Origin of the sequence: Streptomyces sp. BoleA5 (assembly GCF_000373665.1) — a bacterium.
GTDB lineage: Bacteria > Actinomycetota > Actinomycetes > Streptomycetales > Streptomycetaceae > Actinacidiphila.
The window spans coordinates 170952-275110 of the sequence record NZ_KB892154.1; the positions used below are offsets into that span (position 1 = coordinate 170952).

Here is a 104159-nt window from a genome sequence, read left to right on the forward strand (position 1 = left end):
CCTCGGCCGGGTCGCGGAAGGGGGCGACGAGGCGGGCGCGCAGGGGCAGGTAGGCGGCGAAGAGGGTGTTGGTGAGGAGTACGTAGACGCGGTTGCCGGTGGCCCGGGCGAGGGCCCGGTGGACCTCGGCGTCGGCCAGCTGGACGGCGTCGGGTCCGGCGGCCGCGGAGACGGCTTCCAGGAGGGCGCGCAGCCGGGTGCGTTGCGGGGGAGTGGCCTTCGCGGCCGCGCGTTCGGCGATCAACGCGCCGACGCCGGCGCGGACCTCGAAGATGTCGGCCAGCCATTCCGGGTTGTGCCGCACGAGCATGGGCAGCAGGTCCGCGCCGCCCAGGCGCAGGTAGTCGCGGACCCGGGTGCCGACGCCGTGGCGGGTCTCCAGGAGCCCGGCCTGGGTGAGCCGGCCGAAGGCGTGCTTCACCGTGGTGCGGGTGACGCCGTACCCCTCGGCCAGGCGCTGTTCGGGGGGCAGCAGGCTGCCGGCGGGGTGGGTGCCGTCCAGGATGTCCTCCTGCAGGCGGCGTTCCAGTACGTCGACGATGGTCTCGCGGGGCAGTGGCTCCACCGTGGTCGTCCTCTCGAAGCGGTCCGGCCCCAGCCCACCGGGCAGGGGGGCGGCGCGTCAACATTCTCCGCAGTGGATGAGCCACTCATTCAATGAGTCTGTGTTCAACCCCTTGCCCTGACGTCCCGTCAGCGGCATCCTGCGTGGTGCCCAGGCCCCGTACGCCCTGCCCCCACGACCGCCGGAGTCTGCCCATGCCCCGCTTCCGCCGTTCCTCACGCCTGCTCACATCGGCCCTGGCCGCCCTGCTGGCCGCGACCGCGGCCACCGCCGCCACACCGGCCTCTGCGAACGCCCCCGATCCGTACACCGAGCCGCCGTTCGCCGCCGCCTGCGACTGGCACGCGTACGGCGAAGGGGAGACGCCCGACCCCTGGCTGTGGCTCTCCGACCCGGTGTGCGTGGAGTACTCCAAGCGCGACATCACGCTCGACAACGGCGGCGCCGTCCGCTTCCTGCTCGCCGAACCCGCCCGGTTCGCGCTCGCCCTCCCCGTGTGCCGCTACTACCAGCGCGACCACTGGAGCGTGCAGTCCACCACCGGAGCCGTCCCGTACGTCTCCTGGGACGGCCGCTACTGGTTCGACAAGCGCGGCCGCCGCGCGGCGATGCTCCTGACGAACTTCAAGGTCGGCGGGGTCACCGCGGGCATCGGCGACCTGGTGGCCGCACTGCGCCCGCACGTGCCCGAACTCGCCGACGTCCTTGAGGCCTACGGCGACGAGGCGGGCGAGACGGGCCTGGCCGTCTCCCTGCCCTTCAGCCTGCTCTGCGCGGGCCGGTGACGATGTCCCCCGCCCCGGACATCGACCGGCGTGCCGTGCTGCGCGGCCTGGCCGCCGCCGTCGCGGCGCTGCCCACGCTGGGCACGGTGGCGGCGCCCTCAGCCTCCGCCGCCTCCGCCGCCTCCGCCGCCTCGCTCGGCTCCTGGCCGGTCTCCACCCTCGAGGCCTTCGCCGACACCCTTGTGCCGGGGGAGCGACGTTCGTCCTCCGACCGTGCCATCGCCGGTGCCGCACCAGGCCCCGGAGCCGTCCAGGCCGGCGTGATCGCCCTCCTCACCTCCCCCGAACTCCCGCTGAACCCGCTCCTGCCGGGCATCGCGGCACTGCTGGACGCGCGTGCCACCGTCTACGCGGTCGGCAAGCTCATCCCGCTCCCCATCGACCGCCCGCCCTTCGTCGGCCTCTCCTTCGACCACCGCACGACCCTGGTCGCCAGGCTCTTCCAGGCCGACGACCTCGACCGCGCGATCTGGCAACTGCTCGCCTTCCTCGTCGGCCTGGCCTTCGACACCGCCGCGCACCGCCACACCGCGCAGGCCCTCGCCGAGGGCCACCCCGGCCTGGTCTGGACCGGTTTCCCGCCGCCCGACGCCGACGGCCTGTGGCGCTACCCCGCCCACTCCTACGGCACGGCCCTCGCCGGGCCGCATCCCGCCACCACCCCCTCCGGGAGCCCCGCATGAGCCCCCAGACCACCGATGTCCTCGTCATCGGCAGCGGTTTCGGCGGCGCGATACCCGCCTACCACCTCGCCGCCGCGGGAGCCCGGGTCACCGTCCTCGAACGCGGACCGCGCCTCGCCACCGAGGACTTCACGCACGACCTCGACCTGGGCGCCTACCCCCGCATCGTCGACGTGATCAAGGGCGACGGCATCTCGGTCGTCGCGGGCAACTGCGTGGGCGGCGGCAGCGTCGTCTACTTCGCCGCGTCACTGCGCGCGCCGTCCTTCGTCTTCGACCGGCGCGACGCGGCCGGACGGCGGCTGTGGCCCGCCTCCCTCAGCCGCGCCGCCCTCGACCCCTGGTACGAACAGGTCGAGCAGGCCCTGCCCGTGACGAAACTCGACTGGCCCGACGTCTCCTACGCCGGCGGTGTGCTGGCCGCGGCCTGCGACCGCGCCGGGCACACCTGCAACCCGGTGCCCGTCGCCGTCGACCGGGCACGCTGCACCGACTGCAACTGGATGCTGTCCGGCTGCCGCTTCGGCGCCAAGCGCTCCATGCTGCTCAACTACCTGCCCGCCGCCGAGGCCCACGGCGCCGAGATCCGGCCGCTGCACGAGGTCCAGCTGATCCGCCCGTCCACGGTCCCCGGCCACCGCTACGCCGTCGACCACATCACCCTCGATCCGTCGGACTACACCTGCCCCACCGGAGCGGGCACCCTCCACACCAAGGTCCTGGTGCTGGCGGCGGGCGCCGTCGGCACACCCGTCCTCCTCCAGCGGTCGGCCCTCGCCCTCGGCGGAGTCCCGCCGGCCGTCGGCGGCTACTTCTCCGGCAACGGCGACCGGGTCAGCGTCGCGGAGATGGACGAGGGCAAGGTCCGCTCCCTGCTCGGCCTGTCGCGCAGCGCGACCGCGGCGTACGAGGCGCTGCACATCGGGATGCCGATCACCGCGGCGTCGTTCGACCGCCTCGACGCGAGCGCCTCGCAGTTCTCCCGCTTCACCCTCCAGCAGATCTACTTCCCGGCCGTCACCAACACCCTCGCCCAGACGGCGGGGCAGCGCTGGTCGGGCGTCGCCAAGAAGCAGATGCGGGCCCGCTGGCGCTCCTGGCTCACCGTGCTCGCCATGACGGAGGACGAGGCCGAGGGCAGCTTCGGCGTGCCGCCCCTCACCGGCAGCTTCACCCGGCTCGCCAACGGGCTGGGCCTGGGCACCATGCGGTTCACGCCGACGTCCGGCACACGGCGCGGCTGGGCCGAGGCCGACGCCCACACCCGGGCGGTGCTGGAGCGGGACGGCCTCGCCACCGTCCGTCCGTGGAGCGAGGACGTGGCGGGCACGGTGACCGCCCACCCCCTCGCCTCCTGCCGGCTCGGCGACTCCGCCGCGATCTCCGCGCTGACCGAGCTCAGCGAGCTGCGCACTCACCCGGGGCTGTTCGTGACGGACGGCTCGGCCGTCCCCACCTCCCTCACCGTCAACCCCTCCCTGACCATCGCGGCCCTCGCCGAACGCGCCTGCCCCGCCATCGCCGCCCGCTGCGCCCAGTACGGCGCCGCCGTGCGCTACGCCCCGAGCGATCCGCTCACCGGCGCGACCGGCCGGGGCGAGGTCGCGCGGGCGGCACGGGCCGTGGCGGTCCGCGCGGGGGCTTGAGTCTCCCTCAGGGGGAGACGGAAGAGTGGAGGTGTGAACGGCGACGCGCGCTATTCGATCGGAGACCTGGCCCGGCGCACCGGGCTGACGGTCAAGACCATCCGCTTCTACTCGGACCGGGGCATCGTGACGCCGGCCGGCCGCAGTCCGGCCGGCTACCGGCGTTACGACGGCCCGGCCCTGGCCCGGCTGGAGCTGGTGCGGACGCTGCGTGACCTGGGACTCGACCTGGCGACGATCCGAGGGGTCGTGGACCGGGAGCTGTCCCTGCCCGAGGTCGCGGCGGCCCACGCCGCGGCCCTGGAGGCGCAGATCCGCACGTCGCGGCTGCGGCACGCGGTGCTGACGGTCGTGGCCCGGCGCGGATCCACCCCGGAGGAGACGGAGCTCATGCACGAACTGGCCAGGCTGTCCGCGCAGGAACGCGGCCGGCTCGTCGACGACTTCCTCGACGCCGTGCTCGGCGCGCCGGACGGCCTCACGGACGATCCCGCGCTCGCGGGCCCGCGCCGCACCCTCACCCCAGAGCTGCCCGACGACCCCCACCCGGAGCAGCTCCAGGCCTGGGTGGAGCTGGCCGAACTCTCCCGTGACCCCGGATTCAGGGCGGTGATGCGCAGGGCGGCCGAGGAACACGCCGCAGATCGCGCGCGTGCCGGGACCGCGCCGCCGCGCCGCGATGCGGTCGCCGCGGCCGGAGAACGGGCCCTCGCCGCCGTGGCCGCCGGAGTCGACCCCGCCTCCGAGCGGGCACGTCCGGTCGTCGCGGCCGTCGCCGCCGAGTACGCCGACCAGCTCGGCGTCGCGGACGGCGCCGAGCTCCGGCGACGGCTGCTGATGCGCCTGCGGACCGCGTCAGACCCGCGCCGGGAGCGGTACGCCCGGCTGCTCGCGGTGATCAACGGCTGGCCCGCGCCGGTGAGCCGCGGACCCGCCCTGGACTGGGCCGTCCGGGCCCTGGAGGCAGGCCGCGTGTGAGCCGACGGCCACCGCGCCGGCCCGCCGGAGCCGAGCCCCGTCAGGTAGCGGGGGGCGATCACCGGCAGTAATTTGGGCGGCGGGTTCGCCCCACAGCCCAGGCCCCGCCGCGACGCGGCCGGGACGGGGCCCGGCCTTTCGGAGGGCGCGATGAGGGTATGCCGATGACTCACCCCTCCGGGCTGTCACGTTACCGGCCTGCCGCGGTCATCGTCCTGCTGCTGGCGGTGGGAGCGGGCCTGTTCGCCGGCTCGTACAGCTTCGCCATGGCGCACCCGACGCCGCATCACGTCCCGATCGGTGTCGTGGACGACTCCCCCCAGTTGCAGAAGTTCGTGGCCGGCATGGACTCGGGCCTGAGCACCGAACTGGTGCAGCGCCGCTACGCCACGCGCGCGGCCGCCGTCGACGCCGTCGACCGGCAGCATGTGTTCGCCGTGGCGCAGACCAGGGCCGGGGGCGGCACCGTCTCGTTCGACCTGGTACCGGCCGCGGGGGCCTCGGTGGCGCGCGTGCTGGCGGCCGCCGCCCCGGTGGCGGCCTCGCAGGCGGGGGTGCGGCTCAGCCTGGGCGACCTCAGACCGCTGCAGCCCGGCGACCCACAGGGACTCGCGATCTTCTACATCACGCTGGCCGCGGTCATCGTGGGCTTCCTCGGCGCGGTGCAGCTGACCGTGCACGCGTCGGAGCTGAGACCGCTGGAGCGCTTCGCGACGATCGTCGTGTACTCCGTGCTCGGAAGCCTGTCCATCGTCGCGGTGGTGGACTGGGGGCTGCATGTGCTGCGGCTGCCCTTCCTCCAGTCCTGGGCGATCCTGACCCTCACGATGGTGACCTCGGGGCTGGTGTTCACGGCGTTCTACATGCTGTTCGGCAAGTGGGCCATCCTGCCGACGTGGTTGCTCATGGTGCTGCTGGGCAATCCGTCCTCGGGCGGGGCGGTCTCCTGGCTGCTCCTGCCCCAGCCGCTGGGGGCCGTCGGCCGCTGGCTGCCGCCGGGGGCGTCGGTGAACGCGCAGCACAACGCGATCTACTTCTCGGGCAACCAGTACGCCTTCCCCTACCTGGTGCTCTTCGGCTGGGCGGTGGCCGCCGCCGCGGTCGCGTGGACCTGGCGGCGCCGCCGGTATCCGCAGCTGTGAACCGCCCGGCGGCGGCCGCTCAGCGGCGGTGCCGCTGGGCCGTCACGATGTCCCGCGTCGCGCGCTCCGCCGAGCCGCTGAGCCGCTGGACGCGGGCCGCGAACACCGGGAACTGCCCGGCGACGGCGGTGAGCAGCCGCAGTTCGGGCGGAGCCACGTTCACCTCGCCGAGGTTGCGCTCGACGGCCCGTACGACCCCCGCCGTGACCTGCCGAGGCGTCACCGTACGGGCACCGGCCGGTGCCTTGGCGCCGGTGTCGGCGAACATGCCCGCGTCCCGGACGAAGCCGGGCTGGACCAGCGACACCCCGACGCCGGTGCCGTGCAGGTCCTCGCGGAAGCCGTGGGCGAAGCCGCGCAGGCCGAACTTGGTCGCGTTGTAGAGGGAGGTGGACCGCGAGGCGGCCTTGCCCGACAGCGATCCGATGAGGACGATGTGGCCCCGCCCGGCCTCGACCATGGCCGGCGCCAGCAGCCGGGCCAGCAGCACCGGTGCTCGCAGGTTCACCATCAGGGCCCGGTCGAGCTCGTCGGGGGCGTAGTCCAGCAGGTCGCCGCTGCTCGGCAGGGCGGCGTTCGCCACCAGGACGTCGACGCCCGCGCACTCGGCGGCCAGCCTCTCCACGTCGGACCGGACCGCGAGGTCGGCGGGGACGGTCCTCGCGTCCAGGCTCTTCGCCAGCGGTTCGAGGACGTCGGCTCGGCGCCCGCTGAGGATCAACCGTGCACCCCTGGCAGCGAGTTCGCGTGCCATGTCCTGGCCGAGCCCACCCGTGGCGCCCGTGAGCAGAACAGTTGCACCGGCGATCCGCATCCGTCTAACCTCCCGACTTGTTCGTTCGAACGAACAATAGGGAGAGGGGGCGGCCGTGTCCACTGCCCGAACCGAGGGGCTGGCGGCGCAGGCGCGTGCGCTGCGCGAAGGCGATGTCACCGCCGCGGAACTGGTCCGCAGGACGCTCGAACGCGTCGACGCCACCCAGCCGACCGTCAACGCCTTCCGGCGCGTCCGCGCAGAGGCGGCCCTGGCGGAGGCCGAGGAGGCCGACCGGAGGCTGGAGCGCGGCGAGCGGCTGCCGCTGCTCGGCGTCCCCGTCGCGATCAAGGACGACACGGACCTGGCGGGCGAACCCACCGCGTTCGGCTGCGCGGGGGAGTTCCCGGCCAAGCCGCGGGACGCGGAGGCGGTACGGCGCCTGCGCGCGGCCGGCGCGATCGTCGTCGGCAAGACCAACACCTGCGAGCTGGGCCAGTGGCCGTTCACCGAGGGGCCCGCCTTTGGCGCCACCCGCAACCCGTGGGACCTCGGGCACACGCCCGGGGGTTCCTCCGGCGGTGCCGCGGCGGCGGTGGCGGCGGGAGTGGTCGCCGCGGCGCTCGGCTCGGACGGGGCGGGCTCGGTCCGCATCCCCGCGGCGTGGACGCGGCTGGTGGGCATCAAGCCGCAGCGCGGCCGGGTCTCCACCTGGCCGGACGCCGAGTCCTTCCACGGCCTGACCGTCAACGGCCCGCTCGCGCGCACCGTGGGCGACGCCGCGCTGCTGCTGGACGCCGCCGCCGGGCAGCACCCGGGCGACGTCCACCGGCCCCCGGGCATCGACGCCGTGGAGGCGGCCGGACGCGAACCGGGCCGGCTGCGGATCGCGGTGTCCTGGCGGCCCCCGTTCGTCGCCGCCCGCGCACCGCTCCATCCCGCCGTACGCCGCGCGGTGGGCGACCTGGCCGACGCCCTCGCCCGGCTGGGCCACGAGGTGGAGGAGGCCGAGCCGCGTTACGGCCTGATCGGGCTGAGCTTCCTGCCCCGCGCGTTCGCCGGCATCAGCCAGTGGAGCGACCGCGTCCCGGACCGTACGCTTCTCGACCCCCGCACCCTGGCCGCCTCGCGGAACGGGCGCCTGCTCGCCGGGGCCGCCCTGCGCCGGGCCCGCCGGGCGGAGGGCGGTCAGCACCGCCGGATAGGGGAGCTGTTCTCGCGCTTCGACGTGCTGCTCACCCCCGCCACCGCCACCCCGCCCCCGGCCGTCGGGGCCATGACCGGGCTGTCCGGCCGGCGGACCGACCAGGAGGTGATCGCGGCCTGCCCGTACGCCTGGCCCTGGAACGTGCTCGGCTGGCCGGGCATCAGCGTCCCGGCGGGCTTCGGCGACGGACTGCCGGTCGGCGCCCAGCTCCTCGGGCCGGCCCACAGCGAGCCCCTGCTGATCTCGCTCGCCGCGCAGTTGGAGAGCGATCAGCGCTGGTACGAGCTGCGCGCCCCGGCCGCGGTGACAGAATGACAGACATGCCCAACCCCGCCGGCACCCGCCAGAACATCATCAGCGCCGTCCTGCGGATCATCGGTCAGGACGGTGTCGCCGCGGTCACCAACCGGCGTATCGCCCAGGAGGCCGGGGTGTCCCTCGGCTCGGTGACCTACCACTTCGCCACGCAGCACGACCTGTTGCGGGAGAGCCTGCTGCACTTCGTGGAGGAGGAGACCGGCCGCTTCACCGAACTGGCCGCTCGGGGCCGGCAGGAGGGCATCGACCTCAAGGGCGCCGCCGCCCTGGTCGGGCAGGTCGCCGAGGGGGCCGGTTTCGACAGTACGCACCTCGCGCCCTTCGAGCTGTACGTCCAGGCAGGCCGCGACCCCGCGCTGCGGGAGGCCGCGGCCGAGTGCTTCGCCGCGTACGACCGCCTCGCCGCGTCCGTCCTGACCGCCCTCGGTGTGCCGGACGCCGAGGAGGCCGCCTCGACGGTCGTGGCCCTGGTGTTCGGCATGCAGATGCGCCGTCTGGCCACCGGCAGCTCCGCCGAGAGCCTGGTCGACGCGCTGCTCCTGCTGGCGAGGGGCGCCTCGGGCGCCCGCTGAGGCACAGCGGGCTCAGCCGCGCGCCTGTCCGGCCGCCTCGGCGGCGAGCTTCGTGACCTCGTCGGCGGCCCGCTTGGCGCGTCCCGAGACCTTCCAGGCGACCATGCGCAGGGCGACAGCCGGCGACGGGGGGAAGACGCCGAGCTGGCCCAGCATCGTCATGTCGTCGCGCAGCGCCTCGTGGCGGACGACCTTGCCGTCGCGGAGGTCGAGCAGGTGGACCTGCTCGAAGTCGACCTCGCGTCCGGTGGGAGGGATGGCCTGGTCGAGGACGCCGTCACGGAAGCGTACGAACGCGCCGGTGTGCCGTCCCTGCATGCGCAGCCGGATCCAGACCTGGTCGTCGTTGCGGGCGATGCCCAGCACCGGGAAGCGCAGGTCGCTGAAGGCCGAGCGCAGCCACGCGCCCGAGGCGAGCGTTCCCGCCGGACCGGGTGTCGAACAGGCCGCGGGCGAGACGGCCGCCTCGCGGTTGTGGTTGTCGGGGTCCACGACCTCGTGGGCCAGTGCCGCATCGCCCGTCTCCAGGATCCGGAACAGCCCCTCGGCCAGGTCCTTGTCGTCCATCGCCATCGTTCCCACCTTTCGCCCGCCCGCCTCGCGGGCCGGTCTCACCGGACGCGCGCGCCGCGCATCCGATATTGAGGTTATAGAGGACCGATTGGATAGGTCAAAGCGGAACGGATATCGCATAGGATGCCGCCATGTCCACCAAGCGCGCTTACGTCTCCCCGCTCCGAGAACAGGCCGCGGCGCGGACGCGCGCGCTGATCCTCGAACAGGCCGAGCTGCTCTTCGCCGAACGCGGCTACGGGCGGGTCACCGTCGCGGACATCGCGGCGGCGGCCGGGGTCGCGTCGAAGACGGTCTTCGCCAGCGTCGGCAGCAAGTCGGACGTCCTCGACCGGATCGTCGACAAGGCCGTGGTCGGGTCCGGATACGAGCGGGCCGTCGCACGCATCCTGGACGTGCGGACGCCCGACGGTGTCCTCCGGGCGCTCGCCCGCGGTACCCGGGCGGGAAACGAGAGCCAGTTCAAGGCGCACGAGGCGATTCGCAAGGCGCTGCCCGTGCACGAGAACGGCGAGGCGTTGTGGGAAAGGGCGACGGCCGACTACCGGGAGGCGCTGCGCGCGGTCGCACGGCATTTCCTGGAAGTCGGCGCACCCGCCCGGCGGTACTCGGCGGAGGAGACCGCCGACCTTCTCTGGTTCTGGTTCGGCCCGACCGGCTGGCGCACGCTCGTGGTGGAGAACGGCTGGTCGTGGGACCGGGCCGAGGAAGTCCTCTACCGCACCGCCGCGTCCGCCCTCGCCTGAGACCGCGGCTCCCGTCCGCGCCGCAATTCGGGCGGAAGGGCGTGATGAGACGTCACAAACCCGCCCCGCCCGTCACTCGTTAAGGCGATCCGTGGATTGACGGACGTTCACCGGGGAATGCGTTCTTCCGAAAGGGAGTGATTCTTCATGGATTTGAAGATTCGCAGGCTCGTTTTCGGTGCGGGAATGCTGGGAATCGTGCTGGGCGCCGTGGTCGGGGTGATCTCGGCGGGCACGTTCTACAGCGTCGTCGTCGGTGCGTTGCTGTGCGCGGCGGCCGGTGTCGTCGCCGTCCTCTACTGGGGTGAGCACGGGGGTGCCCGGCGCCGCCGTGCCCGGTGGGCCCAGCGGCCGGAGCAGATCCCGCATCCGCGGCGCTTCGGGCGGCTCGACGGCCCCGACGCCTTCCGCTACTGAACCCACGGGCGCCGCGCCCGGGACCGTGACGCGAGAGCATGCGTTCCCGGGCGCCCCCATACAACGCCCGAAGCGGGGAAGGCGGGCCTTCGACGCCGAAGTGGAGGTGCCCATGTCCGCCGTGTCCCATCGTGTCAATGTCCGCCGCCGCCATCCCTCCGACACCGTCGCCCGCTGCCCGCGAACGCCCCTGCCGCACACGGAGGATCCGCGATGATCGCAGCGCTGGTGCTCGGGCTGCCGGTCTTCCTGCTCGGGCTGATGCTCGTCCTGTCCGCGGTGGAGGACCGGATCGTGAGTCCTCCCCCCACCCCCCAGCCGTCGGTGGCTCCCAACGCGCCCGGCACGCAGGCGCCGTAGGGCGCCCGCCCACCACGGCCGCGGAGGTCCGGCGGCGGAGGAGGCACGTTGCCCGAAGCCGAAGCCGAAGCCGAAGCCGAAGCCGGGTCCGGCGGCCTCATCGTGTTCCTCAACGGGACGTCCAGTTCGGGGAAGTCGAGCATCGCCAGGGAACTGCTGCTGACCCTGGACGGCACGTACTTCCACATGCCCGTGGACGCCTTCCACGCCATGCGGTCCCGTCGCGTGGTGACCCCGGAGGAACTTCCGGACGTGCTGCGGCGCACCTGGCGGGGCTTCCACCGGGCGGTGGCCGGCATGGCCGCCGGAGGCAACAACGTCGTGGTCGACCATGTACTCAGCGAGCCGTGGCGCCTGCGGGACTGCCTCGCGCTGTTCCCGGCGAGGGACGTCGTCCTGGTCGGGGTGCACTGCTCGCTCGCGGAACTGCGGCGGCGCGAGCGGGAGCGCGGGGACCGACCCCCGGGTCTGGCGGCCCGCCAGTTCGGCCTCGTCCACGCCCACGGCCGGTACGACGTCGAGTGCGACACGACTGAGGCCTCTGCGGCGGAGTGTGCCCGCCGCATCCGCGACTTCCTGCCCCGCAGGACGTTCCCGACGGCCTTCGAGCGGCTGGCGGCCGTCAGCCGGTGAGGGCCTGGGTGCCGAGGACGGTGAGCAGTGCCAGACGGTCGGCGTCCTCGCTGCCCGGTTCCGCGGTGTAGACCATGATGCGCAGGTCGCTGCCCGTCACGGTCAGCACGTCGCAGTCGAGGGTCAGCGGGCCCACGCGCGGGTGGTCGACGATCTTGCGTGACGCCTCGTGCCGGCCGACCGCGCCGGCGTCCCACAGTTCGGCGAAGCGGTCGCTGTGCGCGCGCAGGTCGGCGACGAGCCGGCGCACCTGCTGGTCGGACGGGTAGCGGTCGGCGGCGGCGCGGAGGTCGGCGACGAGCGCCGACTCGAAACCGGCCAGGTACTCCCGGGTGCGCCGGATCCGGCCGGCCCGGCCGACGAAGTGGTTCCACACCCCGTTGCGCTCGTTGCCGTGCCATCCGGAGGGATCGCCCATCAGCGCCGCGTACGGGGGGTTGGCCACCAGCAGCGTCCAGGAGGCGTCGTAGACGGCCACCGGTGTCCCGGTCAGCCGGTCGAGCAGCCGCTGGACGCTGGGGGTGATGTAGGCGGGGACGGTGTCCGGCCCCGGGGGCGCCAGACCGGCCAGCTGGAACAGGTGCCCGCGCTCCTGCGGGGACAGCCGCAGCGCTCTGGCCAGTGCTTCCACGACCTGGGCCGAGGGATGGGAGGCCCGGCCCTGTTCGAGCCGGGTGACGTAGTCCACGGAGATCCCCGCGAGCTGGGCCAGTTCCTCCCGGCGCAGTCCCGGGGCGCGCCGGTGCCCGCCGACCGGAAGCCCGGCCGCCTCGGGCGTCACCCGTTCACGCCACCGTCGCACCGCTCTGCCGAATTCCGTCGCCGCCATCCCCTCAGTGTGGTGCGCCGGACGCGACGCTGCCTGGTACCCCGAGTCCCAGGAAGTCCGGGGGCTGCGGCCCCCGGCAGCCCCGAACAGCAGCCGATATTTGACTCAGTCCAAACTGGGATCTACGTTGGGGTGGAGCGGAGGGAGGGCTTCCGGGTCCGCAGGGACGTGCGTCGGCCCGGGAGCCGGCCCCTCGCACCGGCGGAGCGGTCCGTGCCGACAGTTGGCCCCGGCGCGCGGCCGCCCCGCCGGACTCATGAGGTCACGATGCCCGACAGGCGGTGCAGGCTGTCGTCCAGTGCCCGGTCCACGACGCCCTCGGGCGGCGCGATGCTCTCGTCGGTGAACGACAGGTGGATGGTCACCTCGCTGGTCCGCTCGCCGGTCCGGTCGACCTGCAGCCAGCCCGCGTAACGGTCGTCCTCGCGGGTGCCCCACTCCAGCCGTCTGTGCGCGCGGTCGGCCCGGAAGAGCGCGGCCGCGTCCCGTCCCGTGTCGTCGTCGTGCACGGTGACGGCGGGTGGTTCGGCGGCGCGGACGTGCAGCTCGTCGGGGAGCCAGGACTCGATGCGGTCGAGGTCCTCCGCCCGGTCGAAGACACGGTCCGCGGAGGCCGTCATGTTCATGGAGCGCTCGAACTCGCTCACGGCGATCCCACCTCCTCAGAGCGACACTTCGAGTGTCCCTCCGCCCAGTCACGGCAGCCACCGCGCCCTCTCCCGCCCTCCCGGACCGGCGGGGCCCGCCGGGAGCCCACAATGGAGTCCACCGGTGTCCCGCAGCGCCGGTCACCGTCGCCGTAGAACCTGGAGCGCAGCCGATGCCCGGCAAGATCACGCTGTCCGCCTGGCCCACCCCCGTCGAACCCGTGCCCCGGCTGGCCGCCGCCCTCGGCCTGGACGCGGACGACCTGTGGATCAAGCGTGACGACCTCATGGGACTCGGTGGTGGCGGCAACAAGGTCCGCAAGCTGGAGTGGACGGTCGGCGAGGCACTCGAAGCCGGTGCGGACACCCTGGTGACGGTGGGCGCGGCGCAGAGCAACCACGCCCGCCTCACCGCCGCGGCCGGGGCGCGGCTGGGACTCGACACCGTCCTGGTCTTCCCCGGCAAGGAACCCGAGGCCGGGTCCGGCACCGGCAACCTGGTCCTCGACGGACTCTTCGGCGCCCGGGTCGTCTGGGCCGGTGACGCGGAGCCCGCCGAACTCGCGGGCGCCGCCGAGGACGTCTGCGGGCGGCTGCGACGCGAGGGAGCGCGGCCCCATCTGATCCCCTTCGGCGGTTCCAGCGCCACCGGTGCCCGCGGCTACGTCGAGAGCGGCGAGGAGCTCCACGCCCAACTTCCCGACGTCGCCCATGTGGTGGTTGCCCTCGGCTCCGGCGGCACCATGGCCGGTCTCGTCGCCGCGCTGGGCGAGGAGCGGGTGCTCGGCGTGCACTGCGGCGCCGTGACCGAGCCGGCCGCGATCGTCGCGGACCTGGCCGGGGCGGTCGCCCGCCGTGCCGTCTCCCCGGACGCGCTGCGCATCCGCACCGACCAGGTCGGCGCCGGCTACGCGACGCTCCACGAACCGGTCCTGGAGGCGATGCGGACGACGGCGGCCACCGAGGGCATCGTCCTGGATCCCACCTACACCGGCCGCGCCATGGCCGGTCTGGTCGCCGCCGTACGCGACGGCGGCATCCGCCGCGGGCAGCGCACCGTCTTCCTGCACACCGGCGGCCTGCCCGGGCTCTTCGGGCACGCCGAGGCCGTGCGCCGTTCGGTCGCCGCGCTGCGATCGTACGAACGGGGCTGACGGGCCCGGACGTTCACGCCCCGTCGTGCAGGACGGCGTCGACGAAGCGGCCGCGCGGCCGGGCGTTGCCGGTGAACCACAGGGCGAGCCGGTGCTCCGCGTCCGGGTAGGTGAGCCGGGTGAAGCGGGCGCGGGAGCCTCCGAGCGCGGTCGCGACGGCCTCGGTGACCGCCGGCGGGATCACCGCGTCCGCGGCCGGCGCCGCGAGCACCGCCCGGCCGGACAGGGACCGGAAGGTCTCGAGGGCGGACGAGGTGCGCCAGCTCTCAGGTGTCCGGATGATCTCGGTGAAACCCGCCCCGAACGGCACCGTCCACGCCTCGGCCGCGTAGACGGCGGGCGCGCACAGGCCGACGGACGCCACCCGGGCACCATAGTGCCGCGCGAGGTCGGCGACGGTCTGCCCGCTCATGCTGAAGCCGATCACGGCCAGCCGGTGCCGGGCCGGGACGTGCCTGTCGATGACGGTCCTGGCCTGCAGGAACCGCCGTCTCAGGCTGGACTCGGCGAGCCGACCGGTGCTGTGGCCGTGCCCCGAGAAGTCGAGGGAGAGCGCGTGGTGACCCCGCACGGCGACGTCGGTGAGCACTCCCGTGAGCCGCTGCCGGTCGCTGGTTCCCGCTCCGTGCAGGACGACGGCCGTCAGCGGGGCGGCCGGGCTCCGGTCCGCCGTGACCGGGTGCGCCGCCGTGCAACCGAGGGTCTCGCCGTCGCAGTTCACGGTGAAGGACTCGATCGCGGCGGGGCCTGTGCCCGTGGGGTCGGTGCCGGTCATGCCGTCGGTACCTCCCGGTGTGCCGCCGGGGCGGTGCGCGCGGGCGGGCGCAGGATGCCGGCCGTCGCGGCCGCGACGGCACAGCATGCCACGGGCAGCAGGAAGGTGAGGTTGAGCGGCATCAGGTGGGTCAGCGGGCCGATGACCGCCGGCCCCGCGAGCATGCCGAGGTAGCCGAGCCCGGCGACCCGGGAGACGTTGACGCCCGCGGCGGCGGGATCGGCGTGACCCGCCGCGCTGAACAACTGCGGTACGCAGCCCGACAGTCCGGCGCCGAACACGGCCCAGCCGGCCACGGCCAACGGCACCCACGGCGACAGGGCCGCCGCCAGCAGTCCGGCGGCGGCCACCGAGGCGCCGCCCCGCAGGACCGCCAGGGAGCCGACCCGCGCCGCCAACCGGTCCACGACGAAGCGGCCGACGGTCATGGCGGTGGCGAAGGCCCCGTAGGCGAGCGCGGCGGTAGCGGCCGGTGCGTCCAGCACGGTGCTCAGGTGGAGGGTGCTCCAGTCGTTGGCCACTCCCTCGCACATCATGATCATCAGCGCGAGTACGGCGAGCGCCCAGATGCGCCGAGGCGTCTTCCTGCGGGCCGGCGGTCCGGCGTCCACAGCCTTCGGGGCGCGGGCGGCGGGCCGCAGCAGTGCGGGTGCCGCCGCGACCGCGGCGACCACGCCCAGCGCCGCCACCACCCCGAGTGTCGCCGCCGGGCTCCAGCCCTGGCTGAGGGTGCGTGCGCCCACCAGTGCGGCAAGGACGCCGCCGACGGAGAAGGTGGCGTGGAAGGCCGACATGACGGGCCGGCCGTACGCGTGCTCCACCTGGACGGCGTGGGCGTTCATGCTCACGTCCAGACAGCCGTTGCCGATGCCCAGCAGCAGGAGGCCCGCTCCCAGCGTCCATGCGTCGCCGGCCAGACCCGGCAGGACGACGGTGGCGCTGCACAGCGCCGCGCTGACCGGCACGACCGTACGGGCACCGAGGCGGTCGGTGAGCGGGCCGACGATCTGCATGCCCGCGAACGCGCCCGCGCCGAGGAGCAGCAGGAGCCAGCCGAGGGTGGCGTGGCCGATCCCGGTGCGGTGCTCGATCTCCGGGATGTGCACGATCCACATCCCCAGCAGGAAACCGTTCAGCACGAAGTAGGCGAAGGTGGCCGTCCGGGCGGCCCGAGGTGTTCCGTTCACGCATCGAACATAGCGAACAGAAATTGGTTTCGATACCTTGCCTTTCAAACGCTGAAGATGTTCAATGTGGTCATGGCTGGCATCGACCGACTCAGGCAGATCACCGAGGCCGTACAGGAGGCGGGGCGCCTCGGCGTCGCCGAACTCGCCGCCCTCACGGGCGCCTCGGAGATGACCGTCCGCCGCGACCTGGAGGCGCTGGCCGCCCAGGGCGTCCTGGAGCGCTATCGGGGCGGCGCGCGGAGTCTGCTGCTGCGGGGCGAGGAGCCGCCCTTCGGGCTCAGATCCCAGGAGGGGCAGGAGACGAAGGCGCGCATCGCCGCGGAGGTCGCCGGGCTGATCGCCGACGGCGAGGCCGTCGTGCTGGACAGCGGTACGACCTGCCTGGAGGTGGCCAGGGCGCTCGAACAGCGCCGGCTGACGGTGATGCCGCTGTCCCTGCACTCCGTCAACGCCCTGACCGGTGCCCCGCATCTGACCCTGCTCGTCCCGGGCGGCCGGCCGCGGCCCGGCGAACTGGCGCTGACCGGGCCGCTGACCGAGGCCTCACTGGCCGCGCTGCGCTTCGACACCGCCGTGATCGGCTGCTGCGGGCTCAACGCCGCCAACGGCCTCACGGCCTACGACCTGGACGACGCCGCCGTGAAGCGGGCCGCGATCGCCTCCGCCCGGCGCGTCATCGCCGTGACCGAGGGCGCCAAGCTCTCCCGTACCGCCCTCGCCTTCGTCGCCCCCGCCGCCGCGCTGCACGCGGTCGTCACGGACGAGTCGGCGCCGCAGGACGCGGTCGGCGCGCTGTCCGCGGCGGGCGTCATGGTGCGGCAGGTGTGACCGCGTGCCCGGCACCGTGCTGTTCGACCTCTTCGGCGTCATCGCCTGCCCGCAGTCCGCGGAGGGCAGGGAACGGCTGCACCGTACGGCCGGGGTGCCCGCCACGGGTTTCTGGGAGGCCTACTGGGGTCTGCGCCCCCGGTACGACCGAGGTGAGCTGACCGGACCCGCCTACTGGAACGGTGTGGCGGCGGCCCTCGGGACCCGCTTCGACGGTCGGCGGACGGAGGCGCTCATCGCCGCCGACGTCGACAGCCGGAGCGGTGTCGATCCCTCGATGGTCGCCCTTGTCGAGGAACTCGCCTGCATGGGCTGCCACATCGGGCTGCTCTCCAACGTCCCCGAAGAACCGGCCGCCCACTACGAGGCCCGCCACGCCTGGCTGCGGCACTTCCAGGTGTGCGCCCTGTCCTGCCGCACCGGCCACGCAAAACCCGGCCCGGCCGCCTACCGCTGGTGCCGGGACGCGCTGCGGGAGGACCCGGCCCGGATCCTCTTCGTGGACGACCGCCCGGAGAACGTCCGCGCGGCGCAGGCGGCCGGCATGCGCGGCCACCTCTTCACCGGCCCGGCGCGGCTCAGGGAGCGCTTGTCACGCTTCTGACGGCGTGCCTGGCCCGGGCGAGGGTGTCGCGGTATCCGCGCTCACGGTCGCCTGCTGGCACTCGGCGCACAGACCCCACCAGGTGATCTCGGCCTCGTCGACGGCGAAGCCCTTGGTCTCCACGGGATCCAGGCAGGGCGCCGCGCCGACCGTGCAGTCGACGTCCTCGATGCGGCCGCAGTCGCGGCACACCAGGTGGTGGTGGTTGTCGCCGACGCGCAGTTCGTAGCGCGCGGCGGATCCCGCGGGCTCGATGCAGCGGATGAGCTGTGCCCTGGTGAGGTCGTCGAGCACGTTGTACAGGCCCTGCTTGGACAGTCCTCCCGCGCCCGGGGTGCCGACGCCGATCCTCGCCTCGAGCTCGGACGCGGTGGAGTGGGGATGGCCGTGCAGGGCGGTGAGGATGGCGCGGCGCTGTGCCGTGCTGCGCAGCCCCTTGCTCTTGAGCAGGTCGCCGGCCGACTGCTCCATGGCCGCCGTCACGCTCCTTTCCGGGTGTGCACGAGATTTGAAGGAGTCAATTCTATTCGAGTGCGGTCGTGACCGCGCTCACTCCGCGGTCTCGGCCGTGTGGCAGGTGCCACAGACGACCCGGCGCGCGTGCAGGCGGCTCGTAGCCCTGCCCAGGCCCTTGGGCTGGTGGACCGGGAGGCGGACGACACGTGAGTGGTCCGCGCAGGTGAACAGGCCGCAGCGGGTGCAGACGCCGATGCCTTCGCTGTCGTGGCACGCTTCCTGGACGCAGTCGTAGCACTTCACGCGAGTTCGCTCCGGGGGTGGGGGAGGGGCGCGGCTCTCGTCGCCCGCCCCTCGAACGTAAGGGCGAGAATTGACCGAGTCAAATCTTGACGTCGCCACGCTCGACGAGGTCAGCCGGCTCGCGCTGGAGTGCGTCGAGCGGGTGCAGTCCGGCCCGGGTCCGGTGCGCAAGGTGAGCGGCTGACCCCGCCGCGGCGCGAAGGACGCGGCCCCGCCGTCACGGACGGCGCGGCCGCGTCCTTCGTGTACGGGACCTTCTCACCGCTTCGGGCCGGGGCGGACCGGGTGCTTGCTCAGGATGGAGACCCGGTTGAAGGAGTTGATGGTGATCGCCACCCAGATGAGGGCGGAGAGCTCGTCGTCGCCGAACACCTCGCGCGCGGCCTGGTAGGCCTGCTCCTGGGCGGTGGCGTCGGTGGGGTCCGTGGTCACCTCGGCCACCGCGAGCGCGGCGCGTTCGCGCGCGGTGAACAACTCGGTGTCGCGCCAGGCGGGCAGCACGGTCAGCCGCTGCGGCGTCTCGCCCGCGTTGAGGGCGGCCCTGGTGTGCCGGTCGAGGCAGAAGGCGCAGCCGTTGAGCTGCGACACGCGTATGTTCACCAGCTCCACCAGGTCCCGTTCGAGCCCGGCCTCGGCGGCCACGGCCCGTACGGTCTCGGCGGCGGCCACCATCGCCTTGTAGGCCCGCGGGCTCTGCTTGTCGATGAAGATCCGCCTGCTCGGCCGAACCGCCGTGGGGTCGCTCACCAGCACTCCTTCGCCGGGCCGTCTCCGGCCGCCATGGGATGCGCCGTCGTCCGTCGCGGGCATCGCCGTATCATCACCACCATGATTGTTGAAATTCGAAGCAGTCGTTGTGTGAGAAGCGCGACATGAGCGAGTCCCAGGCGGAGGCCGCCGTGGAGATCCTGTCCGCCCGCGACGTCCCGCTCGGCGGTCCCCGCGCGATGACGGTGCGGCGCACCCTGCCGCAGCGGAACCGCTCGCTCATCGGCGCCTGGTGCTTCGCCGACCACTACGGTCCGGACGACGTCTCCGACACCGGAGGCATGGACGTCGCGCCTCACCCGCACATCGGGCTCCAGACCGTGAGCTGGCTGTTCAGCGGCGAGATAGAGCACCGCGACAGCCTCGGGACGCACGCCTACGTGCGGCCCGGCGAGCTCAACCTCATGACCGGCGGGCACGGCATCAGCCACTCCGAGGTCTCCACCGAGCGCACCACGGTCCTGCACGGTGTCCAGCTGTGGGTCGTGCTCCCCGAGCGGGACCGTGACACCGCCCCCGCCTTCCAGCACTACGTCCCGAGGCCCGTGGCGCTCGGCGGGGCTGTGGTGCGGGTGTTCCTGGGGTCCCTGGCCGGCGACACCTCGCCGGTGGCGACCTTCACCCCGCTGCTCGGCGCCGAACTCGCCCTCGACCCCGGCGCGACCGTCACTCTTGCGATCGACCCGGCCCACGAGCACGGCCTGCTCGTCGACAGCGGCGACGTCGAGATGGCCGGCACACGGCTGAGCCCGGCCGATCTCGGCTACCTGGCTCCCGGCGGCGACACCCTGACCCTGACCAACCACGCGGACACCCCCGCCCGGGCGGTGCTGCTCGGGGGTCCGCCCTTCGGGGAGCGGATCATCATGTGGTGGAACTTCATCGGCCGTACGCAGGAGGACATCGAACAGGCCCGCACCGACTGGATGACGGGCACCCGGTTCGGTGAGGTCGCGGGCTACGACGGTGACGCGCTGCCCGCGCCGGAACTGCCGCACGTGCCCCTGAAGTCGCGGGGGAACACGCACTGACCGGCGCGGTCCGGCGGTGGCCCTCCCGGGTCCGCCGCCGGACCGGCCCGTGCCGCTCAGGCCGTGACCGACTCCGGAGCCTCGACGGGTGCGGCCCCGCCGGCGGGCCTCCCCGGCCTGCCGCGGCCCAGGAAGGCGTACGCGGCGCCGACCAGCAGGCCGCCGCCGACGAGGTTGCCGAGGCCCACGAACAGCAGGTTGCGCGCGAATCCGGCGGCCGTCGCGTCCGGCACGTGCTCGAACATCCCCAGCGAGTAGTACGTCATGTTGGCCACGACGTGCTCGAAGCCGGAGCCGACGAACGCCAGCAGGGCCCAGAAGATCACTGTGATCTTGGCGCCGTCCGACTTTGTCCGCGCGGCCATCCACACGCCCAGGCAGACCAGGAAGTTGCAGAGCACACCGCGGAAGAACAGCGCTGAGCCGGACTCCGCGGCCTTCGTCTTGAGCAGGGTGGTGAGCAGAGCGAGGGCCGGCGCGGTGTGCCCGGGAGCGGCACCGGCGCCGATGACCCCGCTGCCGTGCACCACCAGGGCGAAGAGGACGGACCCGATGAGGTTGCCCACGAACGAACCGACGATCAGGGCGGCCGCGTTGGCACCGCTGATGCTGCGGACGAGGACGCCCTGGACGCTCGTCATCATGTTGCCGGTGGCGAGTTCGGCGCCGGCGAAGACCACCAGGATGAGCCCCACGGCGAAGAGCAGGCCCTGGACGAGCTTCGTGAACGGCGACCCCGCGGCCGCCAGCGGTCCGGTGACCGTGAGCAGCAGCACCGCCGCGATCCCGATGAACGCGCCGGCCAGCAGGGAGCTGACCAGATAGCGGCCCGGGCTGAGGAGGCCGGCGGCCTTGTCGGCGGCGGTCCGCCCCTGCTCGTCGAGGGCCTGGGACACGGGGATCGGCATGGTGTCACCTCTTCACTGATGTACCGGAATGTCCGTCCTGCGTTTCCCGATGCTAGGTCGGAGGAGGCGTCGAAAAGGAAAAGGAGTTGCACGTCACAAAAGGAAAGGTGATTTCTCCCATCGATGGGCAATCCATGACGCAAGCCCGGGTCAACGGGAATTCAGTCATCGGTAAAGTGGCGCTCTGTTACGGATGGAGCCGCAGATGGGGCGGGTGTGAGGGGGGCGGTGGAGGGGGGCGCCGAATGCCGGACCGTATTGTCCTTCGCTGGTGGGTGGCACAGGAAACTACTGACCGGCCGCCTCTGTCCGTGGAATGCCGGCAGCCGGGCGTGCGGCCGAAGCGCGCCCGGGTCCTTCCGGGCCGGGGCAGTCGCGGACGATCGTCCGTATAATGGCCGCCGAAAGGATGCCCGCGCGGTCGGGGCCGGCGAAGGGGAACGGACGCAGGCGCGACGCCGTCTGCGGGCGGTCCGCCCTGCGGTCACCGGTGGAGCGGGCATAGCCGACGTGGACGCGGGAGGCATCCGATGGCAGGGCGCGGAAGCGGTCCGGACTTCGTGGAGGCACTGGCCCGCGGGCTGGACGTGCTCGGCTGCTTCGACGCCCGGCACCGCCGGCTGACGCTCAGCGAGATCGCCGCCGCCACGGGGCTGGCGCGGCCGACCGCGCGGCGTCTGCTGCTGACGCTGGAGGAGCTCGGCTACGTCCGCACCGACCAGGGCGCGTTCTCCCTCACCCCGCGCGTGCTGCGGCTGGGCATGTCCTACGTGGGCTCGCTCGGCCTGTGGGACGTGGCCCGTCCCCACATGGAGGCGCTGGTCGCGCGGACCGGGGAGTCGTCCTCGATGGCGCAGCTGGACGGCTCGGACATCGTCTACGTGGCCCGGGTCTCCGTGCCGAAGATCATCGCGCTGCGGGTGGACATCGGCACCCGGTTCCCCGCCCCGCAGACATCCCAGGGCAAGGTGCTGCTCGCGGCCCTGGGCCCGGAGGAACTGGAGGCGGTCCTGGCCGAGCCCAGCCGCTCCGGGCTTCCCGGCTTCCCGCGGCCGACGCCCGAGGAGTTCGCCGCGGAACTGCGCACGGTCCGGGCCCGCGGCTGGGCGCTGGCCGACGAGGAACTCGCGCCCGGCGTACGGTCGGTCGCCGTGCCCGTGCGGGACGGCGACGGGGCGGTACGCGCGGCGATGAACGTCACCGTGCACGCAGCCGAGACCGGGGTGGACGTGCTCACCGGCACCTACCTCCCCCTGCTGCTGCGTGCGGCCGGGGACGTCTCGGCGGACTGGGCGCTGTGGCAGAGCCGCCCGCACGGCGAGGTCCGGCCGGCCGCCGTGCCGGCCCCCGGCGCCACCGCCGCGGGCTGACGCGTCCGGCATCCGCCGTCCGGCGGCCGGTGCGGGCCGGTCGGTCAGGCGGGCTGCAGGACGAAGTCGAACTCGGCCAGCAGATACGGGACGTCGAGCGTCGTGCCGTCGGGGGCGGGTCCCGCCGGCCGTTCGTCGAACCGCACCACCAGCGCTTCCTTGGTGCCGAAGACGACGTCGCTGTCCAGGTACTCGCTGCCCTCCTGGAACAGATGGGTGATCAGCTTCTCGTACCCGGGCTCGTGGATCAGGAAGTGGACGTGCGCGGGGCGGAAGTGGCTGATGTCGGTGGTGCTGATCAGGTCGCCGACCGGTCCGTCCATGGGGATCGCGTATCCGCGGGGGGCGATGGTGCGGACGCAGTAGGTGCCGTCCTCCCGGGCCTGGTACTTCGCGCGCAGCCGGGCTTCGTCGATCTCGGGGAGCTGCGCCTCGTAGGCGCCGTCGGCGTCCGCCTGCCACACGTCGAGGACCGCTCCGGGGACGGGCTTGCCCTCCAGGTCGGTGACCTTGCCGGTGACGAACAGCGGTGTTCCGGGGATGCCGTCGGACATGTCGAAGCCGTACGGGGCGGCGGGTGATCCGTCGATGTGGAACGGGCCGAGGACGGTGGCGGGGGTGGCCTGGGGCGCGAACCTGTTGTTCAGCTGCACCACCAGCGTGCTCAGCCCGAACACGTCCGAGGCGAGGATCAGTTCCTGGCGCTTGGCGTCGCTGATCCGGCCCGCCTCCGCCAGCCACTGGATCGCGGCCATCCACTCGTCCTCCCCGAGCTCCACCTCGCGGGCGAACGCGTGGAGATGGCGGACCAGGGCGGACATCAGCCGCGCCTGGCGCGGGTCGTGGGAGGTCGCCCAGCGCTGGGCCGCCAGCTCGGTGAGGTTGTCCTCGTTGACGAACATGGTCACTCCTTGGTGTTCCCTGCGGATTCGGTGTCCGGCTGGGGCGGGACGGGCCGGTTGTTCAGGTCGACGGAGAGGAAGATGTCGTTCGCGACCGGATTGCGCATCTCCTCGGCGAGCTGGCCGATGAGCCCGGCGGTGCGTGCGAGCAGGGCGAAGCCGCGCAGCAGCGGCAGCGGCAGTCCGAGGTCGGCGAGTGCGGCCCCGCAGACGCCCGCGCCGTTGAGCGGCAGGGTCTTGCCGAGGACCTGGGGGTGCACCCGGCCGATGGCGGCGAACAGCGACAGGTGCGGGCCGAACTGGCCCTCCTCGGAGGCGATGTCCATCAGCCGGGGCGTGCGCGGGTCGCCGTCCTTGTGCACGTGGTGGCCAAGGCCCGGGACGAACCGGCCGGCCGCCCGCTGCTCGCGGACCAGACGCAGCGCCAGCTCGTCCCAGCCGGTGTCGTCGCGGGGCGGTTCGCCGTGCGCGGCCAGCGCCTCGTGCAGGAAGTTCCCGGTGTCCTCGGTGACGCCGAGGAAGCGGGAGCCGCCGCCGAGCAGGCCCGCGGCGAGCGCGCCCTGGACGGAGTCCGGCGCGGACAGGTACGTGAGCCGGGTGACGATGGCCGTGGGCGTGAAGCCGTGGTCGGCCAGGGCCGCGAGAACGGCCTCGAAGACCCGGGTCTCGCCACGGCTCGGGCGGCGCTGCGTCGCCAGCCAGAAGGCGAGTTCACCGAAGCCGACCTCGCCCATGACGTCCTGGGCGAGGTCCTGCCCGAGCAGGGTGATGCGGGTGCGGTCCGAGGCGCCCAGCGCGGTGGGGTAGCCGCCGGGCGCGGACGGGTCAGTCACGGGTGTCCTCCGGGTCCCGGGCCAGCCACGCCCGCAGTTCGGCGCCGTGCTCGTCGAGCCCCGGAGGCGGCAGCCGGTAGACGGCGGGCGTGGCCGAGAAGGTGACCGGGTGGCGGGTCGTGGGCACCGCGCGCTCTCCTTCACCGACGGTGACGACCGGGTCGAGCCCGAACCGCTCGGCCATGGCGAAGCCGCCGTCGATGGTGTTGATCGGCCCGCTCGGCACTCCTGCTTCGACCAGCAGCTCGAACCATTCGTTCGCGCCGCGCTTGACCAGCTGCTCCACGAGCAGCGGCCGCAGCTCCTCCCGGTTCGCGGTGCGGTCGGCGTTGCGCGCGAACCGCGGGTCCTCGGGAATCCGGGGGATGCCGAGGACCTCGCACAGCTTGCGGAACTGGCCGTCGTTGGCGGCGGCCACGATCAGGTCGTTGTCGGCCGTGGGGAGCGGCTCGTACGGGAAGACGCTCGGGTGCGCGTTGCCCATCCGGTACGGGACCTCGCCCCCGGCCACGTAGGCCGAGCTGTGGTTGACCAGTCCGGTCAGCGCCGACGACAGCAGGTTGACCTCGACGTGCTGGCCCTCGCCCGAGGCGTCGCGGTGCCGCAGGGCGGCGAGGATGCCGATGGCGGCGTGGTTGCCCGCCATGACGTCGAAGACCGAGATCCCGGCCCGGTACGGCGGGCCGCCGGGCTCCCCGGTGAGGCTCATCAGCCCGGAGACGGCCTGCACCATCAGGTCGTAGCCGGGCACGTCGCGCCCGGCGCCGGAGCCGAAGCCGCTGATGGACGCGTAGACGACGGCCGGGTTGCCGGTGCGCACGGACGCGTAGTCCAGGCCGTACTTGACGAGGCCGCCGGGCCGGAAGTTCTCGATGACGACGTCCGCCCGGCGCGCGAGTTCGCGCGCCGCCTCCCGATCGGCCTCGTCGCGCAGGTCGAGCGCGACGGAACGCTTCCCGCGGTTGACGCCGAGGTAGTAGGTGGACACCCCGTCCCGTACCGGGGGCGTCCAGCTGCGGGTGTCGTCCCCGTGCGGACCCTCGACCTTGACGACGTCCGCGCCGAGGTCCGCCAGCAGCATCGTGGCGTAGGGCCCGGCGAGGATCCGGGAGAAGTCGGCCACCAGCAGCCCGGACAGCGGGCCCGCCGGGCCCGGTCGCGCGGGCGCGGTGCTCTCTGACATCCAGTGTCACCTTTCATCTGACCGCAGAACGGACAGCCGTCCGTACCTGTGATTCTGTTGCGGAAAGCCGGGGGCGTCAAGGCTGATCGGCAACGCCATTGCCGGTCAGAAGCCCTGCCGTTGCTGCGGTGTCTCGTTCTGCGACAGGGTCTGGGCCGCTTCGGGGCCCATGGCTCCCTAACCGCGTCTGAAGGCTAGCGCTCGGTTCGATGGCCGAATAGCGTACCCATGTCCGTCAAGCGGCCAAGGGAGTTCATGATGGATAAGGTCGAGGCATTCAGCCCGGGGCGGCCCATTGTTCTGCGCGGTGGGACCGTGCTGCCCGTCAACCGTGAGCGCGAGGTCCTCGCGGACACCGATGTGCTCGTCGTCGACGACCGGATCGCTGCGGTCGGTCCGCGACTGGCCGTGCCCGACGGGACGGTGGAGATCGACGCCACGGGCGGCGTCGTCATGCCGGGCATGATCGACACGCACCGGCACATGTGGCAGACCGCGATGCGCGGTTACGGCGCAGACTGGACCCTCACGCAGTACTTCGTCTGGTACTACCTGGAGCACGGCAGGAAGTTCCGCCCCGAGGACGTGCACGCCGGCAACCGGCTCGCCGCGGTGGAGGCGCTCGACGCGGGCGTCACGACCGTCGTCGACTGGTCCCACGGCCTGCAGACCGTCGACCACGCCGACGCCGCCGTCGACGCCCTGCGGTCCGTGCCGGGCCGTTTCGTCCTGGCGTACGGCAACATCCAGCAGGCGCCCGCGGAATGGACCGCGGCGCCGGAGTTCCGCGACTTCGTCAGCCGCCGCGTCGACGGCGACGACATGCTCGGATTCCAGCTCGCCTTCGACGTCACGGGTGACCCCGCCTTCCCCGAGAAGCCCGCCTTCGAGGTGGCCCGCGAACTGGGCGTCGCAGTCACCACCCACGCCGGGGTGTGGGGCGCCACCGACGACGACGGCATCCGCCTGATGTACGAGAACGGCTTCATGACCCCGCAGACGGTGTACGTACACGCCTCCACGCTCAGCGCCGACTCATACCACCGCATCGCGGCCACCGGCGGCTCGGTCTCCGTGTCGACCGAGAGCGAGCAGAGCGCCGGCCAGGGCTACCCGACGACCTGGGCCATCCGCTCGCACGACATCCCCGTCTCCCTGTCGATGGACACCAGCGTGTGGTGGAGCGGCGACCTCTTCTCCGCCATGCGCACCACCCTCGGCGCCGACCGCGCCCGCGCGCACCTGGAGGCGCACGCGCAGGGCGAGACCGTCACCCACTGCGCGCTGCGCGCCGACCAGGTGGTGGAGTGGGCCACCCTCGGCGGAGCCCGGGCCCTCGGCCGCGAGCGGGACCTGGGCAGCCTGGAGGTTGGGAAGAAGGCCGACATCGTCCTGCTGAAGAACGACCACTCGCCGGTCTCCTTCCCGCTGCTCAACCCGTACGGGCAGGTGGCCTTCCAGGCGCAGCGCGGCGACGTGCACACCGTGCTCGTCGACGGACGGGTCGTCAAGCACGAGCACCGGCTGCTCGGCGTCGACCTGGCCGCGGTGCGGCGCGAGGTCGAGCAGACCGTCGACCATCTGCGGTCCGCCATGGGCGAGGAGGAGTGGCGCAAGGGGATGAACCCCGACGTCCCCGAGACGAAGGTGCTCGACAACCCGTACACCTACACCGACTACCGCAGCGCCTCGACGCACGGCCGGTGACCCGGGTGACACGAAGGAGAACCGAGAGATGACCCTGGGGCTGCTGCTGCTCCGACTGCTGCTCGCCGCACTGCTCTTCGGCCACGCCACGCAGAAACTGCGCGGCTGGTTCGGCGGGTCGGGCCTGGCCCGCACCGGCGCCGTGTTCGAGGGCTACGGAGTCGTCCCCGGGCCGCGGATGGCGCTGGTCGCCGGCGTGGCCGAGCTGACCGGAGCGGCGTCGGTCGCGTCCGGACTGCTGACGCCCGGCGGTTGCGCGGTCGTCGTCGGCACGATGACGGTGGCCGCCGCCTCGACGGCGCCGAACGGCTTCTGGGCGCTGAAGGGCGGCTGCGAGGTACCGTTCCTCTACGGCGCGATCGCCGCGTGCCTCGGCTTCACCGGGCCGGGGGAGTGGTCGCTCGACCACGTCCTCGGCCTGAGCTGGCGGCCCGCCCCCGCCTGGGGCGCCGCCGCGCTGGCGGCCGGGCTCCTCGCGGCGACGGTGCCGTTGGCCGGCCGCGCCAGGGTGCTGCGGAGCAGGAAGGAGTCCCGCGAGCCCCACGAGAACGCGTAGTCACTCCGGATAAGCCGCCTCCGGCCGGGCATACGGCTGGAGTACGCCACGCGACGCCGCGGCCGGACGGGCCGCGGCGGAACCGGAACCGGGGGGCACGACGGCATGGGCGCTTCGCTGGAGGAGACCGACCGCGCGGAGGGAGACCGGCCGGAGCGCTCCGCCGCCGACCGAAAGCAGGAGCTGCGCCGCCGCCTCGAACGGCTGATCGGCATCGCCGCGACCGAGGGCAACTGCCTCCAGGCGCTGCGGAACGGGGACGAGATCTTCCCCGCGATGCTGGACGCGATCCGCGCGGCGAAGCACACCGTCGACATGACCACCTTCGTCTACTGGCGCGGCCAGATCGCGCGCGACTTCGCGCACGCGCTGGCCGCCAAGGCGGCGGAGGGGGTGCGGGTGCGGTTGCTCCTGGACGGCTTCGGGGGGCGGCTGATCGAGCAGGAACTGCTCGACGGTCTGGACCGGGCCGGCGTGGACGTCGCCTGGTTCCGCAAGCCGGTGCGGCTCTCGCCGTTCAAGCAGAACCACCGCTGCCACCGCAAGGTCCTCGTGGTCGACGCCGAGGTGGCCTTCACCGGCGGCGTCGGCATCGCCGAGGAGTGGTGCGGCGACGCCCGGCACCCCGGGGAATGGCGGGACACCCATGTCCGGGTCACCGGCCCCGCCGTGGACGGGCTGGCCGCGGCCTTCGCCCAGAACTGGGCCGAATGCCGGCGCAACGGGCTCTTCGACGCACGCGACCGCTTCGGCGAGCACGAGCAGAGCGGAGGCGCGATCGTCCAGGTCGTCCGCGGCTCGGCGAGCGTCGGCTGGCAGGACATGCGCACCCTGCTCCGAGTGGTGATCGCCTCCGCGGAGCAGCGCATCCGGCTCGCGACCGCCTACTTCGCGCCCGACCCGTACTTCGTCGGCCTGCTCTGCCACGCGGCGGCGCGCGGGGTGGACGTCGAGATCCTGCTGCCCGGCCCGCACACCGACAAGCGCGTCTGCCAGCTCGCCGGGCAGCGCTACTACCAGCGGCTCATCGACTGCGGCGTGCGGATCTGGCACTACCAGCCGACGATGATGCACGCCAAGGTGATCACCATGGACGGGGTGGCCACCCTGATCGGCTCGACCAACTTCAACCGCCGCTCCCTCGACCACGACGAGGAGGTCATGCTGGCGGTGCTCGACGAGTCCTTCACCTCCGTCCTCGACGCCCACTTCGACGAGGACCTGCTGCGCAGCGAGCCCGTGGACGGCACCCGCTGGCGCGACCGGTCGGCACTGGAGCGGGCCCAGGAGGCGGCGACCGCGCCCATCCGCCGCTTCCTGTGAGGAGGGCGAGGATGATGGTGACGCCCCGCAGGACGGCAGCGCGGGGCGTACGCACCCCGGTCGCGTCAGCGCACCGTTCACCCTGGAGGGCGACATCGACGTCAACACCGGCACCGAACCGGCTGCGCCAGACAGCCGGACCGACGCGGCGCGGCACGAGGCGTTCCCGGCCGACCTGGAGGTCGCGACGGTCGCGGAGCTGTCCGCCCTGATGGCCTCGGGCCGCATCACGAGCGTCTCCCTCACCCGCGCCTACCTGCGGCGCATCGAGGACCTGGACGTCGGCGGACCGGCCCTGAACGCGGTGCGCTGCGTCAATCCCGCCGCCCTGGAGGAGGCCGCGGCGGCCGACGCCCGCAGGGCCGGCGGCGACCCCGGCGGGCCGCTGCTGGGCATACCGGTGCTCGTGAAGGACAACATCGACGTCCTCGGCATGCCGACCACCGCCTGCTCGGTGGTGCTCGCCGGCTCGTACCCCGCCCAGGACGCCCCGCTGGTGACCCGGCTGCGCGAGGCGGGGGCGGTGATCCTCGGCAAGGCGAACCTCACCGAGTTCGCCAACTACCTGACCGTCGGCATGCCCAGCGGTTACAGCTCGCTCGCCGGCCAGGTGCTCAACCCGTACGACCTGAGCGAGACGCCGAGCGGCTCCAGCGCCGGTTCGGGGGTCGCCGCCGCGGCCGGACTGGCCGCCGTCACCCTCGGCACCGAGACGGACGGTTCCATCCTCAGCCCGGCGTCGGCCACGTCGGGGGTCGGGGTGAAGCCCACCCTGGGCCTGGTCAGCCGCACCGGCATCGTGCCCATCGCCTCCAGCCAGGACACCGCGGGCCCGATGACCCGGACCGTCGCGGACGCCGCCGCCCTGCTCACCGTCGTCACCGGCACCGATCCCGAGGACCCGGCCACCGCCGCCAACCCCCTCGAAGGCCACGACTTCACCACCGACCTGTCACCCGATGCCCTGCGCGGCGCGCGCATCGGTGTCGTCGCGGAACAGGCGCCCGAGGACGGCACGGACGAACGCGCCCTCTGGGACGCGGCCCTGGACGCGCTGGCGCGATGCGGCGCCGAACTCGTCGACGTCGGCATCGAGGCGCGCCGCCGGTACGACGTCGCCTCCCCGGTGCTGAGCCACGAGTTCAAGCGCGACCTCAACGCCTACCTCGCGCGGCTGCCCGAGGGCGCGCCGGTGCGCACCCTCGCCGACGTGATCGCCCACAACGAGGCCCACGCGGGCCTCGCCCTGAAGTTCGGGCAGACGCTCGCCCTCGCCGCGCAGGCCAGGGACCTCGGTCCGGACAGCGCGGACACCCTGGAGTACAAGGCCGCCCGCGCCCGGGATGTGGCGGAGAGCAAGGACCGCATCGACGCCCTCATGGCCGAACACGACGTCACCGCCCTGCTGTTCGTGAACAGCGGCAGCTCGTCCATCGGCGCCAAGGCGGGCTACCCCTCGGTCACCGTCCCCGCGGGCTACCTGGCGGCCAACCGCAGGCCGTTCAACATCACCTTCCTCGGACGGGCGTGGAGCGAGCCGCTGCTCCTCGGCTACGCGTACGACTACGAGCAGGCGACCCGGCTGCGCAGGCCGCCGTCCACCGTCAACCCCACCCTGCTGCGCCGCCGTTCGCCCGCCGTGCCGGCGCCGAGGGCGGCGGACGCGGAGCGCTGACGGCGCCGGCGCGTGGGACCGCCCCGCACGAGCGGGGCGGTCCCTCCCATGAGCGGCCGGCGTGTGATCCGGAGGGACGGGGAAGGCTCGTGCACCGAGGTCGCAAGCGCGCGGGGTACGGCGGGCGCCGGGACGACCGGCTGCGGCGTGACCGGCGTACGGCGGGGCCTTGCGCGCGGTGATCGCGGACCTCAGATGGGCAACGTCCACCTCTGTCGGAGCCGACAGGACCCGGGAACCGTTCCTCGGCCTGCCGGGGAAACGCGTGGACGCGAAGTGCCCGGGCCCACTCGATACACTTCAGGAAAGGGGCGGGGAAGTCCCTCCGGTGTCCGGCCGCGTGGCGGTGGTACGCGATGAACTCGATTCCGCATGACGTGAGTGTGTACGCCGGGCGGTCCTCCGGGCTCATCGGGGCCCAGATCGCCGGGTACCGCGTGGAGCGGGAGATCGGCCGCGGCGGAATGGCCGTGGTGTACTGCGCCCGGGACCTGCGGCTCGACCGCATGGTGGCGCTGAAGCTGCTCGCCCCCGAGCTGGCCCGCAACGACACCTTCCGCCGCCGTTTCACGCACGAGTCGCGGGTGGCCGCCGCCATCGACCATCCCCACATCGTGCCGATCTTCGAGGCGGGGGAGACCGACGGTGTCCTCTACATCGCGATGCGTTACGTTTCGGGCCTCGATCTGCGGGCGCTGTTCGACCGCGACGGTCCGCTCCCCGTCCCCACCGCCCTGCGCATCGCCACGCAGGTGGCCTCCGCGCTGGACGCGGCGCACGAGCACGACCTGGTGCACCGGGACGTGAAACCGGGGAACGTGCTCGTCGCCAAGGGCACCGACAGCGACCACCCCGAGCACGTCTATCTCACGGATTTCGGGCTGACGAAGAAGTCGCTGTCGCTGACCGGATTCACCACCGTCGGCGAGTTCGTCGGCACGCTGGACTACGTGGCACCGGAGCAGATATCGGGGCGCCCGGTGGACGGCCGCTGCGATCAGTACAGCCTGGCCTGCGTCGTCTACGAGAGCCTGACCGGGGGCCTGCCCTTCGAGCGCGAGGAGGACATGGCCCTGCTGTGGGCGCACCAGTACGACCAGCCGCCACCTCTGACCGAGCGGCGGCCGGACATCCCGCCGGGCATGGACGACGCGATGGCCAAGGCGCTCGCGAAGGTCCCCGAGGACCGTTTCGAATCCTGCCTGGAGTTCGTGGGCGCCCTGCGGGCGGCCGCGGCCGCGGCCGGGCCGGACGTGGCGGTCAGGCGGAGCGGTTCCCCCGACGACCAGGTCACCCGGGTGACGCCCCGGGCGGCGGCGGTCCCCGCGCCGCCGGGACCGCCGCCGGACCCGCCGATGTGGGCCCGGGCGGTCTTCCGTCGTCTGTCGGGTCCCTAGGACGTCAGCTGCTGGGGGCGACGCTGGGTGCGGTGCTCGGCGCGACGCTGGGCGAGCTGTTGGGCAGTTGCTTGGGCTCGGTGGTCTCCATCGTGTTGTTGACGAACGTGTTGCCCTTGCCCTTGAGATCGCGGTTGGCGAGGTCGGCCGGCTTGTTGCCGCGGGCGACGTTGTCGCGGATGGAGTTGTCGGAGTTGGACGTCCCCACGACGCTGCCGAAGAGCACGATGCCCCCGGACATGGGGGACTTCCCGCTGTTGTCGCGTACGTCGTTGTTGGTGACGACGGTCTTCTCGACGCCGGTGAGCAGGATGCCCGTGCCCTGGATGAACGGCAGGCGGGCGCTGGCCGCGCAGTACTTGTTGTTACCGGTCACCGTGTTGTGGGTGACGGTCAGCGCACCGCCGCGCGGGACGCCCTCGTCGCCCACGACGAAGACGCCGCCGCAGTTGCCGGTGATCTGGTTGTTCTCGACCTTGACGCCCCGGACGCGGCGCAGACCGACGCCGATCCGGTTCTCCGACAGCTTGTTGCCCTCGATGACGGCGCCCTTGGTGTCGAGGGCACCGCCCTCGGTGTCCATGGAGTTGGCGAGGAAGATGCCGGAATCGGCGTTGTTGCGGGCGGTGTTGTCACGGAAGACGGTGCGGACCGACTTCTCCACGAGGATGCCCTGCACCTTGTTGTCCCGCGCCGTGACGCGGAGGACCTGCAGTCCGTCGGCCCCCGTCGCGTGGATGCCGGCCTTCTTGAACCCGGCGACGGTCAGCGACTCCAGCGTCACGTCGGAGGGCTTCTTCTGCGCCGTACCGCTGACGCAGATCCCCTTGCCCGCCTTGGCGCAGGCGTTCTCGTCGCCCTTCGCGCTCGGGGAGATGACGGTGCCCGCGCCCGCCCCGCGGAGCGTCAGCCGCGGCGTGCTGATCTGGACGCTCTCGTGGTACGTGCCGGCCGCGATGTCGATGACCTGGCCGGGCTCGGCACGGTCCACCGCCGACTGGATGGATTCTCCCGCGCGGACGGAGATCTTCTTCTGCGCGTCCGCGGACTGCGAGGACGCGGACTGCGAGGCCGTGGGCTGCGACTCGCCGCCGCACGCGACCGCGCCCCCCACGATGGTCGCCGTGGCGGCCGCCGCGACGACGGCCCTGCGGGACCGACAGAGCTTCATGTGTGTGCACCTGCTTCCCGTGATATGTGATCAGCATCAGCCGGAAACAGACGCTATGGACGGATGTGACACCTCGCCACTCCAGAGCGCACGGCACGCGGGTGACGATGCCCTGATCGGCCGATGGGCCCGGGAGCCATGGGGGCGCCGGGTCCGGTGGCCGGGAATCGACCCCGTACGGCTGATGGGGTGGCCGCACCGGCATCAGGGCCCGCGCCCCGGGCAGGCGCATCGTCATGGGAGCTCTGACGCGATGGGAACGGGTGATCGAGCACTGGGAGCGGGCGCTGGTGGCGAGGGTGCGCCGGCGGGAGCCGGTCGAACTGCTCGACGCCCTGCGCCGCGAGTGTGACGGGCGGGCGGTGGTGTGCGGTCCGACCCGTGTGGTGGTGCCGAACGTGTACACGGTCGAACTCGCCGACACCCCGCACCGGGAACTGGTTCCGCACCGGGCCCGGGTGGGGGAGGCGCTGACGGATTCCCTGCTGCGGCACGCGGACCGGCGCGGCTACGAGTGGGCGGGCCCGGTCACCGTGCGCATCGTGCGGTCCGCCCACGTGCCCAACGGGCGCTACCGGGTGAGCAGCAACCCCATGAGCCGGATCCGTGCGGACGCGCTCGCCCGGATCGCGCCCGGGCTGCCGTGAACGACCTGCCCGCCTGCGGTGGGCCGAGGTCAGCGCGTGCCGCCCTGTGAAGGGGTGAACTCCACTTCCGTCAGCGGGAGTACGGTGCCCGCGTCGTCGACGAAGGCGACGCTGACCGGGCGGCCCCCCGTCCCCGAGCGGCGCAGGTGGCCCGGGCCCCGCGCGGGGGTCCGGTGCACGTCGCCCCACTGCTGGAGCGCCGCGAGGATCAGTCGCAGCTCCTCGCCCGCCGGGGTCAGGTGGTAGCTGTACCGGGTGCGGCTGCCGGGCTCCCGGTACGGCCGCTTCTCCATGATCCCCTCGGTCACGAGCGAGCCCAGGCGGCCGGTGAGCAGATCCGGGGCGATGCCGAGCTCCCGGCGGAAGTCCGCGAAGCGCGTCACTCCGCGCAGTGCCGCCTCGCGCAGGACGAGCAGCGTCCACTTGTCCCCGACGACCTCCAGGGTCCGGGCGATCGAGCAGACGGTCTTTTCGCCGCCGGTGGTATGGGCGCTGGACATGTCCCGATGCCACCTCTGGCTTGACATTTCCAATTCAGCCGTCGTCGCGGCGGTGGCCGGCTGGTGACCGGCTCCCGTCCCGGATCAGAGGGCCTTCGGTGCGGGCAGGTCGGGGTAGAGCAGTTCGAGACCGCCCGACAGCGCCGCCCTGACGGCGCGGCTCCGGTCGCCGACGACGACTTCCAGCGCCCGCTGCTCGATGCCGTCCAGGGCCAGGCCCGCCACCCATGCGGGGTCCACCTTGTCTTCGGGGGCGACGTAGTCGGCCATCTCCGTGTCCATGTAGCCGACGTGGAGCGCGGTGACGTCGATCCCGGAGGGCGCGAGCTCCCGCCGTACGACGTTGGTCATGGCCAGCTCGGCGGCCTTGGCCGCACTGTAGCCGCCGTATCCCGGCAGGTGGATCCAGGACAGGATGGACAGGACGTTGAGGAGGGCCCCGCCGCCGTTGGCGGCGATCACGGGTGCGAAGGCCCGGGTGACGCCCAGGGAGCCGAAGAAGTGGGTCTCCATCTCCAGGCGGATGTCCGCCATGTCCCCGTCGGCCAGTCCCACGTGGGTGCTGATCCCCGCGTTGTTGATCACGAGGGTGGCGTCGGCGGCGGCCCGGGCCGCCCTGGCGACCGATTCGGGGTCGGTGATGTCCAGCCGGAGCGGTTCGACGCCCGGCAGGTCGAGGGCGTCGGGGTTGCGGACGCCCGCGTAGACCTTGGCGGCGCCCCGGTCCAGCAGCTGGGTGGCCAGGTGGCGGCCGAGGCCGCGGCCGGCTCCGGTCACGACGGCGACGGAGTTCTTGATGTCCATGGGGGCGCTCGTTCCGTTGTGCTGGGTAGGTATCTCCAATCTAGGTCAGCTGAATTTAGAAAAGCAACTCAGCTGGAAAACCTCTTGCACGCGGGCCGTGGCTCCCGTTGGCTGGGCGGCGTGATCGAACTGCGCACCGAACGCCTGCTCCTCCGCCGCTGGCACGACCGCGACCTCGCGCCCTGGGCGGCGATGAACGCCGACCCCGAGGTGCGCGAGCACCTGGGGGAGCCGCTGACCCGGGAGCAGAGCGACGCCTCCGTGGCCCGGTTCCTGGCCGAGTTCGACGAGCGCGGCTACGGCTGGTGGGCCGTCGAGGTGCTGGCCGGCGGGGAGTTCGCCGGCTTCGCGGGGCTGGACCGGGTGGACGACGGCCTGCCCTTCACCGGAGTGGAGATCGGCTGGCGCCTGGCCCGTGGGGCGTGGGGCAAGGGCTACGCCACCGAGGCCGCCCGGGCCGTCCTGGCCTTCGGCTTCGGCACTCTCGGGCTTTCCGAGATCCTCGCGGTGACCACCGCCGGGAACCTCCGTTCCCAGGCCGTCATGGACCGTATCGGCATGACCCGCGACCTCGCGGGCGACTTCGACGACCCCACTGCCCCCGCGGGGCCGCTGCGCCCCAACGTGCTGTACCGGATCGCCGCCGGCGCGCCCGGCGCGGCCTAGCATGGCCGCCGTGAGGCGGCGCGGAGCCCAAGGCCCGCCGCGGACGCTGGACGACCGATGACGAGGTGGCGACGGTTCGAGTCCCCGGGAGCGGGGAAGCCCGAGTACCGGGAGATCCGCCAGGAGGGGATCCGCTGCTTCCTGCGCTGGGGCCAGGTCGGCGGGAGGGGCAAGGGGAGCACCTCGACGCTGAACGACGAGGAGCACGCCCGGCGCCATGCCGCGCGCAAGATCGGCGAGTGGCTGCGCAAGGGCTTCACTGAGGTCGACCCGCCGCACGACGAGGCCGGACCCGACCCGGAGGCGAAGGTCCTCGACGTGCTCCGGGCGGGCGCCCGGCCGCACGCCCCGGCCTCGGAGTACCTGCCGGTCGAGGGCTTCGAGGAGGTGTACCGCCACGTGATCGCGCCCGGCCGGCCGGGGGGATTCCACGAGTACGTGGTCCTGCGCGACGACGGGCGCAGCGCCGTCCGCTTCACGGTACGGGCCGACCGGAGCGACGCGGCGGCGGTGTCCGCCTTCCTGGGCTTCGTGTCCACCCGTCGTGACCTGCCCTTCGACGGGAGCTCGCACCACAAGGTGCCCCTGCCGGAGCCGGTCGGGGCGTTCACCCACGCACTGCTGTGCGCGCCGGCGCTCGGACAGGGCTGCGTCGCGTACCCCGCCATCGCCGACCGCGTCGCCGCGGCCTTCCCGGTCTTCGAGTGCGAGATCGGCGACGCGGATCCCGAGGTCCTGGTCGACGCGCGGATCCACGGGCACGGCTCGCTGCCCCGCGCCGACTGGGCCCGGGCGCCGCGGCCGGTCGTCGATCTCCGTTTCGACTTCCGGCCCTCCCCTTACCGGGGGACGCGGACGTTCAAGGTCTTCGGCACGGCCGATCTCGAGGCCCTCATGGCGGCCCTGCCGGGTGCGGACCCCGCGAGCCGGCTGGACGTGCGCTCGTTCCGGGGAGAGATCCGCAGCCTCACACCCGCCGAGGTCCCGTCCCTCGCCGAGATGAGGTCCTTCCTGCAGGGCTGATGCGGCTTCGAGTGGTGACCTCGCCCGCCTGCGCAACACTGGGAACCGGAGGACCGGAACGTGATGGGACGGTCATGGGCACTGGGGCATCGCGAGGACACGGCGAAGAGGGCGAGGAGCCGGCCGGACGCAGCGCGGCGCGGTTGGTGATCGACGCCCACGGCACCGTCGTCGCGTGGAGCCCGGGGGCAGAGCGGCTCCTCGGCCACCTCGCGGGCGACGTGCTCGGCCGGCCGGTGTTGGACCTGCTCGCCCCGGACCCCGGCACCGGTCCCGGCGGCGACGGCACCGGCACCGGGTACGGATGCGTCCTCCTGAGGCACCGCGACGGCACCGTGGTGGCCTGCCGGCCGGCCCTGCGGACCGTATGCGACGACGGGACGGGCCCGCGCCTGACCGTCGACCTGCTCACCGCGGCGGTGGGGCTCACCCCGGACATCGACCGCGCCCTCCTGGAGGCCCTGTTCACGCGCTCGCCCATCGGCCTGTTCGTGCTGGACCCGCAGCTCAGGCTGATGCGCTTCAACCCGGCGGCGGAGGGCATGCAGGACCACCGGTCGCAGCTCGCCCTGGGGCGGCGGCCCACCGAGGCCTGGCCCGACTTCAGCGCGGAGCTCGCCGAGCGGGTGATGGGCCGGGTGCTCAGGACGGGCGAGGCCGCGATCTCGTTCGAGAAGCACGGCCGTCCGCCCGGCGACCCCGGCCGCGAACACGTCTACTCGGCGTCCGCCTTCCGGCTCGAGGCGGAGGACGGCCGCATCCTCGGCGTGGCCGACGCCGTGGTCGACGTCACCGAGCGCCACCTCGCCCAAAAGCGCCTGGCCCTGATGGCCGAGGCCGGCCGGACGATCGGCACCACCCTGGACCCGATCCGCACGGCGCAGGAACTGGCCGAGGTGGCCGTACCCGGGGTCGCCGACTGCGTGAACGTGGATCTGCTGGCCCCCCTCCTCGGCGGCGAGGACATGGCGGCGGGCCCCGTGGAGGACGACACCGGGCTGCGGCGCGTCGCGACCTCCGCCCGTTGCGGCCACACCGGCCCGTACACCACGGGAGCCGTGGGCACCCACCTGGCGCGAACGCCCGCCCTGCAGGTGCTGGCCGACCACGAGCCGCGCCTGGTTCCGCGGCTCGCCGAGGACGGCGCCTGGATCCGGGACGACCCCGTGCGGGGCGGCAGGATGCTGGAGGAGCGGGTGCACTCCCTGATGGTGGTGCCGCTGCTCGTCCGCGACTGCGTGCTGGGCCTGGTCACCTTCCACCGGTGGGACCCGGGCCTCGGGCCCTTCGGCGACGGTGACCTCTCGCTCGCCGTCGACCTCGCCGGTCGCGGCGCCATGGCCTTGGACAACGCCCACCGCTACGTGCGCGAGCGCAACGCGGTCCTCACCCTGCAGCGCGGCATGCTGCCCCAGCGGCTGCCCACGCCCAGCGCCGTGGAGTGGGCCCACCACCTGGTGCGTTCCGGTGCCGGCGGCGACTGGACGGAGGCCATCCCGCTGCCCGGTGCGCGGGTCGCCCTCGTCAGCGGCAGCACCCCCGGCCGCGGCATGCGCACCGCGGCCACCATGGGCCGGCTGCGGGCGGCCGTGCACACCCTGGCCAACCTGGACCAGGCGCCGGACGAGGTCCTCGCCCGCCTGGACGACCTGGTGCGCAACCTCGCCGACGAGCACGCGGGAGAGGGCTCCGGTTCCCCGGTGGGCGCCACCTGCCTCTACCTCGTCTACGACCCCGTGACCCGGCTGAGCACCATGGCCTCGGCCGGGCATCCGCCGCCGAGCGTCGTCCACCCCGACCACACCGTGTTGACCCCGCAGGCCCCCGAGGGCGAGCCCCTCGGCCGCCCCGGGCCGCCGTTCGGGATGGCGACCCTGGAACTGCCCGAGGGGTCCATGCTGGTGCTCCGCACCCCCGGGCTCCTGCAGAGCCGGCCGGAGGGGACCGGGCAGGCGGAGTTCGAACGGCTGCTGGCCACGCCCTGCGAGTCCCCGCAGGACATGAGCCTGCTGCTCACCGAGGCCCTGGTCCCCGCGGACCCGGACCGCGACGCCTCCGTGCTGGTGGCCCGCCCCCGTCCCCTCGGCTCCGACCGCGTCGTGACGTGGGACCTGCCCTGCGACCCCGCCGCGGTGGCCACCGCCCGTACGCTGGCGACGCGTCAGCTCTGTGCGTGGGCCCTGCAGGAGGAGTGCTTCGCCACCGAACTGATCGTCAGCGAGCTGGTCACCAACGCCATCCGGTACGCGGCACCTCCCATCCAGCTGCGGCTCATCCGTGACCGCGCATTGACCTGCGAGGTCTCCGACACCAGCAGCGCCGCCCCCTTCCTGCGGCACGCCCGCACCACCGACGAGGGCGGCCGCGGCCTGCTGCTGGTCTCCCAGTTCGCGGAGCGCTGGGGCACCCGCTACCGGGAGCGGGGCAAGACCATCTGGACCGAGCAGACGATCACCGTCTAGTACTCCAGCCGTAGATCGTGATCTTCATGTCTTGGCGTTCACCGGTGGTGCGGTTGCGGCGGATCAAAAGCCGGTGGCTGCCGGGCCGTGCTTCGGCCAGGTCGATGACGGCCCAGTCGTAGAAGCGGTGCCCTTTGACGCCGGCCCCGGCCGACAGCTTCTGCCAGGCCCGCTTCGGCACCTTCGCAACCAGAGCATCCACGCGGAACTTCCCCGCACCGGTGGTGACTTCGGCCGAGCAGGCGACGGCAAGCACGTAGCTGGTGCCGCGTTCTTCCAGCGCGGACCGCAGCTTCGGGTTGCCGCCGAAGACCTCGTCCCCCGCGACCCAGCCCACGCGGTGCCCGGCGTCGAGGAACCGGCCGATCATGCGGGCAGCCAGTTCCGGCTTGGTCGCGAAGACGGTGTCCTCGCCCAGGCCGGCGGCCCGGCAGCGGTCCGGATCGCTTGTCCACGAGCGCGGGATGTACAGCTCGCGGTCCACCGCCGCGTGCCCGTGGCGGCCCGCGTAGACGAGGTAGACCGCGACCTGCGCGTTTTCGATCCTTCCGGCGGTGCCGGTGTACTGGCGCTGGACACCGACGGTGTGCATGCCCTTTTTCCCATCCCCGGTCTCATCGACCACCAGCACGTAGGCGGTCGGCATCCCACCTCGCCCGGTCAAGCAAGTGCTGCATGCCGTCCGGACTCGCCTCCCCTGCCCACTCGGCGATCGACCAGCAGTTCTTGCGCGGCAGATTCGACAGCGGCCCCAGCACCAAGTCCCGTACTCGGCACCGGGGTTCAACCCGCGCGAACCGGCCCGCTATCTGCCCCATCAGGGCCTCGAACGCCTCCTGGAAGCAATTTCTTGGAGAGTCCACACACCTCACCAAGATCACGCGGTGGCCGTCCTGTTCCCGCGACGAACGACGAGATCACGGAGTCCTGCTGGTACTGGGGCCCTGGCCCGATGGATCCCGAGTCGAAGATTGCCGGAAACCGGCAATGCGCAGCGGTCCGCCGCGCATGCATGCTGATGTCTGCCAGCAGAAACGGGGGCGTCAGTGGAAGCAACCACAACCCGCAGCGTGGCGCGTGCACGCATGGGATCGGGCCTGGCGGTGACCGTCCTTCTGCTGCCTTTCGGCGGCTACGGGCTGGCCAGGGCGGGGGTGGTCCCCGAAGGCGCACCGATCGTGATCGGCCTACTGTCCATGATCGCCAGCTCCGTCCTGCTACCAGCACTGTGCGAGGAGCGAGCCCCGTTCCGGCACTCGTCGTCGCACCTGACTGCGCACACCTTGACCGGCGAACGGTCCGTCGACCTCAACCGGATCACCACCGTCCGGCTGCTGACGACCTTCTCGTACGGCAGCACGTACCGGACCCTGTTGGTGCGCGACGCCCACGGAGTGCGCCTGGGCATCACGACCGAGAGAAGCCGCAGGAAGCTGCGCCGAGCGATCGAGAAGGCGGACGCGAACGCCGCGCAAGGTGTCCCCAGGCCGCACGTGAGCCGTGCGGCCGGGGCACATCTGGGCCTTGCCCCCGGGCGAGGGCTCGTCGTCCACACGACTCTCGCCTTTCTGCTTCTGACGGTGTCCGGAAGCCTGTACGTGGTTGCTGTACTCCGACTCGGCGGGCAGTAATCTCCGCAATGAGTGATGAGCACCAACGGCGACTACCACGACGGCTCAACTCGTGATCACGATCTACAGCTGGAGTACTACGCGTCCAGGGGTCGTGGACGCGCGGACTCCATGGTGCCGTGCCGGTGCTGAATTCTCGTGACCGGTGGAACGGACGGCACCGGGAACCGGGAAAATCTCCGGATATTGCGGCCATGTTTTTTTGCACGTGCCTTCAGCCGTGTTCCCCCGGATCTGAACAGTGCCGTGCCGACCAGGGAGTTCGTCCATGGATTCCTTCATCGGCGCCGCCTATCAAGCACAAGGAACGGCCTCTTTGACGGGCCGGTGAAGCGGGTTTAGCTTTTCTGCGAATCGGTATTCGCGGCGGTTTCCGCGGAGTCGGAGGCCGGGAAGGCAGGGCAGGCATGAGCGCTCTGGAGGACCCAACGGACGAGCACCTGGAGATCACCCCGCCCAAGACCTGGGCGACCGGTCTCCCCGCGGTCGCGCACGCACTGCAGTACTCGCTGGGCCAGACCTCGCCCCGCCGGACCATGCTGACCCTGCTGAACATCAACCAGCCCAAGGGCATCGACTGCCCCGGCTGCGCCTGGCCCGAGGCGGCGCCGGGCAAGCGGCACATGAACGAGTACTGCGAGAACGGCGCCAAGCACATCAACGACGAGGCGACGTCGCACCGCGTACGGCGCGAGTTCTTCGAGCAGTACACCGTCGACGAACTGGGCCGCAAGTCCGACTACTGGCTCAACCAGCAGGGCAGGCTGACCGAACCGATGGTCAAGCGGCCGGGCGCGGAGCACTACGAGCCCATCTCCTGGGACGACGCCATCGCGCTGATGGCCGGGGAACTCCAGGCCCTGGACTCCCCGGACCAGGCCCTGTTCTACACCTCCGGCCGGGTGGGGAACGAGGCCGCCTTCCTCCTCCAGCTCTTCGCCCGCGCCTACGGCACCAACAACCTGCCGGACTGCAGCAACATGTGCCACGAGTCCAGCGGCGCCGCGATGACGGAGACCCTCGGCGTCGGCAAGGGCACCGTCAGCCTGGACGACATCCACGAGGCCGACCTGATCTTCGTCGTCGGCCAGAACCCCGGCACCAACCACCCGCGCATGCTGTCCGCACTGGAGGAGACCAAGCGGAACGGCGGAAGCGTCGTCGCCGTCAACACCCTGCCCGAGGCCGGGCTGATGCGCTTCAAGCACCCGCAGAAGGCACGCGGCGTCGTCGGGCGCGGCACGGTCATCGCCGACCAGTTCCTCCACATCCGTGCGGGCGGCGACCTCGCCCTCTTCCAGGCCCTGAACCTGCTGCTCCTGGAGGCCGAGGACGCCGCTCCCGGTACGGTCCTGGACCACGACTTCATCCGCGAACACAGTACGGGCTTCCAGGAGTTCGCCGAGCAGGCGCGCAAGACGTCGTGGGACGACGTGCTGACGGCCACCGGCCTGACGCGCGAGGAGATAGAGCAGGTCCACGAGCGCGTCCTGGCCGCCAAGAGCGTCATCGTCTGCTGGGCCATGGGCGTCACGCAGCAGAAGCACGGTGTGCCGACCATCCGCGAGATCGTCAACTTCCTGATGCTGCGCGGCAACCTGGGCAGGCCCGGCGCCGGGGCGTGCCCGGTGCGCGGCCACAGCAACGTCCAGGGCGACCGCACCATGGGCATCTGGGAGAAGATGCCGCAGAGTTTCCTCGACGCCCTGGGACGGGAGTTCGGCTTCACGCCTCCCGCCAGGCACGGCCACGACTCCGTCAACGCCATCCGTGCCATGCGCGACGGTGAGGCGAAGTTCTTCCTCGGGGTGGCGGGCAACTTCATCCGGGCCACGCCCGACAGCGATGTCACCGAGCAGGCGATGCGCCGCTGCCGCCTGACGGCGCACATCTCCACCAAGCTCAACCGTTCGCACACCGTGTGCGGTGACACCGCTCTGATCCTGCCCACCCTGGGCCGCAGCGACCGGGACATGCAGGCGGGCGGCGAGCAGTTCGTCACCGTCGAGGACTCCATGAGCATGGTGCACGCCTCCCGCGGCAAGCTGGCGCCCGCCTCCCCCGACCTGCTGAGCGAGGTGGCGATCATCAGCCGGCTGGCCCGGGCCACCCTCGGCGGGACCCCGGAGATCGGCTGGGAGGAGTTCGAGGCCGACTACGGCACCGTCCGGGACCGGATCTCCCGGGTCGTGCCGGGGTTCGAGGACTTCAACCGGCGCGTCGCCGAACCGGGCGGATTCCAACTGCCCAACCCGGTGAACGCGATGACCTTCCGGACGCCGAGCGGCAAGGCCGTCTTCACCCGCAACGACTTCGAGATGCCGCTCGCTCCCGAGGGCCACCTCATCCTGCAGTCCCTGCGGTCGCACGACCAGTGGAACACCATCCCGTACGCCATGGACGACCGCTACCGCGGCATCCGGGGAGGCCGCCGGGTCGTCATGGTCAACCCCGAGGACATCGAGGCCCTGGGGCTCACCGAGACGCGGATGGTGGACCTGGTGAGCGTCTGGACCGACGGCAGCGAGCGCCGGGCGGAGTCCTTCCGCCTGGTGCCCTACCCCACCTCCCGCGGGTCGGCCGCCGCGTACTACCCGGAGACCAACGTCCTGGTCCCGCTGGACAGCGTCGCGGACGTCAGCAACTGCCCCACCTCCAAGGCCGTCGTCGTACGACTGGAGGCGGCGGCATGGGCCGGGTGACCACGCGGCGGCGGGTGCTGCGGATCCGGGACGGGGTGCCCGGGCACCGCTCGGACACGCTGGCCGCCGAGGAACCGATGGAGATCCGCGTCGGCGGCCGCGCGCTGACGATCACCATGCGCACCCCGGGCAGCGACTTCGACCTCGCGGTGGGCTTCCTCGTCAGCGAGGGCGTCGTCCACGGACCGGACGAGGTGCTGGGCATCCGCTACTGCGCCGGCGCCACGGCCGACGACGGCAACACCTACAACATCGTCGACGTCGTCCTCGCGCCTGGTGTGCGGCTCCCGGACGTCTCCCTGGAGCGCAACTTCTACACCACCTCCTCCTGCGGTCTGTGCGGCAAGGCGAGTCTGGACGCGGTGCGGACCACTCAGCACTGGAGCGTGGCGGGCGACGACACGGAGATCGACTCCGAGGTGCTCTTCACCCTCCCCGACCGGCTGCGGGCGGCGCAGCGGGTCTTCGACAGCACGGGCGGGCTGCACGCGGCCGGGCTGTTCACGACGGACGGCGAGATGCTGTGCCTGCGTGAGGATGTGGGCCGCCACAACGCCGTCGACAAGGTGGTCGGCCACGCCCTGCAGGAGGGGCTGCTGCCGCTGCGGGGCACCGTGCTCATGGTCAGCGGGCGGGCGTCCTTCGAACTCGTGCAGAAGGCTGCCATGGCGGGTATCCCGGTGCTGGCCGCGGTGTCCGCGCCGTCCTCCCTCGCCGTGGACCTGGCGGCCGAGACGGGGATGACCCTGGTGGGCTTCCTGCGCGGCCGCTCGGCCAACGTGTACACCGGCGCCGAGCGGTTGCGCGCGGGCGAGCCCGTCGCCTGACGCGGGGCGGTGGGCGCGCTCCGCACGGGCGCGCCCGCCGTTCCGCGCGCGGACCGCATCCACGACTCGCCCCGCACGGCACCCACCGGTTCACTGGGAGGAGGAGCGCGCCGGGTACGTCACGCAGGTGGGCGCCGTCGGTCCTTCGGGAGCGACTTGGTATACAGCTCGGAACCGGCAACAACTCCGACGCGTATCCCGGCCGGCGGAATCGTGAGAGGTGCTCAGCCGTGCTCTTCCGGCAGCTCGAATACCTGGTGGCCTTGGCGCAGGAGGGGCACTTCGCCCGTGCCGCGCAGAGCTGCGGGGTCTCCCAGCCCTCGTTGTCCGAGGGCATCCGCAAGCTGGAGGAGGAGATGCGCGTCCCGCTGATCCAGCGGGGCCGGCGGTTCGACGGCCTCACCGCCGAGGGCGAGCGCGTCGTGGTGTGGGCGCGGCAGATCCTGGCCGACCGGGACGCCATGGAGGGCGAGGTCGCCGCCATGCGCACCGGGCTGAGCGGCCGTATCCGCATCGGGGTCGTGCCCAGCGCCGCCACCGCCGTGCCGCGCCTGGTCGACCCGCTCTGCACGCGGCACCCGCTGCTCACCGCACACATCGTCAACGACCTGACGTCGAGCGACATCCTCACGATGCTCAGGGACTTCACCCTCGACGCCGCCGTCACCTACCTGGACGACGAGGTGCGCGCCGCCTTCCGCACCGTGCCGCTGTACCGGGAGAAGTACGCGCTGCTCACCGACGCCTCGTGGGCCCCGGTCGGCGGCGCCACGGTGTCCTGGGCGGAGGCGGCGGCCCTGCCGCTGTGCCTGCTCACACCGACCATGCGGGGACGGCGCACCATGGACGCCCTCTTCGCCGCGGCCGGGGCCGAACCGGTGGCGAGGGTGGAGACCGACTCGTTCGCCTCGTTGATCGCGCACGTCGTGCCCGGCCGGTGGGCCGCGATCGCCCCTCTGGCGTGGATCCACGCCCTCGGAGTGCCGCCCGGGGTCCGGGCCGTCCCGATGGTGGCGTCCGCCCGGGCCGCCGAGATCGGGCTGGTCGCCTTCCGCCGGGATCCCGAGTCCGTGATGGTGCAGGCGCTGGTCGCCACCGCGCAGCACGCCGACTTCAAGCCGCTGGAGTCGCTTCCCCGGACGCAGTGAGACCGCTGCGCGCGGCCGGGGGTGCCGGACGGCGGCAGGCCCGCGGACGCACGTCGCCCGTGCCCCCGCGAGTCCCGGACCGCCCTGGTGCCGCCGGTCAGGTCGCCTGTCAGGACGCGGTCGCGGTCGTGCCTCCGGCGGTGCGGATCCAGACGGTGGTGTCCGCGGGCACCGTGCGGCCGTCGAGCGGGGCGCTGGCCAGCAGCACCTCGTCGCTGTCCGCGAGGGGCAGCGGATCGGGGCCGAAGTTGGCCAGGCACCGCAGCCCCGGCGCGCGGTCGAAGGTGAACCAGGAACCGTCCGCCGGCCCCTCCGGTGCCGCCATCGCGTCGGCCGGGACCGGCGCGGCGCGGCGCAGGCGCAGCGCGGCGCGGTACAGGGCGAGCATCGAGGCTGGGTCGTCCTCCTGGGCCCGTACCGTGAGGTCGCCCCAGTCGTCCGGCTGCGGGAACCAGCAGGCGTCCGGGGCGGCGGTGCTGAACCCGTACGGTGCCGACGTGCCCTCCCAGGGCAGCGGCACGCGGCAGCCGTCGCGGCCGCGCTCGCGGTGGCCGGAACGCTCCCAGAGCGGATCGCGCAGCCGGTCGTCCGGCACGTGGGCCTGCGGCAGACCCAGTTCCTCGCCCTGGTAGACGTAGGCGGCACCGGGCAGCGCGAGCATGAGCAGCGCGGCGGCCCGGGCACGGCGGCGCCCGAGCGGCCCGCCGCCGTACCGGGTGACCGGGCGGACCGCGTCGTGGCTGGACAGGACCCAGGTGACCGGCGCCCCGACGGCGCGCATCGACGCGACGGACCGCTCGATGACCGCGCGCATCTCCGCCCCGTCCCAAGAGGACTCCAGGAAGGCGAAGTTGAAGGCCTGCTGCATCTCGCCGGGACTGACGTACCGGGCCAGCCGGGCCGGTTCGAAGACGGCGGCCTCGGCCACCATCACCCGTTGCCGCGGAGGGACCGCCCCGGGCGGTGCCGGGTGGGTGTCCAGGAGCCGGCGCCAGGTGCGGAACAGCGGGTGCAGTTCCTCCTGGTCGTGGTAGGGCATCAGGTGGTTGCGCAGGATGTCCTGGTGCTGCCCGGGCCCGGCGTCGGGGAGGCCCGGCGCCTTGAACAGGGTGTGGGCGACGTCGATGCGGAAGCCGTCGACGCCGCGGTCCAGCCAGTGGCGCAGGATCCGCTCGAAGTCCGCGACGACCTCCGGGTGCCGCCAGTCGAGGTCCGGCTGCTCGGGCGCGTGCAGGTGCAGGTACCACTCGCCCGGGCCGCCGTCCTTCGCGGGGACCCGGGTCCACGCCGGGCCACCGAAGGCCGACTGCCAGTCGTTCGGGGGGAGTTCACCGTCCGCGCNGCGCCCGGGGCGGAAGAGGTAGCGGTCCCTGGCCGCGCTCCCGGGGCCGGCGGTCAGGGCTTCCCGGAACCAGGGGTGCGTGTCGGAGGTGTGGTTGGGGACGAGGTCGATCAGGACCTTCAGCCCCAGGCCGTGGGCGCGCGCGACCAGGGCGTCGAAGTCCGCTTCGGTGCCGAGGTCGGGGGCTACGGCGGTGTGGTCGGTGATGTCGTAGCCGCCGTCGGCCAGCGGGGACGGGTAGAACGGCGTGATCCACACCGCGTCGGCCCCGAGTCGGGCCACGTGGTCGAGGCGGGCGGTGGCACCGGCGAGGTCGCCGACGCCGTCCCCGTCGCCGTCGGCGAACGCGCGCGGATGGATCTCATAGCAGACGGCGTCCCGCCACCAGGGCGCGGCCGGCTCGGGACCGGTGGTGCTGCTCACGATGCTCCTCATGCTCCTGTTCGGTCCGAGGGGACTGGCAGGGTGCGGCCGGTCCGCGCGGAGCGGGTGGCCGCCTCGGCCACCGCGACCGCGGTCCGCCCGGACCGCGCGTCGGCCACCGGGGTGCCGCCCTCGGTCGCGCAGCGCAGCAGGTCGGTGAAGGCGGCCCGCACGCTCTCCGCGTACACGTGCTGCTTGCGCGCCTCGCCGCCCAGGTCGACCACGCAGGTCACCCGGTGCGGGACGCTGCGCTCGACCCCGCGGCCGCGGGCGGGCGCCGCCGGTCCCGCGTCGCGTTCCACGGTGACGGTGATCCGCTCCTCGCCGTGCGGCCGGAGCCCGGGCACGGCCAGCAGACCGGCCGCGCGCGCGGGCAGTTCCTCCCAGCGGCGGGCGCCCTGCTCGTCCGTCCAGGCCGTGACCGTCGCGTGGGCCGGGATCCAGCCGGTGACCCGGGCCTCGGCGAAGCCGTAGTCCAGGCGCATCAACTGCCGTTCGGCGCGGTGGGCGTGGGTGAAGGAGTGGGTGTGGGTCGCGACGGCGCCACCCGGGTGGGTGGCGGTGGCCACGACGATGTCGACCGGGCCGCCCTCGCGGCGGACGGCGGTGCCGTGCACCTCGACGGGCTCGCTGCCCATGAGGGCGCGTGCGGCGTCGAAGAAGTGCACACCGTGCTCGACGTGGATACCGCCGCTGCGGGCGGGGTCCCAGAACCAGTGGCCGGGGCCCAGGTCCTCGTCGGCGGCGTCGTTCTCGAAGGCGAAGCGCACCAGGGGGTCCAGCAGCCCTTCCACGCGGAGCCGCTGCAGCATCCGCAGGACGGGGTTGTAGCGCAGGACGTGGTCGACGACGAGGACCCCGGCGGAGCGCTCGGCCTCGGTCTCGACCCGCAGGGCGTCCTCCAGCGTCACGGCCAGCGGCTTCTCGCAGAAGACGTGCCGGCCCGCGCGCAGCGCCTCGACGGCGAGTTCCGCGTGGGTGGCCGGGGGAGTGGCGATCGCCACGACGTCCACACCGGGGAAACCGGCCAACGAAGCGGCGTCGGGGGCGACGGCGGCGCCGTGCCGCCGCGCGAGGGCGGCGGCACGGTCACCGTCGGGGTCGGCGCACGCGACGACGCGTACGCCGGGGAGGCCGGCCACGGCGTCCAGCAGGTAGGCGCCGAACGCACCGCAGCCGGCCAGGCCCAGACCGAGCGGAGTCACTCGGCACGGTCCAGGCGGGCGACACCGATGTGCGCGTCGGCCATGCCGTAGAAGACGTAGCGGACGCCGTCGATCTCCTCGATCGCCGTCGGGAAGACGACGTTGGGCACGGTGCCCGAGCGCTCCTCCTCCGTCTCCGGCTCCATCAGCGGCTCGTCGGTGCGGGCCAGGATCCGGGCCGGGTCCTGCGGGTCGAGGATCATCGCGCCCGCCGCGTAGCTGACCTTCTGCTGCTGGGCGAAGGGGTCGTCGATCGTGCCGGACACGCCGTGGTGGATGAGCAGCCATCCCTCCTCGACGCGGATCGGTGCCGGGCCCGCGCCGATCTTGAGCTCCTCCCAGGGGTGCTCGGACAGCGCGACCAGGCGGTGGTCACGGGGGCGGGCCAGTGCGCCGAGGTCCTTCTCGACCTCGGCGACGGGCACGTAGGAGATCCAGATGCCGGGGCGCTCGTCGGTCACGCCGGCCGGCAGGTGCACGCCCTCACCGGGGCGGAACCAGCCCAGGTCCCACATCGGCCGGTGCAGCATCGCGAAGCAGGGCTCGCCGTCCGGGCCCGGGACGGGCTCGGGGAAGTGCACCACGTCCTTGTTCGGGAAGAGGTTGAGGTCGGTGTCGAGGTCCGCCTGGTAGGCGAACTGGATCGGGCCCAGGCGCTCCCAGGTCACCAGGTCCTTCGAGACGGCCAGCGCCGGCTTGGGACCGAGCGGGCCGTAGGCGACGTACGACATGACGTGCAGCCCGAGCGCCTCGATCCACGTCGTGCGCGGGTCCTCCACGCCGGCGTTGTTCTTGCCGCGCTCCCAGCCGGCGTCGGGGGCGAGGACGACGCCGCGGCGCTCGACGCCGGTGGGCACGCCGTCCTCGATGACGACCTCGGCGAGGCCCACGCGGGAGACGTTGCCCTCCGCGACGAGGCGGGGCAGCAGGTGCAGGGTGCCGTCCGGGGTGCGGCCGGACGCGGGGTTGAGCACGCCCTCGGCCTCGTTGGCCTCGCCTGCCAGCGGGGACATCACGACGCCGACGCGGGTCAGGCGGTAGGGCACGGTGGTGGAGCCGGTGGAGCCGGTGGTGCGGTCGTTCACAGCGAGTTCAGCCCTTCGTGGCGGAATCGAGGTCGGTGGAGTTGAAGCGGCTCTGGAAGACGAGGTACAGGGCCACCGCGGGCGCGGCCAGCACGCAGGCGCCGGCGAGGATGGCGCCGAACGGGTTGGCGGCGGAGGAGGAGACGGTGCTGATGTAGTTGGCCAGCGAGACGGCCAGGGGCTGCATGTCCTGCTCCTTGGTGACCAGGAACGGCCACAGGAACTCGTTCCACGGCCCGGTGAAGCTCAGCAGCACCACGGAGGCCAGCGCCGGCTTGCACAGCGGGATCGCGATCCGGAACAGGATCTGCAGCTCGCCCGCGCCGTCGATGCGCGCGGCCTCGAACATCGCCTGCGGCAGCTGCAGGAAGAACTGCCGGAAGATGAAGACCGCACTGGTGTTGATGGCGAACGGCAGGATGATCCCGATGTAGGAGTCGGCCAGCCCGTAGTCGCGGACGATCAGCACGTACAGCGGGATCATCAGCAGCTGGAACGGGATGACCTGCACCAGCAGCACCAGCGCGAAGGTCGAGCCCTTGCCCCGGAAGTGGAGCCTGGCCAGGGCGTATCCCGCCAGCAGACCGAAGACGGTGGTGCAGACGATCACGCCGCCGGTGAAGATCCCGGAGTTGATCAGGGAACGGCCCAGCGAGATGGCCGAGTTGATCTCCGCGTAGTTGTGCAGGGAGAGGTTGCCCGGTCGCGGGAAGGCCCCGGCGGGACTGCTGTCGGGCTCGCGCTGCAGCGAGCCGACGAGCATGTAGTAGAAGGGGAAGAGGAAGGCGAAGGCCCCGGCGAGCAGCGCCAGCCGCGACAGGATCCGGCGCGCGCGGGAGTGCGCGTGCGGACCGTGCCCTGCCGGGCGGCGGCGGTGCGCCGGAGCGTGGACGTCGGTCATGTCAGTCCCTCTCCAGCACTCGGCGGTAGACGAGGGAGATGCCGGTGATCAGCACGACGAGGATCACGCCGATCGCCGCCGCCTCGTCCGGGTGGCCCTGCTGCAGACCGCGCTGGTACATCAGCAGCACCGGTGAGGTGGTCGCCCCGTCGGGTCCGCCGCCGCTGGTCAGCAGGTAGGGCTCGGTGAAGAGGTTCGCCCCGGTCACCGTCGCCAGGACCAGTACGAGCAGGGTGGCGGTGCGCACCGCCGGGACGGTGATCGACCAGAACATCCGCACCTTGCCCGCGCCGTCGAGCGCGGCGGACTCGTACAGCTCGCCGGGCACGTTCTGCAGCGCCGACAGGTAGAGCACGATGAAGAAGCCGAGCTGCTTCCAGGCGACGAACAGCGCGATGGTCGGCATCGCCAGATGCGAGTTGACCAGCCACGACGGGTCCGGTGCGAGCGGCCCGAGCGCCTTGTTGACCAGGCCGTTGGAGTTGAACAGGAACAGCCACACGCCGACGACCGCGACGCTGGCGGTGATGTACGGGACGTAGTAGGCCGTGCGGAAGAACGTGCGGGCCCGCAGCTTGGAGTTGAGGGCGGTGGCGAGCACGAGGGACGCCGCCACCGTCAGCGGCACGTTGATGACCAGGAAGACCGCGATGTTGAGGAACGACCGCCACACGTCCGGATCCGTGAGCACGGAGGTGTAGTTGGCGAACCCCACGAAGGGGCGGTCCACCTGGGCGCCGGGCGCGGCGAAGAAGTAGTCGTGGAAGGAGATCCACACCGCGAAGCCGAGCGGGTACAGGAAGATCGCGGCCAGGTACAGGATGTACGGGGAGACGAAGGCCAGGCCGATGGGCTGCCGGCCCGCGAACCGCGACCTGCGCGGCCGTGGCCCGCGGTCGGTCCGGGGGCGGGCCCCGCCCCGGGCGGACCCGGGGCGGAGGACGTCATGGTGCGTGGAGGACATGGCCGTGACTCACTGCTTCGCCAGGCCGTCGACCTTGCCCGCGGCCTCACGGAAGGCGCTCTCGACGTCGCCCTTCCCGAAGATCACGGACTTGGTGTAGGCGTCGCGGAACGTCTGCCAGATCTCGACGGAGTTCGGCACGTTCGGGGCCTCGACGGTGCGGTCGGCCTGCTCGGCGAAGGTCTTGTAGTCCGGGTGCGAGGCGAAGTAGTCGGGGTACGCGGCCGCGAGGTCCTGCCGCATCGGCATCTGGCCGGTGGCCTCCAGCAGCTTGCCGTCCTGCTCCTTGCCGGTGGCGAACTTCAGCACGTCCCAGGCCGTGCCCTTGTTCTTGCACGCGGTGAACATGCCGATCGACTTCTCGTCGCTGAAGGTGCCCTTGGCCTCGGCGCCGGTGGCGGTCGGCACCGGCACGGCGCCCCACTTGACCTTGTCGCCGTAGACGGAGACGGCCCACGGGCCGACGATCGCCATGGCGGCCTTGCCGTCGGCGAAGGAGTCACCGTTGTACTGCTCGTTGGGGGCCAGGCGGTCCGCGTACATCGTCTTCCAGAACTCGGCGGCCTTGACTCCGTCGGGCGAGGCGAACTGGGCCTTGCCGTCCTCGACGAGCTGCTTGCCGGTCTGGGCCGCGAAGAGCGGGTAGAAGTCGAACCAGGACTGGTAGAACTCGGAGGTGGGCGCCGGCCAGATGGCGGCGTGCGCACCGCCCTTCACCAGGGCGCGCGAGGTGGCGAGGAAGTCCTGGTAGGTGGAGAGCTTGGGGTGCTCGGCGTCGAGCCCGGCCTTCTTGAACAGGTCCTTGTTGTAGAAGATCATGACGGGGTTGCTCTTCCAGGGCATCTGGTAGTGCTTGCCGTCGGGCGACGCGTACTGGGAGAGCCGTTCGCCGGTACGCTCCTCGAGGTACTTCTTCCCACCCGGGAAGTCGTCCAGGGCCACCAGGCCGCCCTGCTTCTGGAAGCCGGGCACGGCCGCGGGGGCGGTGTTGAGGATCAGGCACGGGGCGTTGCCCGCCGTGATGGCTGCGCCGATGACCTCCTCGGAGCTCTTGCCCGCGGGTATCTCCTGCGCCTTCACCTTCTCGTCGGGGTGGGCGGCGTTCCAGGACGCGACCATGCTCTTGCCCCAGGCGACCTCCTGGGCGTTGTTGGAGTACCAGACCGTGATCGGGCCGTGGGCGTCGCCGCCCGCGGCGGAGTCCGACCCGCCGCTGCCGCACGCTGCGAGCGGCACGGTCAGGGCGACGGCGGAAAGGACGGTCAGGACGGTTTTCTTCATTGCGGTGGCTCCGTGTTCTCAAGGGGGTGGGAAGCGGCCGTTCCGGGGCGTCGTCCTGCCTCGGTGACGGCCCTCCGGGGAGCGGAGAACGTCGTGGGCGCGACGGGCGCGCGTCAGGGTGTGGTGGTCAGGGGCGGGCGGGGGCCGGGCCCGTGGAATCGCGCACCATGAGTGCGGCCGGGTCCAGTTCCACGTGCGGGGTGGTGCCGTGCTCGATGGTCTCGATGAGGGCACGGGTGGCGGCCCGGCCCCAGTTGGCGGCGTCGGCGCGGCAGGTGGTCAGCGAGGGCCGGGTCCAGGAGGCCAGCGGTACGTCGTCGAAGCCGACCACCGACAGGTCGTCGGGCATCCGCAGGCCGGCCTCCTGCGCCACGGCCATGCCCGCGGTCGCGGAGAGGTCGTTGGCGTACACGATGGCGGCGGGCCGGTCGCCCCGCGTGATCAGCGCCCGCGTCGCGAGCGCGCCGCCCTCGGCGGTGAAGCCGCCCGGCAGAACCGGGCCCTGGGGCAGGCCCGCCTCCGCGAGCGCGTCCTGCCAGGCGCTGAGCCGCCGCTGGGCGTGCAGGTACTCCTCGGGGCCCGCGACATAGGCGATGCGGCGGTGGCCGAGTCCGACGAGGTGGCGGACGGCGCCCGCGACCACCGGACGGTCGTCCAGGTTGACCGTGGCGATCCCCTCGACACCCTCGTCGGCGCCGACGGCCACCGCGGGCAGGCCGAGTTCCCGCAGCAGCTCCGGGCGCGGGTCGCCCACCCGCAGGTCGGTGAGGAAGACCCCGTCCACACGCTGGTCGTCCACCAGGCGGCGGTAGGTGTCCATCTCGTTGCGGGGGCTCGTCACGTGCAGCATGAGGCCGTCGCCCGACTCGGATATGACCGACTCGATGCCCGCCATGAAGGCGGGGAAGAAGGGGTCGGTGCCGATCAGGTCGGGTTCGCGGGTCAGGACCAGGCCAACGGCCCTGGCACGCCCGGTCGACAGCGCACGGGCGCTGCGGCTCGGCGTCCAGCCCAGCTGCCCGGCCGCCGCGCGCACCCGTTCCTGGGTCGCGGCGGCCACGCCGGGGCGGTCGTTGAGGACGAAGGAGACCGTCGCCCGGGACACACCCGCCAGTTGGGCGACATCGGCGATCGTGGGGCGTCGGGCCATGCGGACTCTCCGTGTACGGCGGCGGAAGGGGGCCACATCCGCAGCCGCAGGTTCCGTCGACCGGCGTGCCCCCGTGGGGGCACGCCGTCCGGCGGCACCTTTGGCGCCGGAGGCAGCACGTTCTGGCACTCGCATACCGGGGCAACCAACGCGAAAGGATGATGTCATCTCGCGTTTGAACCGGTTTAAACGAGCGATGGGGGAACCATGAACCCCAGAGAGCGGAGTGTCAAGGGGCTGCTTTCGGTTGGGGAGTTGTATACGGCAAATGTGCCGACAAGTCTGAAATGTCGATATGCCCTGCCGTCACCGTGTACCGAGTGCGCGGCGACGCTGCGTCACGGCCCGCGAGGCCACGGGTGCGCCGTGCCGGGCTGCTGCTACCGTCTGGCCGACCCCGGGCCCACGCGGACGGAGAGAGCGATGGCAACGGATGTGTTCCCCGACACGGTCCTGCACACCGAGCGATTCGTCCTGCGCCCGTTCACCCCGGACGACGCCCAGGACACCTGGGCAAGCTGCGTGGACCCCCTCACCCAGCGGTGGCTGCCCCTGCCCCGGCCCTACACACCCGAAGAGGCGATGGCCTGGTGCACGACGGGCTCCCACGCCCTGCGCGCGTCGGGCGACGGCATCCACTTCGCCGTCGCCGAGCGGGACGGCGGACGGCTGGTGGGCACCGTCGGTCTGAAGCGCACCGACTGGCGGGTGCGGACGAGCGAGGTGGGCTACTGGGTCTCGCCCTGGGCGAGAGGACGCGGAACCGCCGCGGAGGCGACCCGGGCGCTGGCGGCATGGCTGCTGACCGAACAGGGCTTCCACCGCCTGGAACTGCGCGCGGCGACGGGCAACACCGCGTCCCGGCGGGTCGCCGCGAAGGCCGGCCTGCGCCGTGAAGGCGTCCTGCGCGACGCGGGCTTCGTGCACACAGGCCGCGTCGACCTCGTCGTGTTCTCCCTGGTGCGCGGCGACCTGGCGGCCGCGCCGGCGGATGATCGGAGCGCGGCCGTGGACGGGTCGCCGACGGAAGCGGAACTGGATGTGTTGGCGGAGCGCGCCGCGAGTGCGTCGCCCGGCCCGCTGGAGACCACTGCCGCAGACCCGGGCGGGGAGCGACGGGGCGGGTTTCCCGCGGGGCGGGGCGGCCGGTGGTGAGGGCGGCGACGAGTGGCGTCTCACGGGGGTCACCGCCGGGCGTCAGGTCGCCGGCCCGGACGAACGGATCGACGTCGAGCCCGACTTCGTGGCCGCCGCCCGCCGGGACGTGCCGCGGCTGGTCGCCGAGGTGCGCCGGCTGGAGGCCGCGCTTGCGGCGGAGAACTCCTGAAGGCGCCTCAGGCCCCCGCCGCGTCATTGCGGTGGGGGCCCGACTCATGGCGATGAGAACTCCGGCAGGGAGAAGCGGAGCCCTCCGACTGCACCACCGCCCAGCCTGGTCGCGGGACCGCGTAGGCGCATGTCGCGCTGGGCCGGACGGGTGATGTCCCGGCAGGCCTAAAGCGGTGACCGGCCCCAGGCCATGAGCATGCCGGGAGGCAGGTCGGCGCACTCAGGGGAGTCCAGGTGACGCACCGCCTCGTCGACGAGGGTGTCGTCGACGAGACCCGTGGCGATCATGGTCGATCGGCTCCGGTCCAACGTCTGCGCCCAGAACCGGCTGATCGCGCTGCCCGGCATGAGCGGCGGCACGTGGATCTCGGCCGCCACCGATCGCAGCCCCGCCGCCCTGAGCATCCCGGGGTAGCGGGGCACCCAGGAGACGTCGGTGCCGATCGAGTCGCGCAGCCCCCGCCACATCGCCCGCACGGCCAGCGTGAACGGCGTGTCGGGGGCGTCGGCGGTGGTGAGGTCGACGGCGTCGCAGACCACCAGGACGCCGCCGGGGGCGAGCAGGCGGCCGAGCGTGGCGATCACGCGTTCCGGCGACGGCAGGTGCATCAGCACGAACCGGGCGTGGACGAGGTCGAAGCGCCCCGGTGGGAAGCCGTCGGCGGTGACGTCCGCCTGGCGCACCGTCAGGCCCGGGGCGGGGCGTGCCGCAAGGAAGCGCACGTCCCGGTCGACGGCGAGCACCTCGGAGACCCCGGCCTCGCGCAGCAGCCTGTGCGCCACGGTGCCCGTGCCGGCGCCCACGTCCAGACAGCGCCATCCCGGACCCGCCCCGAGCTGCCGCAGGCGGGCGAGTGTCGTGTCGTCGAACGTGGCGGCGGCGAGGTCGACGCGGCCGCCCTCACCTGCGTCCTCGGGGCGGAAGAAGCGCTCCCCGTAGCGACCGGCGCTCGTCATGCCCTCATTGTGGCAACGGGCGGGCGCGGCCACACCTTGGCGCCCGGACGCTACACCGCGGTGTACCCGCCGTCGACGGTCAGTGTGGCGCCGTGGATCTGCGAGGCCTCGTCGCTCGCCAGGAACACCACGGCCGAGGCCACCTCCGCCGGGGTGCCGGCGCGGCGCGCGGGCATGCGGGAGACGATCGGGGTCAGGTGCTCGCCCATCGCCGCCACCTTGTCGGTCAGGGTGGGGCCGGGGGCCACGGTGTTGACCCTGACGCCGTGCGGGCCGTACTCCGCCGCCCACGACGTCGTCAGCGAGTGCACGGCCGCCTTGGTCATGCTGTAGAGCGCCGAGTTCGCCGAGCCCCGCATGCCGGCGATGGACCCCAGGTTGACCACGGCGCCGTGTCCGCGCTCGGCCATCGGGGGCGCCAGAAGGCCGGTGAGCAGGAACACCGACCGCACGCTCACCGCCAGCGCCTGGTCGACGGTCTCCTGCGGGACCTCGGCGGTCGGCGTCGGCGTGAGCAGGAGCGCCGCGTTGTTGACGAGGACGTCGATCCGTCCGCCGGCCGCAGCGAGCGCGCCGGTGGCGAGGCGGCCGACGGCGTCGGCGCCACCCGACAGGTCGGCGCCGACGAACGCGGCCGAGCCGCCGTCCTTCTCGATGCGTGCCACCACGTCGGCGCCGCGGGCCTCGTCGCGTCCGCTGACGACGACGAACGCGCCCTCGGCGGCCAGGGCCGCCGCGATGGCGGCGCCGAGGCCTGTGGTGGAACCGGTGACCAGGGCCGTCCGCCCGGTGAGTCGCTGGGTCATGTGCCGTGCCTTTCTCCGTGAACCGGCTGGGAACGGCCAAGGTGCCACCCGAAAAATGGACCTGCAAGTCCAGAAAGTGGCACGATGGAGGCATGGCACCACGACTCACGGCCAAGGGCGCCGCCACCCGGCAACGCATCGTCGAGGGGGCCGCGGAGCAGATCCGCGAACGCGGCGCGACCGAGTCAACCCTGGACGACATCCGCGCCCGTACGGCCACCAGCAAGAGCCAGCTCTTCCACTACTTCCCCGGCGGCAAGGAGGAACTGCTGCTCGCCGTCGCCCGGCACGAGGCCGGCCGGGTGCTCTCCGACCAGCAGCCGCACCTCGGCGCGCTCACCTCACGGCAGGCCTGGTACGACTGGCGGGACGCGGTCGTCGACCGCTACCGGCGGCAGGGGCAGCAGTGCCCGCTCGGCACGCTCGTCTCGCAGCTGAGCCCCGCCACGCCCGGGGCGCAGGCCGTCACCAGGGAACTCCTCGCGTCCTGGCAGGCCCAGATCACCAGCGGCATCCGGGTCATGCAGGAGAAGCGGGAGATCTCACCGGAATTGGACGCCGACCGTGCCGCGGCCGCTCTGCTCGCGGGCATCCAGGGCGGGGTCTCGATCCTGATGTCGACGGGATCGCTCACCCACCTTGAGGTCGCCCTCGACCTGGGCATCGAACGGCTCCTCGCCGCACCCGCAACTGTCTCGGCACCCGCACCGGTCCCGGCACCCGCACCGGCGCACGTACCGCCGGCCCACTGACCGGGCACGGCGCCGCTCAGAGGACCTCCAGCGGCACCGGCCCGCGCGGCGGCGGGAAGGCCGCGTCCAGCGCCGCCAGCGCGTCCGGGGAGAGCCGGAGGTCGGCCGCGGCGCGGTTCTCCCGCACGTGCTCAGGCCGCCCCGAGCGGGGGATCGCCGCCACGCCCTGCTCCAGCACCCACGCCAGTGCGACCTGGGCGGGCGTGGCGCCGAGGCCGTCCGCCACGGCCCGCAGCGGTGCGGACCGCAGCAGCCGGCCCCGCTCGACGGGGGAGTACGCCATCACGCCGGCCCGGTTGCGCCGGCACCAGGGCAGCAGGTCCCACTCGATGCCGCGCCGGGTGAGGTTGTAGGGCACCTGGTCCACCGCCACCGCCGACCCGCCCGGGACGGCGACCAGTTCGGCCATGTCCCGGGCGTCCAGGTCGCAGACCCCCCAGGTGCGGATCCTGCCCCGTGCCATCAGCTCGGTGAACCCGGCGAGGGTCTCCTGCAGCGGATGCCGTCCCCGCCGGTGCAGCACGTACAGGTCGAGGATGTCGGTACGGAGCCGTCGCAGGCTCGCCTCACAGGCGGCGACGACACCACGGCGGTCGGCGTGGTCCGGGAGCACCTTGCTCACGAGGAAGACCTCGGTTCGGCGTCCCGCGATGGCCTCCCCGACCAGTTCCTCCGACGCGCCGTCGCCGTACATCTCCGCGGTGTCGACGATCGGCATGCCGAGGTCCAGACCGAGCCGCAGGGCGGCGATCTCCTCGCGGCGGCGACCCGGGTCCTCGCCGAGGCGCCAGGTGCCCTGGCCGAGCGCGGGGATGTCCCGCGAGGAGAGCCGGACCGTACGCATCGACGCTGTCGCCATCCCTGCCTCCCCTGCGCGGCACACCTTCAGGCCACCACCCCGCATCCGGACCCGCAACCCGGTGGAGGGCGACGGACGCTACTCCGGAACTGGTCCTGGCCGGCTCCGGCGTCCTCGTGCGCGGTGCCGACCTCGGGGTGGAGTTCACCGGCGGCCGGCTGATCGAGTACGCCACGGACCGGCCGGTGGACGCCGACCGTGCACGGGAGGTCCTCGCCGGCGCCGGGTTCCCCAGGGCGGTCGTGCAGACCTCGGGCGAGGACCGTCTCACCGTGCGCACCGCGGAGCTGACGGAGCCGGAGGAGGACCGCGTCACCGCGGCGATCGGCGGCCTCGGAGGGCAGGCGGACAAACTCCGCGACGAGTCCGTCGGACCGGGCATCGGCGAGGAGTTGCGGCGCGGTGCCGTCATCGCCCTCGTCGTGGCGCTGACCGCCCAGCTCCTTTACCTCGTCGCCCGGTTCCGGTGGACGTTCGGCGCGGCGGCGGTGGTCGCCATGGCGCACGACGTCGTCGTCCTGGCCGGGGTGTTCGCCTGGCTCGGCAAGCCCGTCGACGGCGTCTTCGTCGCGGCCCTGCTCACGGTCATCGGCTACTCCGTCAACGACTCGGTGGTCGTCTTCGACCGGGTCAGGGAACTGACCCGGCGCGAGCGGAAGCGCCCCTTCGCCCGCGTGGCCAACGCGGCGGTCCTGCAGACGGTGCCCCGTACCGCGAACACCGGGACGGGCGCGGCGTTCATCCTCACCGCGCTCGCCGTGCCGGGGGAGGGATCCCTCGCCGGCTTCGCGCTGGCCCTGCTCATCGGGCTGGCCGTGGGCACCTGGTCCTCGGTCTTCACCGCGGCGCCGCTCGCCGTGGAACTGCACCGGCGCGAGCGGGCGCCGGTGGTCGCGCGCCGCGTGGCGGCCGGCTGAGCGGGCGCCCGGCCCGGCGGGGTCCGGTGGCGATGCTCCGCCCGGGTGGTCGGGGGCGCACGGCCCCCCGGGCGGGGTAGGCAGCACAGCGGGGCCAGTCCTCGCCGCCGCAACCCACGGAGCCGTCGTGAAAATCGGGATCTCGACCTTCATCACCGACCAGGGCATCCGCCCCGCCCCGCTCGGGACCGCCCTGGAGGAACGGGCGTTCGACTCGCTGTTCATCGCGGAGCACAGCCACATCCCGGTGCGCCGCGAGAGCCCCTATCCCGGGGGCGGCGAACTGCCGGAGATGTACTACCGCACCCTCGACCCCTTTGTCGCCCTGTCCGTGATCGCCGCCGTCACCCGGCGCCTGCTGCTGGGCACCGGGATCGCCCTGGTCCCGCAGCGCGACCCGATCCACACGGCCAAGGAGGTGGCCTCCCTCGACCTGGTCTCCGACGGCCGCGCCGTCTTCGGTGTCGGCGTCGGCTGGAACCGCGAGGAGATGCGGAACCACGGTGCCGACCCCGCCACGCGGGGTCTGCTCACCGACGAACGCCTGCGGGCGATGCGCGAGCTGTGGACCGCGGACCAGGCCGAGTTCCACGGCCGGTTCGTCGATTTCGACCCCGTCTTCGCCTGGCCCAAGCCGGTGCAGCGGCCGCACCCGCCCATCTACGTCGGCGGCGGCGAGGGCGGGTTCCGCCGGGTCGCCGAATTCGGTGACGCCTGGATCGCCAACAGCGACGGGCCGGACGACCTCGGCCCGCGCATGGAGCGGCTGCGCGAGGTCGCCGGACGGGACGTGCCCGTGACGGTGTACGGGGTCCGCGGCGGCGAGGAGCACCTCGAGGGCTACCGGCGGCTCGGCGTCGAACGGGTCCTGCTCCACCTGCCGACGCTGCCCGAACCGCAGGCCCTGGAGCACCTGGACCGACTGGCGGCGCTCGCCGACCGGTTCCGCTGACCGGCGGGCCACGACGAGGGGAGGGCCCGATGCCGGTCCTGACCGGCGGCGAGGCGCGCGAGCGCTTCGCCGCGGCACGCGTCGCCCGCCTGGCCACCACCGACCCGTCCGGGACACCGCACCTGGTGCCGGTGGTCTTCGCCGTGGACGGCGACACGGTCGCGCTGGCTGTCGACCACAAGCCCAAGCGGACCACGCGCCTCAAACGCCTGGCCAACATCGAGGCCAACCCCGCGGTCTGCCTGCTCGCCGACCACTACGACGAGGACTGGGATCTGCTGTGGTGGGCCCGCGCCGACGGCACGGCCCGTGTCCTCCCCCCGGCCGGCGGATCCGCCGCGGCCGACCGCCTCGTCGCCCTGCTGACCGCCAGGTACGGCCAGTACACCGGCCGTCCGCCGGAAGGGCCGGTGGTGGAGGTCTCCGTACGGCGCTGGAGCGGCTGGCGGGCCGGGTGAGCCCTGGGCGGGCCGGGCGCTGGGGCGTCAGCCCGCCAGCCGGCGCGCCAGGTAGGGCGCCGTACGGCTCCCGTCCGACTCGGCCACGTGAGCGGGCCGCCCGGTGGCGACGACGCGGCCGCCCGCGTCCCCGCCGCCGGGTCCCAGGTCGACCACCCAGTCGGCGCCCGCCACGACGCTCATCTCGTGCTCGACGACGAAGACCGAGTGGCCCGCGTCGACCAGCCCGTGCAACTGCCGCATCAGCAGCTCCACATCGGCGGGGTGCAGCCCGGTGGTGGGCTCGTCCAGCAGGTACACGGTGTGCCCGCGGCGGCCGCGCTGCAGCTCCGAGGCGAGCTTGATGCGCTGCGCCTCGCCGCCCGACAGTTCGGTCGCCGGCTGCCCCAGCCGCAGATAGCCCAGCCCCACCTCCTGCAGGGTGCGCAGGCTCCGGGCGACCGGGGGGACGTCCGTGAAGAAGCCGGCCGCCGCGTCCACGGTCATGCCGAGCACCTCCGCGACGTTCCGTCCCCGGTAACGGACGGCCAGGGTCTCCTCGTTGTAGCGGTCCCCGTGGCAGGTCGGGCAGGGCGCGTAGGTGCCGGGCAGGAACAGCAGCTCGACGGCGACGAACCCCTCGCCCTGGCAGGTCTCGCAGCGGCCGCCCGCGACGTTGAAGGAGAACCGCCCTGCCGTGTGGCCGTGCCGCCGGGCGTCGTCGGTGGCCGCGAAGAGCTTGCGCACCGCGTCGAACAGGCCGGTGTAGGTGGCGAGGTTGGAGCGCGGGGTACGGCCGATGGGCTTCTGGTCCACCCGCACCAGGCGGTCCACCACCTGCAGCCCCTCCGCCAGGACGCCGGACGCCGGCCCAACGCCGGTGCCTTCCCACGCGTCGGCGTCGCCGCCCTCGCCCGCGTCAGCGGGATCCGCCGCCCCGTCCGCCGTGCCGGCCGGCCCCAGGTGTTCGGTCAGCACCGCCGCGAGCACGCCCACCAGCGTGGACTTGCCAGAACCCGACACCCCCGTGATCGCCGTGAACACCCCGAGGGGCAGCTCGACGTCCACGCCGCGCAGATTGTGCCGGGTGATGCCCCGCAGGCCCAGCCACGACGACGGTCGCCGTGCGGTGCGGCCGGCGGCCGGATCGGGTCCGGAGGCGAACAGGAAACGGCGGGTGGCGGACTCGGCGACCGCCTCCAGCCCGTCCACCGGGCCGCTGTAGAGCACCCGGCCGCCGCGCTCGCCCGCGAGCGGCCCGACGTCGACGATCCAGTCCGCGCGGCGCACCACGTCCATGTCGTGCTCGACGACGAACACCGAGTTCCCCGCCTCCCGCAGCCGCACCAGGACCGTCAGCAGCGCCTCGCTGTCCGCGGGGTGCAGCCCGGCCGACGGCTCGTCCAGTACGTATACGACCCCGAACAGGCCGGAGCGCAACTGGGTCGCCAGGCGCAGGCGTTGCAGCTCCCCGGGGGAGAGCGTCGGCGTCGTGCGGTCCAGGCTGAGGTAGCCCAGGCCGAGTTCGGTGACGACCTCGATCCGGGCGACGAGGTCCGCGCAGAGCGTCGCCGCGATCCGGCGCTGCGGACCCTCGGGCAGGTCGTCCACCGCGCCCCGGGCGACCGGGCGCAGCACCTCGGCGAGCCGCGCGAGCTGCATCGCGTTGAGTTCGGCGATGTTCCGCCCGGCGAAGGTGACGGCCAGCGACTCCGGACGCAGCCGGCTGCCGCCGCAGTCGGGGCACAGCGAGCTCTCCAGGAACCGTTCCGCGCGGGCGCGCAGCGCCGGGCTCTTGGAGTCGGCGAAGGTGTGCATCACATAGCGCCGCGCGCTCTGGAAGGTGCCCTGGTACGGACGCTGGATCCGGCCGGCCTCGCGGACCGGGTGGACGGTCACCACCGGCTGCTCGTCGGTGAACAGGATCCACTGCCGGTCCTCCGGGGACAGGTCGCGCCAGGGCCGGTCGACGTCGTACCCGAGGGTGCGCGTGACGTCCCGCAGGTTCTTCCCGTGCCAGGCGCCCGGCCAGGCGGCGATCGCCCCGTCGCGGATGCTCAGCGAGGGATCGGGGACCATCAGCTCCTCGGTGGCCCGGTGCACCCGGCCCAGCCCGTGGCAGACCGGGCAGGCGCCCGCGGCCGTGTTGGGCGAGAAGGCGTCGGAGTCCACGGATTCCGCGCCCCGCGGGTAGCGGCCCGCGCGGGAGAAGAGCATGCGCAGGGTGTTGGACAGGGTCGTAACGGTGCCCACGTACGAGCGGGAGGTCGGTGCCCCGCGGCGCTGTTCCAGCGCGACCGCCGGGGGCAGCCCCAGGACGTCGTCGACCGCCGGGGCGCCCACCTGGTGGATGAGCCGCCGGGCGTACGGGGCGACGGACTCGAAGTACCGGCGCTGCGCCTCGGCGTAGATCGTGCCGAACGCGAGCGAGGACTTGCCCGAGCCGGAGACCCCCGTGAACACCGCCAGCGCGTCCCGGGGGACGTCCACGTCGACGTTCCGCAGATTGTGCTCGCGGGCGCCGCGCACCCGGACGTACGGGTCGTGGGCCGAGGTGTTCATGCCCCTCCGGGGAATGGCGCGGCGGTACGGGACGGGCGCGCGGCACCGCGCCCCCGGCACCAGTGTGCGCGCGGGCGCGGGCGCCCGCAGGTCCACGGCGGGGCCGCCGGTGCGGGCGGGAAGGGCGACGTCACGGCAGGTAGGACAGCAGCTTGCGGGCGGCGGGGGAGACCCGGTCCTCCTGGGGAAGGGCGGCCGACACCTCCCAGATGTGGTCCTCGGCGCCCGCCAGCCGCACGGTGCGCAGGCCCGCGGCGTGCTCCTTGCGGGCGATGGGCTGCGGCACGACGGCGATCCCGAGGCCGTGGTGGACCAGGTCGATCAGGCTGTGCACGTCGTTGACCTCCAGGGCGACCCGGCGCTCCACACGGTTCGCCGCGAAGGCCCGGTCGGTGAGCCCGCGGGCACCCCAGTCGGGATGGAAGTCCACGAACTCCTCGCCGCCGAGATCCGCCCAGCCGGCCGTCTCCGCCCCGGCCAGCCGGTGCCCGGGATGGCACAGCAGGACCATCGGGGCCCGGGTGATCGGACGCAGCCGCACCCCCTCGGGCGCCTCCCCGCTCAGTGCCGTGAACGCCACGTCCAGCCGGCCGCTGGTGATGTCCTGCACCAGGGCGGCGGACCCGGCCTGCCGCAGCCGGACCTCGACACCCGGGTGCCGGGCGCGGAAGCGGGCCAGCAGTGCCGGCACGTCGACCCCGGCCAGGCACTGTTCGGTGCCGATGGTGAGCACACCGCGCATCAGGCCCTGCACCGCCGCAACCGCCTCCTTCGCGGCCCGCACGCTCGCCAGCGTGCGGCAGGCCTCGTCCAGCAGGGCCCGGCCCGCCGCGGTCAGCTCCACGCTGCGGGTGCTGCGCACGAACAGCGGCGTCCCGAGCTCCTGCTCCAGGGCGCGCACGGAGGCGGACAGTCCCGACTGGGAGATCATGAGGCGCTCGGCGGCGCGGGTGAAGTGGTGCTCCTCCGCGACCGCGACGAAGTACTCGAGATGGCGTAGCTCCATGATTCAGAAGCCTAGCTCCTGAATGTGTTCGCCTTCTTCTATTGGACGTGTGGGCGCAGCTCCGGCGAGGCTTGTTCCCGTGCCCGCACGGCCGCGGCCCGTATCCGGTCGTGCCGGCACGCCATCAGTGCGCAACCAGTGCGCCGTCGGTACGCAAGAGCCGAGACGCAAGCCGAGAAAGGCCACGGACACATGCAGACTCGCCGCATCGGGGACACCGAGGTCAGCGCGATCGGCCTGGGCGGCATGCCCATGTCGATCGAGGGCCGGCCGGACGAGGCGAGGTCCATCGAGACCGTCCACGCGGCCCTCGACGCCGGTGTCACCCTCATCGACACGGCGGACGCCTACCACCTGCACGCCGACGAGGTCGGCCACAACGAGACCCTGATCGCCAAGGCGCTGGCGTCCCACGGACGCGGCTCCGAGGTCCTGGTCGCCACCAAGGGCGGTCACCTGCGCCCCGGCGACGGCCGCTGGACCCTCGACGGCTCTCCCGAGCACATCAAGCGGGCCTGTGAGGACTCGCTGCGGCGGCTGGGCGTGGAGGCCATCGGGCTGTACCAGTTCCACCGCCCCGACCCCAAGGTTCCGTACGCGGAGTCCGTGGGCGCCGTGCGCGACCTGCTCGACGAGGGCAAGATCCGCATGGCCGGCGTCTCCAACGCGAACCCGGAGCAGATCCGGCAGGCGGACGAGATCCTGGGCGGCCGTCTGGTCTCCGTGCAGAACCAGTTCTCACCGGCGTTCCGCTCCAGCGAGCCGGAGCTCGAGCTGTGCCACGAGCTCGGCATCGCCTTCCTGCCGTGGAGCCCGCTCGGCGGCATCTCCCGGGCCGGCGAACTCGGCTCTGCCTACGCGCCGTTCGCCCGGGTCGCGCAGACCCACGGGGTCAGCCCGCAGCGCGTGTGCCTGGCGTGGATGCTCGCCAAGTCCCCGTACGTGATCCCGATCCCGGGCTCCAGCCGCCCGGAGACCATCCGCGACTCGGTGGCCGCGGCGGAACTCGTGCTCACCGCCGAGGAGATCGCGGAGCTGGACGCCGTCTGACGCGGTCGTGCCCGGGGCGGGGCGGGGCGGTGCGCCGCCCCGCCCCGGCGCACGCGTCAGGCGTTGGGGTCGAACGGGATGCCCGCCGGCTTGGCCTTCGCCAGGTGGTCGTTGAAGTTGCCGTCCTTCAGCCCGAAGACCGCGCTGCCGAAGTCGGCCTGGCTCAGCTTCTCGCGCAGGCCCGCGGGGTAGCCGTTCCAGCCGATCAGGTCCGGGAACTGCCAGCCGTGGTAGTGGTTCTCCGGCGGCTCGTCGTTGGTGTTGGCGGGACGGAAGCAGTGCGTGCTCACGCCGTCCTTGTGGTAGACGACCTTGGGATGGGTCCCGTCCCAGCGGATCTGGTCGCGGCCGTAGACGTTGAAGTTGCCGTGCGCCGACGTGGACACGTACTGGGCCTGGTCGTCCTTCACCCAGACCACGACGTGCTCCCAGTCGTGGCGGTGGCCGCCGAGGCTGATGCCGGGTATGGCCTGGTCCTTCTCGAAGTAGAGCCCGTAGATGATGGCGCACCAGCCGTTGTTGCACTTGTAGCGGGCGTAGCCGTTGGTGTTGTCCAGATCCGACTGGTCGCGGCAGTTGCCGTTGAGGGCGCCGGTGGGGTTCAGGCCCGGGTTGATGGTGCCGTCGGGGCCGATGGCGGGGGTGGCGTAGCAGCCGTCCGTGTCGTAGTCGAACGCCGGCTGGAACGTCTGCTCCAGGCCGTCCGCGTTGGCGGGCAGGGCGGTGGGCGGGGCGGCGAACGCCGTCCCCGGAAGGGCGATCACCAGCGCGACCGCGCTGCCGACGACAGCCGGGACCCTGCCGATACGCGAGCTTCTCTTCACTTGCTTCCTCCAGGTCGACCGCGGTGGGGGCGTGCACGGCCTGATTGACATGCCCGGATCAGCCTGGCCGAACCGCGACGACGTGTCGAGCCTCGTCGGATGTCTCCTTGATGAAGCGTCAGCCAATAGTGGGGACAGGCCTCTTCGGGCGTGCCGTCCGGAGACTGTCACCGCCGGGTACCGATCAGGCTCGCTCCCGGGACGAGCGCGGGACAGGCGCGGGACGATGCCGTCGGACGGCGGCGACGGACGCCGTGGGGGCGTCCCGGAGGAGGGGGAAACCATGAAGTACGCAGTGCCCGCGCCCCTGTTGCTGTTGCTCCTGACCGCCTGCGGGGGCAAGGGCGCCGAGGCCGGCGCGGGACCGTCGACCAGTGCACCGGCGCCGGACGCGAGCGCGAGCGCGTCGCGGAGCGCCTCCGCGGCAGACCCGTCGCGCGGCGGTGAGGCCAACCCGGTCGACGCCGCCTCGTTCTGCGCCTTCCTCACCGATGAGCGGTCCAAGGTGGAGGACGTCGGCTCCGGCGTCGGCGCCCAGGCCGCGCTGGCCATCGACCTGGCCACCTGGCTCGCCGACCACCCGGAACAGCAGCCGCGCACCGCGGCGGACTTCGACGCCGCGGCGCTGGAGCGCTGCCCCGAGGCCCGCGAGTCGATCCTGGCCGCCACGGACCACGACAGCCTCAAGGAGGCGCTCGGCTGACGGGCGCGTCGGTACGGCGGTCCGGGCGGGCCCGGGCACGCCCTTCAGGCGTCCCGGTCGGGCGGGGGGTGAGGCGACGCGGCCGGTCGGCGTAGCCCGCCGCGCCGAGAGCGGGCCGCGCGTCGAGGCTGGTGAGCAGCCGTCCGCCCGCACGACCCCGAGGAGACCCCATGACATCCATGAGCGCGGAGGCCGACGCCCACGAGTCGGGCACCTTCGAGCTGGGCGGTGATCTGCCCGTCCACCGTCTGGGGTACGGGACGATGCAGCTCACGGGGGAGGGGGTCTGGGGCGATCCCCCGGACCCCGAGGAGGCCGTACGGGTTCTGCGGCGCGCGGTCGCCCTCGGTGTCACCTTCATGGACACCGCCGACGCCTACGGCCCCTTCACCGCCGAGCTGCTCATGCGCAAGGCCCTCCACCCGTATCCGCCGGACCTGGTGATCGCCACGAAGGCGGGCTTCGCCCGCCCGGGGCCCGGCGAGTGGGTCGCGGTCGGGCGGCCCGCGTACCTGAGGCAGCAGGTCGAGCTGAGCCTGCGCCATCTGGGCGTCGAGCGCATCGACCTGCTGCAGCTCCACCGCGTCGACCCCGAAGTGCCCATCGCGGACCAGGTCGGCGAACTCGCCGCCATGCAGCAGGAGGGCAAGATCCGGCACATCGGGCTCAGCGAGGTGACCACGGCCCAGATCGAGGAGGCATCGAGGACCGCGACCATCGTCTCCGTCCAGAACCGCTACAACCTCGCCGACCGCGCGTCCGAGGACGTCCTCGCCCACGCCGAGCGAAACGGCATGGGCTTCATCCCCTGGTACCCGCTCGCCACGGGAGGACTGGCCCGCAAGGGCGGTCCCCTGGACCGGATCGCCGAGGAGCACGGCGCCCAGCCGTCCCAGCTGGCCCTCGCCTGGCTGCTGCGGCGTTCACCGGTCATGCTGCCCATCCCGGGCACGTCGAAGGTCGCGCACCTGGAGCACAACATCGCCGCCGCGGGCATCCGGCTCACCGACCAGCAGTACGAGGAGCTGACGGCGGCGGTCTGACACGCGGACGCGGACCAGCCGGCGCCCGGTGGCGCGGGTACGCCGCCACCGGGCCGCCGCAGCGGGTCCCGTCAGGAGTCCTGGGTCTTCAGGCACTGCGCCTTGGGGTCGTGGGCGTCGATCTCGCCGCCGAGGTTCAGGACGCTGGCCTGGAGTTCCTCCTCGTCGTCCGGACCGTCGGACCGCGTGGTGCCGGCCTGCAGGTCGGCGAGGTCGAGGCTCGCCGAGGTCTGCTGCGCCACCCGGGAAAGGCCCAGAGCGAGTTCCTGCCAGTCGGAGTCGAGACGCGCGGCCTGGGCGGCCTGGCGGGCGCTGTCCTCGAGAGCGGGTACGACCCTTCGGTGGGCCGTCTTCCGGGCGTCCGCAGTGCTGAAGTCCGAGGTGAGGAACATCTCGTAGTTTGCGCACGCCTCACGGGCGAGTCCGCGTGCCCGGTCGGCGTCGCCCGACCCGCAGGCACCGACCGAAGCCGCCGCGGCGAGGACGAGGGCGCATGCCCTCAGGGATGATCTTTGCATGGTGCCATCATTCCTGTGGTCGGGGATATGCACGTGCGAACTCCCCGATTCCCGCGCCACACTGCGGGGATGACGTCCGACACCGACGCCCTGACTCCGCGGGAGCGGGCCCTGCGCCATGTGGCGGGGCTGTCGTCGGGGCCTCCGGTCGATCCGGCGCTGCGCGTGACGCTGAACTTCCACCCGGACCGGGCGGCGCGGGGCGAGACGGTGCTGGAGGCCCTGGCCGAGGCGGGGGTCTACCTCTCGCAGTTCGCCACGGGGACGAGCAACGGCGGCCTGACCGCCCGCCCGGGCGGCGACCGGTGGCGGTGGGAGAGCCGCATCTTCGACGGGGCGTACGACGCCGCGCCCGCCGCCGAACGCCCCGTGTACGGGGCGCTGGACTTCCGCCGCGGGACGGTCGGCGCCGCACCGCGCTTCGGCTCCGCCCACTTCCGTCTGACCGCCAGGACCTTGGCGCGGACGACGTTCTGCTACCCCGACAGTTACTTCGAGCCCTCCGACTTCGGCGTCGCGGAGCGCATGGGGCTGATCGCGCTCGCCTTGGCCGACTCCAAGGACGCCCTCGACGACTACATCGAGGCGCAGGTCCACGGCCCGGTGCGCCTGGACGGGGACGTCGAGGCGCTCGTCCTGGACCCCTGCTACCGGGGCACGGCCGTGGAGGCCGCCGCCCGGCGGCTGCCGTGCCCCCTGGAGTGGCACGGCGGCTTCCGGCTCACCGTGGAGGAGTTGCGCCTCAGGCCCGCCTACCGCGGTCAGGAGTACGTGGACCTGGGCGCCCGGATCGCGGTCGGCGGAGTGCTCGACCCGCGCGCGATCGGCCTGGCGGCCGCCACGGGGCGGCACGACGCGCAGGCACTCAAGAAGGTGTGGCACTGCGTCGCCCGCTTCGGGGCGGCCACCGCCGCAGGCTGACGCCGTGGGGCAACGCGCCGAAGGCCGGGGCGGGCGGCGTCCGGTGGTTCAGGCGGAACAACTGCGGTCGGCACGGGACCTGGTGGAGGTTGCAGGACGACGCCGCTTCGCCCGGAGCCGGACCCGCGTCCTGACCGCGAGCCCGGACGGCACCGCGCCTCCCCTGTCGTCCAGGCGGGCCTGGCGGGTCACCCGGTGCGTGCGGTAGGAAGATCGAATGACACACGCTCCCGTCTGCGGTCCCGAAGGTCCCCTGCGTGCCACGGCCGCCGCCCGCGGGCCGCTGCCGGTGCGCGCCGTGCTCTTCGACTTCTCCGGAACCCTGTTCCAGATCGCCTCGTACGCGGACCGCATCCGCGCCGCGCTCGGACGGTCGGTGGACGGAGCGGAGATGGAGCGGCTGCTCGACGGGCTGGAGGCGGGGCTCGCGGACCCCGAGGTGGTGCGCGCGCAACCGGGGCGGGACGTCTCCTCCAAGGCGCACCGTCACGCCTTCACGACGTGGTACGCCTCCGTCCCCGCACTCGCGCCCTACGCCGACGCGCTCTACGACCAACTGCGGGCCCCCGCCCACTGGGTGCCGTACGCCGACGCCGGGGCCACGCTGGAGGCACTGCGGGACGTGGGCATCGCCCTGGGCGTCGTCAGCGACGTCGGCTGGGACCTGCGGCCGACCTTCGCCCACCACGGGCTCGACCACCACTTCTCCGCGTGGGTGCACTCCTACGCGTACGACACCGAGAAGCCCGACCCCGTCCTGTTCGGGCACGCCTGCGGAGCGCTGGGCGTGGACCCGGCCGAGACGCTGATGGTCGGTGACCACCCCGCCAAGGACGGCGGCGCGGCCGGCACCGGGCTGCGCTCGTACGTCCTGCCGGCCGGCGCCGCCCCCGGCGCGCACCGCGGCCTGGACGCGGTGCTCCGGCTGGCCGGGCTTCGGCCCTGAGCGGGCCGAGTGCGTCACGGAGATCTGAAGCAGTCAAGCGGAGTGGAGGAGGCTGCCGGGGTCTTGCGGCACGAACCGGACTTCCGGATAGGCCGGGTCAGGAGTCGGCTCTCCTGGGGGCAGGACCGGGGCCAGAGCTTCGAAGACCTTCCTCATCGCGTCGTCGGTGTAGCCGGCCAGTGTTTCCGACGCCTGCAACAGGGCGCCACCCGACCGAAGCGGGATGACCCGCGCGAAGGCACCGCGCTGCTGCAGTTCACCGCTTCCGCCCAGTCGCCGCACCAACTCCTCGGGGCACACAGTGACCCAGGCGTATCCCCGGAGGTGGGTGCGGCCCAGCTGAATCGATTCGCAGCTGTCCCGTAGCAGCGCGATGTCCAAGTTCGTCTCGTCGTCGAAGATGTCGTGCTCGATGCGGGCGAAGAGGGGATTCACCTCGTCCAGCGCGGTCGCGAGAAACTCGACGACCGCCGAGCAGAACCTTGTGTCGGATCGCTGTGCCGGATCGGCCCGCAGCCCGATGACGAGTTGGGAAAACGACTCACCGGGACAGACGCGTCGGGCCAGTACCCGCCCCAGGACGTCGTCTCCGTAGAATTCGGTCACCGCCCATTCGGGTCGCATCGCCAGTGCGCCGTCCAGCAGCGGCCGGTTTCTCCCGAGATGGGCGAACTTGGTGTCCTTGCCGGAAGGTGACTTCTGGATCAGTGTCCTGGTGATGACATCGCCGTGTTCTTCGGCGCGGACCAGATGGGCGAGCGGGCCGGACAGGGCTGTGCCGAATCACCGGACTTCGGCCGCTCCTGGCGGTGTTGCGGTACGCGAATCCAGCGTGGCCTCCACGTAGATGTCCAACTCGACCGCTCCTTGCCGCGTGTTTCCGGGGGCTGCCAGTGTTCGGGCCTGGGCGTCGTCCGGGTTCACCGCCGGCGCGGGTGACGCCTCCGCCCGGCCCGCCGGGCGGTCACGCCCGGATCCACCGGAGCCGCAGCTCACGGCCCTGCGCCCGGCCGGCCTCGGCGGCGGGGCGGCGGGTGGCCGGGTCGAGGGGGTTCGTGCCCATCGCCGCCACTGACGCGTCGTCCGGTCCGACGACGGCGACCTCGGCGCCGGCGGCCCGCAGTTCCGCCACGGCGAGCTCCAGGGGGTATTCGCTGGGGAAGAGCTCCGTGGCCCCCATCGGCACGATCGCCAGCACGCGAGAGGCGCCCCCGGCGTAGTCCGCGTTCGCGGCGGACCGTACCCCGCCGTCCACGAAGCGGCGACCGTCGATCGTCACCGGCGGCCAGATGCCGGGCACGGCGCAGCTCGCGGCGACGGCGTCCACGAGGGCCACCCCGGACGAGCTGTCGAAGACGCGCGGCTGCCCGGTCTCCGCGTCCACGGCGACGATGCGCACCGTCCGGGACGCGGGCCAGTCGTGGGAGGGGAGTCGGGACTCGATCACCCGCCGCCGTTCCGCCTCCGGCACGGTCTCGGCGCCGAGGGCGTACCGGCCGACCGCGCGCCGCATGCCGGGGACGGAGTCGATGCCCTGCAGGACGTCGGCGATGCCCGCGCCGAAGTTCGCCAGATCCACGTCGGCCATGATCTCGGCCGACTGCAGCTCCGGCTCGGTCTGCCGGGCGTAGAGCTCGGCCGGCGGCAGCCCGCTGCCGAGTTGCGCGGCGACCGTCGCCCCCGCCGACGTCCCGACCAGCACCCCGGCACCCGTCACGTCCTGCCCCGCGTCCGCGAGCCCGGTCAGCAGTCCGGTGATCCAGGCGATCCCGGCGACACCGCCGCCACCGAGCACCAGTGCGTCGGTCATCTTCAGTGCTCTCCCTGGGTGTTGCCCTCGTGAGCCCACCCCTCATCCTCTCCCATCCCGAAGGGTTCGTGCGGCTTCGCGAGGGGGACGAGTGCCGCCGGCCACCATGGGTGACCATCTGCTCACGCGCTTCGACGGGGGCGTGGGCCCACTGAGCGTGGAACTCTTCGTGCGGATATAAGATGAATTGTCCGGGCAGTGGGCAGCGGAGTCCTCCGCGGATCGCGACGAGGTTCCGGAGCGTGCCGGCTGCCGCCGCCCGACATGGCGCCGTGCGGAGCGATCCCGTGTCCGCCAGAGGAACGTCGGGAGTGGTGAGCATGTCCGACACACTGATCCGTCCCCGGCCGTCGATCGGCCCCACGATCGGCCCGGGCTTCGTCGCCGCGGGCGGCGCCGCCGAGCGGCCCGCGCCCGCCCTGCGCCCGCACCGCGCCCGGGTGGCGCCGACTCCGACGCCGCCCTGCGAGGAGAGCACCACCGCGGGGATCTCGTACGCCGAGCCCCCCGAGGTCCCGAAGGCCTGGGAGGTCGTGGCCCTGGTGGCCATCTTCGCCGTCACGCTCCTGATCGCCGTGGGGTTGTTCGGCCGCGTCCTGACGCTCTGACCCCACCGGGGCCCGACGCAGGCGCCTGGCGTGCGGCGCGGGGACTCAGGTCGGTGCCGGTGACCCGGCCGGGCGCGCGCCGGACGAGGCGGGCTCGGGGGGTGGGACGGCCGCGGCGGTGACGGCTTCCGGGCCCGCGCTCCGTACGCCGACGAGTGCCAGCCCCTCCTCCAGTTCGTCCAGGGCCCGCCGGGCGGTGGCGATGCGTTCCCGCAGGTCGCATGCCGGCTCTCCGCCGGCCGTGCGGTGCGGTGTCTCGCGCTCGCGTTCGTGCTCCAGCTGCCTGGCCTCCTCCAGCGAGCTGATGACCACGCCGATGAGCAGATTGACCAGCACGAACGAGCCGATCAGCACGTACGAGGCGTAGTAGAGCAGGCTCCATCGCGAGATCTGCAGGCCGCCGTGGACGGCGTCGCCGATGCCGTCCAGGGTGATCAGGAGGAAGAGCGACAGGGCGGCCCGGCCGATGGACCCGTAGTGCTCGGGATCGGCGTCGGCGAAGAAGACCCAGCCGGTCATGGCGTAGACGTACAGCAGCATGGTGCCGACCAGCAGGAAGCTGAGCGTGCCCGGCAGGCTCTTGCCGACGGCAACGATGATGATGCGCAGCTGCGGCAGGAAGCGGGCCGCACGCACGACCCGCGCCAGCCGCAGCAGCCGCAGCACCGTGGCGTTCTCGCGCGCGAAGGGCAGGTATGCCAGCGTCACCACGGCCAGGTCGAAGAGGTTCCACGGGTCGCGGAGGAAATCCCGGGGGCGGTCGGCGTGGGCGCAGGCCCGTAAGACGACCTCGGCGGTGAAGACCGCGAGGAAGCCGTGCTCCACCAGCTTCAGGGAGTCGTGCCAGCGCGCGGTGATCCCGTCGTACGTCTCGACGCCGAGGACGGCCGCGTTGGCGAGGACGAGGGCGAAGACGGTGACGCCGAACCACTCGGAGTCGACGACGTCACGGCAGCGTACGGCGAGCGCGGCACGGCCTGGAGGAGGATGGGCGATCTGTTCGGCCATGTGCGTGTACCCGGTCCTCCGCTGCCGCCTGCCTGTTGACCCGACTGAAGTGGATCTTATTCGGACAGGCGGGCCGAGGGGCCCGGGAAGCGGCGGAACTGCCCTGTAAGAGTGGGTGGTTCGGCCCTGAGTGTTCCTTGTCGTGCCGTGCGCGGGCCGGCGGACCGCGTGCTCAGGCGGCCGGGGGCCCGCACCGCCGGAGATCCGCCGGAACCGGGGCTTCGGCACCCGGCACGGGCGGTGGCGCGGGGTGCTGGCACGCGGAGCACACCTGGTGCCCCCGCGCCGTGATCCGGGTGCCCCACCCGAGGCGGAACGGGCAGTCGCGCGCCGAGGCGGGGTCAGGGCGCGGGACGGCGGGAGCGGAGTGTGCTCCGTGGGGCATCCGGCACTCCTCGAGGTGCGCGGAGAGCGGGCACGGCTTGAAGCCTCATGGGCTCTTCATCCAGGTGTAAGAGAAATCCATTCGGTACGGACGTCCTGCGTCACGGAAGGGGAACCGTCGGTGACACCCGCCCTCGGCGGTCCCGCCGCCGGGACGGGAACGACCGCGTCCACCCGGCGGTTGCACCTCACGGCGGGTGACCGGTGGCGGGAGTACGCCGCCTGGCGCCGTGGGGGCCGCGCAAGCGTGCGGTTCCCACGCGGACGCCGGCGACCGGCACCCGCCTGCTTCCCGGGCCGGTCCGGCTCCCTGCGGGCCGGCGCGGGCCGTGCCCCGGGGGATTGTCGGTGCCGGGTGGCACCGTGGAGGCCATGGACGAGCTGATGCGACCCAGGGTCTACGGTGCCGACGTCGACGATCCGGATCCGGGTCCCCGCCCCGGGCACCTCTACCGGGAACTGGTCGGCGGCCCGCTGGACGGGCTCCTGCTCGACGTGACCGGCTGGACGGATTCGCAGCACTCGGCGGGTGCCGAGCTGCGCACCGACGTCGGCCGGTTCGGCCCGGGCGGCCGCGCCCGGTACGCCCCTCGCGCGGAGGACGCCGTCCACTGGGACTGGCGCGGCGACAGCCGCTGACGGCGCGCTCGCTCCCGGCGCCCCGGACGGCCCGTCACACATGTGTCCATCGCGCTTCGTTGCGCGGGAACCCGGGTGGGTCAGTCCGGCTCGCCGGATCGCGTCGCGGGGTGTCTGATGAACACAGCGGACCCGGGGCCCCGGAGTGGCCCCCGGCGGTCCCGGGCCGCTCTTGCCGCCGTGCCCGGCGGTGCGGGCCACCGGCGCGCGCCCGTCGCGGAGTTGACGTGCGCGTGGGTGAGGCGGACGGCAGGGAGGAGCCCGCTGCTACGGCTTCCGGGCCAGCCCGGCGGCGATGAGACGTTCCCAGACGGTGAGTTCGCGCTCGGCGTCGCCGATGCGGGAGACGCCGTCGCCCGGGTCCGGGCGCCACAGCGACGCGGGGACGATGCCCGGCTCCAGGATCTCCAGGCCGTCCAGCAGGTCCTCGATCTCCTTGTCGGTGCGCCACCGGCCGCGGCCGAAGGTCTGCTGGAGGATGCGCTCCGCCTCGGCGGTCTCCGGGTTGTGGCCGGACCGGAAGTGGCTGACGAAGAAGTAGCTGCCGGAGGGCACTTGGCCGCGCCAGTAGTCGACGATGCCCGACGGGTCCTCGTCGTCGTTCACGTGGTGGAGGATCGCGCTGAGGATGACGGCGACGGGCTTGTCGAAGTCGATCACCTCGAGGGTGTCCGGGTGGTACCGGATGACCTCGGGTTCGCGGATGTCGGCCTGGATGACCCGGGTGTCGTCGTTCTGCTCCAGCAGCGCCCGGCCGTGGGCGAGGACGATCGGGTCGCTGTCCACGTACACCACCGTGGAGCCGGGCACGTGCCGCTGGGCGACCTGGTGGACGTTGTCCGCGGTCGGCAGACCGCTGCCCAGGTCGACGAACTGCCGTACACCGGTCGTGGTGGCGATCTCCCGGATCGCCCGGATCAGCGCCGCACGGTTGGCGAAGGCGATCGCCACCGAGCCGGGCAGGTCCTTCTTGAACACGTCGCCGATCTCGCGGTCGACGGCGTAGTTGTCCTTGCCGCCGAGCAGGTAGTCGTAGACGCGCGCGATGCTTGGTCTGGTCTGGTCGACCCAGGAGACGTCGTCCGTCATGACATCCATCCTTCTCCGCGATGACGCCGGGCAACCGTCATCCTAGGGAACGTCGCGCGCAGTTGACCCACGGCGGCGGTGCTCAGCCCAGCCGGTCGACCAGCCGGGTCAGGATCCGGCCGGTGTTGCGCGGCGGCTGCGACTCGGCCGCCAGCCGGTCCATGACGGTCAGGTAGTGCTCGACGTCGTCCTGCTTGTCCAGGTAGAGCGCGCTCGTCAGCTGCTCCAGGTAGACGATGTCCGGCAGGTCGGGCTCGGAGAAGCGCAGGATGGTGACGGGGCCGCCCGCGGCGGCCAGACCGCCGATGTCGAACGGGGCGATCTGCAGCGTCACGTTGGGGAGGGCGGCGACCTTCATCAGGTGCTCCAGCTGACCCCGCATCACCTCGGCGCCGCCGAGCGGCCGGTGGAGGCAGGCCTCGTCGAGCACCACCCACAGTTGCGGCGCGTCTTCCTTGGAGAGCAGCGCCTGACGGGTCATCCGCAGGTCGACGCGGCGGCTGATCTCCCGCTCGGAGGCGCGGGGGTGTCCGAGCCGGGTGACGGCCCGGGCGTACGCCTCGGTCTGCAACAGGCCGGGGACGAACTGCACCTCGTACGTGCGGATGGTGTGCGCGGCCTCCTCGAGGCCGATGTGCGTCTCGAACCAGCTCGGCAGGACGTCGGCGTACTGGTGCCACCAGCCGGGGTGGTTGGCCCGGCGGGCCAGCGCCAGCAGGTCGGCGCGCTCCTGGGCGTCGGTCACGCCGTACAGGGTCAGCAGGTCGGCGACGTCGCGCTCCTTGAAGCCCACCCGGCCCAGCTCCAGGCGGCTGATCTTCGCGTGCGACGCGCGGATCGCCTCGCCGGCCGCCTCGCGGCTGATCCGCCGGGACTCGCGCAGCCGGCGCAGCTGCGTGCCCAGGACGATGCGCAGCACGGTCGGTCCCCCGCGCTGCGCTGCGAGCGGTGAACCGGTGGCGGGCTGGTGGCCCGGCCGGGCGGCAGTCATGTCGGATTCCCCCTGAACGACTGGTTGCGGATTCAGTGTTCCATCGCCGGGCCCCTCAGTACAGGCACATCCGCCCCGTGGCGGAGCGCGCCGCGCCCGTCCCGCCCGTGCCCTGCGCCGTCGCCGGGACTAAGACCGACCGGCAAATAGTGTGCTGCTGCCCGGCGACTGGGCGCTCTAGTTACGAGACAGGCACGAGCCTGAGTGATCATGGAGTTCTCTACGCTCAGTGATCACCGGAGGGCCCAGTGGAAGATCAATGCGGAAAGCCCGTCGATCCATGCCTACGATGGGACCCATGACCCGTGCCAGCCGGCTCGCGCAGCCGCATCAGCCCATGCGGCTGCGCGTGCTGCTCGTTTTCGGGCTGCTGGCCGGGCTGGTGAGCATGCATGCCCTGGGCCCGTCGCTGGCGTCAGCGAGCAAACACCGGATGCAGGCTGCCGCCCATGGCGGCGCCGCCTCCGCGCAGGACAGCGACTGCCCGGACACCGACCACGGCTGCGACGGCCACCCCCAGCACGCCGATCCCACCTGCGCGTCCGCGGCGGTGACCGGATCACCGACGCTGACCGCCCCCGCCGCTTTGCCCGCATGCCTGGCAGGCGAACTCGAGCACGCGACCCTGGCAGCCCCGAGTGGGCCCGCCGGCGGACGCGCACCGCCTTCCCTCGCACAACTTCAGCTCCTGCGGATATAGGCCGCACGCTGCTGCGTCGCCGAAGCCACAGCGCCCGGCGACGTCATCTTCGCGTGCACCTACACACATCCCAGGAGTCCCAGAGCATGATCAAGAATCGTTCCGTGCTGCGCCGCGCCGCCCTGGTCGCCGCCACCGTCACCGCGGCCGTCGGCCTCGCCGCCTGCGGTAGCGACGGTATGTCCGGGATGGATCACGGCGCGGGAGCGGACCCGTCCGTCTCCGCGTCCGCGTCCGCCTCGGCCAGAGCCCACAACGCGGCGGACGTTGACTTCGCCAAGGAAATGATCACTCACCACCGCCAGGCCATCGAGATGGCCGACCTGGCTGCCACCCGCGCCTCATCCACCGACGTCAAGGCCCTCGCGGAGAAGATCAAGTCCGCGCAGGACCCGGAGATCAACACCATGTCCGGCTGGCTCACTTCGTGGGGCGAGGGCGTCCCGGCGGACATGACGGGCATGAGCCACGACATGTCCGCCGGCATGCCCGGCATGATGAGCGCCGACGACATGGCCGAGCTCGACAGGGCCAAGGGTGCCGAATTCGACACGACGTTCCTGGAGATGATGGTCGACCACCACCAGGGTGCAATCGAGATGGCCACCACCGAGAAGTCCAAGGGGCAGTACGGCCCCGCCACGGAATTGGCCGCGTCCGTCATCACTGCCCAAAGCGCCGAAATCAAGCAGATGCACGATCTGCTCGGCAAGAGCTGATCCCGTACAACAGGGGCAGGCGGCCCGGCCGCCTGCCCCTTCCAGTGGCCCCGCACGGTGACACCGTGGGGCGCGCCCGGTGCCGGCGTTTACGCCCTCAAGGTGAGGTCAGGGGGACTCCGACGTCGCGGCGTCTTACGCGGCAACGCAAAAGCGATGATCGGGCTGAGAGGGATGCCCCACAGCCGGTAGAGGACCCACGTTGGTGCCGGCGCCGATGGCCAGGCCCACGTCGGCGGTGGCCGGCGCCGGGGCGCCGGTGGTGTCGTCGCCGACCATGCCCACGGTCCGGCTTCCCCCCTGCAGGCGGCGGCTCGTCGGCCTTGTGCTCGGGCAGGATCTCTGCCCGTACTCGGCTCACGCCGACCTACTCGGCGATGGCGGCGGCGGTGCGTGCGTTGTCGCCGGTGACGATGACGACCTCGCCGCCCGGCTGGCGCAGGGCGGCGATTGCGGTGGCGGAGCCGCCCTTGCCGGTGCAAACGATGACCGGCAGCGGCGTGGCAAGCCCCCAAAGGAGAGGAGACAACCGCCTACTTCGCATGGGACCTGCAGATCGTGCCCCGCCTCACCGAAGCCGCCGGCTTCGCACTCGGCACGGGCATCGCCGTCAACCCCGTTCCGCCCGAACATGCGGCCGCCTGTCTGGGCCGCGCCTGTCCGCCATGACGCCGGCGGAGCCCGACGCCCGTACCTCTAACGACTCAGTGGCGCCTCAATGCCGGTCGACGCAGTCCGGCCCGCGCCTACGGTCCGGAACTTCATGGCAGGGGCGTCCGGCGGCCTGGGCTGGCTTGTGGTGGTCGGCGCGTGTCGCCGGCCTGAGGGGGAAGTCCGGATGGGCGAAGACGATGATGTTGCCGCGGTATCCGCCGGACTTGGTGTACCGGCCTCCGCACGTGATCAGCCGCAGTGCCGGAGCTTTGGTGGGGCCGTAGACCGCCCGGGTGGGGAAGCGGGTCTTTGCCACGAGCACGGCGGCGTCGACGGTGAACCGGACGACGACGCCGTCCTCGCGGGTCACCGTGACGCGGTCTCCCCGCCGGGCCCGGCCGAGGGAGTAGAACGCGGCTTCGCCGCGGGGCAACCGGGCGGAGTCGACGTGGCCGAGAATGACGGTGGGTCCGGCCTGGCCCGGTGCGGCACTGCCGGCATACCAGCCAGCCTCTGCCGCACGGCTCAGGCGGGGGACTTGTACCGTACCGTCACGGTGGACGCCCACCGGCCGCACGGCCGCGCGGATACCCAGGCGCGGCAGCTCAACCCTCACCGGACGCGAGAACCCCAGAAGCCGCCGCTGCTGAAGCGAGGGCGCCTGCGGAACGGCGGTGACGGCGGACAGGCCGGTGGCGCTCGGCTGGGGCGGCGGCTGTGGACCGCCGACCAGCGCATACGCCACCATGGCCAGCCCCGCGGCCAGGCCGGTGGCCGCCAGTACGAGCAGTCGGCTGCTGCGCATCGTGCGGCCCCGGTCGGCCTCAGGAACGGCGGTCACCGAACCGGCGGCGCAGCGAGACCACGCCCACGTACGCGCTCGCGGCTGCCAGTAGGGCGCCACCCGCCGCCAGAGGAACCATGGTGGCGTGGCTTGCGCCGTCACCGGTGGCGGCCGCGCCCCTGGGCGCGGTCATCATGGACTCCCGCATCCCCTCCTGATCCGACAGCCACGTGCGGAAATCGGCGATCTGCTTCGTCTGGCTGATCACCCCTGCCGCCACCGCCTCCCGGAGCCGGGCGTGGGCGGCGCGGTCTTGCGGCTCCAGGGACTCGATGATGGCGCAGGCGTAATGGGCAATCATCCGCTGAACGAAGGCGATGTCGAACGCCTTGCCCTTGGGCATCGCACCGAGCTGCTCCATCCTGTGCCGCATCTCACTGTCCATAGGGGCCATCTGCCCGTGAACCATCGCCGAGGCCTGCTCCATGGCCTGGTCAGGGGTGAGCCCGTACCACTGCCGCAGCCAGCGGGTGAACTGCTCGATACGGTGCTCGTGCTCGGCGATGATGTCCTGTGCGTGAGACCGGATGGCCGGGCTGACACCGCGTTCGAGCTCCATGTGAGCCATTTCCATCGCCATCTTGTGGTGACGGATGATCTCCCCGAGGAAGGTGGTCTCCAGGTCCCGGCCCTTCAGCTTCGCCAGTGCTGCCCCGAATTCGTACGCCATCGGTGGAGTGGCAAGCGGTTGAAGGTCGGTGGACATGGACTGGTCACCGCCGGAAGGGCCTCCGGCCGGCGCACCCCACGCGGCGGTGGGCGGGCATACGAAAGCCGCGGCCGCGGCGACGGCAACCATGCTGCGGCGGACGACAGATGGCGACACGTGCGTTCCTCTCGACGCGCGGGCACCAGGAGGTCCTCGGCAGCCGGACGTGTACGGTCGCGGAGCCGGGACTGGTGGTGCCTGCTGTGACAAGCCGCCACTGGCGGCATCACCACGTGGCAGGTCTTCCGTCCTCACCGTAAGCAGAGAGCCGCGGATGACGACTCGCTGAAGCAGTCCATCAGGGGGCACCGGCCGTGCAAGGAAGGTCCTGGGGCGTTCATTTCCCGAGCGCACCGGCGACGTTGTCACGCCTTGGTGAGTTCGACTGACCGTCAGGCAACGAGAGCGGCGGGTTCTGGTGAGGGGCGCATGCGCCCCTCACCCGTGGGTCAGCTGGTGCCGAGCATCTGCGTGCTCTGGGCGGTCTGGGCGGCGATGATGTCGTCGGCGAGCGCCTTGGCGGGGCCGGAGGCACCCTGCTGCTTCTCGGTCCTGGCCAGGTCGATGGCGCCCTCGTGGTGTTCGATCATCATGGTCAGGAACCGGGCGTCGAATGCCTTGCCGGAAGCGCCGTCCAGCTTGTCCATGTCGTCGTCGCCCATCATGCCGGGCATGGACGAGTGGTCACCGTGGTCCATGCCGGGTATACCGGGCAGGCCCGCCATGGAGTCAGGGACCTTCTCGCCCCAGGTTTTCAGCCAGCCCGACATGGGCCAAGCCGGCCCCAGCCGTCAGGACCGCGCGACGATATACGGGAGAGGCCAGTGTCATCAGGAGCCCTCGGTGAACAGGGCCACCAGGAACGCGCTGTAGGCGCCCATCGCGTGCCAGTCCCGCCTGGTCTTCGGGTGGAAGAAGCTCGCCGCGAACACCACGAACAGCGCGGTGTTGAGCACCACCGGCGGCCACAGGCCGTACGCAGCATCCGCCAAAACGTCCTCCTCATGTGCTGGTCGGCCTCCGGTCTGCCAGGCAGCTCATGGGACGGCAGTAAGAGGCCTCGTCGATCTGCCAGGTCCGGAGCCGGTGGGCGAGCGCTCCGGTGATGAGAAGGTCGAGTCCGGCGGCGATGAGCAGCGCCTCCAGGACGACGGCGAGGACCGACCCCGCGCTGGTGAGCAGGACAAGGCCGACGATGATCCCGGCGAGACCGACGATGATGCGGCCCGCACGCTCGGCGGGGGTGATGCTGATACTGCGCCCGCGGGCCGGGTGCACCGCAGCGGGACGGACAGTCAGGGCGGTTCCTCCTGCGAGGACACGGCCTGGGCTTGGCACGGGCACGTGCCGGACAGCGAACTCATGCCTGTTTCGTGGAGTGCGGGAAGCCGCTCAGCGCCGCCAGGCGGCGCCGGTACTCCTCCTCGTCGATCTCGCCGCGGGCGAACCGGTCGGCCAGCACCTGCTCGGGCGAGGAAGCGGGGGGTGTGGGGGTGTGCTCGTAAGGGCGGGCGAGGGCGCGGTAGAGCAACACGCCGACACCGATGAGCACCGCCCAGAACACGACCATGCCGACCGACATCGCGAACCAGCCCCAGCCGCCGACACCGTTGCCGTACCAGAACATCATCGCGCTCACCTCCGGGGTGGACGGGCAGGGTGCCCGGATGTTGCCGGGCGACCTGTTGCCTCGCTTCCCACCCTCTCTCCGTGCCGCGCGGCGCGCTGGGGCCGGATGGTCCCCGGTGGCCGGGCCGGCAGCCCCTACCCGGTAGGGGTAGCCGGAGGCAGGCTGGAGGGGAGAGCCTGCAGGAGGGATGCGTGTCATGGGTGCCCTCGATATCGCCGTCGTGCTGTCCGCGGCCGTGCTGATCGCTGCCCTGGGCTGGTACTTCTTCGGGCCGCGTCGCGCGCACTCCGCGCGGATCGAGGACGGGGTACAGCGGGTGGAGGTGACCGTGCGGGGCGGCTACCGTCCCGACGTCATCCGGGTCCGCCAGGGAACCCCCGTAGAGGTGGTCTTCGATCGCCAGGAGTCGGGCGAATGCACGTCCCGGGTGGTCTTTCCCGAGCTGAAGGTGGGCGCCGGGCTGCCCGCCCACACCCGCACCACCGTGCGGCTCACCCCCGAGCGAGCCGGTTCGTACGACTTCACCTGCGTCATGAACATGATCCACGGCACGCTCCTGGTCGAACCGGGCGACAGCGCCGCACCGGCGCGGACCGGCCCCGACGGTAGGCACGCTGCCGCGGGGCCGCCGGGCCCCGTCGTGCCGGGCAGGGCGGCCGAGGCGGAGGCCGCGGACGCCGCCGAGCGGCAGGCGGAGATCACGGACCTGACCCGCCGGGTCGCCGTCGGCGCGGTGCTCACCGTGCCGGTGCTGTTCGCCGTGATGGCGCACGAGTTGTTCGGCGCCGACTGGGTTCCCGGGTGGCTGCTGAACCACTGGCTGCAGTTGGCGCTGATCACCCCGGTGATGTTCTACACCGGCCGGCCGATCCACGTGACCGGCTGGCTGACACTGCGTCACCGCAGCGCGGACATGAACAGCCTCATCACCTTGGGCACCACCGCCGCCTACGGCTACAGCCTGCTGGTGACGCTCGCCCCCGGCCTGCTGCCCAGCGAGCTGCGCGAGGTGTACTACGAGGCGGTCGGCGTCATCCTCACCCTGATCCTGCTCGGCAGGCTCCTGGAGGCTCGCGCCAAGGCCGGCACCGGCGAGGCCATCCGTGCCCTGCTCGGTCTCCAGGCTCGTACCGCGCGGGTGATCCGCGACGGCGCCGAGACCGAGATCCCGGTCGAGGACGTAGCGGTCGGTGACGAGGTGATCGTCCGGCCCGGGGAGAAGGTGCCGGTCGACTCCGTCGTGCTGTCCGGATCCTCGGCCGTCGACGAGTCGATGGTCACCGGCGAGCCGATGCCCGTGACCAAACGGGCCGGCGACACCGTGATCGGGGCGACCGTCAACGGCACCGGCTCCTTGCGCGTACGGGCGGCCAAGGTGGGAGCCGACACGATGCTCGCCCAGATCATCCGGCTCGTTCAGCAGGCCCAGGCGTCCAAGGCACCCATCCAGCGCCTCGCCGACGCCGTCTCCGCCTACTTCGTTCCCGTGGTCATCGCCATCGCCATAGCCACCTTCGCGGTGTGGTTCACCGTCGGCCCCGCACCGGCCCTGACCCTGGCCCTCGTCTCGGCGGTCGCGGTGCTGATCATCGCCTGCCCCTGCGCCCTCGGCCTGGCCACCCCCCTGTCGGTCATGGTCGGCACCGGCAAGGGCGCCCAGGCAGGCATCCTCATCCGCTCCGCCGAAGCCCTGGAGACCGCCCACAAGCTGGACACCATCGTGCTGGACAAAACCGGCACCATCACCGCCGGCACTCCAGTACTGACCGACATCCGTCCGGTGGACGGCTTCGACGAGCACTCGCTGCTGGAGCTGGTGGCCGCCGCCGAGGCCGACAGCGAGCACCCGCTCGCAGGCGCGATCGTCACCGGGGCCCGCGACCGCGGCCTCACACCGCCGCCCGCAGCCGGGTTCGACTCGGTCACCGGCAAGGGCGTGCAGGCCACCGTGAACGGCCGCGCCGTCCTGGTCGGCACCGCCCGGCTGCTCGGTGACGTCGGTATCGACACCGGCGACCTGTCCCCCGTCGCGGCCGACCTCTCGGCAGAGGGCAAGACCCCGGTGCTGGCCGCCGTCGACGGCCGTCCCGCGGGCGTGCTGGCGGTCGCCGACACCGTCAAGGACGACTCAGCCACCGCGATCGCCGCGCTCCGCCGCCTCGGCATCGAGGTGGTCATGATCACCGGCGACAACGCCCGCACCGCCGCCGCGATCGCCGAACAGGTCGGCGTGGCCCGAGTGCTGGCCGAGGTCCTGCCCGAGCACAAGGCCGACGAGATCCGCCGTCTGCAAGGCGAGGGCCGCACCGTGGGCATGGTCGGCGACGGCATCAACGACGCCCCGGCACTGGCCGCCGCCGACGTCGGCCTGGCCATCGGCACCGGCACCGACGTCGCCATCGAGGCCGCCGACATCACCCTCATCTCCGGCTCCCTGACCGGCGTCGTCACCGCGATCCGGCTCTCGCGCGCCACCATGCGCAACATCCGTCAGAACCTCTTCTTCGCGCTGGTCTACAACGCCGTCGGCATCCCCGTCGCCGCGGGCGCGCTCTACCCGCTCTGGGGTATCCGCCTCAGCCCGATCATCGCCGCCGCCGCCATGGCCCTCAGCTCGCTGTCGGTCGTCACCAACTCCTCCCGCCTGCGCCGCTGGCACACCACCCCCCTGCCACCCGCGCCCACGAGGGCCGTGCAGCCCCGGATCGAAGCCGCAGCGGACCGAACCCCGTACCACCAGGCGCAGGTCATCGATGAAAGCGACCAAGGGACAGCCGTCGACCCGGTGTGCGGCATGCACCTCGACCCCGCGACCGCCCCCGAGCACCGCGGCCACGGACCGGACACCTTCTCCTTCTGCTCGGCGCACTGCGCTGACGCCTTCGACGCCGAACCGGACCGCTACCGCACCCCGAGCACCCATGGCACGCACGAAGAAGGCGAAACCTCATGACCCTCTCCTCCGGCCAGGACAACAGCCCCCCGCCGCCCGGATACACCGACCACAAACCCAACCACCTGGCCCGGCTGCACAAGGTCGAAGGACAGATACGCGGCATCACCCGCATGGTCGGAGACGACCGCTACTGCATCGACGTCCTCACCCAGATCAGCGCCGCCACCCACGCCCTGCAAGAAGTCGCCCTCGCCCTCCTCGATGACCACATGAGGCACTGTGTCACCAACGCCGCCCGGTCCGACCCGCCCGCAGGCGAGGAGAAACTCGACGAACTCGCCGTGGCACTACGCCGAACGCTGCGCCTGTCACGCTGATTGCCACGCTTCCGACGTGCCTCCCGTCGGCGGCCTCCCAATGGCCGTCTGTTCTGCCCTGCCTCGCCAGACGTCCCGCTGCGCCCGCCACCGAGGAGGTCCGGGTCCAACACCAGCCCTATGGATCACCCGTTCCACCTGCACGTGTGGCCTTTCCACGTGCTGGCGGGCAGCGCCGGGATGCCGTCGGCCGGCGTGCTCCAGGACGTCGTCCTCGTTCCCGCGCGGGGGTGGGTGCGGCTGCCGATCCCGTTCAGCGACTTCGCCGGGCGCAGCGTGTTCCACTGCCACATCCTCGACCATGAGGATCTGGGCATGATGGCCACCGTGAACGTGCGCGGCCAGTAGTCCTCCTGCCGCCGCCGCTGCCGCTGACTTCGAGTTGCTGTTGGCTGTAGCGTGCGCCCCAGGAGGCGTGCTGGGGCAGCCGGCTGCTCGGTATCCCGCCATTGAACCGCCGCGGGTGGAGGCGGAGTTATCTGGGTTCAGGCCGCTTGGGTGGTCCGGGGCCAACGCACCGACGGCGGACTGACCTGGGAGGTGCTGTACCAGGCAGACGGTAGCGCCGACACCGGGTGGTAGATCGCCCATCCCGATTCAGGCAACCCCGACACCTGTCACCGCGTCGGGGTAGCGGCGAAGCCCGGGACCCGCATCACGGTCCCGGGCTCCGTCTGCCCGTCTCGAAGCCGGAGTCAGCTGGCGCCATCAGGCCGCGGGGCACGCAGGTGCGCCCGCTGCTTCAGTTCGTCCTCGTCGACGAAGGTGAGCATCGGCTGCCCCGGCTCACACAACATGAACACGATGAACTTGGTCGGCGCGTCCGTCAGGGCGTTGCCGTCCTGGTAGTGGATGACGTCCCCGCCCGGCTCCCAGAACGTCATTTCGGCCAAGGCGTTTTCGGACCCGTGAGCCTTTCCAACCTGATCGGTACGCTGAGGCAGAGAAGTTCCTCGTGAAGGGTTGGTTTACCAGGGCAGCCGTGTGAGTCAGGAGCTTCTCAACGCCGCCTGTGCGGGCCGAGATTGAGCAGCACCTTGCCAAGTTGGTTGCAGGTGAGGGCCGACGCGGGCAATGGGGGCGCGGTCGGGTTGGCGCGAAGGCCGTCGAGGAGTAGGGCGAGCGGGCGGAGCCAGGCATCCGTGGCGACCGCAGTGAGCGCGGGTACTGCCCTGCCCAGTGCTGCCAGGGTGATGAGCAGGTCCTCGGTGGTGAGGTCCGGGCGGATGGTGCCCTGCGTTTGACCACGCCGGATTAGCTCGTCGATTGTTTCGCGGTTGTGGGCGTGGACTGCCTGCAGGGAAGGGACGCCTTCCAGGTTCGTGGTCATGAGGTCATTGGTGCCGCGGTCTGCGGCCAGGCCCGCGAACACTGTTCGTAGGTACTGCGTGAGCCCCGTCCAGGCGTCGCGGGCGGTTCGCGCCCGTTCGCCGGCTGCTGCGGTCTCCGACAACGCATCCCGGAAGACTTCTTCGACGAGCGCGGCGCGGGTCGGGAAGTGGCGGTAGAGGGTGGCATTGCCGACGCCCGCCCGCCGGGCGATTACATCGAGCGGGGCGTCCAGGCCCTGTTCGGCGAAGACTTCGCGGGCTTTGTCCGTCAGCAGCTTCCGGTTGCGCAGCGCATCACGGCGCCCCACCGGCGAACGGTCGCCCATCACGTCTCCCTCGCCTTGCCTGTACCGGGGAGTGTTCCCCGGTACGGATGCTATCGTCGGCCGCGTAAACGGGGAGCACTCCCCGATTCACTTGCCGCGGGTGTGATGTCCGCGGTCGTTCAGGGGAAGGGGGAAGCATGCTCGGCACCGCACTCGTGCTCGGCGGCGGCGGACCGGTGGGCGGAGCCTGGTTGACCGGGGTACTCGCCGGGCTCACCGAGGCCGGGATCGACCTCGGCAGCGCCGACGTCGTGATCGGCACCTCCGCCGGTGCCGTCTTCGGATCCCGGCTCCGGTCCGGCGTCCCTGCTGCCGAACTCTACGAGCGCCAGCTCTCCGGAGCAGACGCGGTCCGTCTGCCGGTGACAGCACGCCAGACGGCGCGCTTCCTCTGGGCAGCGCTCGGCTCCCGCGATCCCCAGCGGTCCATCGAACGCCTTGCCCGGACAGCACTCCGCGCCCGGACCGGCCCGGAGGCGGACGTCTTCAACACGGTCGGCGCGCTCCTGGGCGAGGTACGCGGCTGGCCTGAGCGGGAGCTGCGAATTGCCGCAGTCGACGCGCAGAGCGGACAGACCCAGGTGTTCGACTCGCACTCTCGTGTCACACTCCTCGAAGCGGTCGCCGCGAGCTGTGCCGTACCTGTCGTATGGCCGCCGGTCACCGTGGCGGGTCGGCGCTGGATGGACGGCGGCAGCCGTTCGACCGCCAACCTCCAGCTCGCACGCGGGTTCCGCCGGGTACTGGCGCTCGCGCCGGTTCCCCGGGCGGTCGGGCCGCATCCAAGCGCCTCGCAGCAGGCCGCAGAACTGTCCGACGGCGGAGCGCGTGTCATCCTGCTGTCCCCGGACCGCGCCGCGCGCCGCGTGATGGGCCGCAACATGGCGGACGACACCCGCCGGTCGATTGCCGCCCGCGCGGGCCACGCCCAGGCCAGAGCGCTGGCCTCTTCAGTGGCCGACGTCTGGCAGGGGTGACTGCGGCAAAGCGCATTGTCACAGAGGCGTCCGGGAGATCCTTCGGGTTCCAGAACCGCCATTCCACGCAGCGGTCGGGCTCCCGGACGACCGGGGTGCCGGACCAGGTGCGGGGCCGGAAGATCAGGCCGATCCGGGGGCGGGCGGACGGCGAGTCCACGAGGTGGACGAGGTGCACGAGTTCGACGTCGTCCGGCTCGATGACCAGCCCGGCCTCCTCCTCACGTTCGCAGTGCCCGGCCAGGAAGTGCCACGTGTTGCCCGCGTACGCCGAGTCGGGGTGGCGCAGGCCGAGGAGGATCCGGCCGTGGGAGTCCTCCAGGTAGAGGTGGACACCGACGATGTGGAGCTCGATGCCCTGCGGCGCCTCGCCTTGCAGCAGCCGGGTCGGGGACGGCGGGCTGCCGGCGGGGGGATGCTCGGCGGCGTGCTGGCGGATGAGGTCACCCAGCCCGGGGCTCATGTTCAACCGCCCGAGCATGTCCGGGGCGAACCACCGCAGCACGCCCTCTTGCAGGTCCACCGTCTCCGGGTTGCCGCTCCAGCGGGCCTGGAAGACCTGGATCGGCACCGCGAGGCCGTCAACGCTCGTCGCCTCCTCCAGCGCGTAGGGCGCCAGATGGTCCACCTCCAGCCCTGGTGTCTCCTCGGCGAGTTCCCGCCGCAGGGTCGCCTCCAGGCTGACGTCGTCCCGCGTGCGGCCGCCGCCCAAGAGCGCGAACGTGCCGGGGCCCAGATGCCTTCACGCTGGTCGCGTAGGTGGAGGAGGTATCTGCCTTGGCCGTCGTGGATCAGCGCCGAGGCGTTGACGGGCTCAGGCCTCCCGTCGAGACCCCGCTCGCGGGCGTCCAGGAGCTTGGCGCGCAACGTCGAGGAGCGGCCGTCAGGGAACTCGAGCCAGCAAGCGCCGGCGACCTCCCCGTCCTGCAAGGCGAGCCGGGGGTGCTGCTCGGGCACGACGTAGAAGACGAAGCGGAAGTCGAAGTGCTGGTGTGCGCCTTCGCCCCTGGCGGGGTTGGCGTCGATGTCGTGGACGTCGATGTCGGTCGGGGCGTCGAGGAACTGCGGGGTGAGACAGAGGTCGCCCGGCCGCAGGCCGGTCTCCTCGCACACTTCCCGCAGCGCCGCAGCGCCGCAGCCAGCAGCGTCCGGTCCCCCTCAATGTGGCCTCCCGGGTTGAGGAGCCCCCGCGCCGAATTCCGCATCTTCCAGCGGCTGCGGACCCTCGCCCGGGACCGGGCGGTGCTGCTGGTGACCCACCGCATCACCAACGTCGCCATCGCCGACCGCATCGTGGTCCTCGACGAAGGCAAGATCGTCCAGGAGGGCACCTCGCAAGCTGCGCCCGCTCTTTGGCGAGGGGTTCGGAGATCCAGAGCAGGGGTGTGTTGCCGACCGCGGAGGCGAGTCCGCGGACGGTGAGGAGGTCGTTCATGGCGACTGCTTTCTGGGATCGGGAAGATTGCCGTGCACGACTCACCCGCCCGTGGGGACACGGGAAGGGCGAGGGACCGTCAGACGGTCCGGGCAGGCAACTTCTAGATGCGCCAGAGGCAGAGAACGGACTGTGCCGTGGTGGCCGCTCTTAACGGCGGAGCGGGTCCTCCCCACAGCGTGGGGCGGTCGGCCGGTACCTGCAGGGGCAGCGCGTCGGCCGGGTCCGTCCCAACGGGGTCGGGTCCGAGATCGCGGGATGCGTAGCGCGATCCCGGCGCCCCTTGGGAATCCTGGGAGTAGTACTCGCCGGGATGGTGCGGGGCGACGGGATCAGGCGTCTCGTCCACGCTCGTCAGGTGTACGTGTGCGATGCCGTCGTGGACGTGGGCCGGCGCACCGGCCACGGAGAACGAACACGCGGCCAGCAACGCAATGAGAAACGCCGTGAGCGTTCCGTAGTTGCGATCTCGCACATCTCGAACATTACGGGAGGAACTTGACCTCAACGACCTCATCTGTGCGACGGTTTCGCGGTCATGAGGTGCTCCGCGAGGCTGAGCACCTCATCGACGAGCCGCCCCAGATGCCCGTCGGGAAGCCTGTAGATCATGCGGCGCCCCTCTTTCCGCGCGGACACCAGGCCCGCGAGCCGGAGCTTGGCCAGGTGCTGGCTGACGGCCGGACGCGCGGCGCCGGATTGCTCCGTAAGAGTGGTGACGTCCGCCTCGCCCGCGGTCAGGGTGTGCAGCAGGTTGAGGCGAGTGCGGTCGGCGAGCAGGCTCAGGATTTCCGCCCCGCGGACGTAATGCTCCGCGCGCGCTTCTCGCGGATGCGCACCATGCGCAGATGAGACGTTCATGCGTGCGTTCATGAGCACATGATCGGGGGAAGGTCCACCCTGCGTCCACTTCCCGGCGGGTGAAGGAAGATCCTCATGAACGCGCAGAACGGCCATCGCCGCGACAACCCCGGGGATCGCGGGCACGAGCACGCCCACGGTCACACAGACGGCCACGGCCACGGTGCCGCCGCCCGGGCCGGCCGGGGACGGTGGCGTCACCGGCTCACCCACATGATCAGGCCGCACTCCCACGCGTCCGCCGACAAGGTGGACCGCGCTCTGGAGTCGTCGGCCGAGGGCATGCGCGCGCTGTGGGTGTCCCTGGCCGTTCTGGGTGTGACCGCGGTGGCCCAGGCAGTGGTCGTCGTGGTGTCCGGTTCGGTGGCCCTGCTCGGTGACACCGTGCACAACGCCGCCGATGCCCTGACCGCCCTGCCGCTCGGCGTCGCGTTCGTCCTGGGCCGGCGCGCGGCCACGCGGCGCTTCACCTACGGGTACGGGCGGGCCGAGGATCTCGCCGGCATCGTCATCGTGCTGACGATCACGGCCTCGGCGGGGTTCGCCGCCTGGACGGCCGTCGACAGGCTGCTGCACCCGCGGGAGATCAGCTACCTGCCGGCGGTCGCCGCTGCCGCGGTGATCGGGTTCATCGGAAACGAGTGGGTGGCCCGCTACCGCATCCGCGTCGGGCGGAAGATCGGCTCGGCCGCGCTCGTCGCCGACGGTCTCCACGCCCGCACCGACGGCTTCACCTCGCTGGCCGTGCTGCTCGGCGCAGTGGGTGCCGCGATCGGCTGGCGGCTCGCGGACCCGATCGTGGGCCTGGCTATCACGGGAGCCATCCTGCTGGTGCTGCGCGATGCCGCCCGCGAGGTCTTCCGCCGCCTCATGGACGCCGTCGACCCCGCCCTCGTCGACGACGCCGAACGTGCCCTGCGCGAGGTGCCGGGAGTCCGGCAGGTGAGCGAACTGCGGCTGCGGTGGATCGGGCACCGGCTGCGCGCCGAGGTCGCCGTGGTCGTCGACGGAGAACTGAAAGTCCGTGAAGGCCACCAGGTCGCCGTGGACGCCGAGCACGCCCTGCTGGACGCGGTGCCCCGGCTGACGGCCGCCCTGGTACACGCCGACCCCGCACACGGCGCGGGCGCGGCCGACCCACATGCCGAACTGGCCCATCATGCCGCGTGAGTCATGGCCGGACACCGCTTTTCCCGAACAGGCGGCCGATGGCCCATGCTGGTGCAGCCATGACCACAGCCAGCAGCGATGCCACGTCGGCGCACCGCACCGGTGTGCGTGTACCCGCTGCCCGAGCGGCGGTCTTCGCGACGGTCAGCGTGGTCCTCGCCGTCACCGGCCACCATCTGGTGTCCGGTGACGCGATCGCTTGGCGCGCGGCCGGGATCGCCGGCATCGTGCTGTGGTCACTGCTCCTGCCGGTCATCCGGAAGCCGCGCTCCCTGCCGGTCACCATGGTCGCCACGGTCTCCGCACAAGGTGCCCTCCACTCCTGGCTCGGCGTGGGTCCGGTGCTCAGCGCTGAGGTGGAGCGCCATCACCACCATCCCGCCGACCGCGGCCTCGCGGCGCTCGGGAACCACGACGCGTGGCACGCCGGGCATCACAACGGATGGCTGATGGCCGCCGCGCATCTGACCGCCGCCCTCGTGGTCGCTTGCGGTCTGCACCGCGCCGACCAGGCTTGCCGCGCCGCTGCGACGACCGGCCGCATGCTGCGCGCCGCCGTCGCAGTCGTCATCACGCGGCTGCTCGGCACGGCCTTCCGGCCTCACACGAGGACACCCGGCAGCCGGCCGCTGCTTCCGTTCTTCCATCTGCTCCCACGGGGGCCCGCTGTCCTCGCCCATGCGGTCGTACGCAGGGGTCCGCCGGCGGCTGAGCTCGATCTCGCCGCCTGACCCGGTGCGCCCTCCGGCGTGCCGGTAATCCCACCGTGCACCCCAGGGAGTTCCCCTTCATGACCCGTATGCCCGCGACGCGCACCGCGCGCCGCCTCGCCGCCGTGTCCGCCACCGCCACCCTCGTGGCCCTGGCCACCGCGTCCCCCGCCTTCGCCCACGTGGAGGTCTCCGCGAAGGAGACCCGCGCCCTCTCGAAGAACGTCGTGCTGGACTTCGCTTGTGAATCGGAGTCCGCGACGGCGGGCATCACCAAGGCGCAGGTGTTCCTGCCGGAAGGGATCAAGCCGACCGACGTCACCTACGTCGAGGGCCCCAAGGGCTGGAAGCTCACCAGTGACGACCGCAGCGTGACCGTCTCCGGAAGCGCCCTGCCGGCCGGGAAGGATGCCGAGTTCACCGTGTCCGTGGCCCAGCTTCCGGACGCGAAGTCACTGGCCTTCAAGACCTTGCAGTCCTACGAGGACGAGCGGATCGACCGATGGATCGAGCTGGACGAGGGCAGCGAGAGTCCGGCGCCCGTGCTCAAGCTGAAGGCCGCAGCCCCCGGCTCGACGGCAGTCGAGGCCTCGCCCTCCACGTCCTCCGCCGCCCCGACCGTCTCCGCCACCCCAAGCGCCGTGGAGACGCCGGTGGTGGAGGAGAAGGCCGCCGAGAAGGAAGACGACGGCGGATCCATCGCGCTCCCGGTGGGCCTGGGCGTCGCCGCCCTGGTCATCGTTGGCGGCGGTATCTGGTGGTGGCAGCGCCGCGGCGCCGCCGACGGCTCCTGATGTAGGGCTCCCCGTGGCCCCGGTGCACTCCGGGGCCACGGGCAGTCGCATCACAGCTGGTCGATCAGGATCGGCCCCAGGACCAGGACCACGAAAGCGGCCACCAGCACGAGCAGCACCGCGACGGTGAAATGACGGACCCAGGGACTCATACGCGCCTCCCCGTCCAGTACACGTGTGGCATGGGACCCTGCGCCAGGGGTAGGCCGACGACGGACCTCGCGACACGGGAGGCCACGATCACGACTCGTTGCCTGATGCGGCGTTGGAACAGCGTGGCCGCGGCCGCGCTCCTCGCCCCGGTGACCGCTTGCGGCAACGGCGATGACGGCGGGCTTGCTCCCGGCCCGTCGAACATCCGTGGCGGCCCCGCCGCCGTCGCCCCCCTCGTCACCCGTCGGAACCGCCCCCACCGATCCGCCCCGGGCGCGAACCGCGGTGCGGGACAACTAGGAGATGTCTCTCGCGGTGACGGGCGACGATGCCCCGCTTGCCGGACCCTTCCCCTCGCCGGCGTCGGACCCGTCAGGCAGCCAGTAGATCCGGCGCCTGCTGTCGCTGCTGAAGCGGAGGGTGGTCGAACCGGGCCGTCCACTGGCCGTCGCGCCTGGTCAGGGTGACCGGAACCAGCGGTGGCCCGTCGAGGTGCCAGAAGGCCCTGGCGGGTGCGGACAGGACATGGACCAGCGAGGCTCGGACGACCGACTTCTCGGTGATCACGAGTACGTGACCCGCGTCGGCGGGCAGGGCGTCCAGCCACGCGGCTGTCCGGCGGCAGAGTTGAGCGACGGACTCCCCGCCATGCGGGGTCGCATCGGGGTCCGTGAGCCAGGCGGACAGGCCGTAGGGCTCCTTGGCCGCAACCTCCCGGACCGTGCGCCCGCTCCAACTGCCGTAATCGATGTCCCTGAGCGCGGCCTCAGGGACGCACTGCACCCCGAGAGCCTCAGCCGTCTGCACGCAGCGCGTCGAGGGCGTGCGAAGGATCCGTGTGTACGGCGGCAGAACTGCAACTGCGGCGGCATTCTGCCGACCGCGCTCGCTCAGGGCGCCGTCGCCGAAGGACAGGTCGTCCTCGGCCTCGAAGTCGGTTGCCCGCAAGAACGTCAGCCGTGCTTCCACGTCACTCACCTCGGGCTGAAGAGCTTCCGCGTGCCGCTTCCATGAGCCGGCCCACCGTTACCAACCTCCGACACGACACCCTGGTCCAACCATCCGGCAGTGGGCCCGACCGTCCCCGCCGACTGGCGGGGACCCGTCCCCCTGGTCACGCACGCTTCTGGAAGCCGACGAGGCACCGGCAGAGGTTCAGGCGGTCGCAGGGATCTTGACAGCCCTGACGACCGTGACCTGGTCGATCGCAGAGATCCGCCAAGCAGCCGCCATCGAGATGGTTCACCGCCGGCGCGGACACCAGGGCGTTGCCGTGCTCCCCGACGATTGGCGCGCCAGGACAGTGGCTGGCGGCAACGGCGATTGCGGCCGACCGCACCGGCCGAGACGGCGGCGACGCCGGCCGCGCCGGTGACTGTGAGGTTGGTGACGTCGGCCAACCCGTCGGCGGCCTCCGACGCAGGTCAGAGGCCCTTTCCGAGGTAAAGCCGCCGGTGCCGGCGGGCGAGTCGGGCTGTAGGCCGGGTTCTGTGCCCCACAAGGAGGCAGCCGGGACAGCATGGCGGGATCGTTCCCCACTCCGGTTCCTTTGGGGCTACGAATCGCTCGCTACGGGCGAGCACTAAGGTGCAATCCGAGAGATGTGCGTATCTGTCTGGATGTCCGAGTAGCAGGCTCAGGACACGTACAGCGCACTGGAAGGAAACGAAGCCGTGCATGGCGAATACAAGGTGCCCGGCGGCAAGCTGGTCGTCGTGGATCTGGATGTCGAGGACGGTGTCCTGCGCAACGTGCGAGTCGCCGGGGACTTCTTCCTGGAGCCCGACGAAGCGATCCTCTCGATCAACGCAGCCCTTGAGGGTTCTCCCTCATCGACGGACGCCGCGGGGCTGGCCGCCCGGGTCACGGCGGCGCTGCCGGAGTCGACCGTGATGTTCGGGCTGACAGCGGAGGGCGTCGGCATCGCCGTCCGGCGCGCTCTGGCCCATGCGACCGAGTGGAGCGACTACGACTGGCAGCTGGTGCACATGGAGCCGCAGGCACCGGCCCTGCACATGGCGCTGGACGAGGTGATCACCGCCGAGGTGGCCGCTGGGCGGCGATCCCCAACCCTGCGGGTATGGGAGTGGGCCTCGCCGGCTGTGGTGATCGGCAGCTTCCAGTCCCTGCGGAACGAGGTAGACCCCGAAGGGGCCGCGAAGCACGGGCTGACCGTGGTTCGCCGCATCTCTGGTGGTGGGGCTATGTTCGTAGAGCCCATGAGTACGATCACGTACTCCCTGTCCGTCCCGGAGTCCCTGGTCTCGGGCCTCTCCTTTGCAGACAGCTACGCCTACCTCGACGACTGGGTGCTCGGCGCACTCGGCGACATGGGCATCAAGGCCTGGTACAAACCCCTCAACGACATCGCCACCGAGGCCGGCAAGATTGCCGGTGCGGCCCAGAAGCGCATGGTCGGCCCTGATGGCGGTCCTGGAGCCGTGCTCCATCACGTGACGATGTCCTACGACATCGACGCCGACAAGATGCTCGAGGTGCTCCGCATCGGCAAGGAGAAGATGTCCGACAAGGGCATCACGAGCGCCAAAAAGCGTGTTGACCCGCTCCGCCGGCAGACGGGCCTCGCCCGGGAGCAGGTCATCGAGAACATGGTCGCCTCCTTCCGTAACCGCTACGGGCTGGCCACCGGCGAAGTCACGGCGGAAGAGTTGGCCGGCGCGGAGGAACTGGTGCGGACGAAGTTCGCGACCGAGGAATGGACCGCGCGCGTGCCGTAAAGGCCGCGCCCTGCCGAGTGCCGCCTCCCACCCGGCAGGGTGAGTAGGCCCTTGCTCATGATCACGCCGGCTCGTAGTGTCTTCCCCATCCGACCTTCGTGGAGCCCGGGAACACCATCACCTACTCCCTCTCGGTCCCCGCGCCACTGGTGTCGGGGTTGTCGTTCGCCGACTCCTACGCCTACCTCGACGACTGGGTCCTCGACGCCCTCGGCGACATGGGGATCAAGGCCTGGTACCAGCCGCTGAACGACATCGCCACCGAGGCCGGCAAGATCGCCGGCGCCGCGCAGAAGCGGGTCGTCGCCCCGGACGGCGGGGCGGGCCGGGCCTCGCCATGTGGGCCGCGTCCGGGGTGCGGATCACATGGCCACCCACTTGTTTGACGAGTCAATGATGTGCATATGCTTGACGCGTCAAACACTTGGAGGTGCGCCATGGAGGCGGACGCGTCGTTCCCCGTCGTCATCGGCGTCGACAGCTTCGGGGACGTCTCCAAGGACGTCGCGGGACGCCCCACGGTCACCCCGAGAACCTCCGCGCGCTGGTCGAGGAGGGTGTGGCGGCGGAACGGGCCAGGCTGGACCGCTCCACGGCGGAGGCGGGGTACGGCCCGCGGCCGATCGGCCTGCACTCGCCGGGGCACGTCGCCGCGACCGACGAGCGGGCGAGCGAGGAGTACTGGCCGTACTACGAGAGCTTCATGCTCGAGGCCCGCCGCGAGCGGGGCTTCCCTCCCATCACCCGCGCGTACTACGAGCACGAACGGGCCTACGGCTCGCTCTATGTCGGCTCGCCCGCGACGGTCGCCCGCAGGATCGTCAGGACCATGCGCGTCCTCGGCGCCACCCGGTTCGACCTCAAGTACGGGATGGGCCCGATGCCGCACGCGCACCTGATGGAGAACATCCGGCTCTTCGGTACCGAAGTCGCCCCGCGCGTAAGGGCGGAGCTCGCCTCAGGGGCGACGCGGCAGCCGGACGCGCCCACCGGCGCGGACTCCCGGACCGCGGACTCCTGAACCTCCCGACCATCCTCCGCACAGCAGAAGGACGAACCACCACCATGCAATTCGGCATCTTCGGAGTCGGCGACGTCACGCGGGACCCGGTCAGCGGACGCACCCCGAGCGAGGCGGAGCGCATCGACGCGATCGTCCGCATCGCCCGGCGCGCGGACGAGGTGGGCCTGGACGTCGTCGCCATCGGCGAGCACCACAACCCGCCGTTCATCCCGTCCTCGCCGACCACGATCCTGGCCCACATCGCGGCGCTCACCGAGCGGATCACACTGAGCACCTCCGTGACGCTGATCACGACCAACGACCCGGTGCGCATCGCGGAGGAGTACGCGATGCTGCAGCACCTCGCCAAGGGCCGGGTCGACCTCGTCCTCGGCCGCGGCAACACTGCCCCGGTCTACCCCTGGTTCGGGCAGGACATCCACAAGGGCGTCGAGCTGGCCCTGGAGAACTACAACCTGCTGCACCGCCTGTGGCGCGAGGACGTCGTGGACTGGGAGGGCAACTTCCGCTCGACCCTGCAGGGCTTCACCTCGACCCCGCGCCCCCTCGACGACGTGCCGCCCTTCGTCTGGCACGGCTCCATCCGCACCCCGGAGATCGCCGAGCAGGCCGCCTACTACGGCAACGGCTTCTTCGCCAACAACGTCCTCGCGCCCTACGGGCACTTCGAACGGCTCGTCGCCTTCTACCGGCAGCGGTTCGCGCACCACGGCCACGGCACCCCGGAGCAGGCCATCGTCGGCCTCGGCGGCCAGGTCCACATCGCCAGGCGCTCGCAGGACGCGGTCGCGGCGTTCCGCCCGTACTTCGAGGGGTTCCCGCTGTTCCGCGGGAGCTCGCTCGACGAGTACCGCAAGCTCACCCCTCTGTCGGTGGGCAGTCCGCAGGAGGTCATCGACAAGACGATGGACTTTCGGGAGCGCTTCGGCGACTACCAGCGCCAGTTGTGGAACCTGGACGGCATGGGCCAGCCCCTCGAGGCCGTGCTGGAGCAGGTGGAACTGCTGGCGACCGAGGTGGTGCCGGTGCTCCGCAAGGAGATGGCCTCGCTGCGCGCCCCGGGCGTGCCGGACGCGCCCACGCACGCCGGCCTGGTGCGGGCGAAGTACGGTGACGGACGGCCGCGGCAGCCGCGGCCCAACCCCAACCGCGGGGACAACGTGACGGGCGCCTCGCCGTACCAGGACGGCGATCCGTCGGTCGGCGCGCGACGGCCCCTGGTCGGCTGAGCCATGAGCACCGAAACCCGGGTCGGCGACGTGTCCGCCGAACGCCCGCTCACGCTCGTCGTGGTCGACGCGGGGGTGAGCGACCCCTCCTCGTCGAGACTGCTCGCCGACCGCATCGCCCACCGGGCCGTCACCGCGCTGGGCGAGCAGGGCCGCACGGCCACCACCCGCTCGATCGCACTCGGCCCGCTCGCCGTCGACATCGCCCGCGCGATCGTCTCCGGACATCCCGGTGAGAGCCTGCGGGCGGCGATCGGTGAACTGGCCGCCGCCGACGGTGTGATCACCTCGACCCCTGTCTACACCGCGGGGGTGAGCGGCCTGTTCAAGTCGTTCTTCGACGTCCTGGACGACGACCTCGTCGTCGCCAAGCCCGTCCTGCTCGCCGCGACGGCCGGCAGCCCGCGTCATGCGCTGGTCGTCGAGGACCAGGTCCGCCCCATGTTCGCCTACCTGCGCGCTCTTTCCGTCCCGACGTCGGTCTTCGCCGCCCCCGAGGACTGGGGCGCGTCGGCGCTGGGGGACCGCATCGGCCGGGCGGCCGTCGAACTCGCGGCGCTGATGGCCAGCGGCGTCGGCGACGCGATCGCCGACCGGGCCTGGTCCGGCTACCGGCACCGGTTCGACGGCAACGCCACGCGGGCCGAGCACACCGCCGCCGAGGTCGACTTCGACACCCCGCTCATGCGCCTGGCGGCCGGGGGAGCCCCGTTGCGGAAGGACGCCTCCTCCGGCTACTGAGCCGCCGTCCGCGGTCCGTGGATGCCCGGTGTCCCGTCAGGAGCGGGCCGCGATCGGGTCCTTCGCCGCGGCGGGTTCGGTCGCGCCCCCGCGGGGCACCAGCCACGCTGCGAGGACCGCGCCCGTCTGAAGGTGGTCACGACCCACGTGAGGTGCGTCTGCGTGGTGCCCGGCTCCTTCCGCAACCGGGGCAGCACCCGGTTGCTCAGGGACTGCGGCAGGGCGAAGGCGAAGACGCCCAGCAGGACGACGGCCACCACGGCGCGAGTCCGGGCGGGGCGCACCGTGCGCGGGGAACGAGGGGAATGACGGGAACCAGGCGCTGTGCGGGGTGGCATGGGGGCCTTGCGCGGGTTCCAGCTCATGACCTGGGTCGCGGCACGGACGAGCCGCCCGCGCGTCTTCGTCCGACGACGGTACGGCCGGACGATAGGCGCACGACCAACGGCCCCGCGGTCCCCCGGCGATGCACCGGGGCCGATCGCCGGCTCCGCGCCGGTGCCCCGCCCGGACCCCGCGCTGCTCCATCCGGAGTGCCCTCTCCGCTTGGTAGCCTTGATGTATGGCAGCGACCGAGAGCCCCCGATCCGCCGAACGGGGACTGCGCGCGGACGCGCTGCGCAACAGGCGGCGAATCGTGGCCGCCGCGCGCCAGATCTTCGAGGAGCGGGGTCTCGACGCGCCGATGGACGAGGTCGCCGAGCGCGCCGGTGTCGGCGCGGGCACGCTCTACCGGCGCTTCCCGTCGCGCGAGGAACTGGTGGAGGCCGCCTTCGCGGAGGAACTGACGCGGGTCGGGGCCATCGCCGAGGAGGCGCTGCTCTGCGAGGACCCGTGGACGGGTTTCAGCACGTTCGTCGAGCGGCTGTGCGCCGCCATGGCGGCCGACCGCGGCCTCAGTGACCTTCTCGTCCTCAGGCTTCCCAACTCGCGGGTCGCCGCGCGCTCCTGCGAGCGCCGGAACCGTGCCGTGGCCGAACTCGTGCGCCGGGCACAGGAGGCCGGGGTCCTGCGGGAGGACGTCGTTCCGGAGGACGTCCTGCTGTTCCTGATGGCCAACGCGGGCGTCATCGAGGTGACCCGGGGCGCCGCCCCGCACGCCTGGCGGCGCCTGGTGGCCTTCCTGCTGGAGGCCTGCAGGCCCGTCCACGCGGGGCCCCTGCCGGCCGCGCCCACCCCGCTGCAGACCGAACGCGCGCTGCTGGGGAACGCCGAGGCCAAGGGCCTGCGGGCGCCGGGCCGCCCGGGTCACGGCCCCGGCTGACCGTATCGCTGGGCCGGCGGGCGCTGTTAGGTGCGTCACGGCGGAAATAAGTGGAGAGCCACGTCCGGTTGCCTGATCGGAAGACGATCTCGACGCGCCGCCGTGGCGACGCTGAACCGGCTGATCAGGAGGCCGCGGTGAACCCATCCCCATCCGCGAGTGATGGCTGGACGGCGCTGGGCCAGGACGCGGCACACGCGCTCGACCGGATCCACGCCGTGGCCCCCTGGCCGCTGATGGCGGTGACCCTTCTCTGGCTGGCCAACCGGCATCCCGCGGTCTACGTCCGGGTCGCCGTGGCACTGCTGCTGTCCAGCGCGGCCGGGCTCGCGCTCTCCGCGTCGATGGGCCGCGTGCCGGTGCGCGGGACGTCCCCCGCCCGTGACTACCTGGCGGACTACTTCGCCCTGCCCGGTGCCGGGGCGGGCTGGTACCTGCTGACGGCGCTCGCCGTCGTCGCCACCGTTCCGGCCGCCTGGGCGCGGATCGCCGTGGCGGCGGTCGCCGCGTCCTCGGTCGCGGCGGCGGTGGCGACCGCCGACGACCCGGTGGCCGGCTTCCTCCTCGCCGCGGGCGTGCCGGTGCTCGCCTGGTTCACCGCGCGCCTCGTGCCCTACCGGCGGCGGGTGCGACGCGCACCCGAAGCGGCGCCGCTGCGGCAGGCGGGCTGACGGCCATGCACCTGGACGGCCTGATCGAGGCGGCCGGATGGTGGACGTACGCCGTCGTGTTCGCCGTGACGGCGGGGGAGACCAGCGCGTTCGTCGGTCTGCTGCTCCCCGGGGAGACGGTCATCCTCCTGGCGTCTGCCATCGCCGGCCGGGGGGACCTCAACCCCCTGCTCCTGGCCGCCGTCGTGGTCACCGGCGGCATGCTCGGTGACAGCCTCGGCTTCGCGCTGGGACGGCACTGCGAGCGGCACCCGGGCAGCCGCATGCACCGGATACGGCCCGACAGCCGGACCGGACGCGCCCGGCACTTCCTGGTGCGGCACGGCGGGGCGGCGGTGTTCACGGGTAGGTTCGTCGGTTTCGTCCGCACCTTCCTGCCCTTTGTCGCGGGCGCCTCCGGCATGCCGTACCGCCGCTTCTTCCTCTACAGCAGCGCCGCGTCGCTGGTCTGGGGCGTCGGCAATGTGCTGCTCGGCTACTTCGCCGGTGCGGCCGCCACCGAACTGCTCCACCGGGCAGGGCTCCTGGCGATCCCCGTGCTCGTGGTCGCGGGCGCCGCCGCGCTGGTCGCCACCCGCCTTCTGGGCCGGCGCCGCCGCGGGACCGCGCGGTCGGCGTCACGGATCGTGGCGACGGGCGGTGCCGCCAAGCGCGCGCCGGAACAGGACCGGGCAGGCGCGTACACCTCCGCACGGGAGTCCTGAGCCCGGCCCGCGGTCCGCCGCCGTGCCGCGCGTCGCGCGATCGCCCTGGCTAGGATCCCCCGCGTGACCGAGACCGAGACCGTGACGGCAGGCGAGCGTCCTCACCTTCGGGAGCAGGCGCGGGCCGCGCTCTGGGGCGGGTGGCCGGTGTTCATCCTGCACGCCCCGTCCTCGGCGGAGTACCGCCGCCGGGCGCTGGCGTACTTCCCGCGGTTCGACGTGCTGCTGCTGGACGGCGGCCAGGTGGTGGCCGGCGGCCAGGTGGTGGCCGGCGGGGCCGGGGTCGCGCTGTGCTGGGACGGGGAGGCAGGCACGCTCCCCGACGACTACGACGGCGCCGGGCCGCGGCGGTGACCGGGCACGAGGCCTGCGTCGTGCCGGACACCCTCTGCGTCATGGTCGCGGCCGTGCGTCCGGACCGCCTCGGCGGCGGACTGGCCGCCAGGGTGCTCACGGCGCTGCGCGACCGCTCCGTGGAAGCCGGGCTGCGACGTGTGATCGCGCCGGTGCGGCCCACGCTCAAGGCGCGGTACCCGCTGACGGCGATGGAGGACTTCGCCGGCTGGACCCGCCCGGACGGCCTGCATCTCGACCCCTGGATCCGCACCCACCAGCGGCTCGGAGCGACCGTCCTCGCGCCCGCGCCGCGCTCCATGGTGATCACAGGCACCGTGGCCGAGTGGGAGGCGTGGGCGGGCATGGCCTTCCCGCGGACCGGCGGCTACGTCGTCCCGGGAGCACTCGACCTCGTGGAGATCGACCGTGAGCGGGACCGGGGCGTGTACGCCGAGTCCAACCTCTGGATGCGGCACCTGTAGCCCTCGCGGGCCCCCGGTCAGGCGGCGCTGACGAGGTCGTCGCGGCCGAAGAGCGGGGCGTAGTCGCAGGGCAGTTGACGGAGGACGCGTGTCGTCAGGTCGCGTCCGGCCAGCCGGGCGACCACGGTCAGCACGGTGCAGCTGTCCCAGCGTGCCGTAGCCGTGGTGCCGCTGGAGCGGGCGGCCAGGTCCTCGACGAAGGCGCCGCAGGTGATGGGCCTGATCTCCGGGATCTCGGCGGTGAAGACGAGCGCCGCCTCGACGGGCAGGCACGCGGCAAGCGCGACGCGTTCGTCGCCGATGAGCCGGCGGCCCAGGGCGGCGAGCACCGCGCGCACGGCCTCCTCGGCCCGCTCCCGAGTGGGGTAGACGCCGTCGTACCGCACCCGCTCCAGCATGTGGTCGAACGTCATGGACGCCGTGGGCCGACCCGGTTGGGGCTGGGGGGACATCGGAGGACCTCCGCGGTGTGCGTGCCGGCCGGTGAATCCGGCCGTTCGCGCCCCGCCTACCCCGAAAGCGGCGGTGTATGACTGCCGGACCCCCATCGCGGCGGTACGAGCGGGACATCATGAATCGGATCAAGGATTTTTACCGCCGGATGTCTTGACCCGTGCACTACAAAACCGTACATTCCGCCTGCCCGGCCGCACCGGACGGGCCTACGGTCGTCGACCTTGGGGGGTTCCGTATGCACTGGTACCTGGACGTGCTCAAGCAGTACGCCGTCTTCGGCGGACGCGCGCGCCGCACCGAATACTGGATGTTCGCGCTGGTCAACCTGGTGGTCAGCATCGTGCTCCTCTTCGTGGGGCGCGCCATCGGCTTCGACTACCTGCAGTCGGTCTACGCCCTCGCGGTGCTCCTGCCCACCCTCGGGGTGTCCGTCCGCCGCCTGCACGACACCGGGCGTTCCGGTTGGTGGCTGCTGATCGGCCTGGTGCCGATCGTCGGCGCGATCGTCCTGCTGGTCTTCTTCTGCATCGAGGGCGGTCCCTCGGAGAACCAGTACGGCGCGAACCCGAAGTTCGCAAGCACACCGGCATGACCTTCACGCGGCCCGCTCCCGGCCGGCCAGGCCGGGAGCGGGCCGCGACGCCCGGGCTCCGCGGTGTTTGATTCGCCGGTCGGGGGGTGTGGGGGGATGCTGGTGTATATGGGTACGCGTGTTCCTGCGGATTCCGTGGTTCGGGCCGATCTGCCTGCGTGGTCGCCGATGCTGGCGGTGGCGGGGCCGTTGCCGGGGGCGGAGGCGGAGGCGGAGTACGGGTTCGAGCCGTTGTTCAACGGGGCGCGGGTGCTGGTGTATCTGCCGGGGGACGGGCGGGTGCGGTTGGTGTCGGGGATCGGGCAGGACGTGACGGCGGGGTATCCGGAGCTGGTGGGGTTGGCGGGGGTGTTGCCGCCGGGTCTGGTGGGGGTGCTGGACGGGGAGGTGGTGGCGTTGGGGAAGCATGGCGGGGTGTCGGTGGAGCGGTTGCAGCGGCGGATGAGTGTGCGGCATCCGGCGGCGGTGGCGGAGGCCGCGGCGGCGATGCCGGTGCAGTTGGTGGTGTACGACATCTTGCATCTGGGGGAGCCGGTGTTGCATTCGCCGTTCACGGCGCGGCGGGCGTTGCTGGATGATCTGGGGGTGTCGGGGCCGCATGTGGTGGTGCCGCCGTACTGGCCGGCGATGGCGAGTGAGGCGTTGCACTACATCCGGCAGGAGGGGTATGACGGGGTGGTGGCCAAGCGGTTGACCAGTACGTATCTGCCCGGTCGCCGCAGCCGTGACTGGATCAAGGTCAAGAACCTCCACGCCGACGGCAACTGACCCCCGC

107 protein-coding genes and 7 pseudogenes (1 of these 114 only partly in view) are annotated in these 104159 nt (G+C 72.4%); 63 read left to right on the forward strand and 51 right to left on the reverse strand.

Annotated elements, in window-relative coordinates:
* On the reverse strand, positions 1-565 hold the 5' portion of the coding sequence (locus B085_RS0137795) for a FadR/GntR family transcriptional regulator (protein ID WP_018563794.1). 125 nt of this gene lie to the left of the window's left edge; 565 of the gene's 690 nt are visible here — the first part of the coding sequence; its start codon is at positions 563-565; its stop codon lies off the left edge, out of view.
* Between the two features lie 194 nt (positions 566-759).
* On the opposite strand from B085_RS0137795, the gene B085_RS0137800 reads away from it, so the two are divergent.
* The 5 genes from B085_RS0137800 (at position 760) to B085_RS0137820 (ending at position 5799) form a co-directional block, all read left to right on the forward strand.
* The gene (locus B085_RS0137800) at positions 760-1350 is read left to right on the forward strand and encodes a hypothetical protein (RefSeq protein ID WP_018563795.1); all 591 of its coding nucleotides are present in this window, start codon (positions 760-762) and stop codon (positions 1348-1350) included.
* 2 nt (positions 1351-1352) lie between these two features.
* Positions 1353-2033, forward strand: a complete 681-nt coding sequence (locus B085_RS45050; RefSeq protein WP_018563796.1) for a DUF5987 family protein — start codon at positions 1353-1355, stop codon at positions 2031-2033.
* Positions 2030-3679: an FAD-dependent oxidoreductase gene (locus B085_RS45055; protein WP_018563797.1), complete on the forward strand. Its 1650-nt coding sequence runs from the start codon at positions 2030-2032 to the stop codon at positions 3677-3679. Before B085_RS45050 ends, B085_RS45055 begins: the two co-directional genes overlap by 4 nt.
* A gap of 33 nt (positions 3680-3712) precedes the next feature.
* Entirely contained in the window at positions 3713-4657 is a 945-nt protein-coding gene (locus tag B085_RS0137815) for a MerR family transcriptional regulator (RefSeq protein ID WP_018563798.1), read from the forward strand.
* Between the two features lie 164 nt (positions 4658-4821).
* Positions 4822-5799, forward strand: coding sequence for a hypothetical protein (locus B085_RS0137820; protein WP_018563799.1), 978 nt, complete (start codon positions 4822-4824; stop codon positions 5797-5799).
* A 19-nt stretch (positions 5800-5818) separates the two neighbouring features.
* Here the strand turns inward: B085_RS0137820 and B085_RS0137825 are convergent, their stop codons facing one another.
* On the reverse strand, positions 5819-6613 hold the full coding sequence (locus B085_RS0137825) for an SDR family NAD(P)-dependent oxidoreductase (protein ID WP_026251862.1): 795 nt from the start codon (positions 6611-6613) through the stop codon (positions 5819-5821).
* A 55-nt stretch (positions 6614-6668) separates the two neighbouring features.
* On the opposite strand from B085_RS0137825, the gene B085_RS0137830 reads away from it, so the two are divergent.
* Together B085_RS0137830 and B085_RS0137835 are read left to right on the forward strand one after the other, a co-directional pair.
* Positions 6669-8075: an amidase gene (locus B085_RS0137830; RefSeq protein WP_018563801.1), complete on the forward strand. Its 1407-nt coding sequence runs from the start codon at positions 6669-6671 to the stop codon at positions 8073-8075.
* 5 nt (positions 8076-8080) lie between these two features.
* Positions 8081-8650 carry a TetR/AcrR family transcriptional regulator gene (locus tag B085_RS0137835; RefSeq protein ID WP_018563802.1) on the forward strand — a complete coding sequence of 190 codons (570 nt, stop codon included), beginning with the start codon at positions 8081-8083 and terminating at the stop codon, positions 8648-8650.
* A 12-nt stretch (positions 8651-8662) separates the two neighbouring features.
* Here B085_RS0137835 and B085_RS0137840 read toward each other — a convergent pair whose 3' ends face one another.
* Positions 8663-9223 carry an ester cyclase gene (locus B085_RS0137840; RefSeq protein ID WP_018563803.1) on the reverse strand — a complete coding sequence of 187 codons (561 nt, stop codon included), beginning with the start codon at positions 9221-9223 and terminating at the stop codon, positions 8663-8665.
* 131 nt (positions 9224-9354) lie between these two features.
* Between B085_RS0137840 and B085_RS0137845 the strand changes: the two genes are divergently transcribed.
* From B085_RS0137845 to B085_RS0137860, 4 genes are all read left to right on the forward strand, one after another.
* Positions 9355-9969, forward strand: a complete 615-nt coding sequence (locus tag B085_RS0137845) for a TetR/AcrR family transcriptional regulator (protein ID WP_018563804.1) — start codon at positions 9355-9357, stop codon at positions 9967-9969.
* A 147-nt stretch (positions 9970-10116) separates the two neighbouring features.
* Positions 10117-10386, forward strand: coding sequence for a hypothetical protein (locus B085_RS0137850; protein ID WP_158689909.1), 270 nt, complete (start codon positions 10117-10119; stop codon positions 10384-10386).
* 213 nt (positions 10387-10599) lie between these two features.
* The gene (locus tag B085_RS49850; protein ID WP_018563806.1) at positions 10600-10746 is read left to right on the forward strand and encodes a hypothetical protein; all 147 of its coding nucleotides are present in this window, start codon (positions 10600-10602) and stop codon (positions 10744-10746) included.
* Positions 10747-10794: 48 nt separating this feature from the next.
* Positions 10795-11379: a chloramphenicol phosphotransferase CPT family protein gene (locus B085_RS0137860; protein ID WP_018563807.1), complete on the forward strand. Its 585-nt coding sequence runs from the start codon at positions 10795-10797 to the stop codon at positions 11377-11379.
* Here B085_RS0137860 and B085_RS0137865 read toward each other — a convergent pair.
* Positions 11369-12208 (reverse strand): helix-turn-helix transcriptional regulator, encoded by an 840-nt coding sequence (locus tag B085_RS0137865; RefSeq protein WP_026251864.1) that lies wholly within the window; start codon positions 12206-12208, stop codon positions 11369-11371. The two genes, B085_RS0137860 and B085_RS0137865, sit on opposite strands and share 11 nt — an antisense overlap.
* A gap of 254 nt (positions 12209-12462) precedes the next feature.
* Entirely contained in the window at positions 12463-12855 is a 393-nt protein-coding gene (locus B085_RS0137870; protein WP_018563809.1) for an SRPBCC family protein, read from the reverse strand.
* 173 nt (positions 12856-13028) lie between these two features.
* On the opposite strand from B085_RS0137870, the gene B085_RS0137875 reads away from it, so the two are divergent.
* Positions 13029-14009, forward strand: coding sequence for a D-cysteine desulfhydrase family protein (locus tag B085_RS0137875; protein WP_018563810.1), 981 nt, complete (start codon positions 13029-13031; stop codon positions 14007-14009).
* A 13-nt stretch (positions 14010-14022) separates the two neighbouring features.
* On the opposite strand, the gene B085_RS0137880 is transcribed toward B085_RS0137875, so the two are convergent.
* Both B085_RS0137880 and B085_RS0137885 read right to left on the reverse strand, forming a co-directional pair.
* Positions 14023-14784: an alpha/beta fold hydrolase gene (locus tag B085_RS0137880; protein WP_018563811.1), complete on the reverse strand. Its 762-nt coding sequence runs from the start codon at positions 14782-14784 to the stop codon at positions 14023-14025.
* Positions 14781-15971 (reverse strand): MFS transporter, encoded by a 1191-nt coding sequence (locus B085_RS0137885; protein ID WP_018563812.1) that lies wholly within the window; start codon positions 15969-15971, stop codon positions 14781-14783. Before B085_RS0137885 ends, B085_RS0137880 begins: the two co-directional genes overlap by 4 nt.
* A 72-nt stretch (positions 15972-16043) precedes the next feature.
* Between B085_RS0137885 and B085_RS0137890 the strand changes: the two genes are divergently transcribed.
* Both B085_RS0137890 and B085_RS0137895 read left to right on the forward strand, forming a co-directional pair.
* Complete coding sequence (locus B085_RS0137890; RefSeq protein ID WP_018563813.1) at positions 16044-16802, forward strand: DeoR/GlpR family DNA-binding transcription regulator; 759 nt, start codon at positions 16044-16046, stop codon at positions 16800-16802.
* 4 nt (positions 16803-16806) lie between these two features.
* On the forward strand, positions 16807-17406 hold the full coding sequence (locus B085_RS0137895) for an HAD family hydrolase (RefSeq protein WP_018563814.1): 600 nt from the start codon (positions 16807-16809) through the stop codon (positions 17404-17406).
* Here B085_RS0137895 and B085_RS0137900 read toward each other — a convergent pair.
* The 3 genes from B085_RS0137900 to B085_RS0137920 all read right to left on the reverse strand — a co-directional run bounded on the left by B085_RS0137900 (position 17395) and on the right by B085_RS0137920 (position 18912).
* A complete protein-coding gene (locus tag B085_RS0137900; protein ID WP_018563815.1) occupies positions 17395-17877 on the reverse strand; it encodes a Fur family transcriptional regulator in 483 nt (160 codons plus the stop codon). The two genes, B085_RS0137895 and B085_RS0137900, sit on opposite strands and share 12 nt — an antisense overlap.
* A 78-nt stretch (positions 17878-17955) precedes the next feature.
* A complete protein-coding gene (locus B085_RS49855; RefSeq protein WP_018563816.1) occupies positions 17956-18165 on the reverse strand; it encodes a DUF2180 family protein in 210 nt (69 codons plus the stop codon).
* Positions 18166-18423: 258 nt separating this feature from the next.
* A complete protein-coding gene (locus tag B085_RS0137920; protein WP_018563818.1) occupies positions 18424-18912 on the reverse strand; it encodes a carboxymuconolactone decarboxylase family protein in 489 nt (162 codons plus the stop codon).
* Positions 18913-19037: 125 nt separating this feature from the next.
* Between B085_RS0137920 and B085_RS0137925 the strand changes: the two genes are divergently transcribed.
* Entirely contained in the window at positions 19038-19964 is a 927-nt protein-coding gene (locus B085_RS0137925) for a pirin family protein (RefSeq protein WP_018563819.1), read from the forward strand.
* A gap of 56 nt (positions 19965-20020) precedes the next feature.
* Here the strand turns inward: B085_RS0137925 and B085_RS0137930 are convergent, their stop codons facing one another.
* Complete coding sequence (locus B085_RS0137930; RefSeq protein ID WP_018563820.1) at positions 20021-20872, reverse strand: formate/nitrite transporter family protein; 852 nt, start codon at positions 20870-20872, stop codon at positions 20021-20023.
* 530 nt (positions 20873-21402) lie between these two features.
* On the opposite strand from B085_RS0137930, the gene B085_RS0137935 reads away from it, so the two are divergent.
* Positions 21403-22242, forward strand: coding sequence for an IclR family transcriptional regulator domain-containing protein (locus B085_RS0137935; protein WP_018563821.1), 840 nt, complete (start codon positions 21403-21405; stop codon positions 22240-22242).
* A gap of 44 nt (positions 22243-22286) precedes the next feature.
* Here B085_RS0137935 and B085_RS0137940 read toward each other — a convergent pair whose 3' ends face one another.
* From B085_RS0137940 to B085_RS0137950, 3 genes are read right to left on the reverse strand one after another with little or no spacing between them, the layout of a single operon-like run.
* The gene (locus B085_RS0137940; RefSeq protein WP_018563822.1) at positions 22287-23144 is read right to left on the reverse strand and encodes a dioxygenase; all 858 of its coding nucleotides are present in this window, start codon (positions 23142-23144) and stop codon (positions 22287-22289) included.
* A gap of 2 nt (positions 23145-23146) precedes the next feature.
* Entirely contained in the window at positions 23147-23977 is an 831-nt protein-coding gene (locus tag B085_RS0137945) for a citryl-CoA lyase (protein WP_018563823.1), read from the reverse strand.
* Positions 23970-25160, reverse strand: coding sequence for a CaiB/BaiF CoA transferase family protein (locus tag B085_RS0137950; protein WP_018563824.1), 1191 nt, complete (start codon positions 25158-25160; stop codon positions 23970-23972). The genes B085_RS0137945 and B085_RS0137950 overlap by 8 nt, the downstream gene beginning before the upstream one ends.
* Before the next feature lie 255 nt (positions 25161-25415).
* On the opposite strand from B085_RS0137950, the gene B085_RS0137955 reads away from it, so the two are divergent.
* The 5 genes from B085_RS0137955 to B085_RS0137975 all read left to right on the forward strand — a co-directional run bounded on the left by B085_RS0137955 (position 25416) and on the right by B085_RS0137975 (position 31818).
* Positions 25416-26867: an amidohydrolase family protein gene (locus B085_RS0137955; RefSeq protein ID WP_234018739.1), complete on the forward strand. Its 1452-nt coding sequence runs from the start codon at positions 25416-25418 to the stop codon at positions 26865-26867.
* A gap of 28 nt (positions 26868-26895) precedes the next feature.
* Positions 26896-27423 (forward strand): DoxX family protein, encoded by a 528-nt coding sequence (locus tag B085_RS0137960; protein ID WP_018563826.1) that lies wholly within the window; start codon positions 26896-26898, stop codon positions 27421-27423.
* Between the two features lie 105 nt (positions 27424-27528).
* Complete coding sequence (locus B085_RS0137965) at positions 27529-28746, forward strand: phospholipase D-like domain-containing protein (RefSeq protein WP_018563827.1); 1218 nt, start codon at positions 27529-27531, stop codon at positions 28744-28746.
* 211 nt (positions 28747-28957) lie between these two features.
* Positions 28958-30421, forward strand: a complete 1464-nt coding sequence (locus B085_RS45065) for an amidase family protein (RefSeq protein WP_018563828.1) — start codon at positions 28958-28960, stop codon at positions 30419-30421.
* Between the two features lie 356 nt (positions 30422-30777).
* Positions 30778-31818 (forward strand): serine/threonine-protein kinase, encoded by a 1041-nt coding sequence (locus tag B085_RS0137975; protein WP_026251867.1) that lies wholly within the window; start codon positions 30778-30780, stop codon positions 31816-31818.
* Positions 31819-31822: 4 nt separating this feature from the next.
* Here B085_RS0137975 and B085_RS45070 read toward each other — a convergent pair whose 3' ends face one another.
* On the reverse strand, positions 31823-32989 hold the full coding sequence (locus B085_RS45070) for a right-handed parallel beta-helix repeat-containing protein (RefSeq protein WP_018563830.1): 1167 nt from the start codon (positions 32987-32989) through the stop codon (positions 31823-31825).
* Positions 32990-33225: 236 nt separating this feature from the next.
* On the opposite strand from B085_RS45070, the gene B085_RS0137985 reads away from it, so the two are divergent.
* A complete protein-coding gene (locus B085_RS0137985; protein WP_026251868.1) occupies positions 33226-33636 on the forward strand; it encodes a DUF3662 domain-containing protein in 411 nt (136 codons plus the stop codon).
* 29 nt (positions 33637-33665) lie between these two features.
* Here B085_RS0137985 and B085_RS0137990 read toward each other — a convergent pair whose 3' ends face one another.
* Positions 33666-34136, reverse strand: a complete 471-nt coding sequence (locus tag B085_RS0137990; protein ID WP_018563832.1) for a winged helix-turn-helix transcriptional regulator — start codon at positions 34134-34136, stop codon at positions 33666-33668.
* An 84-nt stretch (positions 34137-34220) separates the two neighbouring features.
* Positions 34221-34940 carry an SDR family oxidoreductase gene (locus tag B085_RS0137995; protein WP_018563833.1) on the reverse strand — a complete coding sequence of 240 codons (720 nt, stop codon included), beginning with the start codon at positions 34938-34940 and terminating at the stop codon, positions 34221-34223.
* 120 nt (positions 34941-35060) lie between these two features.
* On the opposite strand from B085_RS0137995, the gene B085_RS0138000 reads away from it, so the two are divergent.
* The 3 genes from B085_RS0138000 (at position 35061) to B085_RS0138010 (ending at position 39091) form a co-directional block, all read left to right on the forward strand.
* Positions 35061-35606, forward strand: coding sequence for a GNAT family N-acetyltransferase (locus B085_RS0138000; RefSeq protein ID WP_026251869.1), 546 nt, complete (start codon positions 35061-35063; stop codon positions 35604-35606).
* Positions 35607-35663: 57 nt separating this feature from the next.
* Positions 35664-36629 (forward strand): WGR domain-containing protein, encoded by a 966-nt coding sequence (locus B085_RS0138005; protein ID WP_018563835.1) that lies wholly within the window; start codon positions 35664-35666, stop codon positions 36627-36629.
* Between the two features lie 74 nt (positions 36630-36703).
* On the forward strand, positions 36704-39091 hold the full coding sequence (locus B085_RS0138010) for a SpoIIE family protein phosphatase (RefSeq protein WP_063741130.1): 2388 nt from the start codon (positions 36704-36706) through the stop codon (positions 39089-39091).
* Between the two features lie 34 nt (positions 39092-39125).
* Here the strand turns inward: B085_RS0138010 and B085_RS45075 are convergent.
* Positions 39126-39909: pseudogene (locus B085_RS45075) on the reverse strand (IS701 family transposase); the annotation flags it as partial.
* Positions 39910-40161: 252 nt separating this feature from the next.
* On the opposite strand from B085_RS45075, the gene B085_RS0138020 reads away from it, so the two are divergent.
* The 4 genes from B085_RS0138020 to B085_RS0138035 all read left to right on the forward strand — a co-directional run bounded on the left by B085_RS0138020 (position 40162) and on the right by B085_RS0138035 (position 45399).
* Positions 40162-40722, forward strand: coding sequence for a hypothetical protein (locus B085_RS0138020; RefSeq protein WP_234018740.1), 561 nt, complete (start codon positions 40162-40164; stop codon positions 40720-40722).
* A 407-nt stretch (positions 40723-41129) separates the two neighbouring features.
* On the forward strand, positions 41130-43424 hold the full coding sequence (locus B085_RS0138025; protein WP_018563839.1) for an FdhF/YdeP family oxidoreductase: 2295 nt from the start codon (positions 41130-41132) through the stop codon (positions 43422-43424).
* Positions 43412-44251 carry a formate dehydrogenase accessory sulfurtransferase FdhD gene (gene fdhD / locus B085_RS0138030; RefSeq protein ID WP_018563840.1) on the forward strand — a complete coding sequence of 280 codons (840 nt, stop codon included), beginning with the start codon at positions 43412-43414 and terminating at the stop codon, positions 44249-44251. Before B085_RS0138025 ends, fdhD begins: the two co-directional genes overlap by 13 nt.
* A gap of 230 nt (positions 44252-44481) precedes the next feature.
* Positions 44482-45399 carry a LysR family transcriptional regulator gene (locus B085_RS0138035; RefSeq protein ID WP_018563841.1) on the forward strand — a complete coding sequence of 306 codons (918 nt, stop codon included), beginning with the start codon at positions 44482-44484 and terminating at the stop codon, positions 45397-45399.
* Between the two features lie 109 nt (positions 45400-45508).
* Here B085_RS0138035 and B085_RS0138040 read toward each other — a convergent pair whose 3' ends face one another.
* The 7 genes from B085_RS0138040 to B085_RS0138070 all read right to left on the reverse strand — a co-directional run bounded on the left by B085_RS0138040 (position 45509) and on the right by B085_RS0138070 (position 53750).
* Positions 45509-47176: a glycoside hydrolase family 13 protein gene (locus tag B085_RS0138040; protein ID WP_018563842.1), complete on the reverse strand. Its 1668-nt coding sequence runs from the start codon at positions 47174-47176 to the stop codon at positions 45509-45511.
* On the reverse strand, positions 47173-48369 hold the full coding sequence (locus B085_RS0138045) for a Gfo/Idh/MocA family protein (protein ID WP_018563843.1): 1197 nt from the start codon (positions 48367-48369) through the stop codon (positions 47173-47175). The genes B085_RS0138040 and B085_RS0138045 overlap by 4 nt, the downstream gene beginning before the upstream one ends.
* On the reverse strand, positions 48366-49382 hold the full coding sequence (locus B085_RS0138050; RefSeq protein WP_051102270.1) for a glycosidase: 1017 nt from the start codon (positions 49380-49382) through the stop codon (positions 48366-48368). The genes B085_RS0138045 and B085_RS0138050 overlap by 4 nt, the downstream gene beginning before the upstream one ends.
* Before the next feature lie 79 nt (positions 49383-49461).
* On the reverse strand, positions 49462-50355 hold the full coding sequence (locus tag B085_RS0138055) for a carbohydrate ABC transporter permease (protein WP_018563845.1): 894 nt from the start codon (positions 50353-50355) through the stop codon (positions 49462-49464).
* Position 50356: 1 nt separating this feature from the next.
* Positions 50357-51319 carry a carbohydrate ABC transporter permease gene (locus B085_RS0138060; protein ID WP_018563846.1) on the reverse strand — a complete coding sequence of 321 codons (963 nt, stop codon included), beginning with the start codon at positions 51317-51319 and terminating at the stop codon, positions 50357-50359.
* Positions 51320-51328: 9 nt separating this feature from the next.
* Positions 51329-52600, reverse strand: coding sequence for an extracellular solute-binding protein (locus B085_RS0138065; RefSeq protein WP_018563847.1), 1272 nt, complete (start codon positions 52598-52600; stop codon positions 51329-51331).
* A 127-nt stretch (positions 52601-52727) separates the two neighbouring features.
* Entirely contained in the window at positions 52728-53750 is a 1023-nt protein-coding gene (locus B085_RS0138070; RefSeq protein WP_018563848.1) for a LacI family DNA-binding transcriptional regulator, read from the reverse strand.
* Between the two features lie 423 nt (positions 53751-54173).
* On the opposite strand from B085_RS0138070, the gene B085_RS45080 reads away from it, so the two are divergent.
* Positions 54174-54905, forward strand: coding sequence for a GNAT family N-acetyltransferase (locus B085_RS45080; protein ID WP_078620246.1), 732 nt, complete (start codon positions 54174-54176; stop codon positions 54903-54905).
* Positions 54906-55244: 339 nt separating this feature from the next.
* Here the strand turns inward: B085_RS45080 and B085_RS0138085 are convergent, their stop codons facing one another.
* Positions 55245-56036 (reverse strand): class I SAM-dependent methyltransferase, encoded by a 792-nt coding sequence (locus B085_RS0138085; RefSeq protein ID WP_018563851.1) that lies wholly within the window; start codon positions 56034-56036, stop codon positions 55245-55247.
* A 50-nt stretch (positions 56037-56086) separates the two neighbouring features.
* On the reverse strand, positions 56087-56842 hold the full coding sequence (locus B085_RS0138090) for an SDR family NAD(P)-dependent oxidoreductase (RefSeq protein ID WP_018563852.1): 756 nt from the start codon (positions 56840-56842) through the stop codon (positions 56087-56089).
* Positions 56843-56934: 92 nt separating this feature from the next.
* Here B085_RS0138090 and B085_RS45085 point away from each other — a divergent pair, with 92 nt between their 5' ends.
* The gene (locus B085_RS45085; protein ID WP_018563853.1) at positions 56935-57594 is read left to right on the forward strand and encodes a TetR/AcrR family transcriptional regulator; all 660 of its coding nucleotides are present in this window, start codon (positions 56935-56937) and stop codon (positions 57592-57594) included.
* Positions 57595-57610: 16 nt separating this feature from the next.
* Here B085_RS45085 and B085_RS0138100 read toward each other — a convergent pair whose 3' ends face one another.
* Entirely contained in the window at positions 57611-58453 is an 843-nt protein-coding gene (locus B085_RS0138100; RefSeq protein ID WP_026251871.1) for an aldo/keto reductase, read from the reverse strand.
* 59 nt (positions 58454-58512) lie between these two features.
* On the opposite strand from B085_RS0138100, the pseudogene secF reads away from it, so the two are divergent.
* The 3 genes and pseudogenes from secF to B085_RS0138115 all read left to right on the forward strand — a co-directional run.
* Positions 58513-59370: pseudogene (gene secF, locus B085_RS0138105) on the forward strand (protein translocase subunit SecF); the annotation flags it as partial.
* A gap of 127 nt (positions 59371-59497) precedes the next feature.
* Entirely contained in the window at positions 59498-60322 is an 825-nt protein-coding gene (locus B085_RS0138110; RefSeq protein ID WP_018563856.1) for an LLM class F420-dependent oxidoreductase, read from the forward strand.
* 29 nt (positions 60323-60351) lie between these two features.
* Positions 60352-60780: a TIGR03668 family PPOX class F420-dependent oxidoreductase gene (locus tag B085_RS0138115; protein WP_018563857.1), complete on the forward strand. Its 429-nt coding sequence runs from the start codon at positions 60352-60354 to the stop codon at positions 60778-60780.
* 27 nt (positions 60781-60807) lie between these two features.
* Here B085_RS0138115 and B085_RS0138120 read toward each other — a convergent pair whose 3' ends face one another.
* Both B085_RS0138120 and B085_RS0138125 read right to left on the reverse strand, forming a co-directional pair.
* Positions 60808-63321 (reverse strand): excinuclease ABC subunit UvrA, encoded by a 2514-nt coding sequence (locus B085_RS0138120; protein WP_018563858.1) that lies wholly within the window; start codon positions 63319-63321, stop codon positions 60808-60810.
* 130 nt (positions 63322-63451) lie between these two features.
* Entirely contained in the window at positions 63452-64327 is an 876-nt protein-coding gene (locus tag B085_RS0138125; protein WP_018563859.1) for a LysR family transcriptional regulator, read from the reverse strand.
* Positions 64328-64519: 192 nt separating this feature from the next.
* Between B085_RS0138125 and B085_RS0138130 the strand changes: the two genes are divergently transcribed.
* Entirely contained in the window at positions 64520-65377 is an 858-nt protein-coding gene (locus tag B085_RS0138130; protein ID WP_018563860.1) for an aldo/keto reductase, read from the forward strand.
* A gap of 56 nt (positions 65378-65433) precedes the next feature.
* Here B085_RS0138130 and B085_RS0138135 read toward each other — a convergent pair whose 3' ends face one another.
* Complete coding sequence (locus tag B085_RS0138135) at positions 65434-66201, reverse strand: NPP1 family protein (protein WP_018563861.1); 768 nt, start codon at positions 66199-66201, stop codon at positions 65434-65436.
* A 283-nt stretch (positions 66202-66484) separates the two neighbouring features.
* Here B085_RS0138135 and B085_RS0138140 point away from each other — a divergent pair, with 283 nt between their 5' ends.
* Positions 66485-66904, forward strand: coding sequence for a hypothetical protein (locus tag B085_RS0138140; protein ID WP_018563862.1), 420 nt, complete (start codon positions 66485-66487; stop codon positions 66902-66904).
* A gap of 170 nt (positions 66905-67074) precedes the next feature.
* Positions 67075-67947 (forward strand): aldo/keto reductase, encoded by an 873-nt coding sequence (locus tag B085_RS0138145; RefSeq protein WP_018563863.1) that lies wholly within the window; start codon positions 67075-67077, stop codon positions 67945-67947.
* Positions 67948-68018: 71 nt separating this feature from the next.
* Here B085_RS0138145 and B085_RS0138150 read toward each other — a convergent pair whose 3' ends face one another.
* Entirely contained in the window at positions 68019-68465 is a 447-nt protein-coding gene (locus tag B085_RS0138150) for a hypothetical protein (RefSeq protein WP_158689910.1), read from the reverse strand.
* Between the two features lie 69 nt (positions 68466-68534).
* Here B085_RS0138150 and B085_RS0138155 point away from each other — a divergent pair, with 69 nt between their 5' ends.
* Together B085_RS0138155 and B085_RS0138160 are read left to right on the forward strand one after the other, a co-directional pair.
* Positions 68535-69386: a DUF3626 domain-containing protein gene (locus tag B085_RS0138155; RefSeq protein ID WP_018563865.1), complete on the forward strand. Its 852-nt coding sequence runs from the start codon at positions 68535-68537 to the stop codon at positions 69384-69386.
* Positions 69387-69603: 217 nt separating this feature from the next.
* A complete protein-coding gene (locus B085_RS0138160; RefSeq protein WP_018563866.1) occupies positions 69604-70332 on the forward strand; it encodes an HAD family hydrolase in 729 nt (242 codons plus the stop codon).
* A gap of 33 nt (positions 70333-70365) precedes the next feature.
* Here B085_RS0138160 and B085_RS0138165 read toward each other — a convergent pair whose 3' ends face one another.
* Both B085_RS0138165 and B085_RS0138170 read right to left on the reverse strand, forming a co-directional pair.
* Positions 70366-70938 (reverse strand): hypothetical protein, encoded by a 573-nt coding sequence (locus B085_RS0138165; protein WP_018563867.1) that lies wholly within the window; start codon positions 70936-70938, stop codon positions 70366-70368.
* Between the two features lie 358 nt (positions 70939-71296).
* Positions 71297-72142, reverse strand: a complete 846-nt coding sequence (locus B085_RS0138170; RefSeq protein ID WP_018563868.1) for a patatin-like phospholipase family protein — start codon at positions 72140-72142, stop codon at positions 71297-71299.
* A 320-nt stretch (positions 72143-72462) separates the two neighbouring features.
* Here B085_RS0138170 and B085_RS0138180 point away from each other — a divergent pair, with 320 nt between their 5' ends.
* Positions 72463-72750: a DUF6480 family protein gene (locus tag B085_RS0138180; RefSeq protein WP_158689911.1), complete on the forward strand. Its 288-nt coding sequence runs from the start codon at positions 72463-72465 to the stop codon at positions 72748-72750.
* A gap of 45 nt (positions 72751-72795) precedes the next feature.
* On the opposite strand, the gene B085_RS0138185 is transcribed toward B085_RS0138180, so the two are convergent.
* Positions 72796-73758 carry an ion transporter gene (locus B085_RS0138185; protein ID WP_018563870.1) on the reverse strand — a complete coding sequence of 321 codons (963 nt, stop codon included), beginning with the start codon at positions 73756-73758 and terminating at the stop codon, positions 72796-72798.
* Positions 73759-74514: 756 nt separating this feature from the next.
* Between B085_RS0138185 and B085_RS0138190 the strand changes: the two genes are divergently transcribed.
* The gene (locus B085_RS0138190; RefSeq protein WP_026251873.1) at positions 74515-74781 is read left to right on the forward strand and encodes a hypothetical protein; all 267 of its coding nucleotides are present in this window, start codon (positions 74515-74517) and stop codon (positions 74779-74781) included.
* Positions 74782-75048: 267 nt separating this feature from the next.
* Here the strand turns inward: B085_RS0138190 and B085_RS0138195 are convergent, their stop codons facing one another.
* Positions 75049-75879, reverse strand: a complete 831-nt coding sequence (locus B085_RS0138195; RefSeq protein WP_420706643.1) for an SAM-dependent methyltransferase — start codon at positions 75877-75879, stop codon at positions 75049-75051.
* 73 nt (positions 75880-75952) lie between these two features.
* Positions 75953-76861, reverse strand: a complete 909-nt coding sequence (locus B085_RS0138200; protein ID WP_018563873.1) for a helix-turn-helix domain-containing protein — start codon at positions 76859-76861, stop codon at positions 75953-75955.
* 298 nt (positions 76862-77159) lie between these two features.
* Here B085_RS0138200 and B085_RS0138205 point away from each other — a divergent pair, with 298 nt between their 5' ends.
* Together B085_RS0138205 and B085_RS0138210 are read left to right on the forward strand one after the other, a co-directional pair.
* A complete protein-coding gene (locus B085_RS0138205; RefSeq protein ID WP_018563874.1) occupies positions 77160-77561 on the forward strand; it encodes a DUF6153 family protein in 402 nt (133 codons plus the stop codon).
* A gap of 86 nt (positions 77562-77647) precedes the next feature.
* Positions 77648-78280 carry a DUF305 domain-containing protein gene (locus B085_RS0138210; RefSeq protein WP_018563875.1) on the forward strand — a complete coding sequence of 211 codons (633 nt, stop codon included), beginning with the start codon at positions 77648-77650 and terminating at the stop codon, positions 78278-78280.
* A gap of 367 nt (positions 78281-78647) precedes the next feature.
* Here the strand turns inward: B085_RS0138210 and B085_RS51280 are convergent, their stop codons facing one another.
* The 7 genes from B085_RS51280 to B085_RS0138245 form a co-directional block, all read right to left on the reverse strand.
* On the reverse strand, positions 78648-78809 hold the full coding sequence (locus B085_RS51280) for a hypothetical protein (protein ID WP_018563876.1): 162 nt from the start codon (positions 78807-78809) through the stop codon (positions 78648-78650).
* Positions 78810-78995: 186 nt separating this feature from the next.
* Positions 78996-79739 (reverse strand): class F sortase, encoded by a 744-nt coding sequence (locus B085_RS45090; protein WP_078620254.1) that lies wholly within the window; start codon positions 79737-79739, stop codon positions 78996-78998.
* Positions 79740-79758: 19 nt separating this feature from the next.
* The gene (locus tag B085_RS0138225) at positions 79759-80484 is read right to left on the reverse strand and encodes a DUF305 domain-containing protein (protein ID WP_158689912.1); all 726 of its coding nucleotides are present in this window, start codon (positions 80482-80484) and stop codon (positions 79759-79761) included.
* 452 nt (positions 80485-80936) lie between these two features.
* Positions 80937-81257 (reverse strand): DUF305 domain-containing protein, encoded by a 321-nt coding sequence (locus B085_RS45095; RefSeq protein WP_037733256.1) that lies wholly within the window; start codon positions 81255-81257, stop codon positions 80937-80939.
* Positions 81258-81317: 60 nt separating this feature from the next.
* Positions 81318-81479 carry a hypothetical protein gene (locus tag B085_RS49860; RefSeq protein ID WP_018563880.1) on the reverse strand — a complete coding sequence of 54 codons (162 nt, stop codon included), beginning with the start codon at positions 81477-81479 and terminating at the stop codon, positions 81318-81320.
* 10 nt (positions 81480-81489) lie between these two features.
* A complete protein-coding gene (locus B085_RS45100) occupies positions 81490-81765 on the reverse strand; it encodes a hypothetical protein (RefSeq protein ID WP_018563881.1) in 276 nt (91 codons plus the stop codon).
* A gap of 82 nt (positions 81766-81847) precedes the next feature.
* Complete coding sequence (locus B085_RS0138245) at positions 81848-82117, reverse strand: SHOCT domain-containing protein (RefSeq protein WP_018563882.1); 270 nt, start codon at positions 82115-82117, stop codon at positions 81848-81850.
* Positions 82118-82313: 196 nt separating this feature from the next.
* Between B085_RS0138245 and B085_RS0138250 the strand changes: the two genes are divergently transcribed.
* Genes B085_RS0138250 through B085_RS0138260 form a run of 3 tightly spaced genes read left to right on the forward strand, consistent with a single transcriptional unit; the run spans position 82314 to position 85738 of the window.
* The gene (locus tag B085_RS0138250; RefSeq protein ID WP_018563883.1) at positions 82314-85070 is read left to right on the forward strand and encodes a heavy metal translocating P-type ATPase; all 2757 of its coding nucleotides are present in this window, start codon (positions 82314-82316) and stop codon (positions 85068-85070) included.
* Positions 85067-85390, forward strand: a complete 324-nt coding sequence (locus tag B085_RS0138255) for a metal-sensitive transcriptional regulator (protein WP_018563884.1) — start codon at positions 85067-85069, stop codon at positions 85388-85390. Before B085_RS0138250 ends, B085_RS0138255 begins: the two co-directional genes overlap by 4 nt.
* Positions 85391-85738 (forward strand): multicopper oxidase domain-containing protein, encoded by a 348-nt coding sequence (locus tag B085_RS0138260; RefSeq protein WP_267881110.1) that lies wholly within the window; start codon positions 85391-85393, stop codon positions 85736-85738. It begins immediately after the preceding gene.
* Positions 85739-86085: 347 nt separating this feature from the next.
* On the opposite strand, the pseudogene B085_RS45105 reads toward B085_RS0138260, so the two are convergent.
* Positions 86086-86271 (reverse strand): annotated as a pseudogene (locus tag B085_RS45105) (hypothetical protein); the annotation flags it as partial.
* Between the two features lie 119 nt (positions 86272-86390).
* Positions 86391-87047, reverse strand: coding sequence for a TetR/AcrR family transcriptional regulator (locus tag B085_RS0138270; RefSeq protein WP_018563887.1), 657 nt, complete (start codon positions 87045-87047; stop codon positions 86391-86393).
* Between the two features lie 137 nt (positions 87048-87184).
* Between B085_RS0138270 and B085_RS0138275 the strand changes: the two genes are divergently transcribed.
* Positions 87185-88024, forward strand: a complete 840-nt coding sequence (locus B085_RS0138275; protein WP_018563888.1) for a patatin-like phospholipase family protein — start codon at positions 87185-87187, stop codon at positions 88022-88024.
* A gap of 88 nt (positions 88025-88112) precedes the next feature.
* Here B085_RS0138275 and B085_RS51785 read toward each other — a convergent pair.
* Positions 88113-88736, reverse strand: a pseudogene (locus B085_RS51785) (NUDIX domain-containing protein); the annotation flags it as partial.
* A 230-nt stretch (positions 88737-88966) separates the two neighbouring features.
* Positions 88967-89137 (reverse strand): annotated as a pseudogene (locus B085_RS51290) (NUDIX hydrolase); the annotation flags it as partial.
* Between the two features lie 69 nt (positions 89138-89206).
* Here B085_RS51290 and B085_RS51295 point away from each other — a divergent pair.
* Positions 89207-89446 (forward strand): annotated as a pseudogene (locus B085_RS51295) (hypothetical protein); the annotation flags it as partial.
* A gap of 526 nt (positions 89447-89972) precedes the next feature.
* Here B085_RS51295 and B085_RS0138290 read toward each other — a convergent pair.
* The gene (locus B085_RS0138290) at positions 89973-90332 is read right to left on the reverse strand and encodes an ArsR/SmtB family transcription factor (RefSeq protein WP_078620255.1); all 360 of its coding nucleotides are present in this window, start codon (positions 90330-90332) and stop codon (positions 89973-89975) included.
* A gap of 63 nt (positions 90333-90395) precedes the next feature.
* Here B085_RS0138290 and B085_RS0138295 point away from each other — a divergent pair, with 63 nt between their 5' ends.
* Genes B085_RS0138295 through B085_RS0138305 form a run of 3 tightly spaced genes read left to right on the forward strand, consistent with a single transcriptional unit; the run spans position 90396 to position 92994 of the window.
* Positions 90396-91490: a cation diffusion facilitator family transporter gene (locus B085_RS0138295; protein WP_018563892.1), complete on the forward strand. Its 1095-nt coding sequence runs from the start codon at positions 90396-90398 to the stop codon at positions 91488-91490.
* A 59-nt stretch (positions 91491-91549) separates the two neighbouring features.
* Positions 91550-92221, forward strand: a complete 672-nt coding sequence (locus tag B085_RS46125; protein ID WP_018563893.1) for a hypothetical protein — start codon at positions 91550-91552, stop codon at positions 92219-92221.
* Positions 92222-92280: 59 nt separating this feature from the next.
* Complete coding sequence (locus tag B085_RS0138305) at positions 92281-92994, forward strand: DUF1775 domain-containing protein (RefSeq protein ID WP_026251874.1); 714 nt, start codon at positions 92281-92283, stop codon at positions 92992-92994.
* A 525-nt stretch (positions 92995-93519) separates the two neighbouring features.
* Here B085_RS0138305 and B085_RS0138315 read toward each other — a convergent pair.
* The gene (locus tag B085_RS0138315; protein WP_106435134.1) at positions 93520-94116 is read right to left on the reverse strand and encodes a histidine phosphatase family protein; all 597 of its coding nucleotides are present in this window, start codon (positions 94114-94116) and stop codon (positions 93520-93522) included.
* Between the two features lie 704 nt (positions 94117-94820).
* On the opposite strand from B085_RS0138315, the gene B085_RS0138320 reads away from it, so the two are divergent.
* The 10 genes and pseudogenes from B085_RS0138320 to B085_RS48355 all read left to right on the forward strand — a co-directional run bounded on the left by B085_RS0138320 (position 94821) and on the right by B085_RS48355 (position 102336).
* On the forward strand, positions 94821-95885 hold the full coding sequence (locus tag B085_RS0138320; RefSeq protein WP_018563897.1) for a lipoate--protein ligase family protein: 1065 nt from the start codon (positions 94821-94823) through the stop codon (positions 95883-95885).
* A gap of 95 nt (positions 95886-95980) precedes the next feature.
* A pseudogene (locus tag B085_RS0138325) lies at positions 95981-96211 on the forward strand (lipoyl protein ligase domain-containing protein); the annotation flags it as partial.
* A gap of 233 nt (positions 96212-96444) precedes the next feature.
* Positions 96445-96906 (forward strand): hypothetical protein, encoded by a 462-nt coding sequence (locus B085_RS45115; RefSeq protein ID WP_018563899.1) that lies wholly within the window; start codon positions 96445-96447, stop codon positions 96904-96906.
* A gap of 44 nt (positions 96907-96950) precedes the next feature.
* Entirely contained in the window at positions 96951-98138 is a 1188-nt protein-coding gene (locus B085_RS0138335; protein WP_018563900.1) for a CE1758 family FMN-dependent luciferase-like monooxygenase, read from the forward strand.
* 3 nt (positions 98139-98141) lie between these two features.
* The gene (locus B085_RS0138340) at positions 98142-98879 is read left to right on the forward strand and encodes a CE1759 family FMN reductase (protein WP_018563901.1); all 738 of its coding nucleotides are present in this window, start codon (positions 98142-98144) and stop codon (positions 98877-98879) included.
* A gap of 562 nt (positions 98880-99441) precedes the next feature.
* Positions 99442-100143, forward strand: coding sequence for a TetR/AcrR family transcriptional regulator (locus tag B085_RS45120; protein ID WP_018563903.1), 702 nt, complete (start codon positions 99442-99444; stop codon positions 100141-100143).
* 137 nt (positions 100144-100280) lie between these two features.
* A complete protein-coding gene (locus tag B085_RS0138355) occupies positions 100281-100814 on the forward strand; it encodes a hypothetical protein (protein WP_018563904.1) in 534 nt (177 codons plus the stop codon).
* A gap of 5 nt (positions 100815-100819) precedes the next feature.
* Positions 100820-101518 carry a DedA family protein gene (locus B085_RS0138360; RefSeq protein WP_018563905.1) on the forward strand — a complete coding sequence of 233 codons (699 nt, stop codon included), beginning with the start codon at positions 100820-100822 and terminating at the stop codon, positions 101516-101518.
* Positions 101519-101581: 63 nt separating this feature from the next.
* A complete protein-coding gene (locus tag B085_RS48350; protein WP_018563906.1) occupies positions 101582-101872 on the forward strand; it encodes a hypothetical protein in 291 nt (96 codons plus the stop codon).
* A 41-nt stretch (positions 101873-101913) separates the two neighbouring features.
* Positions 101914-102336 (forward strand): hypothetical protein, encoded by a 423-nt coding sequence (locus tag B085_RS48355; RefSeq protein ID WP_158689913.1) that lies wholly within the window; start codon positions 101914-101916, stop codon positions 102334-102336.
* A gap of 17 nt (positions 102337-102353) precedes the next feature.
* Here B085_RS48355 and B085_RS0138370 read toward each other — a convergent pair whose 3' ends face one another.
* The gene (locus B085_RS0138370) at positions 102354-102749 is read right to left on the reverse strand and encodes a DUF2267 domain-containing protein (protein ID WP_018563908.1); all 396 of its coding nucleotides are present in this window, start codon (positions 102747-102749) and stop codon (positions 102354-102356) included.
* A gap of 278 nt (positions 102750-103027) precedes the next feature.
* Here B085_RS0138370 and B085_RS0138375 point away from each other — a divergent pair, with 278 nt between their 5' ends.
* Positions 103028-103384, forward strand: coding sequence for a DUF805 domain-containing protein (locus B085_RS0138375; RefSeq protein ID WP_018563909.1), 357 nt, complete (start codon positions 103028-103030; stop codon positions 103382-103384).
* A 96-nt stretch (positions 103385-103480) separates the two neighbouring features.
* Positions 103481-104152, forward strand: a complete 672-nt coding sequence (locus tag B085_RS45130) for a hypothetical protein (protein ID WP_018557784.1) — start codon at positions 103481-103483, stop codon at positions 104150-104152.
* The last annotated feature ends 7 nt before the right edge of the window (positions 104153-104159 follow it).

Coding starts and splice junctions, on each gene's coding strand:
- B085_RS0137800 (WP_018563795.1), top strand. CDS start 760: ATGCCCCGCTTCCGCCGTTCCTCACGCCTGCTCACATCGGCCCTGGCC.
- B085_RS45050 (WP_018563796.1), top strand. CDS start 1,353: ATGTCCCCCGCCCCGGACATCGACCGGCGTGCCGTGCTGCGCGGCCTG.
- B085_RS45055 (WP_018563797.1), top strand. CDS start 2,030: ATGAGCCCCCAGACCACCGATGTCCTCGTCATCGGCAGCGGTTTCGGC.
- B085_RS0137820 (WP_018563799.1), top strand. CDS start 4,822: ATGACTCACCCCTCCGGGCTGTCACGTTACCGGCCTGCCGCGGTCATC.
- B085_RS0137825 (WP_026251862.1), bottom strand. CDS start 6,613: ATGCGGATCGCCGGTGCAACTGTTCTGCTCACGGGCGCCACGGGTGGG.
- B085_RS0137835 (WP_018563802.1), top strand. CDS start 8,081: ATGCCCAACCCCGCCGGCACCCGCCAGAACATCATCAGCGCCGTCCTG.
- B085_RS0137840 (WP_018563803.1), bottom strand. CDS start 9,223: ATGGCGATGGACGACAAGGACCTGGCCGAGGGGCTGTTCCGGATCCTG.
- B085_RS0137845 (WP_018563804.1), top strand. CDS start 9,355: ATGTCCACCAAGCGCGCTTACGTCTCCCCGCTCCGAGAACAGGCCGCG.
- B085_RS0137850 (WP_158689909.1), top strand. CDS start 10,117: ATGGATTTGAAGATTCGCAGGCTCGTTTTCGGTGCGGGAATGCTGGGA.
- B085_RS49850 (WP_018563806.1), top strand. CDS start 10,600: ATGATCGCAGCGCTGGTGCTCGGGCTGCCGGTCTTCCTGCTCGGGCTG.
- B085_RS0137865 (WP_026251864.1), bottom strand. CDS start 12,208: ATGGCGGCGACGGAATTCGGCAGAGCGGTGCGACGGTGGCGTGAACGG.
- B085_RS0137875 (WP_018563810.1), top strand. CDS start 13,029: ATGCCCGGCAAGATCACGCTGTCCGCCTGGCCCACCCCCGTCGAACCC.
- B085_RS0137880 (WP_018563811.1), bottom strand. CDS start 14,784: ATGACCGGCACCGACCCCACGGGCACAGGCCCCGCCGCGATCGAGTCC.
- B085_RS0137890 (WP_018563813.1), top strand. CDS start 16,044: ATGGCTGGCATCGACCGACTCAGGCAGATCACCGAGGCCGTACAGGAG.
- B085_RS0137900 (WP_018563815.1), bottom strand. CDS start 17,877: ATGGAGCAGTCGGCCGGCGACCTGCTCAAGAGCAAGGGGCTGCGCAGC.
- B085_RS0137925 (WP_018563819.1), top strand. CDS start 19,038: ATGAGCGAGTCCCAGGCGGAGGCCGCCGTGGAGATCCTGTCCGCCCGC.
- B085_RS0137930 (WP_018563820.1), bottom strand. CDS start 20,872: ATGCCGATCCCCGTGTCCCAGGCCCTCGACGAGCAGGGGCGGACCGCC.
- B085_RS0137935 (WP_018563821.1), top strand. CDS start 21,403: ATGGCAGGGCGCGGAAGCGGTCCGGACTTCGTGGAGGCACTGGCCCGC.
- B085_RS0137940 (WP_018563822.1), bottom strand. CDS start 23,144: ATGTTCGTCAACGAGGACAACCTCACCGAGCTGGCGGCCCAGCGCTGG.
- B085_RS0137950 (WP_018563824.1), bottom strand. CDS start 25,160: ATGTCAGAGAGCACCGCGCCCGCGCGACCGGGCCCGGCGGGCCCGCTG.
- B085_RS0137955 (WP_234018739.1), top strand. CDS start 25,416: ATGATGGATAAGGTCGAGGCATTCAGCCCGGGGCGGCCCATTGTTCTG.
- B085_RS0137960 (WP_018563826.1), top strand. CDS start 26,896: ATGACCCTGGGGCTGCTGCTGCTCCGACTGCTGCTCGCCGCACTGCTC.
- B085_RS0137965 (WP_018563827.1), top strand. CDS start 27,529: ATGGGCGCTTCGCTGGAGGAGACCGACCGCGCGGAGGGAGACCGGCCG.
- B085_RS45065 (WP_018563828.1), top strand. CDS start 28,958: ATGGCCTCGGGCCGCATCACGAGCGTCTCCCTCACCCGCGCCTACCTG.
- B085_RS0137975 (WP_026251867.1), top strand. CDS start 30,778: ATGAACTCGATTCCGCATGACGTGAGTGTGTACGCCGGGCGGTCCTCC.
- B085_RS45070 (WP_018563830.1), bottom strand. CDS start 32,989: ATGAAGCTCTGTCGGTCCCGCAGGGCCGTCGTCGCGGCGGCCGCCACG.
- B085_RS0137985 (WP_026251868.1), top strand. CDS start 33,226: ATGGGAGCTCTGACGCGATGGGAACGGGTGATCGAGCACTGGGAGCGG.
- B085_RS0137990 (WP_018563832.1), bottom strand. CDS start 34,136: ATGTCCAGCGCCCATACCACCGGCGGCGAAAAGACCGTCTGCTCGATC.
- B085_RS0137995 (WP_018563833.1), bottom strand. CDS start 34,940: ATGGACATCAAGAACTCCGTCGCCGTCGTGACCGGAGCCGGCCGCGGC.
- B085_RS0138005 (WP_018563835.1), top strand. CDS start 35,664: ATGACGAGGTGGCGACGGTTCGAGTCCCCGGGAGCGGGGAAGCCCGAG.
- B085_RS0138010 (WP_063741130.1), top strand. CDS start 36,704: ATGGGCACTGGGGCATCGCGAGGACACGGCGAAGAGGGCGAGGAGCCG.
- B085_RS0138025 (WP_018563839.1), top strand. CDS start 41,130: ATGAGCGCTCTGGAGGACCCAACGGACGAGCACCTGGAGATCACCCCG.
- fdhD (WP_018563840.1), top strand. CDS start 43,412: ATGGGCCGGGTGACCACGCGGCGGCGGGTGCTGCGGATCCGGGACGGG.
- B085_RS0138050 (WP_051102270.1), bottom strand. CDS start 49,382: ATGTCCCCGCTGGCAGGCGAGGCCAACGAGGCCGAGGGCGTGCTCAAC.
- B085_RS0138055 (WP_018563845.1), bottom strand. CDS start 50,355: ATGACCGACGTCCACGCTCCGGCGCACCGCCGCCGCCCGGCAGGGCAC.
- B085_RS0138060 (WP_018563846.1), bottom strand. CDS start 51,319: ATGTCCTCCACGCACCATGACGTCCTCCGCCCCGGGTCCGCCCGGGGC.
- B085_RS0138065 (WP_018563847.1), bottom strand. CDS start 52,600: ATGAAGAAAACCGTCCTGACCGTCCTTTCCGCCGTCGCCCTGACCGTG.
- B085_RS0138070 (WP_018563848.1), bottom strand. CDS start 53,750: ATGGCCCGACGCCCCACGATCGCCGATGTCGCCCAACTGGCGGGTGTG.
- B085_RS45080 (WP_078620246.1), top strand. CDS start 54,174: ATGGCAACGGATGTGTTCCCCGACACGGTCCTGCACACCGAGCGATTC.
- B085_RS0138085 (WP_018563851.1), bottom strand. CDS start 56,036: ATGACGAGCGCCGGTCGCTACGGGGAGCGCTTCTTCCGCCCCGAGGAC.
- B085_RS0138090 (WP_018563852.1), bottom strand. CDS start 56,842: ATGACCCAGCGACTCACCGGGCGGACGGCCCTGGTCACCGGTTCCACC.
- B085_RS45085 (WP_018563853.1), top strand. CDS start 56,935: ATGGCACCACGACTCACGGCCAAGGGCGCCGCCACCCGGCAACGCATC.
- B085_RS0138100 (WP_026251871.1), bottom strand. CDS start 58,453: ATGGCGACAGCGTCGATGCGTACGGTCCGGCTCTCCTCGCGGGACATC.
- B085_RS0138115 (WP_018563857.1), top strand. CDS start 60,352: ATGCCGGTCCTGACCGGCGGCGAGGCGCGCGAGCGCTTCGCCGCGGCA.
- B085_RS0138120 (WP_018563858.1), bottom strand. CDS start 63,321: ATGAACACCTCGGCCCACGACCCGTACGTCCGGGTGCGCGGCGCCCGC.
- B085_RS0138125 (WP_018563859.1), bottom strand. CDS start 64,327: ATGGAGCTACGCCATCTCGAGTACTTCGTCGCGGTCGCGGAGGAGCAC.
- B085_RS0138130 (WP_018563860.1), top strand. CDS start 64,520: ATGCAGACTCGCCGCATCGGGGACACCGAGGTCAGCGCGATCGGCCTG.
- B085_RS0138140 (WP_018563862.1), top strand. CDS start 66,485: ATGAAGTACGCAGTGCCCGCGCCCCTGTTGCTGTTGCTCCTGACCGCC.
- B085_RS0138145 (WP_018563863.1), top strand. CDS start 67,075: ATGACATCCATGAGCGCGGAGGCCGACGCCCACGAGTCGGGCACCTTC.
- B085_RS0138150 (WP_158689910.1), bottom strand. CDS start 68,465: ATGCAAAGATCATCCCTGAGGGCATGCGCCCTCGTCCTCGCCGCGGCG.
- B085_RS0138155 (WP_018563865.1), top strand. CDS start 68,535: ATGACGTCCGACACCGACGCCCTGACTCCGCGGGAGCGGGCCCTGCGC.
- B085_RS0138160 (WP_018563866.1), top strand. CDS start 69,604: ATGACACACGCTCCCGTCTGCGGTCCCGAAGGTCCCCTGCGTGCCACG.
- B085_RS0138170 (WP_018563868.1), bottom strand. CDS start 72,142: ATGACCGACGCACTGGTGCTCGGTGGCGGCGGTGTCGCCGGGATCGCC.
- B085_RS0138180 (WP_158689911.1), top strand. CDS start 72,463: ATGTCCGACACACTGATCCGTCCCCGGCCGTCGATCGGCCCCACGATC.
- B085_RS0138185 (WP_018563870.1), bottom strand. CDS start 73,758: ATGGCCGAACAGATCGCCCATCCTCCTCCAGGCCGTGCCGCGCTCGCC.
- B085_RS0138190 (WP_026251873.1), top strand. CDS start 74,515: ATGGACGAGCTGATGCGACCCAGGGTCTACGGTGCCGACGTCGACGAT.
- B085_RS0138195 (WP_420706643.1), bottom strand. CDS start 75,879: ATGGATGTCATGACGGACGACGTCTCCTGGGTCGACCAGACCAGACCA.
- B085_RS0138200 (WP_018563873.1), bottom strand. CDS start 76,861: ATGACTGCCGCCCGGCCGGGCCACCAGCCCGCCACCGGTTCACCGCTC.
- B085_RS0138205 (WP_018563874.1), top strand. CDS start 77,160: ATGACCCGTGCCAGCCGGCTCGCGCAGCCGCATCAGCCCATGCGGCTG.
- B085_RS0138210 (WP_018563875.1), top strand. CDS start 77,648: ATGATCAAGAATCGTTCCGTGCTGCGCCGCGCCGCCCTGGTCGCCGCC.
- B085_RS45090 (WP_078620254.1), bottom strand. CDS start 79,739: ATGCGCAGCAGCCGACTGCTCGTACTGGCGGCCACCGGCCTGGCCGCG.
- B085_RS0138225 (WP_158689912.1), bottom strand. CDS start 80,484: ATGTCCACCGACCTTCAACCGCTTGCCACTCCACCGATGGCGTACGAA.
- B085_RS45095 (WP_037733256.1), bottom strand. CDS start 81,257: ATGTCGGGCTGGCTGAAAACCTGGGGCGAGAAGGTCCCTGACTCCATG.
- B085_RS0138245 (WP_018563882.1), bottom strand. CDS start 82,117: ATGATGTTCTGGTACGGCAACGGTGTCGGCGGCTGGGGCTGGTTCGCG.
- B085_RS0138250 (WP_018563883.1), top strand. CDS start 82,314: ATGGGTGCCCTCGATATCGCCGTCGTGCTGTCCGCGGCCGTGCTGATC.
- B085_RS0138255 (WP_018563884.1), top strand. CDS start 85,067: ATGACCCTCTCCTCCGGCCAGGACAACAGCCCCCCGCCGCCCGGATAC.
- B085_RS0138270 (WP_018563887.1), bottom strand. CDS start 87,047: ATGGGCGACCGTTCGCCGGTGGGGCGCCGTGATGCGCTGCGCAACCGG.
- B085_RS0138275 (WP_018563888.1), top strand. CDS start 87,185: ATGCTCGGCACCGCACTCGTGCTCGGCGGCGGCGGACCGGTGGGCGGA.
- B085_RS0138290 (WP_078620255.1), bottom strand. CDS start 90,332: ATGAACGCACGCATGAACGTCTCATCTGCGCATGGTGCGCATCCGCGA.
- B085_RS0138295 (WP_018563892.1), top strand. CDS start 90,396: ATGAACGCGCAGAACGGCCATCGCCGCGACAACCCCGGGGATCGCGGG.
- B085_RS46125 (WP_018563893.1), top strand. CDS start 91,550: ATGACCACAGCCAGCAGCGATGCCACGTCGGCGCACCGCACCGGTGTG.
- B085_RS0138305 (WP_026251874.1), top strand. CDS start 92,281: ATGACCCGTATGCCCGCGACGCGCACCGCGCGCCGCCTCGCCGCCGTG.
- B085_RS0138335 (WP_018563900.1), top strand. CDS start 96,951: ATGCAATTCGGCATCTTCGGAGTCGGCGACGTCACGCGGGACCCGGTC.
- B085_RS0138340 (WP_018563901.1), top strand. CDS start 98,142: ATGAGCACCGAAACCCGGGTCGGCGACGTGTCCGCCGAACGCCCGCTC.
- B085_RS45120 (WP_018563903.1), top strand. CDS start 99,442: ATGGCAGCGACCGAGAGCCCCCGATCCGCCGAACGGGGACTGCGCGCG.
- B085_RS0138360 (WP_018563905.1), top strand. CDS start 100,820: ATGCACCTGGACGGCCTGATCGAGGCGGCCGGATGGTGGACGTACGCC.
- B085_RS48355 (WP_158689913.1), top strand. CDS start 101,914: ATGGTCGCGGCCGTGCGTCCGGACCGCCTCGGCGGCGGACTGGCCGCC.
- B085_RS0138370 (WP_018563908.1), bottom strand. CDS start 102,749: ATGACGTTCGACCACATGCTGGAGCGGGTGCGGTACGACGGCGTCTAC.
- B085_RS0138375 (WP_018563909.1), top strand. CDS start 103,028: ATGCACTGGTACCTGGACGTGCTCAAGCAGTACGCCGTCTTCGGCGGA.
- B085_RS45130 (WP_018557784.1), top strand. CDS start 103,481: ATGCTGGTGTATATGGGTACGCGTGTTCCTGCGGATTCCGTGGTTCGG.